Annotated in this window: 106 protein-coding genes, 2 pseudogenes and 2 riboswitches; of the genes and pseudogenes, 88 read left to right on the top strand and 20 right to left on the bottom strand. The window is 36.8% G+C overall.

Annotated elements, in window-relative coordinates; all coding sequences use genetic code 11:
* Nucleotides 1-332: 332 nt before the first annotated feature.
* The 7 genes from CIB29_RS15140 (at nucleotide 333) to CIB29_RS15110 (ending at nucleotide 6,924) form a co-directional block, all read left to right on the top strand.
* Complete coding sequence (locus CIB29_RS15140) at nucleotides 333-1,349, top strand: zinc-dependent alcohol dehydrogenase (protein ID WP_094551070.1); 1,017 nt, start codon at nucleotides 333-335, stop codon at nucleotides 1,347-1,349.
* A 39-nt stretch (nucleotides 1,350-1,388) separates the two neighbouring features.
* Nucleotides 1,389-2,042, top strand: a complete 654-nt coding sequence (locus CIB29_RS15135; RefSeq protein WP_094551068.1) for a bifunctional 4-hydroxy-2-oxoglutarate aldolase/2-dehydro-3-deoxy-phosphogluconate aldolase — start codon at nucleotides 1,389-1,391, stop codon at nucleotides 2,040-2,042.
* 4 nt (nucleotides 2,043-2,046) lie between these two features.
* A complete protein-coding gene (locus tag CIB29_RS15130; RefSeq protein ID WP_157910320.1) occupies nucleotides 2,047-3,033 on the top strand; it encodes a 2-dehydro-3-deoxygalactonokinase in 987 nt (328 codons plus the stop codon).
* Between the two features lie 13 nt (nucleotides 3,034-3,046).
* Nucleotides 3,047-3,997, top strand: a complete 951-nt coding sequence (locus CIB29_RS15125) for a phosphoglycerate dehydrogenase (RefSeq protein ID WP_094551064.1) — start codon at nucleotides 3,047-3,049, stop codon at nucleotides 3,995-3,997.
* Between the two features lie 52 nt (nucleotides 3,998-4,049).
* On the top strand, nucleotides 4,050-5,072 hold the full coding sequence (locus CIB29_RS15120; RefSeq protein WP_094551062.1) for a TRAP transporter substrate-binding protein: 1,023 nt from the start codon (nucleotides 4,050-4,052) through the stop codon (nucleotides 5,070-5,072).
* 90 nt (nucleotides 5,073-5,162) lie between these two features.
* Nucleotides 5,163-5,651 (top strand): TRAP transporter small permease, encoded by a 489-nt coding sequence (locus CIB29_RS15115; protein ID WP_242965247.1) that lies wholly within the window; start codon nucleotides 5,163-5,165, stop codon nucleotides 5,649-5,651.
* Nucleotides 5,644-6,924: a TRAP transporter large permease gene (locus CIB29_RS15110; protein WP_094551060.1), complete on the top strand. Its 1,281-nt coding sequence runs from the start codon at nucleotides 5,644-5,646 to the stop codon at nucleotides 6,922-6,924. Before CIB29_RS15115 ends, CIB29_RS15110 begins: the two co-directional genes overlap by 8 nt.
* Before the next feature lie 5 nt (nucleotides 6,925-6,929).
* On the opposite strand, the pseudogene CIB29_RS15105 reads toward CIB29_RS15110, so the two are convergent.
* Together CIB29_RS15105 and CIB29_RS15100 are read right to left on the bottom strand one after the other, a co-directional pair.
* Nucleotides 6,930-7,529 (bottom strand): annotated as a pseudogene (locus CIB29_RS15105) (transposase family protein); the annotation flags it as partial.
* A gap of 188 nt (nucleotides 7,530-7,717) precedes the next feature.
* Nucleotides 7,718-8,023, bottom strand: a complete 306-nt coding sequence (locus CIB29_RS15100; RefSeq protein WP_094551058.1) for a hypothetical protein — start codon at nucleotides 8,021-8,023, stop codon at nucleotides 7,718-7,720.
* A gap of 155 nt (nucleotides 8,024-8,178) precedes the next feature.
* Between CIB29_RS15100 and CIB29_RS15095 the strand changes: the two genes are divergently transcribed.
* Entirely contained in the window at nucleotides 8,179-9,030 is an 852-nt protein-coding gene (locus CIB29_RS15095; protein WP_094551056.1) for a YihY/virulence factor BrkB family protein, read from the top strand.
* Nucleotides 9,031-9,154: 124 nt separating this feature from the next.
* Here the strand turns inward: CIB29_RS15095 and CIB29_RS15090 are convergent, their stop codons facing one another.
* Nucleotides 9,155-11,410, bottom strand: a complete 2,256-nt coding sequence (locus tag CIB29_RS15090; RefSeq protein ID WP_094551054.1) for an MASE3 domain-containing protein — start codon at nucleotides 11,408-11,410, stop codon at nucleotides 9,155-9,157.
* A gap of 426 nt (nucleotides 11,411-11,836) precedes the next feature.
* Here CIB29_RS15090 and CIB29_RS15085 point away from each other — a divergent pair, with 426 nt between their 5' ends.
* From CIB29_RS15085 to hcp, 9 genes are all read left to right on the top strand, one after another.
* Nucleotides 11,837-12,472 (top strand): vitamin B12 dependent-methionine synthase activation domain-containing protein, encoded by a 636-nt coding sequence (locus CIB29_RS15085; protein ID WP_094551052.1) that lies wholly within the window; start codon nucleotides 11,837-11,839, stop codon nucleotides 12,470-12,472.
* A complete protein-coding gene (locus CIB29_RS15080; protein ID WP_094551051.1) occupies nucleotides 12,465-14,876 on the top strand; it encodes a homocysteine S-methyltransferase family protein in 2,412 nt (803 codons plus the stop codon). The genes CIB29_RS15085 and CIB29_RS15080 overlap by 8 nt, the downstream gene beginning before the upstream one ends.
* A gap of 206 nt (nucleotides 14,877-15,082) precedes the next feature.
* Nucleotides 15,083-15,949 (top strand): 4-(cytidine 5'-diphospho)-2-C-methyl-D-erythritol kinase, encoded by an 867-nt coding sequence (gene ispE / locus CIB29_RS15075; RefSeq protein WP_094551161.1) that lies wholly within the window; start codon nucleotides 15,083-15,085, stop codon nucleotides 15,947-15,949.
* A gap of 5 nt (nucleotides 15,950-15,954) precedes the next feature.
* Nucleotides 15,955-16,632 (top strand): GntR family transcriptional regulator, encoded by a 678-nt coding sequence (locus CIB29_RS15070; RefSeq protein WP_094551049.1) that lies wholly within the window; start codon nucleotides 15,955-15,957, stop codon nucleotides 16,630-16,632.
* Nucleotides 16,633-16,636: 4 nt separating this feature from the next.
* A complete protein-coding gene (locus tag CIB29_RS15065) occupies nucleotides 16,637-17,380 on the top strand; it encodes a nucleotidyltransferase family protein (protein WP_198543906.1) in 744 nt (247 codons plus the stop codon).
* Nucleotides 17,381-17,449: 69 nt separating this feature from the next.
* Nucleotides 17,450-18,100: a stage II sporulation protein R gene (gene spoIIR, locus CIB29_RS15060; protein ID WP_094551047.1), complete on the top strand. Its 651-nt coding sequence runs from the start codon at nucleotides 17,450-17,452 to the stop codon at nucleotides 18,098-18,100.
* Nucleotides 18,101-18,222: 122 nt separating this feature from the next.
* Complete coding sequence (locus CIB29_RS15055; RefSeq protein WP_242965245.1) at nucleotides 18,223-18,894, top strand: MgtC/SapB family protein; 672 nt, start codon at nucleotides 18,223-18,225, stop codon at nucleotides 18,892-18,894.
* 110 nt (nucleotides 18,895-19,004) lie between these two features.
* A complete protein-coding gene (locus CIB29_RS15050; protein ID WP_094551045.1) occupies nucleotides 19,005-20,462 on the top strand; it encodes an aminotransferase class I/II-fold pyridoxal phosphate-dependent enzyme in 1,458 nt (485 codons plus the stop codon).
* Between the two features lie 947 nt (nucleotides 20,463-21,409).
* Complete coding sequence (gene hcp / locus CIB29_RS15045; protein WP_094551044.1) at nucleotides 21,410-23,056, top strand: hydroxylamine reductase; 1,647 nt, start codon at nucleotides 21,410-21,412, stop codon at nucleotides 23,054-23,056.
* 401 nt (nucleotides 23,057-23,457) lie between these two features.
* On the opposite strand, the gene CIB29_RS15040 is transcribed toward hcp, so the two are convergent.
* Nucleotides 23,458-24,345 carry an AraC family transcriptional regulator gene (locus tag CIB29_RS15040; protein WP_094551042.1) on the bottom strand — a complete coding sequence of 296 codons (888 nt, stop codon included), beginning with the start codon at nucleotides 24,343-24,345 and terminating at the stop codon, nucleotides 23,458-23,460.
* 149 nt (nucleotides 24,346-24,494) lie between these two features.
* Between CIB29_RS15040 and yicI the strand changes: the two genes are divergently transcribed.
* The 14 genes from yicI (at nucleotide 24,495) to CIB29_RS14970 (ending at nucleotide 37,833) form a co-directional block, all read left to right on the top strand.
* Nucleotides 24,495-26,816 carry an alpha-xylosidase gene (yicI, locus tag CIB29_RS15035; protein ID WP_094551040.1) on the top strand — a complete coding sequence of 774 codons (2,322 nt, stop codon included), beginning with the start codon at nucleotides 24,495-24,497 and terminating at the stop codon, nucleotides 26,814-26,816.
* A 289-nt stretch (nucleotides 26,817-27,105) separates the two neighbouring features.
* Nucleotides 27,106-27,279: riboswitch (cobalamin riboswitch) on the top strand.
* Between the two features lie 158 nt (nucleotides 27,280-27,437).
* Complete coding sequence (locus CIB29_RS15030; RefSeq protein ID WP_094551038.1) at nucleotides 27,438-28,187, top strand: energy-coupling factor ABC transporter permease; 750 nt, start codon at nucleotides 27,438-27,440, stop codon at nucleotides 28,185-28,187.
* The gene (locus tag CIB29_RS15025; protein ID WP_094551036.1) at nucleotides 28,184-28,489 is read left to right on the top strand and encodes an energy-coupling factor ABC transporter substrate-binding protein; all 306 of its coding nucleotides are present in this window, start codon (nucleotides 28,184-28,186) and stop codon (nucleotides 28,487-28,489) included. Before CIB29_RS15030 ends, CIB29_RS15025 begins: the two co-directional genes overlap by 4 nt.
* Complete coding sequence (gene cbiQ / locus CIB29_RS15020; protein ID WP_094551034.1) at nucleotides 28,486-29,253, top strand: cobalt ECF transporter T component CbiQ; 768 nt, start codon at nucleotides 28,486-28,488, stop codon at nucleotides 29,251-29,253. Before CIB29_RS15025 ends, cbiQ begins: the two co-directional genes overlap by 4 nt.
* Before the next feature lie 141 nt (nucleotides 29,254-29,394).
* Nucleotides 29,395-30,225 carry an ATP-binding cassette domain-containing protein gene (locus CIB29_RS15015; RefSeq protein WP_094551032.1) on the top strand — a complete coding sequence of 277 codons (831 nt, stop codon included), beginning with the start codon at nucleotides 29,395-29,397 and terminating at the stop codon, nucleotides 30,223-30,225.
* A gap of 76 nt (nucleotides 30,226-30,301) precedes the next feature.
* Entirely contained in the window at nucleotides 30,302-30,664 is a 363-nt protein-coding gene (locus tag CIB29_RS15010) for a sirohydrochlorin chelatase (RefSeq protein WP_094551030.1), read from the top strand.
* Between the two features lie 113 nt (nucleotides 30,665-30,777).
* A complete protein-coding gene (locus CIB29_RS15005; RefSeq protein ID WP_094551028.1) occupies nucleotides 30,778-31,407 on the top strand; it encodes a manganese efflux pump in 630 nt (209 codons plus the stop codon).
* Between the two features lie 194 nt (nucleotides 31,408-31,601).
* A complete protein-coding gene (locus tag CIB29_RS15000) occupies nucleotides 31,602-31,784 on the top strand; it encodes a hypothetical protein (protein ID WP_094551026.1) in 183 nt (60 codons plus the stop codon).
* A gap of 13 nt (nucleotides 31,785-31,797) precedes the next feature.
* On the top strand, nucleotides 31,798-32,043 hold the full coding sequence (locus tag CIB29_RS14995; RefSeq protein ID WP_094551024.1) for a spore coat protein: 246 nt from the start codon (nucleotides 31,798-31,800) through the stop codon (nucleotides 32,041-32,043).
* Between the two features lie 258 nt (nucleotides 32,044-32,301).
* Nucleotides 32,302-33,207 (top strand): AraC family transcriptional regulator, encoded by a 906-nt coding sequence (locus tag CIB29_RS14990; protein ID WP_423241308.1) that lies wholly within the window; start codon nucleotides 32,302-32,304, stop codon nucleotides 33,205-33,207.
* A 374-nt stretch (nucleotides 33,208-33,581) separates the two neighbouring features.
* Nucleotides 33,582-34,844, top strand: coding sequence for a 3-isopropylmalate dehydratase large subunit (gene leuC, locus CIB29_RS14985; protein WP_094551020.1), 1,263 nt, complete (start codon nucleotides 33,582-33,584; stop codon nucleotides 34,842-34,844).
* A gap of 1 nt (nucleotide 34,845) precedes the next feature.
* The gene (leuD, locus tag CIB29_RS14980) at nucleotides 34,846-35,337 is read left to right on the top strand and encodes a 3-isopropylmalate dehydratase small subunit (protein WP_094551018.1); all 492 of its coding nucleotides are present in this window, start codon (nucleotides 34,846-34,848) and stop codon (nucleotides 35,335-35,337) included.
* A 169-nt stretch (nucleotides 35,338-35,506) separates the two neighbouring features.
* Nucleotides 35,507-36,565 carry a 3-isopropylmalate dehydrogenase gene (leuB, locus tag CIB29_RS14975; RefSeq protein WP_094551155.1) on the top strand — a complete coding sequence of 353 codons (1,059 nt, stop codon included), beginning with the start codon at nucleotides 35,507-35,509 and terminating at the stop codon, nucleotides 36,563-36,565.
* A gap of 314 nt (nucleotides 36,566-36,879) precedes the next feature.
* On the top strand, nucleotides 36,880-37,833 hold the full coding sequence (locus tag CIB29_RS14970; protein WP_198543905.1) for an endonuclease/exonuclease/phosphatase family protein: 954 nt from the start codon (nucleotides 36,880-36,882) through the stop codon (nucleotides 37,831-37,833).
* Between the two features lie 325 nt (nucleotides 37,834-38,158).
* Here the strand turns inward: CIB29_RS14970 and CIB29_RS14965 are convergent, their stop codons facing one another.
* Genes CIB29_RS14965 through CIB29_RS14955 form a run of 3 tightly spaced genes read right to left on the bottom strand, consistent with a single transcriptional unit; the run spans nucleotide 38,159 to nucleotide 39,353 of the window.
* A complete protein-coding gene (locus CIB29_RS14965; RefSeq protein WP_094551014.1) occupies nucleotides 38,159-38,542 on the bottom strand; it encodes a hypothetical protein in 384 nt (127 codons plus the stop codon).
* Nucleotides 38,543-38,555: 13 nt separating this feature from the next.
* The gene (locus tag CIB29_RS14960; RefSeq protein ID WP_094551012.1) at nucleotides 38,556-38,972 is read right to left on the bottom strand and encodes a hypothetical protein; all 417 of its coding nucleotides are present in this window, start codon (nucleotides 38,970-38,972) and stop codon (nucleotides 38,556-38,558) included.
* Between the two features lie 51 nt (nucleotides 38,973-39,023).
* Complete coding sequence (locus CIB29_RS14955; RefSeq protein WP_094551010.1) at nucleotides 39,024-39,353, bottom strand: hypothetical protein; 330 nt, start codon at nucleotides 39,351-39,353, stop codon at nucleotides 39,024-39,026.
* A gap of 791 nt (nucleotides 39,354-40,144) precedes the next feature.
* Here CIB29_RS14955 and CIB29_RS14945 point away from each other — a divergent pair.
* The 5 genes from CIB29_RS14945 (at nucleotide 40,145) to CIB29_RS14925 (ending at nucleotide 45,504) form a co-directional block, all read left to right on the top strand.
* The gene (locus CIB29_RS14945) at nucleotides 40,145-41,323 is read left to right on the top strand and encodes a geranylgeranyl reductase family protein (protein ID WP_094551006.1); all 1,179 of its coding nucleotides are present in this window, start codon (nucleotides 40,145-40,147) and stop codon (nucleotides 41,321-41,323) included.
* A gap of 63 nt (nucleotides 41,324-41,386) precedes the next feature.
* Nucleotides 41,387-42,976, top strand: a complete 1,590-nt coding sequence (locus tag CIB29_RS14940; protein ID WP_094551004.1) for a spore germination protein — start codon at nucleotides 41,387-41,389, stop codon at nucleotides 42,974-42,976.
* Nucleotides 42,977-42,983: 7 nt separating this feature from the next.
* Nucleotides 42,984-44,090 (top strand): GerAB/ArcD/ProY family transporter, encoded by a 1,107-nt coding sequence (locus CIB29_RS14935; RefSeq protein WP_094551003.1) that lies wholly within the window; start codon nucleotides 42,984-42,986, stop codon nucleotides 44,088-44,090.
* Entirely contained in the window at nucleotides 44,077-45,276 is a 1,200-nt protein-coding gene (locus tag CIB29_RS14930) for a Ger(x)C family spore germination protein (protein WP_094551001.1), read from the top strand. The genes CIB29_RS14935 and CIB29_RS14930 overlap by 14 nt, the downstream gene beginning before the upstream one ends.
* 15 nt (nucleotides 45,277-45,291) lie before the next feature.
* Complete coding sequence (locus tag CIB29_RS14925; protein ID WP_094550999.1) at nucleotides 45,292-45,504, top strand: CLC_0170 family protein; 213 nt, start codon at nucleotides 45,292-45,294, stop codon at nucleotides 45,502-45,504.
* A 187-nt stretch (nucleotides 45,505-45,691) separates the two neighbouring features.
* Here CIB29_RS14925 and CIB29_RS14920 read toward each other — a convergent pair whose 3' ends face one another.
* Nucleotides 45,692-45,988 carry an MTH1187 family thiamine-binding protein gene (locus tag CIB29_RS14920; protein ID WP_094550997.1) on the bottom strand — a complete coding sequence of 99 codons (297 nt, stop codon included), beginning with the start codon at nucleotides 45,986-45,988 and terminating at the stop codon, nucleotides 45,692-45,694.
* Nucleotides 45,989-46,168: 180 nt separating this feature from the next.
* Entirely contained in the window at nucleotides 46,169-46,348 is a 180-nt protein-coding gene (locus CIB29_RS14915) for a DUF896 domain-containing protein (RefSeq protein ID WP_094550995.1), read from the bottom strand.
* 201 nt (nucleotides 46,349-46,549) lie between these two features.
* On the opposite strand from CIB29_RS14915, the gene CIB29_RS14910 reads away from it, so the two are divergent.
* From CIB29_RS14910 to rsmI, 24 genes are all read left to right on the top strand, one after another.
* On the top strand, nucleotides 46,550-46,921 hold the full coding sequence (locus CIB29_RS14910; RefSeq protein ID WP_094550993.1) for a phage holin family protein: 372 nt from the start codon (nucleotides 46,550-46,552) through the stop codon (nucleotides 46,919-46,921).
* A gap of 154 nt (nucleotides 46,922-47,075) precedes the next feature.
* Entirely contained in the window at nucleotides 47,076-47,549 is a 474-nt protein-coding gene (locus tag CIB29_RS14905) for a metallophosphoesterase (protein WP_157910319.1), read from the top strand.
* A 99-nt stretch (nucleotides 47,550-47,648) separates the two neighbouring features.
* Nucleotides 47,649-47,792, top strand: coding sequence for a cyclic lactone autoinducer peptide (locus tag CIB29_RS14900; RefSeq protein ID WP_094550989.1), 144 nt, complete (start codon nucleotides 47,649-47,651; stop codon nucleotides 47,790-47,792).
* A gap of 51 nt (nucleotides 47,793-47,843) precedes the next feature.
* Nucleotides 47,844-49,220 carry a sensor histidine kinase gene (locus CIB29_RS14895; protein ID WP_157910318.1) on the top strand — a complete coding sequence of 459 codons (1,377 nt, stop codon included), beginning with the start codon at nucleotides 47,844-47,846 and terminating at the stop codon, nucleotides 49,218-49,220.
* Complete coding sequence (locus tag CIB29_RS14890; RefSeq protein ID WP_094550985.1) at nucleotides 49,177-49,752, top strand: accessory gene regulator ArgB-like protein; 576 nt, start codon at nucleotides 49,177-49,179, stop codon at nucleotides 49,750-49,752. Before CIB29_RS14895 ends, CIB29_RS14890 begins: the two co-directional genes overlap by 44 nt.
* Nucleotides 49,753-50,043: 291 nt before the next feature.
* On the top strand, nucleotides 50,044-50,286 hold the full coding sequence (locus CIB29_RS14885; RefSeq protein WP_094550983.1) for a hypothetical protein: 243 nt from the start codon (nucleotides 50,044-50,046) through the stop codon (nucleotides 50,284-50,286).
* 344 nt (nucleotides 50,287-50,630) lie between these two features.
* Nucleotides 50,631-50,993: a hypothetical protein gene (locus CIB29_RS14880; RefSeq protein WP_094550981.1), complete on the top strand. Its 363-nt coding sequence runs from the start codon at nucleotides 50,631-50,633 to the stop codon at nucleotides 50,991-50,993.
* 11 nt (nucleotides 50,994-51,004) lie between these two features.
* Nucleotides 51,005-51,268: a hypothetical protein gene (locus CIB29_RS14875; protein ID WP_094550979.1), complete on the top strand. Its 264-nt coding sequence runs from the start codon at nucleotides 51,005-51,007 to the stop codon at nucleotides 51,266-51,268.
* A 15-nt stretch (nucleotides 51,269-51,283) separates the two neighbouring features.
* The gene (locus CIB29_RS14870; RefSeq protein ID WP_094550977.1) at nucleotides 51,284-52,273 is read left to right on the top strand and encodes a biotin--[acetyl-CoA-carboxylase] ligase; all 990 of its coding nucleotides are present in this window, start codon (nucleotides 51,284-51,286) and stop codon (nucleotides 52,271-52,273) included.
* A gap of 41 nt (nucleotides 52,274-52,314) precedes the next feature.
* Nucleotides 52,315-53,085: a type III pantothenate kinase gene (locus tag CIB29_RS14865; protein WP_094550975.1), complete on the top strand. Its 771-nt coding sequence runs from the start codon at nucleotides 52,315-52,317 to the stop codon at nucleotides 53,083-53,085.
* A 60-nt stretch (nucleotides 53,086-53,145) separates the two neighbouring features.
* Complete coding sequence (locus CIB29_RS14860) at nucleotides 53,146-54,318, top strand: NAD(P)-dependent malic enzyme (RefSeq protein ID WP_094550973.1); 1,173 nt, start codon at nucleotides 53,146-53,148, stop codon at nucleotides 54,316-54,318.
* Nucleotides 54,319-54,606: 288 nt separating this feature from the next.
* Nucleotides 54,607-55,101, top strand: coding sequence for a hypothetical protein (locus tag CIB29_RS14855; RefSeq protein WP_094550971.1), 495 nt, complete (start codon nucleotides 54,607-54,609; stop codon nucleotides 55,099-55,101).
* Between the two features lie 155 nt (nucleotides 55,102-55,256).
* The gene (locus CIB29_RS14850; protein WP_094550969.1) at nucleotides 55,257-56,021 is read left to right on the top strand and encodes a transposase; all 765 of its coding nucleotides are present in this window, start codon (nucleotides 55,257-55,259) and stop codon (nucleotides 56,019-56,021) included.
* A gap of 116 nt (nucleotides 56,022-56,137) precedes the next feature.
* Complete coding sequence (locus CIB29_RS14845; protein ID WP_094550967.1) at nucleotides 56,138-57,457, top strand: gluzincin family metallopeptidase; 1,320 nt, start codon at nucleotides 56,138-56,140, stop codon at nucleotides 57,455-57,457.
* Nucleotides 57,458-57,459: 2 nt separating this feature from the next.
* Nucleotides 57,460-58,533 (top strand): lipid II:glycine glycyltransferase FemX, encoded by a 1,074-nt coding sequence (locus CIB29_RS14840; RefSeq protein ID WP_094550965.1) that lies wholly within the window; start codon nucleotides 57,460-57,462, stop codon nucleotides 58,531-58,533.
* Between the two features lie 30 nt (nucleotides 58,534-58,563).
* A complete protein-coding gene (gene alr / locus CIB29_RS14835; RefSeq protein WP_094550963.1) occupies nucleotides 58,564-59,655 on the top strand; it encodes an alanine racemase in 1,092 nt (363 codons plus the stop codon).
* 180 nt (nucleotides 59,656-59,835) lie between these two features.
* A complete protein-coding gene (locus tag CIB29_RS14830; protein ID WP_094550961.1) occupies nucleotides 59,836-61,263 on the top strand; it encodes an aminotransferase class I/II-fold pyridoxal phosphate-dependent enzyme in 1,428 nt (475 codons plus the stop codon).
* 75 nt (nucleotides 61,264-61,338) lie between these two features.
* Nucleotides 61,339-61,668, top strand: a complete 330-nt coding sequence (locus tag CIB29_RS14825; protein WP_094550959.1) for a cyclic-di-AMP receptor — start codon at nucleotides 61,339-61,341, stop codon at nucleotides 61,666-61,668.
* Between the two features lie 12 nt (nucleotides 61,669-61,680).
* Nucleotides 61,681-62,133 (top strand): YaaR family protein, encoded by a 453-nt coding sequence (locus tag CIB29_RS14820; RefSeq protein ID WP_094550957.1) that lies wholly within the window; start codon nucleotides 61,681-61,683, stop codon nucleotides 62,131-62,133.
* 259 nt (nucleotides 62,134-62,392) lie between these two features.
* Nucleotides 62,393-63,403 (top strand): DNA polymerase III subunit, encoded by a 1,011-nt coding sequence (locus CIB29_RS14815; RefSeq protein WP_198543904.1) that lies wholly within the window; start codon nucleotides 62,393-62,395, stop codon nucleotides 63,401-63,403.
* Nucleotides 63,375-64,244, top strand: coding sequence for a PSP1 domain-containing protein (locus CIB29_RS14810; RefSeq protein ID WP_094550954.1), 870 nt, complete (start codon nucleotides 63,375-63,377; stop codon nucleotides 64,242-64,244). The genes CIB29_RS14815 and CIB29_RS14810 overlap by 29 nt, the downstream gene beginning before the upstream one ends.
* A gap of 88 nt (nucleotides 64,245-64,332) precedes the next feature.
* Nucleotides 64,333-64,503 (top strand): 4Fe-4S binding protein, encoded by a 171-nt coding sequence (locus tag CIB29_RS14805; RefSeq protein ID WP_094550952.1) that lies wholly within the window; start codon nucleotides 64,333-64,335, stop codon nucleotides 64,501-64,503.
* Nucleotides 64,504-64,586: 83 nt separating this feature from the next.
* Entirely contained in the window at nucleotides 64,587-65,342 is a 756-nt protein-coding gene (locus tag CIB29_RS14800) for a tRNA1(Val) (adenine(37)-N6)-methyltransferase (RefSeq protein ID WP_094550950.1), read from the top strand.
* A gap of 223 nt (nucleotides 65,343-65,565) precedes the next feature.
* Nucleotides 65,566-66,423 carry a 16S rRNA (cytidine(1402)-2'-O)-methyltransferase gene (gene rsmI / locus CIB29_RS14795; protein ID WP_094550948.1) on the top strand — a complete coding sequence of 286 codons (858 nt, stop codon included), beginning with the start codon at nucleotides 65,566-65,568 and terminating at the stop codon, nucleotides 66,421-66,423.
* 59 nt (nucleotides 66,424-66,482) lie between these two features.
* Here the strand turns inward: rsmI and CIB29_RS14790 are convergent, their stop codons facing one another.
* Nucleotides 66,483-66,722, bottom strand: a complete 240-nt coding sequence (locus tag CIB29_RS14790; RefSeq protein ID WP_094550946.1) for an AbrB/MazE/SpoVT family DNA-binding domain-containing protein — start codon at nucleotides 66,720-66,722, stop codon at nucleotides 66,483-66,485.
* Nucleotides 66,723-67,231: 509 nt separating this feature from the next.
* Here CIB29_RS14790 and CIB29_RS14785 point away from each other — a divergent pair.
* From CIB29_RS14785 to CIB29_RS14740, 10 genes and pseudogenes are all read left to right on the top strand, one after another.
* On the top strand, nucleotides 67,232-67,846 hold the full coding sequence (locus tag CIB29_RS14785) for a nucleoside recognition domain-containing protein (RefSeq protein WP_094550944.1): 615 nt from the start codon (nucleotides 67,232-67,234) through the stop codon (nucleotides 67,844-67,846).
* 17 nt (nucleotides 67,847-67,863) lie between these two features.
* Nucleotides 67,864-68,403, top strand: coding sequence for a spore maturation protein (locus CIB29_RS14780; RefSeq protein ID WP_463208792.1), 540 nt, complete (start codon nucleotides 67,864-67,866; stop codon nucleotides 68,401-68,403).
* A 209-nt stretch (nucleotides 68,404-68,612) separates the two neighbouring features.
* Nucleotides 68,613-69,362, top strand: coding sequence for a 2-phosphosulfolactate phosphatase (locus CIB29_RS14775; RefSeq protein ID WP_094550940.1), 750 nt, complete (start codon nucleotides 68,613-68,615; stop codon nucleotides 69,360-69,362).
* A gap of 330 nt (nucleotides 69,363-69,692) precedes the next feature.
* The gene (gene metG, locus CIB29_RS14770) at nucleotides 69,693-71,678 is read left to right on the top strand and encodes a methionine--tRNA ligase (protein WP_094550938.1); all 1,986 of its coding nucleotides are present in this window, start codon (nucleotides 69,693-69,695) and stop codon (nucleotides 71,676-71,678) included.
* 237 nt (nucleotides 71,679-71,915) lie between these two features.
* The gene (locus tag CIB29_RS14765; protein ID WP_094550936.1) at nucleotides 71,916-72,686 is read left to right on the top strand and encodes a TatD family hydrolase; all 771 of its coding nucleotides are present in this window, start codon (nucleotides 71,916-71,918) and stop codon (nucleotides 72,684-72,686) included.
* Nucleotides 72,687-72,775: 89 nt separating this feature from the next.
* Nucleotides 72,776-73,375 (top strand): TIGR04100 family radical SAM protein, encoded by a 600-nt coding sequence (locus CIB29_RS14760; RefSeq protein ID WP_094550934.1) that lies wholly within the window; start codon nucleotides 72,776-72,778, stop codon nucleotides 73,373-73,375.
* A 105-nt stretch (nucleotides 73,376-73,480) separates the two neighbouring features.
* Nucleotides 73,481-73,864 carry a hypothetical protein gene (locus CIB29_RS18980; protein ID WP_198543903.1) on the top strand — a complete coding sequence of 128 codons (384 nt, stop codon included), beginning with the start codon at nucleotides 73,481-73,483 and terminating at the stop codon, nucleotides 73,862-73,864.
* 315 nt (nucleotides 73,865-74,179) lie between these two features.
* The gene (locus tag CIB29_RS14750; RefSeq protein ID WP_198543902.1) at nucleotides 74,180-75,226 is read left to right on the top strand and encodes a ubiquitin-like domain-containing protein; all 1,047 of its coding nucleotides are present in this window, start codon (nucleotides 74,180-74,182) and stop codon (nucleotides 75,224-75,226) included.
* 398 nt (nucleotides 75,227-75,624) lie between these two features.
* Nucleotides 75,625-76,482, top strand: coding sequence for a 16S rRNA (adenine(1518)-N(6)/adenine(1519)-N(6))-dimethyltransferase RsmA (gene rsmA, locus CIB29_RS14745; protein WP_094550930.1), 858 nt, complete (start codon nucleotides 75,625-75,627; stop codon nucleotides 76,480-76,482).
* 172 nt (nucleotides 76,483-76,654) lie between these two features.
* A pseudogene (locus tag CIB29_RS14740) lies at nucleotides 76,655-78,424 on the top strand (phosphoenolpyruvate carboxykinase (GTP)); the annotation flags it as partial.
* A gap of 37 nt (nucleotides 78,425-78,461) precedes the next feature.
* Here the strand turns inward: CIB29_RS14740 and CIB29_RS14735 are convergent.
* On the bottom strand, nucleotides 78,462-79,733 hold the full coding sequence (locus tag CIB29_RS14735) for a 6-phosphofructokinase (RefSeq protein ID WP_094550926.1): 1,272 nt from the start codon (nucleotides 79,731-79,733) through the stop codon (nucleotides 78,462-78,464).
* Between the two features lie 237 nt (nucleotides 79,734-79,970).
* Entirely contained in the window at nucleotides 79,971-80,633 is a 663-nt protein-coding gene (gene ccpN, locus CIB29_RS14730) for a transcriptional regulator CcpN (protein ID WP_094550924.1), read from the bottom strand.
* 185 nt (nucleotides 80,634-80,818) lie between these two features.
* Here ccpN and CIB29_RS14725 point away from each other — a divergent pair, with 185 nt between their 5' ends.
* Entirely contained in the window at nucleotides 80,819-81,751 is a 933-nt protein-coding gene (locus CIB29_RS14725; protein WP_094550922.1) for a hypothetical protein, read from the top strand.
* 72 nt (nucleotides 81,752-81,823) lie between these two features.
* On the opposite strand, the gene CIB29_RS14720 is transcribed toward CIB29_RS14725, so the two are convergent.
* The gene (locus tag CIB29_RS14720; protein ID WP_094550920.1) at nucleotides 81,824-82,564 is read right to left on the bottom strand and encodes a type 1 glutamine amidotransferase; all 741 of its coding nucleotides are present in this window, start codon (nucleotides 82,562-82,564) and stop codon (nucleotides 81,824-81,826) included.
* A 126-nt stretch (nucleotides 82,565-82,690) separates the two neighbouring features.
* Nucleotides 82,691-84,052, bottom strand: coding sequence for a Mur ligase family protein (locus CIB29_RS14715; RefSeq protein WP_094550918.1), 1,362 nt, complete (start codon nucleotides 84,050-84,052; stop codon nucleotides 82,691-82,693).
* A 963-nt stretch (nucleotides 84,053-85,015) separates the two neighbouring features.
* On the opposite strand from CIB29_RS14715, the gene CIB29_RS14710 reads away from it, so the two are divergent.
* The gene (locus tag CIB29_RS14710; RefSeq protein ID WP_094550916.1) at nucleotides 85,016-85,261 is read left to right on the top strand and encodes a hypothetical protein; all 246 of its coding nucleotides are present in this window, start codon (nucleotides 85,016-85,018) and stop codon (nucleotides 85,259-85,261) included.
* A 118-nt stretch (nucleotides 85,262-85,379) separates the two neighbouring features.
* The gene (locus CIB29_RS14705; protein WP_094550914.1) at nucleotides 85,380-85,715 is read left to right on the top strand and encodes a rubredoxin-like domain-containing protein; all 336 of its coding nucleotides are present in this window, start codon (nucleotides 85,380-85,382) and stop codon (nucleotides 85,713-85,715) included.
* A gap of 18 nt (nucleotides 85,716-85,733) precedes the next feature.
* On the opposite strand, the gene CIB29_RS14700 is transcribed toward CIB29_RS14705, so the two are convergent.
* Nucleotides 85,734-87,074 carry an ATP-binding protein gene (locus CIB29_RS14700; protein WP_094550912.1) on the bottom strand — a complete coding sequence of 447 codons (1,341 nt, stop codon included), beginning with the start codon at nucleotides 87,072-87,074 and terminating at the stop codon, nucleotides 85,734-85,736.
* Between the two features lie 74 nt (nucleotides 87,075-87,148).
* A complete protein-coding gene (locus CIB29_RS14695; RefSeq protein ID WP_242965241.1) occupies nucleotides 87,149-87,307 on the bottom strand; it encodes a hypothetical protein in 159 nt (52 codons plus the stop codon).
* Between CIB29_RS14695 and CIB29_RS14690 the strand changes: the two genes are divergently transcribed.
* From CIB29_RS14690 to CIB29_RS14675, 4 genes are all read left to right on the top strand, one after another.
* Nucleotides 87,243-88,121, top strand: a complete 879-nt coding sequence (locus CIB29_RS14690; RefSeq protein WP_341444441.1) for a zinc dependent phospholipase C family protein — start codon at nucleotides 87,243-87,245, stop codon at nucleotides 88,119-88,121. The two genes, CIB29_RS14695 and CIB29_RS14690, sit on opposite strands and share 65 nt — an antisense overlap.
* 112 nt (nucleotides 88,122-88,233) lie before the next feature.
* Nucleotides 88,234-88,515 (top strand): cupin domain-containing protein, encoded by a 282-nt coding sequence (locus CIB29_RS14685; RefSeq protein ID WP_094550906.1) that lies wholly within the window; start codon nucleotides 88,234-88,236, stop codon nucleotides 88,513-88,515.
* Between the two features lie 23 nt (nucleotides 88,516-88,538).
* Nucleotides 88,539-89,714, top strand: a complete 1,176-nt coding sequence (locus CIB29_RS14680; protein ID WP_094550904.1) for a phosphopentomutase — start codon at nucleotides 88,539-88,541, stop codon at nucleotides 89,712-89,714.
* 54 nt (nucleotides 89,715-89,768) lie between these two features.
* Complete coding sequence (locus CIB29_RS14675) at nucleotides 89,769-90,368, top strand: ribonuclease M5 (protein WP_094550902.1); 600 nt, start codon at nucleotides 89,769-89,771, stop codon at nucleotides 90,366-90,368.
* 142 nt (nucleotides 90,369-90,510) lie between these two features.
* On the opposite strand, the gene CIB29_RS14670 is transcribed toward CIB29_RS14675, so the two are convergent.
* Nucleotides 90,511-91,389: a peptidoglycan-binding protein gene (locus CIB29_RS14670; RefSeq protein WP_094550900.1), complete on the bottom strand. Its 879-nt coding sequence runs from the start codon at nucleotides 91,387-91,389 to the stop codon at nucleotides 90,511-90,513.
* Nucleotides 91,390-91,399: 10 nt separating this feature from the next.
* A riboswitch (cyclic di-AMP (ydaO/yuaA leader) is annotated at nucleotides 91,400-91,537 on the bottom strand.
* A gap of 587 nt (nucleotides 91,538-92,124) precedes the next feature.
* Here CIB29_RS14670 and CIB29_RS14665 point away from each other — a divergent pair.
* From CIB29_RS14665 to CIB29_RS14655, 3 genes are all read left to right on the top strand, one after another.
* Complete coding sequence (locus CIB29_RS14665; RefSeq protein ID WP_094548951.1) at nucleotides 92,125-92,511, top strand: MerR family DNA-binding transcriptional regulator; 387 nt, start codon at nucleotides 92,125-92,127, stop codon at nucleotides 92,509-92,511.
* Complete coding sequence (locus CIB29_RS14660) at nucleotides 92,495-93,709, top strand: RNA-guided endonuclease InsQ/TnpB family protein (RefSeq protein ID WP_094546563.1); 1,215 nt, start codon at nucleotides 92,495-92,497, stop codon at nucleotides 93,707-93,709. Before CIB29_RS14665 ends, CIB29_RS14660 begins: the two co-directional genes overlap by 17 nt.
* A 173-nt stretch (nucleotides 93,710-93,882) precedes the next feature.
* The gene (locus tag CIB29_RS14655; protein WP_094550898.1) at nucleotides 93,883-94,653 is read left to right on the top strand and encodes an SDR family oxidoreductase; all 771 of its coding nucleotides are present in this window, start codon (nucleotides 93,883-93,885) and stop codon (nucleotides 94,651-94,653) included.
* A 76-nt stretch (nucleotides 94,654-94,729) separates the two neighbouring features.
* Here the strand turns inward: CIB29_RS14655 and CIB29_RS14650 are convergent, their stop codons facing one another.
* Complete coding sequence (locus tag CIB29_RS14650; protein WP_094550896.1) at nucleotides 94,730-94,903, bottom strand: asparagine synthase; 174 nt, start codon at nucleotides 94,901-94,903, stop codon at nucleotides 94,730-94,732.
* A gap of 190 nt (nucleotides 94,904-95,093) precedes the next feature.
* Between CIB29_RS14650 and CIB29_RS14645 the strand changes: the two genes are divergently transcribed.
* Both CIB29_RS14645 and mnmL read left to right on the top strand, forming a co-directional pair.
* Nucleotides 95,094-96,188, top strand: a complete 1,095-nt coding sequence (locus tag CIB29_RS14645) for an ATP-dependent 6-phosphofructokinase (protein WP_094550894.1) — start codon at nucleotides 95,094-95,096, stop codon at nucleotides 96,186-96,188.
* 370 nt (nucleotides 96,189-96,558) lie between these two features.
* Complete coding sequence (mnmL, locus tag CIB29_RS14640; protein WP_094550892.1) at nucleotides 96,559-97,548, top strand: tRNA modification radical SAM protein MnmL/YtqA; 990 nt, start codon at nucleotides 96,559-96,561, stop codon at nucleotides 97,546-97,548.
* A gap of 102 nt (nucleotides 97,549-97,650) precedes the next feature.
* Here the strand turns inward: mnmL and CIB29_RS14635 are convergent, their stop codons facing one another.
* Complete coding sequence (locus tag CIB29_RS14635) at nucleotides 97,651-99,042, bottom strand: glycine--tRNA ligase (RefSeq protein WP_094550891.1); 1,392 nt, start codon at nucleotides 99,040-99,042, stop codon at nucleotides 97,651-97,653.
* 540 nt (nucleotides 99,043-99,582) lie between these two features.
* Here CIB29_RS14635 and CIB29_RS14630 point away from each other — a divergent pair.
* From CIB29_RS14630 to CIB29_RS14620, 3 genes are all read left to right on the top strand, one after another.
* On the top strand, nucleotides 99,583-100,473 hold the full coding sequence (locus CIB29_RS14630; RefSeq protein ID WP_094550889.1) for a TolB family protein: 891 nt from the start codon (nucleotides 99,583-99,585) through the stop codon (nucleotides 100,471-100,473).
* Nucleotides 100,474-100,964: 491 nt separating this feature from the next.
* Nucleotides 100,965-101,210 (top strand): hypothetical protein, encoded by a 246-nt coding sequence (locus tag CIB29_RS14625; RefSeq protein WP_094550887.1) that lies wholly within the window; start codon nucleotides 100,965-100,967, stop codon nucleotides 101,208-101,210.
* A gap of 216 nt (nucleotides 101,211-101,426) precedes the next feature.
* Entirely contained in the window at nucleotides 101,427-102,191 is a 765-nt protein-coding gene (locus tag CIB29_RS14620; protein WP_094550885.1) for a TIGR00266 family protein, read from the top strand.
* 139 nt (nucleotides 102,192-102,330) lie between these two features.
* Here CIB29_RS14620 and CIB29_RS14615 read toward each other — a convergent pair whose 3' ends face one another.
* Nucleotides 102,331-102,849, bottom strand: a complete 519-nt coding sequence (locus CIB29_RS14615) for a ferritin (RefSeq protein WP_094550883.1) — start codon at nucleotides 102,847-102,849, stop codon at nucleotides 102,331-102,333.
* 308 nt (nucleotides 102,850-103,157) lie between these two features.
* Here CIB29_RS14615 and CIB29_RS14610 point away from each other — a divergent pair, with 308 nt between their 5' ends.
* From CIB29_RS14610 to CIB29_RS14600, 3 genes are all read left to right on the top strand, one after another.
* Nucleotides 103,158-103,604: a hypothetical protein gene (locus CIB29_RS14610; protein ID WP_157910317.1), complete on the top strand. Its 447-nt coding sequence runs from the start codon at nucleotides 103,158-103,160 to the stop codon at nucleotides 103,602-103,604.
* A gap of 136 nt (nucleotides 103,605-103,740) precedes the next feature.
* Nucleotides 103,741-113,853: a choice-of-anchor I family protein gene (locus tag CIB29_RS14605; RefSeq protein WP_094550879.1), complete on the top strand. Its 10,113-nt coding sequence runs from the start codon at nucleotides 103,741-103,743 to the stop codon at nucleotides 113,851-113,853.
* A gap of 241 nt (nucleotides 113,854-114,094) precedes the next feature.
* Complete coding sequence (locus tag CIB29_RS14600; RefSeq protein WP_094550877.1) at nucleotides 114,095-115,150, top strand: YkvI family membrane protein; 1,056 nt, start codon at nucleotides 114,095-114,097, stop codon at nucleotides 115,148-115,150.
* The last annotated feature ends 193 nt before the right edge of the window (nucleotides 115,151-115,343 follow it).

Here is a 115,343-nt window from a genome sequence, read left to right as displayed (position 1 = left end):
TCCATAGTTTAAAATAAAATTAATGCTTTGTCAATATAATAAAAATTATTTTTATTTTTAGTTGTATTATAAAATTTTTGTATTGACAGACTATTCTAAAAAATTTATAATCAAGTTATTAAAATATTTTATATTCTAAAAAAAATTTTATTCCATTTGTTTATGATTTTCAGACTTATTAAGTAAACGTTATAGAAATACAGCATAGTCTTAAAGGTTGGAAGTGTTATTCAATGTAATAATATTAAAGTAAGCAGAGCAAAAATTTCGGTCGTTTATTAAGTTAAGCAGAAAGCTGCTATAACTATTAAAATAATAAAAGGGGGTCATTTATGAAAGCATTAGTGTATACTGGTCCTAAAAAGGCTGAGTTTAAGGAAGTTCCAGATCCAGTACCTAAGGCTGGGTATGTCAAGGTTGCAATGAAATATTGTGGGATTTGCGGCTCAGATATAGGTATTTTTCTCGGAACACATCCCAGGGCAAAAGCACCATTAGTATTAGGCCATGAATTTCTAGGCGAAGTTTGTGAAGATACTAAGAAGTTTAAAAAAGGCGATAGAGTTGTAGCATATCCGCTTCTTTCATGTGGGCATTGTCTCCCATGTAGAACAGGAAACGCACATGTTTGTAATACATTACGTCTTATTGGTATTGATGTTGATGGTGGAATTTCAGAATATGCTTATGTTGATGAAGACGTTTTATTCAAAGTACCCGATACAGTTTCTGATAAGGCAGCAGTTGTTATTGAGCCTTTAGCTGTTATTGTCCGAGCTATTCACCAAAGTGGATTTAAAGCTTTAGACACTGCTGCTGTTATAGGTGCAGGCCCAATTGGAATAATAACAGGTATGATGCTAAAGCATATGGGTGCATCTAAAATATTCATCTCTGATATTGACGAGGGGCGTCTTAAAAAAGCAGAAGAATTCGGAATGATAGCTGTAAATGTAAAAACTTCAGATATGGAAGAAGTGACAAAGGCTGCTACAGCAGGAGAAGGCGTAGATGTACTGTTTGAATGCAGTGGCGCTGAAATAGCTGCAATACAAATGTCGAAGATTACAAGAGTTGGCGGGACTATCTGTTTGGTATCAGTTCACAAAGCACCACACAAAGTTGATTTAAGAGATATCAATTTTAAAGAACAGCATATAGTTGGAACAAGAGTATACACAAAGGAAGAATTTAGACAGGCAGTAGAATATTCTGCTCAAATTAAGGATGACCTTGAAAAGATAGTATCCCATGTAGTTCCTCTTAAGAGCAGCGAAAGTGTATTCGATCTGATAGCTGATAGTAAAAATGGCACAGTAAAGGTTGTTATCGATTGTAAGGATATTTAAGATAAAAATAGTGTAGAAGTGAAAAGGAGGCAACGCAAAATGTCACAGAAGGTTTTAGATAAAATTTTAGAAAGTAAGATAATTGCAATTGTAAGAGGAATTTCAAGTGATAAAATTATAAGCTTGGTACAGGCAATGCTCGACGGCGGTATTTGCTGTGTAGAGGTAACATTTGATCAGTCAAGTGAAGAAAAAGCAAAAGATACATTAGTAAGCATTTCAAAAATCAAGGAGCACTTTGGTGAAAAGGTAATGGTTGGTGCGGGAACAGTACTTACTGTGGAACAGGTGCATAAGGCAGTTGAAGCAGGTGCTGAATATATCATTTCTCCTAACACGGATCTCGAGGTTATTAGGGAAACAAAAAAACTAGATAAGGTATCCATTCCGGGAGCATTGACGCCATCAGAAGCAGTAGCTGCTTACAATGCAGGTGCGGATATTATAAAGCTTTTCCCCGCAGGAGTTTTCGGGGCATCTTATATCAAAGCGGTAAAAGCACCACTTAAACATATTCCTATAACAGCAGTAGGCGGTGTTTCACCGGACAACATTGCAGAGTTCATAAAGGCTGGAGCAGTGGGGGCAGGCGTTGGCGGAAATCTTGTAAGTGCTAAGCTTGTGGATGAAGGCAAATTTGATGAAATTGCAGCTATTGCAAAAGAATACGTAGATGCAATTAGGGGACTGTAAGTTTATGAAGGATAAAAAAATTGTTTATTACGATTCTGGTACTTCAAACACAAGAATATACTTACTGAACGAAGATTTTGAAGTGCTTTTTACCGAAAAGAAAAATGTTGGTTCAAAGGATTCAGCCATTGCAGGAAGTAATAATGTACTTATTGATGGTATGAAGGAGCTTTATGATGTACTTCTTCAAGAGAATGAACTTTCAGATGAAGATATTTCAGAAATTTATGCATCAGGTATGGTGACATCCCCTTATGGTCTCATAGAAGTTCCTCATTTGATTATACCTATTACAATAAAGAATTTTGCAGAAAGTATTTATTGCCACTATGAAGGGAAACGTTTTAAACGAAATATTTACCTTGTACCGGGGATTAAAACAACTGGTGATGATATTTCATTTATTAATAATATGCGCGGTGAGGAAATAGAGATTATTGGCACATTGGATGAACTTATAAAGAAATGTCCAGACGAAAAGGTAGCAGTTATAATGCCCGGTTCTCATACTCATATTGCATGTATTGAAAACGATGAGATAAAAGATATTATTTCTAACTTCACAGGGGAGCTTTTTTATGCACTTAAAACAGCAACAATTCTCTCTCCTGTTTTAAGCGTAGAGGCAAAGGAATTTAATAAGGAAATGATACTTAAAGGCTGTGAAAACCTTAGACGTTTTGGAATTAACCGTGCAATATATATTTGTCATGCTATGCGACTTTTTAACAATGGTGACGAAATTTCTAGGTTGTCATATATAGAAGGTGTAATAACAGGAGCCGTAGGGAATGTGCTTGATTACTATTGCGAATATTTTTGGACAGGCTGTGAGACAGCGGCAATTGTTGCAAACGAGAAAATGTATGAAATTTACAGCACAATTTTATCACAGAGCAAATTTATTAAAAATATAATTTGGATGCCTATCTCAAACAAAAAAAGCTACGCAATAGACGGATTGAGAAAAATAATTAACAGCAAAATCTAAAAGGAGGATTGTCATGACTAAAAAGGTTCTGATTACATCACGATCTTTTGGGCAAATAAGTGATGAGCCTATTAATATTTTAAAGGATGCAGGATTTGAAATAACATTTGCTGGAAAAGATTTTAACCAAGAAGAATTTGCAAGAATTATTCCTGATTATGATGCACTTATTATTGGTGCACATAAATTTTATCCTGAGGATATGGAACGTTGTACTAAGCTTAAAATCATATGTAAGCATGGTGCAGGGCTTGATAACATAGACTTAGAAAAGGCAAAGGAGCTGGGAATCACAGTGACAAATGCACCGGGAACAAATTCTAATGCTGTTGCAGATTTAGCTTTTGGTATGATGCTTGCTTGTGCTCGAAGAATAGTACTTACTAATAATAGGGTACACAACGGTGAGTGGAAGCCTGCTATAGGTACTGATGTTTATAATAAAACTCTTGGCTTGATCGGTTTCGGGGCTATTGCAAAGAACGTTGCACGCAGAGCAAAAGGCTTTAGCATGAAGGTGCTTGCTTATGATCCTTTTGTAACGGAAGTACCGGAGGAATTTGATCATGTGAGGCTTTGCGATATTAAAGAAGTAATTGAAAATTGTGACTTTTTATCTCTTCATTTGCCTTTAAATGACCAGACACTTAATTTAATTTCAAAAAAAGAAATTGCAAGCATGAAGGAGGGAGCATATATTATAAACACTGCAAGAGGTGGTATTGTTAATGAGCAAGATTTATATGATGCAGTTGTTTCAGGGCATATTGCGGGAGCGGCACTTGATGTTACTGTTGATGAGCCGATTAAGGAAGATAACCCCTTATTGACTTTACCTAATGTGATTATAACATCTCATATTGGAATGTATACCAAAGAAGCAATTTCTGCTGTAAGTATAATTTGTGCAAAGAATGTTGCAGCAAAATTCAATAATGATGAATTGAATTTTGTAGTAGTATAATAACTTGAATGATACTATAAAAAATATTATGAAATAACAAGGAGGAATAGAAATGTTAAAGAAGGTTATTGCATTCACACTTGTTTTGGGATTAATTGGTTCTATATTGGTTGGTTGTGGACAGAAGGGTGCGGATTCAGCAGGAAATACACAGGACGCAATTACATTAAAATTCGCATTAGGTACAGCTCAGTCGGCAAAAGATATGGCAGTGAAATTTAAAGAAATAGTTGAAAAGAATTCAAACGGCGCTATAAAAATAAATATTCATCCAGACAACTCCTTAGGTGGAGACAGAGAGCTTATAGAAGGAGCTCAGTTTGGTAATATTGATATAGTAATGGTTTCATCAACGCCACTATCTTCTTTCTATAAAAATCTTTATATTTATGATATTCCTTTCTTATTTACAAACAGAGAACAAGCATATAAAGTGCTTGATGGAGAAATTGGTAAGAAAATTGGGGACGGCTTAGAAAGCAAAGGATTAAAATTCCTTGCATATAATGAGAATGGTTTTAGAAACTTAACAACAAGCAATAGAGCGATAAAAACACCTGATGATGCTAAGGGATTAAAACTTAGAGTTATGGAGAACGAAGTTCATATAGCTGCTTGGAAAGCATTGAATGCTAATCCAACACCTATGGCCTTTACTGAATTATTTACTGCTTTACAGCAACGTACTGTTGACGGACAAGACAACCCATCAGAGCTTATTTATGCTAACAAATTCCATGAAGTACAAAAATACTTAATCAGAACAGAACACGTTTATACGCCATACGTAATCGTAATGAATAAAGACAAATTTAACGGACTCACAGATGAGCAAGAGAAAATAATCATGGATGCAATGAAAGAAGCTACTGTTTACCAAAGAGGACAAGCTAAGAAATACGATCAAGAATCTATTGAAAAAATTAAAGCAGCTAAAACCACAGAGGTTATTGAACTAACAGAAAGTGAAAAGAAAGCATTCCAAGAAAAAATGGAGCCCGTATTTGATTTAGTAAAGAGTAAAATTGACAATCCTGAATATTTGGATGAAGTAATAGCCGCTATTAAAAAATAGTAAAGAACATTAAGACAAATAGCAGTAGATTTATTGCACCTGTATTAACTGATCATTAAACCCTTATGGGTGAAAAATGGGGGAATTTAAGTGTTGAAATTTTTAGACAAACATCTTGAGGATTACATCCTAGTTGCTTTTATGGCTATTATGAGTGTTGTCATTTTCTTCCAGGTGATAATGCGCTATGTATTTCGCTCATCCCTTACATGGTCGGAAGAGTTAGCAAGATATTTATTTGTGTGGATTGTTTACTTTGCAATAAGCTATGCGGTAAAGGAACGCAAGCACATTAAAATTGAAGCAGCATTGTATCTGATGCCGAAGAATGTACGACCTTATATGCCTATTATCGGCGACATAATTGTTTTTGTTTTTTCAGCATTCATTATAGTAACATCATGGGAGATTGTTCTAAGGCAGGCTTCTGGCGGCCAGATATCTCCTGCCATGAGAATACCTATGCAGTACATCTATGCAGCACCATTTGTAGGTTTTACACTTACTGCTTTTAGAACGATACAAGTAATTATATTGAGAATCAAGAATCTTAAATCGGGGGTTGAAATGCATGATTAGTTTGATACTTTTTGGAACTTTAGCATTGTTTTTAATACTCAATGTTCCTGTAGGAATTGCCCTCGGTGGAGCTTCTTTGTTAACAATTATGTACTCAAAAACTATAGGCATTAACTATATCGCACAGAACTTAGTAACTAGTGTAGATTCATTCCCTATTATGGCAGTACCCTTCTTTATTTTAGCAGGAGAGCTTATGGGTGCTGGAGGTATTTCTAGAAGACTTCTTAACACAGTTAATGTATTTTTTGGAAGAATTACTGGCGGTCTTGCAATTGTTACCGTTGTAGTATGTATGTTCTTTGCAGCTATTTCAGGTTCTGGACCTGCAACAGTTGCTGCTATCGGTGGTATGGTTGTACCAACAATGTTACAAAAGGGCTATGATAGAAGGTTTACATTAGCATTAGTTGCTGCAGCAGGAAGTATTGGTGTTATTATTCCACCAAGTATTCCAATGGTTATTTACAGTGTTTCTACAGGTAATTCAATAAGCGCTCTGTTTATGGCAGGATTTATTCCAGGTATATTAATTGGTCTTGGATTAATTGGATGGGCGTTTTATTATTCAAAAAAGATGGGTTACAAAGGTGACGAAACACCATTCACATGGAAGCGTGCAGGACGTGAATTATGGGACTCAAAGTGGGCCCTTATCAGTCCTATAATCGTTCTTGGTGGTATATATGGCGGTGTTTTCACACCCACCGAGGCAGCAGCTGTTTCCGTAATTTATAGCTTTATAGTCGGAGTATTTGTATATAAAGAGTTAACCTTTAAAGATTCGTTTCGTGTTATAAGAGAGGCTGCTTTAACAACTGGTACAATTCTCGTTGTTATTGGATGTGCATCTGCATTTACTAAGATATTGACAATAGCACGTGTACCAATGGCTATAGCCGAGGGTATGACAAGCCTTACAAGCAATCCTATTATTATAATGCTGCTGATAAATATAATGTTATTGATTGTTGGTTGTTTCATGGATACATTAGTTGCTATTATGATATTAGCACCAATATTCTTACCCGTCGTAAAAGCAGTTGGTATTGACCCTATACACTTTGGGATTATTATGGTTGTTAACTTGGCAATCGGCTTTATCACGCCGCCACTTGGTGTTAATCTTTTCGTTGCAGCCAGAGTTGGAAAAACTAAGCTAGACGAGGTAGTAAGGGGTATAGGACCATTTGTGATTGTAATGATTCTATTACTGATGCTTATAACCTATATTCCTCAAATTTCATTATTCCTACCTAATTTATTTAAGTAATGAAATTAGTGTTGTGCAGTAAATTGTAAATATTTATGCACCATCCCTAATTTGGTAATAACAGCATCAATATTTACCCCTTTTACTGCACAGGTATATGCAAACTTAGCAAATACTGAACAAGTATTGTTGCGGAAATATCCTATGATATCTCCAATGTTATTAAGCTTCAAGGATTTCTTGGTAGAAACCCTGAAAAGCTCCAGGAATATATAGGTCATAAAGACCATACTCCAGAAACGCTTTATTGAGGTTAGGGACTCAACCTGATACTCATCAAAGCCAAGTGAGTTTTTATGGTGCCGGTAGCTCGCTTCAATATTGGATTTAATTCTTCCAATGAGGTGATAGACTTTCCTAAGAGCATGAAGTGTCAGCTTTCCCGATGTGTACCAAGCATCAACCAATAAGTACGTTGTTTGTGTAACCGGTACAAACTTATCCGTAAGCTGCATGGCAAGTTGCTGTTTGTTCTTAAAAAGCTTCTTTAAAAGCTTCTTTGCCTTATTGCCAAAGAACTGCTTTCTGAGATAGAGCTTGAAGCTAAGCGGCAAAGAGTATTCGAAGATTTTGTAATGAGAAGTAACCACACAATGGGACCATATACCATAAGCCTTCTTGTCAAGGCTAAAATGAACGCCATCACCGGCGGCCTTGACAAGAAGCAGGGCTTCGTAGGTCTTTGGTATCTTTATAGTGCTTTTTTCTTTCTCTTTTTTCCATATGGTATGTTAAATGATCTCTTCTAACCTTCTATAACTTACCAAGTTTCTAATAGCTTTACGGCCTTCTGTCATTGCACAACCGGTGTAAGGAATCTGCCCCTGATGTATTGGATATACTTTAGGTACTCTTCGAGCTTTTTAAGCTTTTCTACCTTATCGCATTCTCCGCCACACTCATATTTGAGCTCTTCTATACGCGCTAAAGCTTTTTCTACATTTCCAGATTTAATCAGGCGTATTATCTTTTTTACTTCCTTCAGCACTTTGACTTCCTTGGTCTCTTCAAGCTTGCCTTCATGGTATGCTCTAACTTTTTCCTGTTCCTGCTTGGCTATCCTTAATTCTTTATCAATGCCCTCAAGTATAGCTTTCATGATGGATCGTCCAAATTTCAGAACAGCATGATAAACTTCCTGCTCTAAAGTCTTGAAATCTATTTAAAAAGGTCTAAGCCCTCTCTAAGTGTATTCAATTGCAAAAAGGGGAATATTAAGAACAAAATTGGATATGTCTTAGGGGGAAAATAAAAATGAATCTCAATAAATTAATTAAGTACGTCAGGAATTTGTACTTTCGTTTTTATGATGATGAAGTTCCTGCACTGGGAGCTCAGCTGGCATATTACTTTTTATTATCTTTTTTCCCATTTTTAATTTTCCTGGTAACAATGATTGGATATACTACCCTGTCAAGTGAGGAAGTGCTTAGAGAATTATCAAATATTCTGCCTCAAAATGCTTATGCACTAATTTATGATAGCATCTCACATATAACAAATAGAAAAAATGGAGGATTATTGTCCTTTGGAATCGTTACGACCCTCTGGGCAGCGTCCAATGGTGTCGGTGCGGCAGTCAGGGGGCTTAATAAAGCCTATGATGAGGAGGAAGAGCGTCCGTTGTGGAAGATAAAGGGAATCGCTATCCTATTTACCGTCGCGCTGGCTGTAGTTATATTGCTTTCCTTTATATTATTAATTTTTGGTCAGCAAATTGGCATTTATTTAGCCAAATGGCTGGGACTGGCCGGTTTTTTTCATGCTATATGGGATACTTTAAGATATATTATTATGTTACTTATTATGGTCCTGATTTTTGCTGCATTCTACCGATACATACCCAACCGCCGTCTTATGTGGAAAGAAGTAATCCCTGGAGCCATCTTTGCTACTATTGGGTGGATCTTAATTTCTTTAGGGTTTGCATATTATGTAAATAACTTCGGAAATTATTCCAGAATCTACGGCAGCATAGGAGGAGCTATTGTACTTTTAATCTGGCTTTTTTTTAGTGCGATGGTTATTCTAATGGGGGGAGAACTTAATGCCACTTTAGCTTTTGATAGGGAAGGAAAAGAAAAACCTCACGGTAAGCGGTATTAATAATTGAGAAAAATGACTTTGAAAGATGAATATATAATGAAAGTCAGATTGAGACTGGGATTAAAATTAATAGTTTAAGCTATTGTATAATCTATTAGTCTCAATCTTAATCTTAACACTAGTTTTATACATATATATCGGAGAACTCAATATTAATTTTCTCTATTGCTCCTTGTTTTATATTATTCATATTGTGTTCACTTGTATGATCCTGTTGTGGCAATATCCTCACCGGTAACTCTATAATAAATTCGCTTCCTTTTCCATATTCACTTTTTACAGAGATTTTTCCTCCATGCATTTCAACAAGGGACTTAACAAGAGAAAGGCCGATACCACTGCCTTCATGGTTTCTTGCAAGGGATTTGTCCACCTGCCTAAAACGCTCAAATATCATATTTAACTTATCTTCCGGGATTCCTATTCCTGTATCTTTTACTGAGATGGTAATACTTTCTCCCTTATCATCTATATTTACCGATATTTTACCTCCTGGATTGGTAAATTTAATTGCATTGGAAAGCAGGTTTAAGATAATTCTTTCAATTTTATCAGGATCACAGGCTATAACTTTGTCTTCGATAGTAGTATCAAACTCAAGCAGTAATCCTCTTCCTTCAATATACTGTGCAACTGATAGTGTGATCTCCTCAACAAGATTTATAATATTATGGTTTTGTAGAGACAAATTGAAAAAGCCTGAATCTATCTTGGTGACATCCACTACGTTGTTTACCAAACGTATAAGCCTGTAGCAATTTTGCTTCATTACATGTATATATTTATCCATTTTATCTTCATTATTTTTTGATACGCTACTTTTTGAATATAAAGTTAACAGTTGCAAAGTGCTGAAAATTACATTTATGGGAGTTTTTAACTCATGAGAGATATTTGCAAAGAATTCAGTTTTTAATTTATCCAGATCTAACGTCTCCTTTAATGTTTCCTTAATAAGTTCGTGTTGTCTTTCATTTTCTATAGATTCAATTGCAAAAGATAGGTCATCTACCAGCGCTTGAAGCAGGTTGATTTCTTCTTCATTGAAAAAATTGCGTTTTTCAGAATAAAAACACATTGTACCTACAACATTACCCTGTACCTGTATTGGAAAGGCTGCGATAGAATAATAATTGCGCTTGATTGCTTCAGCATACCATGGATATGCATGAAATTGATTTTCGATATCGTTAGCTACAAAATACTTATTCTCATGGATTACAAGACCTACAGGGCCACATCCTGTCGAAATATCTTTAGTAGAAATTTTGATCGCTGTTAGATATTCTTCCTCAAAACCCCAGTAAGCAACCGGTTCTACTAAAGAGGCATTAGAGTTAATGAGACCAATCCATGCCATACGAAATTGGCCTTTTTCAACAGCAATACGACATGCTTCTTTATACAGTTCTTTTGTGTCATGAATGTGAACAATAGCTTTATTAATTTCACTTAAAACAGAATATAGGCGGTTGAGGTGAGTAATTTTTTCCTGGAAGTTTTTATGATTAATATTTTCCTCAGATAATTGCCTATTAGCTATTTCTAACTTTGAGTTTTCATTATTTGTTTTAGATAACTGGTTAAATAAAAGCCAGTAGGGATCTTTTAAGCTGGTTTCATTAATTGCCTTATAAATTAGATAGAATGATATTAATTTAAAAAGATGGCCGATAGTGTGTAAAAGGTCTCTTGGGTTTAAAAAAAGTGTAAATGAAAGTTTGGACGCAATGGCAGTAATAAAAAATAATAACATAAGCCAAAATATGTTGGAACGAACATGCTTTTTATTTTGTATTAGCAGGGTAATGGATATCAGTAAAATTAAGGAAATTACATACTCACTTATTATCTTAAAAGCTGTTAATCTTTTACCATCAATGAAACAATCGGGAAATATACCCCAGTAGTAAATTGCTAATAACAGGAATAATGATACGAAAGCGTAAAAGAAAAATATAAAGTAAGGCTTAACAGTCCTATGGAAGAAAATAAACGAAAATAAAATGGATAAGCCTTTTATACATCCTGCGGCAATCCAAAACTGGAGGGATATATTAGTATTACTTCTGCTAAATATATTTATTCCCTCGTAAGTAAAAACGTGACACAAATTAAAGATACCTACAAAACCAAAGGCAATTCCTAAAAACATAAAGTAATCGTTCTTGGAAATAGGATAGGTATTTATTGCTATAATAGTAATATTAAAAGCGATGATAATAGCAAAGAGTTCAATAGCAGTATGAAACAACAGATAATTAAGGGAACTAATATAAAATGCTCCTATTAACAGCAAAAAAAGTATGAGACAATTAGTATAGATTTTTGAATTCACTGATATAGATTTTATGATGTTCGCAGCTTGGATGTCATTCATTTGTTCCCTATTCCTCCTTTTGTAATATGTTTTACTGTTTCAGTTAGGATGATTTAGTATAACGTCCAGTAGTTTATAGATTATTTAATATATTTATGTACTTATTTGTAGAAATAATTAGTATATTTAGTTTTTTTGTCCAATATTATAATACCATATTATAGATTTCATAAACAGTGAGAAAAATACAAGAGTCTCCTAATTTAAGAAGATTTTCAGGCAATTTTCATTATATTTCAAATTTATTTGCAGCTTTTATAAAAAATACAATAGACGCAAGCTTACAGGCTCTTAGCCTTGTAGCCTTAAGTGTAGGAATAATACTCTTCAAATTCAGAAAATGCACCCCTAATCACTGGACTTAGTTGAAAATTTTCTATAATTAATATAATATAGTGTATACAAACAAGTAGGTGTTGATGGATTATGGCAAATATCAAATATCTTGAGAGTATTCCGGCTGAACCTAAAAGAGATATGATTCTGCTGCGCTTAGGATATAAAAAGAATGTAACAATTTTAAATGATGAACAAAAGGATATGTTGGAAGACAGTATAAAACAGGGTTTATTACTCTGCCATCCTAAAGGTGCATTTGGACGTTTTGCGATTATTGAACGCAGCAGCAATTTTGTAAAGCTGGAAGGTGGAGAAATACTGGAGAGTGAAAGTCTTGCCAGACTTTTAGAGAAAAGTGATGAAGTGCTTCTAATGGCATCTACCGTTGGAAAAGAAATAGTACAAAGAATTTCAACTGAAGTAACCGGCGGAGATGCTGCTTTGGGAGTGATACTGGATTCTGTTGCTTCCCAGACAGCAGATGCGGGATTGAACTGGATGATGGATTTTATCAATAAACTGATACGCAGGGAAGGAAAGAAGCTGACTAAACACCGCTACAGCCCGGGATACGGCGACCTTCCGCTTTCAAATCAGAAAATCATTTTTGATATGCTTGGCTTGAATAGGTTAGGACTTAAGCTTACTGAAAAATATATGTTGATTCCTGAAAAGTCAGTGCTGGCTATTGCAGGAATAGAAGGGATTGAAGAAGATGAATAGAGAAGATTTTAGAAAATATCTTCGGGAGAATATCATGATACTGGATGGCGCTACCGGGACCCAGCTTCAAAAGAAGGGAATGCCTCGTGGTGTGTGTCCTGAACAATGGGTAATAGAACACCCCGAAGTGATCGTAGAAGTACAAAAGGAGTATGTGAAGGCTGGTTCCAATGCGGTGTACACCTGCACTTTTGGAGGAAATAGAATCAAGTTGAACGAATTCGGTTTAGGCGATAAGGTTATAGAGATGAATAGAAAATTGGCGCAGCTTTCGAGAGAAGCGGTAGGGCCAAAGGGCTTTGTAGCGGGAGATCTTGCACCTACGGGTGAATTTGTGCGACCTATAGGAGAAATGTCTTTTGAAGAGCTGGTTGATATTTATAAAGAACAGGTGCAGGGGCTGCTTGAAGGTGGGGTGGACTTTTTTGTCATTGAAACCATGATGGATATCCAGGAAGCCCGGGCTGCCCTGCTGGCTGTTAAAGAAAGCTGTGATTTACCGGTATGCGTAAGCATGACATTTAATGAGGATGGCAGGACACTAACAGGTACAGACCCTGTTACGGCATTAATCACACTGCAGAGTCTCGGTGCAGATGCGGTAGGCTGCAACTGTTCTACCGGACCTCAGGCAATGCTTGATGTTATTGCAGCAATGAGAGCTAATGCAAAAGTACCGCTTCTTGCAAAGCCTAATGCCGGGTTGCCTAAGCTGGTGGATGGTAAGACGGTGTTCGACATGGATGCAGGCACATTTGGGAAATATGTAAAACCATTCATAGACCTGGGGGTTAATCTTATCGGTGGATGCTGCGGTACTTCTCCCGAATATATTGAGCAAATCCGTCAAAATACTGCCGGACTTAAGCCTGTACCCCCTAAGGCAGAAGCAGTAGGTGCCCTGACGTCAACAAGAAAAACCGTGTATATTGGGGCTGAGCGTCCGACGGTTATCGTGGGAGAGAGAATCAATCCTACCGGTAAAAAGCAGTTGCAGGCAGAGCTAAGGGAAGGAAGGATGGAAGAAGTACTGGATCTTGCGATGGATCAGGTGGAGAGTGGAGCAGGTATCCTGGATGTAAATGTGGGAATGCCTGGAATTGATGAAAAAGAAACCATGCTCCGGGTGGTGGAGCAGTTGAGCAGCATGGTGCATGTACCATTGTGTATAGATTCATCTTCTCCGGAGGTTATTGAAGCAGCTTTGCGTATTTATCCCGGAAGGGCCCTTATTAATTCCATATCTGCAGAAAAAGCAAAGATGGAAAGACTGCTTCCCATTGCTGCAAAGTATGGTGCAATGTTTATACTTCTTCCATTAAATGATGCAGGAATTCCCGAAACTGCAGAAGAAAGATGTACTCTTGTGGAGAAGATCTATGACCAAGCACGAAAATATGGTTTTACTAAACAGGATATAGTAGTGGATGGCTTGGTTCTAACTGTATCTTCAGACCAAAAGGCTGCCATGGAGACATTAAAGGTGATTGACTGGTGTACCCATACCTTCGGATGCAATTCCATTATGGGATTGTCCAATGTATCCTTTGGGTTACCCGAGAGGAGCTGGATTAACACAGCTTTTATGGCGATGGCAATAGGCAGGGGCTTGACCATGGCAATTGCTAACCCGTCCAGCGAAATGCTTATGAATATTAAGATGGCTTGTGATGTGTTGGCAGCCAGGGACATTCACAGCAAAGATTATATTGCCCGTTTTGGAGGGAACAAGCAGGTACAGTCAGCTGCTAAGGACAGCAAGCCTTCCTCAACAATAGCAGAGCAAATTTATGATGCTGTGGTAAAAGGGAATAAAGAAAGTATTAAGGGACTTATAGATACTGCGTTAAAAGAAGGCGTTAACCCGGGAAATCTGGTGGATGAAACACTCATTCCGGCTATTAATTACGTGGGAGATTTATTTGAACAGAAAAAATATTTTCTTCCCCAATTGATCCAGAGCGCAGAAACAATGAAAAATGCCTTTGAGCACATAGAACCTCTATTAAAAACAGAAAATGGAGAAAACCAGCAAAATAAGGTTAAACTTGTACTGGCGACAGTAAAGGGAGATATCCACGATATAGGAAAGAATATTGTAGGATTGATGCTGAAAAACTATGGTTTTGATGTATATGACCTGGGGAAGGATGTAAGTGCACAGGAAATCGTACAAAAGGCAAAAAAGATTGGTGCCCGTATCGTCGGCTTGTCAGCACTAATGACCACTACTATGTTGGAAATGAAAGAGGTCATAGCACTGGCTAAAAAAGAAGAACTGAACTGCAAGTTCATGATTGGCGGGGCTGTAGTAAACGAACAATATGCCCAGGAAATAGGGGCAGATGGTTATTCCAAAGATGCCCATGATGCGGTAAAGCTGGCCCGGAAACTGTCGGAATAGTGTTGAAATAATAATAAAAAATTAAGAATTAGACACAGATAAAGACATAGATATAGATTCAGAATTTATATAGGGGCGAGGTTTCATCGTCCTTTATTTCTATCTTTATCTATATTCTTCCTGTCTATTGCTGTAAAAAATATTTGAAAGTATACAGTATTTTGTATATAATATTTTCAAGACAGGGCGGTGAAAAAATGAATAAAATGGAAATAAAATCCAGAGCAAAGATTAATATCACTTTAGATGTATTAAATAAAAGAGAAGATGGCTATCATAATGTGAAGATGATTATGCAGACTGTCGACTTATATGATGTGCTGCACTTGGAAAAAATAGAAAATGGTATAGAAATTAAGACCAATCTGCCTTATTTACCCACAGATGAGAAAAATATTGCATATAAAGCAGCCCAGCTTTTTTTTAATACACTTGATATCAATGATGCAGGAATTAAGATCAATATTCAAAAAAATATTCCTGTAGCAGCAGGCTTGGCTGGTGGTAGTACTAATGCGGCAGCTGTTCTTATTGCTATGAATAAGATGTTTAAAACAAGCTTAAATACCGATCAACTAATGCAAATGGGTAAAAAGTTGGGGGCTGATGTTCCCTATTGTATATTAGGAGGGACTGCATTAGCCGAAGGGATAGGGGATATTCTAACTTTGTTGCCACCTATGCCTACTGCGATTGTTGTGTTAGCTAAGCCACCTATCAGTGTTTCAACAGCACATATATATGGTAAACTAAAAGTAGAAAATATAACGATGCGCCCCGATACTGAAGCTATAATTAATGCGATATACAACCAGGATATTATAGCAATTGCCAGAGGAATGTATAATGTCCTGGAGGCTGTCACTGCAAAAGAATATAGGGTAATAAACCGGATTAAAAACATTATGTTGGGAAGCGGAGCCTTGGGTTCTATTATGAGTGGCAGCGGTCCAACCGTTTTTGGAATCTTTGAACATGAGGTAAGTGCCAGAAAAGCAGTAAATAAACTAAGGACCATAGCAAGCGATATTTTTGTGGTTAATACGTATAATAGTAATTACGGGGAGAGATAAAGCTTATGGCAGGTAAATTGTCAAAAATAAATTTAAATGATTATAAACCGCTGAGAGAAGTAATATTTGACTCTTTAAGAGAAGCTATTATCATGGGAGAATTAAAGCCGGGAGAACGGTTAATGGAAATTCAGTTTGCGGAAAAAATGGGCGTAAGCAGGACACCTGTAAGAGAAGCTATAAGGAAGCTGGAATTAGAAGGCCTGGTGGTAATGGTTCCTCGAAAAGGTGCCCATGTTGCCGAACTTTCTGTAAAGGATATAATGGATGTTTTGGAGGTCCGGAGTTCTCTGGACGGTTTGGCATCTGCTCTTGCAGCAAAAAGGATTAACAAGGATGAATTAAAAGAATTGAAGAATATCGTAAATCAGTTTGTGCAATATATGGAAAAAAATAATGTACAGGGACTGATAAAAAAAGACGTAGAATTTCATGAGCTGATTTACAAAGCTTCAAGAAATGATAAGCTGGTACAAATTGCTACCAATTTAAAAGAACAGATTCACCGTTTCAGGGTAGTTTACCTTAAAGATTACAGCAGTCCAAAGGAACTTGTGAAGGAACACAATGATATTTATCAGGCGATTGAAAATGGAGATGGAAAACTTGCACAAGAGCTGGCTTCTATTCATATAAAGCACCAAGAAAAAACTATGATTGATTCTTTGGGGACGGGGGAATAGGGGATTGCTGAATGCACTTATCCTTGCTGGGGAAGACAGTAATAATAAATTAGGGACACAGGTAAAAGCCCTTATAGACATTCATGGGAAACCCATGGTGCAATATGTAATAGAAGTATTAAAAAAATGTGAATTAGTAGATAAAATAGGAGTGATAGGCCCCTATGAGAAACTTTATGATTTGTTAAATGGGCAGGTAGACTACATTATAGATGGAAAAGGGCTCATTATAGATAATGTGGCAGAAGGGGTAAAATTTCTGGGAAAAGAAAAGCACCTGATCATTTGTACATCGGATATTCCCATGTTAACAGTTGAATGCGTTAATGACTTTATTGGCAAATCGCGGGAAACTGGGGCAGATTTATGTTATCCCATTGTCGATAAAACTGTTAACGATATAAGATTTCCAGGAATAGAACGGACTTATACTACGATAAAAGAAGGAACCTTTACCGGCGGAAACTTGTTTTATATTAATCCAAATGTTATTGACAAATGCTGTATCAAGGCGCAGCAGTTAATTGTATACAGAAAAAACGTACTAAAAATGGCAAGTGTCCTGGGCTTGGGAACACTAATTTTGCTTTTAACAAAACAGCTAACTATAAGCCAGGCTGAAAAAAGATTTTCAAAAATATTTGATATTAAGGCAAGGGCAATTATAAGCGACTATCCGGAACTGGCAAACGATGTAGATAAACCATCAGACTTAGCGTTTGTAAAGGCGCAATTAAAGATTAATTGAATTTTTATGTATGTTTTCCCTTATTTATGTCAATACTCTAAGTAGAGACAAAAATAGGGGGAATGATTAATGAACAAAGTAATATTGGCAGTAATTATTGGAATGATATGTACAATTTTTATAAGCAACTATTCAAATAGTGTACAAGCTGATTTAGCCCACAACCTGGTACGTTTTCATGTTGTAGCGAATAGTGATTCAGAGGAAGACCAGGCGCTAAAAAGGAGTGTCAGGGATAGAATTATTAATGAGATGAAAGAGTATTTTGATGAATCGGATAACGTCGATGCAACAAAAGAATTAATACAAAGAAATATTGCGAGAATAGAAGAAATTGCAAAAGATGAAATTAAAAAATGGAATAAAGATTATGACGTTAAGGCATCTTTAGGTATTTACCCTTTTCCTACCAAGGTATATGGTGATATAACATTACCGGCTGGCAATTATGAGGCGTTGAGAGTAGTTATTGGAGAGGGAAAAGGTGCCAACTGGTGGTGCGTCCTCTTCCCGCCATTATGCTTTGTAGATGCAACCCATGGTGTAGTACCTGAAAGTTCAAAGCAAAAACTTAAAAACGTACTTACTGAAGAGGAATACAAAATTATTACTACAGCAAATACAGATGATGAGATTCCTGTTCAGATCAAATTCAAGATTGTTGAATGGTGGCAAAATTCGAAGTTAAAGGTTCAAACTGCATTTAACAGGATATATTAAGAGTGCTCTATATTGGGGGCACTTTTTTTGTTCTTTCTATTCTGTTATAGCATAGTATATAATTATATAGAATAAGTGAGGAATGAGTAGTGGGAAGTGTATAATATAAGGAGGAAGATGTTGTGGATTTGCAGACGATTTTTATTAGATTGGGGTTGGCAGTAATGCTAAGTGGTTTGATAGGATTGGAAAGAGAGGATAAGAACCGGCCTGCCGGATTCAGAACACATATATTAGTTTGTGTAGGCTCAGCTATCGTAATGACTACTTCCGAATATATTTTTCACAAATATCAAGAAATTACCGATATAGACCCTGCAAGATTGGGAGCACAGGTAATCAGCGGGATAGGCTTTCTGGGAGCTGGAACTATTATAAGGCAGGGCATGAGTGTAAAAGGACTTACAACAGCAGCAAGCCTTTGGGCTGTAGCATGTGTAGGATTAGCTGCCGGAATCGGATTTTACGAGGGTGCAATTGCTGGAGCAGCCATTATCTATTTTACGCTAATTTTGCTCAGTAAATTCGGAAAAGTCCTGCAAAGTAAAGCTTCACATCTCAGTATTTTTGTAGAAATGGAAAACAAACCGGGGAAAATTGGAGAAATTGGCTTGCTATTGGGCAGGTACGATGTAAACATCAGGAGCATAGAATTCGTAGATACCGAGACAGCAGATGATGATAGTGAGATACTGTTAAGATTACGACTCAAGTTGCCTCACGGTCTGACCCATGAAAGGGTTATTAAAGAAGTAGCACGTATTCAAGGAGTTAGCAGGGTTGAAGAGATATAAATTTATTTAGTTGTTTTTGAAAATAAAATACTTGAAATTTAACCTAATATGCATTAATATATTTATCATGCAAAAAATTAAAAAAGCCTAGAAATTTGGGGGTGAAACAAATGAAGAGACTTGATCAATCAAAAACACCGCTTTTTGATGCGTTAAAAAACTACGTAGACAGCAAGGTTATTCCCTTTCATGTGCCTGGCCACAAGCAAGGTAAAGGCATTCAGGAATTTAGGGAATACGTTGGACATAGAGTATTGGAAATGGATGTAAATGGTATGGAGGATTTGGATAATGCCAGCAATCCTATAGGTGTTATTCTGGAGTCTGAAAAGCTTTGTGCTCAGGCCTTTGGAGCACAAAATGCATATTTTTTGGTAAATGGCACAACAGCCGGTGTGCAGGCAATGATTATGAGTATGTGTGAGCCGGGAGATGAAATCATCATACCAAGGAATGCACACAAATCTACTATTGGTGGAATTATACTAAGTGGTGCAGTACCGGTGTACGTTCAACCTGAAATTAATGAGGACTTGGGAATAGCGATGGGAATTACCGAGGAGGCGGTAAAAAAAGCTATAAAAGACCACCCCCACGCGAAAGCTGTTTTTGTAATTAACCCCACCTATTATGGAGCCATTTCGGACTTAAAAGCAATCGTGCGGATTGCCCACAGGCATGGCATGGCAGTTCTGGTAGATGAAGCACATGGGGCGCATATGTCTTTCCATGATGATTTTCCTCTTACAGCCATGGAAGTAGGTGCAGACATGAGTGCAGTAAGCTTGCATAAAACCGGAGGTTCCATGACTCAAAGCTCAGTGCTGTTGACGCGTGGAAATATTGTATCACCAGAAGCGGTAAAACAGGTTATTAACCTAACCTACACTACAAGTGCGTCTTATGTATTAATGGCTTCATTGGATGTAGCCAGAAAGCAAATGGCGACGCAAGGTGCAGATATGTTGGAAGAGACATTGGAACTGGTAAGGTGGGCCAGAGGGGAAATTAACAAAATTGATGGATTGTATGCTTTTGGAAAAGAATTGATTGGTACACCAGGATGTTATGATTTTGATGAAACAAAGCTAGGGATAAATGTAAGGAAATTGGGATATACCGGCTATGAAATAGAGAAAAAATTAAGGGCGGAATATAACATACAAATTGAACTCTCTGACCTCTATAATATACTTGCGATTGTAACCATAGGCGATTCAAAGGAAGATCTTCAAGCCCTTGTGAATGCACTTAAAGATATTTCATCTAAAACTGAAATAAAAGAAGTAAAAAATGCTACCAGAATTCCTTATAAGCCTAAATTGATTGTAAGCCCGAGAGATGCGTTTTACAGCCATAAAAAGAGTATCAGGCTGGAAGATGCGGCTGGTGAAATATCAGCAGAAATGATCATGGCATACCCGCCGGGTATTCCTGTAATCTGTCCCGGGGAAAGGATTACGAAAGATATCATTGAATATGTGAACATTTTGAAGTCAGAGCATTGTCAGTTACAGGGAACTGCAGACCCTTATGTGGATTATATCAGGGTGTTGGGAACCGAATAGTAATTCGGGTTGTGAATAAGGTTAACAGGGGAGTAATAATGCCGGCATTATTACTCCCCTGTTTTCTGTTTAACAGATTATTCTTTATTTACATAGCCATATCCGTATCTGCAGCCACAGAATAACAGTAAGAATAGAATAATAAACCACAATAATTTATCATCATCATTAAAAAAAGTTTCCTAGGAATCCCACAAATACGTATGTCTTTCATAAGTATCAGGTGATAAATTTTAAGTAGCAGGCTTTAACTAATAGTTTTTATAATATGGGCCATAGCCATTGCAGAAGAACAGGAAGAAGAATAGAATGATGATAATCCAGACCCAATCATAACCGAAGCCATAATATCCTTTTGTTTCAGCCATTTTACCACCCCTCCTTTACAGGTATTTCAATAACATACTATGCTTTTCATGATAAAAAAGTTACATCTTGTGCAAATATCTTTACGGAATGTAATTTTTGCTCCGTTTACCTGCAAAAACATCGATAACCAGTATTAAAGTTAAAAATAAATTAAAGTATATATTTACTGATAATGATTTTACATGGAAGATAAAGTAAATAAGTTCACAGTTCACGGTTCACAGTAAAAGCTATTAAATCGTTTATTACTGTGAACTGAGAGCTGTTAACTGTGAACTATATAGTTATCGATGAAATTCGCGAAGTTTGTATTAAGGAAATATTGAATTTTAAACTTCGCTCATTATAAAGTTTTAAATTTTTTAAATGACTTTAAAAATCGTAACTGGAGTCACAGATTAAAAACTCATTTTCCTGTATTATTAAGATGTCAAAGGGTGAGCCACACAAAAACATATTATTCAGGTAGAAATAGTATATATGTTAATGTGCATTAAATAGTCGGTCGTACCGGGGTGAGAGTGAATTCTAAACCATAAACCCCGGACAAAATATAAATATAATGGAGGTATGTTCAAATGAGTATGTTTTGTTATCAATGCCAAGAGGCAGCCAAGGGGACAGGCTGTACAGTAAGAGGTGTATGTGGAAAAACGGATGACGTTGCCAAACTACAGGATTTATTAATTTATGTATTGAAAGGAATTTCCATTTACAGCACAAAAGCAAGGGAAGCAGGTATTAGCAGTAAAGAAGCCAACAAATTCATAATGGAGAGTTTATTTTCAACCATTACAAATGTAAATTTTGACAGAAATTACTTTATTCAAAAAGTAAAAGAAGGATTGGCATTACGCGATGATATCAAAGAACAGTTTATAAAAGCAGGCGGGAAGATAGAGAATAATCTGCATGATTCTGCCACATGGTATGCGGATTCGGCAGATGAATTCGAGAAGAAAGCAGAAAAAGTAGGAATATTGGCAACAGAAAATGAAGATGTGAGATCTTTAAGAGAGCTTTTAACATACGGTTTAAAAGGTATGGCAGCCTATGCGGAGCATGCTTATGTTTTAGGATATGAAGATGAAAATATATTTGCATTTACCCAGAAGGCATTGGCAGCAACTGTTGATGATACTTTAACCGCAGATGAACTGGTTGCTTTGATAATGGAATGCGGTAAATTTGGAGTAGATGTTATGGCTTTATTAGACAAGGCGAACACATCTACTTATGGAAATCCGGAAATTACAAAAGTAAATATAGGAGTAAGAAATAATCCGGGAATACTAATAAGCGGACATGATCTGAAAGATATGGAAGAGTTGTTAAAGCAGACAGAAGGGACAGGCGTAGATGTGTATACTCACGGTGAAATGCTGCCTGCACATTATTATCCTGCATTTAAAAAATACCCTCACTTTGTAGGAAATTATGGAAATGCATGGTGGCAGCAGGACAAGGAATTTGAAAGCTTTAATGGACCTATTTTAATGACAACCAACTGTCTGGTGCCACCCAAGGATTCTTATAAAGATAGGGTTTATACAACAGGAGTAGTTGGATTTGAAGGTTTGAAACATATCCCGGCAAGAGAAGACGGCAAAGCAAAAGATTTTACAGAAATCATTGAACATGCCAAGAGATGCAAACCACCGGTTGAAATAGAAAAAGGAGAAATCATCGGAGGATTTGCACATCATCAAGTGCTAAGTCTTGCAGATAAGGTAGTAGAAGCAGTAAAAACAGGAGCCATAAAAAGATTCTTTGTAATGGCCGGATGTGATGGAAGAATGAAGAACAGGGAATATTATACAGAATTTGCAAAAGAATTGCCAAAGGATACTGTGATACTTACAGCAGGATGTGCAAAGTACAAATATAACAAGCTGGATCTGGGAGACATTGGTGGAATACCGAGAGTATTAGATGCAGGACAATGTAATGACTCATATTCTCTGGCTGTAATCGCACTGAAATTAAAAGAAGCATTTGGATTGAATGATATTAATGAATTGCCTGTATCATACAATATTGCATGGTATGAACAGAAGGCCGTCATTGTATTATTAGCATTACTGTATTTAGGAGTCAAGAATATTCATCTGGGACCTACATTACCTGCCTTCCTGTCACCAAATGTAGCAAAAGTATTGGTGGAAAAGTTCGGTATAGGTGGAATAACTAATGTAGAAGACGATATTAAAATGTTCATGGCATAAGATCATTGGCAAAAGGGAAATCATTATTTCAACCATCCGTCAATAGCGTTTAAAAGCACAAGGGGCAACCGAGAATTTTAATGACAAATTTCTCGGTTGCCGTTTTTTATTTCCCGGGAAATATATTATTATAGCACAGAAGGGACGAAACTTGGGGATATTTGTCTTTGCGAATGACTTTTGCATATTATATAATTATTGTATTAAGTGCCGGGGGGGTTGATGCCTTTATTGGGGACTTTCCTCGACCAGGGAGAGGTATGTCCCCTGATCTTAAAATATTTACGAACATGGGGTATCTCCAACCGAATACAGGGATAAGAACATAAAAAATAGGAAGCAGTGCGGCTGATGGAGGCATACACGGCCGCACGCCGGATAAAAATGGGAAAATCTATTGCTCACGGAAGATTTTTTCTGTATTTTAATGGAGTACAATTTTTATATTTCTTAAATATCCTTATAAAATAGCTCACATTATCGAACCCGGTTTTTTCAGCGACCTGAGTAATGCTTAAATCTGTGTCATTCAGCAAGAAAGCGGCTTTGTTAACTCTAACCTGATTAATATACTGGACTGGCGTCTTGCCCGTCATATTTCTGAACAGTTGATAAAAATAGTCTTCGCTAACATTTATTTGTCCGGCAAGGTCCTTGATTAATATTTTTTGCGGATAATTTTTCTCAATAAATTCTATTATCTTTTTAAATCTTGAAAAATACAATTTTTTATCCCTATCCGTTTCTTCCTCTGTTTTTATGACACTGTTCGATAGAAGTTCGGAACAAATCCGGAAAAGTGAGGATTTGATAAAAAGGGGGTAAGCTTTTGGCCTGGTTTCAAAGCAGTTGATGATTTCACGTATTTCCTTAAGGACCCTTTCCTGCCATGCTTCCTTTCCTTCAATCAGCAGAGGGAACCTATAGATTCCGGCTTCCAGAGGCTGAATGTAATCCTGGTAGCATAAATCCTGGTATGCTCCTTTCAGCATATTGATGGCAAAAACAATTGAATAGTATATACCTGTTTCTGTAATACCGCCAAGCCCGGAATGAATATCTGCCGAGTTAACGACTGCAGCCTGTCCTTGCGTTAAAGTCACTGTTTCGCTGCCAATGAGAAATTTATAGCAGCCTTCATGCATAAAAATAAATTCCAGCTCGTCATGCCAGTGATAGTGCAGAAAATCATGCTTACTGCCATATTCATTCCTATACACGTGCAAGGGAAATAAAACATTTCCGTGAACCGACTGTTCTTTATATAACTCCTTCTTTTCAAATTTCATGCCGATCTACCTCAAATAAATGTATCTCTTTCATTATTTGTATTATATCACAAAATCCCGGAATTGTATCAAAATTTCAGGTATTGTTAAAGATTTTAGGGATATTTTTTCACTATAATGAAATTAATAAAAAATCAGAGGTGATTATTTTGAAATTTACAAATGGTCAGTGGCTTGTGAAAGAAGGTATAAAAAACATTCATCCGGTGGAAGTAAATAATGTAAAGATTAAGAATAATGAATTAACTGTATTTGCTTCAACCAGACATATACAAGATAGGAGCGGTACCGTTAATGCACCGGTATTAACTGTACAGCTGTCATCACCCATGGAAGATGTAATCAGCGTAAAACTTACACATTTCAAAGGCGTTCGTGATACCGGGCCGTCCTTTGAACTCTATAAAAATCCTGATACAAAAACACACATAGAAGACCGCGGGGATCACGTATGCTTTACAAGCGGTGCGTTAACGGCAAAGATTGACAAGCGCCCTCAGAAATGGGCACTTCAATTTATAGCGGATAACCGGATCCTTACTGAAAGCAGCTTTAGAAACATGGGGTATATCATAGAACAGAACAGCAGCTGCACATATGTCCATGAACAACTGCTTCTATCGGTAGGCGAGTGTGTATATGGTCTTGGCGAACGATTTACGCCTTTTGTTAAAAACGGCCAGGTGGTGGATATCTGGAATCAGGATGGTGGAACAAATAGCGAGCAGGCATATAAAAACATCCCTTTCTATATGACAAACCGGGGCTACGGGGTGTTTGTAAACAGCACGGACAAAGTATCTTTTGAAGTTGCTTCGGAAAAGGTATCCCGTATCCAGTTCAGTGTACAGGGCGAAGAGCTCGAATATATGCTCATTTACGGACCAACGCCTAAGGAAATTATCAGAAAGTATACCCATTTGACCGGCAAACCCGCACTTCCTCCCGCATGGTCCTTCGGGCTCTGGCTTACAACTTCTTTTACAACAAGCTATGATGAACAAACTGTCAACCAATTTATTGACGGAATGGCGGAACGCGGTATTCCGCTGCATGTTTTCCATTTTGATTGCTTCTGGATGAAAGAATATCAATGGTGTGATTTTAAATGGGATGAACGGGTGTTCCCTAAACCGGAAGAAATGCTAAAAAGGCTTAAGGATAAAGGGCTTAAAATATGTTTATGGATAAATCCGTATATTGCCCAGAATTCCTGTTTATTTGATGAAGGGATGAAAAATGGATATCTCCTAAAAAAAGCAAATGGCGACATATGGCAGACCGATTTATGGCAGGCAGGGATGGGAATTGTTGATTTTACCAATCCGGCTGCATATGAATGGTATAAAGACCAACTAAGAGCGCTTATTGACATGGGGGTTGACTGTTTCAAGACAGACTTTGGAGAAAGGATTCCAACGGATGTCGTTTATTATAACGGCGCCCATCCGGTTAAAATGCATAATTATTATACCTATCTTTATAATAAAGCTGTCTTTGAAGTGCTGGAGGAAAAAATGGGTAAAAACAATGCCGTAGTGTTTGCACGGTCAGCGACAGCCGGCAGCCAGCAGTTTCCTGTGCACTGGGGCGGTGACTGCTGGGCGACCTATGAATCAATGGCAGAAACATTAAGGGGCGGATTGTCATTGGCCATGTCAGGGTTTGGTTTTTGGAGCCATGATATCGGCGGCTTTGAAAAAACAGCGACACCCGATTTATACAAACGTTGGTGTGCATTTGGACTTCTTTCTTCACACAGCCGGCTCCACGGAAGCCAATCCTACAGGGTGCCGTGGCTGTTTGACGAGGAATCTGTAGACGTGTTGAGGTTTTTTACAAAATTAAAATGTACACTCATGCCCTATATTTATCAAAAAGCTTGTGAAGCACACAAGGAAGGAGTCCCTGTCCTAAGGCCGATGCAGATGGAGTTTCCGTTTGATCCTGCCTGCGATTATCTGGACAGACAGTACATGCTGGGAGATTCCCTGTTGGTTGCCCCGATTTTCTCAGCATCGGGAGAAGTAGATTACTACCTTCCTGAAGGGAAATGGCTCAACTTTATAACAGGGGAAATAAAGCAAGGTGGAAAATGGGTTAGAGAAAAACATGGTTTTATGAGCCTGCCGTTAATGGTAAAAGAGAATTCTGTTATTGCGACGGGAAGTAATGATTCAAGGCCGGACTATAATTATGCTGAAAATATTACTTTTAATCTTTTTGAAATAAGCAATGGGATAAAAATCGAGACCAACATATATGATACAAAAGGAGAGATTGCACTAACTGCTTTGACTGGCAGAGAACATGATACTGTCACCATTGCAATTAACAAGTCCAATATACCATGGCAGGTTAGGTTGCTGGCAATTAACGCTGTTCAGAAAGTGATCGGGGGCAGAGTTCAGAAAAACGGTGGTTTTATTACCATTACCGCTGAATCGGATAAGATTTCCATCACTGTGTAATGCGCTTGGAGTGTATATTTTATATTTGAAGAATATTATGGAAAGAACGTTGCGGAAAGGCTTAGAGCCTGTTAACGCAGCGGAGGAAAAACCGCATCACTTGTCTGAGCGGTAGCGAGTTTGATGCCTTTATTGGGGACATTCCTCGACGAAGGAGAGGTGTGTCCCCTGACCTTAGACGCAAGTTTACAGGCTCTTAGCCTTGTAGATCAGTGAGCTGTTTTTTTGTTGTGAAATAAATTACAAAATAAATAAAGATATTTTATAGACGAAAAGGATTTTAAAAGATATAATAAAACCAGATATAGGTGCAGCAATGCATAATAGGGAAGCAGGTGTAAATCCTGCGCGGTCACGCCACTGTAAAGAGGAGCGGTTTTGCATAATGCCACTGGAGTAACTGGGAAGGCGTAAAGCTGTGATGATTCTGAGCCAGGAGACCTGCCTGTATCGTAGATGCTACAAACCTTACGAGTGATAGGGGGGGTAGATTAACGTGAACGTTAATAAAGTATATGATACAACCTGACCCTCTCTTTATAAAGAGGATTTTTGTTTCTTATCAGAAGTGCGTTAAGTTTAGTCCTTATTTAAATAACATTTTATGAGGAGGTCAGGTTAATGAAAAACAAAGTATTATTAAAAATGTCTTATGTACTTCTTATGTTATTACTGATTCCTATGTCAGCCTACGCCATGCATATTATGGAAGGTTTTTTACCTGTGGGCTGGGCTGTTTTCTGGGGGATAATATCCCTTCCTTTTGTTATATTTGGTATAGGAAAAATTTCCAAATTAACAAAGGAAAGGCCTAATCTAAAGATGCTTCTGGCTTTGGCTGGAGCCTTTGTTTTCGTATTATCAGCTTTAAAAATTCCCTCTGTTACCGGTAGTTGTTCTCATCCAACAGGAGTAGGGTTAGGCGCAATACTTTTTGGACCGGCAGTAACATCAGTGTTAGGTCTTATTGTACTTATATTCCAGGCTATTCTTTTAGCCCACGGAGGTCTTACTACTTTAGGGGCAAATGTATTTTCTATGGCAATTGCCGGCCCTATTGTGGCTTTCCTGATATATAAAGGAGTAAGAAAATGGAACGGACCACTCTGGCTTGCTGTCTTTTTAGCAGCTACTCTAGGTGATTTAGTTACTTACATGGTAACAGCCATACAGCTTGCATTGGCTTTCCCTGATCCTGTAGGGGGGGTCATGGCGTCACTTGGCAAATTTATGGCTATTTTTGCAGTTACTCAAATTCCTTTGGCAATCAGTGAAGGAATATTAACTGTTGTTATTTTTAATATATTATATGCCTATAATACCAGAGAACTCCAACAATTAAATGTCCTAACCAAGGAGGTAAAAGTATGATACAGGGTAACAGGTTACTGGCAAAAAATTTTTTACTTATTTTATTAGTGGTGATATTGTCTGTTATTCCGCTTTTTCTAATTCAGGATGCAGAATTCGGAGGTGCTGATGGAAAAGCACAGGCGGTAATAGAAACTATAAAACCTGATTATAAACCATGGTTTGAGCCAATTTTAGAACCTGCCAGCGGAGAAATTGAAAGCCTGTTATTTGCACTGCAGGCAGCAATAGGAGCGGGTTTTATCTTCTATTACATTGGGTATACTGTAGGTAAGAAAAAAGGAATGAGTCAAACGACATGATTTATATAGATAAATATGCTTATGTAAATAAGTTAAAGGCGAGCCCTATGGAAAAATTTACATTTGCTTTTCTAACCATGGCAATATGTCTTTTAAGTAAATCAATCACTGTATCCCTTATAACAATATTTGTTCCAGCCTTGATTGTCATTTTTAAAGCTAAAATTCCTGCTGGATTTTACATAAAAATAATGCTTCTACCGCTGTCATTTTTAATACTTAGTGTAATGACTATTGTTGTAGTAGGAGTGAGGGGAGAAGAGAACATAATTGTTAGTCATAATTTTTTTAGATATAATATAGGGATTACTTATGAGAGCATGGAAACTGCCATGAGATTGGTATTCAAATCCCTTGGAGCAGTTTCTTGCCTTTATTTCCTGGCACTTACCACGCCTATGATACAACTTATTTCGGTATTAAGGAAACTGAAGTGCCCTGTAATCCTGCTTGAATTAATGGGGCTAATATATAAATTCACTTTTGTTATGTTGGAAACTGCAAACCGCATATATATTTCCCAGGATGCACGTTTGGGGTATTGTTCAGTTAAAAGAGGCTATCATTCTTTTGCACAATTGATTTCAGCCCTGTTTATAAGGTCTTTGTACCGGTCTCAAGCGCTTTATACAAGTTTGGAATCCAGGGGATATGATGGAGCATTGAATGTTCTTGAGCCGCGGTATAAAAATTCTATAGTTAATGTTTTTTCTATAGTTATTATAGATATGTTACTTATTATATTAGCTTTGTTCTATAAATAGAGATTTATATAACGCAATAATGATTTTACATTGGAGTTGCAATTGTGATGCGCATGCAAAATACAAAAATTAATACAAGATTTTTAGTGCGTTCCAAATCGTTTTTAACTTTTAATTCTTAATTGAGCAAATGGAGTGAGGATGCTGGACAAATATATATTGGAAACTGAAGATTTAGAATTTCAATATCCTGACGGTACCTATGGGTTAAAGGGACTGAGTATAAGAATTGAACAGGGAAAAAAGATTGCCGTACTAGGTGGTAATGGTGCAGGTAAGTCTACACTTTTTTTACATTTTAACGGCATTTATCAGCCTACAAAGGGTAAAGTGAAATATGAAGGAAAAGAGCTTACGTATAAACGCTCTTCACTGGTTGAGTTACGTAAAAATATAGGAATTGTGTTTCAAGATGCTGATTCTCAGCTCTTTTCTGCAAGTGTATTTCAAGAGATTTCCTTTGGTCCTATGAACCTGAAGCTGGATCTTTTTGAAGTCCAAAAAAGGGTGGAAAAGGTAATGAATGAGACGGGAATTATCTTTCTAAAGGACAAGCCTACCCATTTTTTAAGTTATGGACAAAAAAAGAGGGTGTGCATTGCCGGTATATTGGCAATGGAGCCTAAAGTTATCATATTTGATGAACCTACTGATAGTCTGGACCCTAAACATACGCAACAGATGATGAATCTTTTTGACGAATTAAACAAACAGGGAAAAACCGTTATACTTTCTACTCATGATATAGACAAGGCCTACTCCTGGGCTGACTATATATTTATTCTAAAAGATGGGAAATTACTGAAGGAAGGACCGCCACAGGAGATATTTTTGGATAGCAACTTATTAGAGAAATCTGATTTACAGAAACCTTGGGTGATTGAGGTATATGAACAGTTGAAAGATAAGGGTTTAATAGGGAAGAATGCCAAGGTGCCGAGAAATAAGGAAGAATTATTTCAATTAATATAAAATAAGCACTTTTTCAGTAGTTTCGAACCGTCCCCGGGTTGACCAAATAGATATACTTAAACAAGGAGCGATAAATATGAACCAAGGAATTTTGGTGATTGGACATGGTAGTAGGGCACAGGAGGCTCAGCAAACTTTTAAAAGCATCATTGACAAGTTAAAGGCAAGAGGGTATAAAGATGTAGAAGGAGCGCATATGGAGCTGGCGGAGCCCAATATTCGCAAGGCAATCAGCAAGCTGGCTGAAAAAGGCGTCGACACTATACTGGTTGTACCTCTATTCATATACAGCGGGATCCATATCCAAGAGGATATCCCGCAGATCCTGAAAGAAGTGAATCAGGATTATCCGCATATAACAATTAGGATGGGAAAAGCATTGGAGGATGATGATTTATTAATAGGTTTACTTGAGAAAAGAATACAAGAGATACTATAGGTATTTTTATGAAATTACCATTTAACCTATTGTGCTAAGCAGGTGTGTCAATTGTATGCTCCATTTCATATTCTAATTATGAGTTAAGAATTAAGAAATGGAGTGAGTTACTTATGAATGGCATTATCAGTGTACTTTTAATTGCAATTGCAGTAAGTTTAGACGGTTTCTGGGGTGGTTTTGCTTTTGGATTACGAAAAATTAAAATATCCTTACCATCTTTATTGGTAATCTCATTCTGGTCAGTAGTGTGTTCAATGATTACAATGCTGGTAGGTTCTAATTTAAAGCATTACATATCCCTGGAAATGGCTAAATACATCGGGGCTGCACTTTTACTCTTACTTGGATTGTTTACATTAAAAGAGGGATACAATCAAAAAAATGAGATGTGTGAACAACAAAAGGCTTCACCTAAATTAAATATTTCAATAAAAGACCTGATAAAAGTTTTGCGTAACCCCTTGCTGGCAGATGTAGATAAGGAAAATGATATTAAACCTGCGGAAGGAACCATCCTTGGCCTGGCGGTGGCAATGGACGCTTCTATTGCGGCTTTTACGCTATCCCTTTTTGGATTAAATCCTTTTACAACACCATTTTTATTTGGACTGACACATTTTATTTTAATAGGGCTAGGCAATATAACTGCAAGGCAAAGCATAATTAACCACGTTGGAGAAAAGCTTACTTTATTGCCGGGGTTTATTTTAGTAATTATAGCCTTACTTCGTTTTGTATAAGTTAAAAAGTATATGTGTGAGGCTAGCCCAATATTTGCGGTTGCTGCTTGGCAGCATGTATTATTGTTATGATAGGTTTGCTTGAAATTTATTACATAGAGGCGGCGGTCTCTTGTAGAATAAAAATATATGAATAATTTACAATTTAATTAAAGATACTATACTTGAAAATCAAGAAAGGAGTGTTGTTTATAATGCAATTAAATCAATTAGAACTTCAAAACCTACGACATCTTATTGGTGCTCATGAAACAGCATATCAGAAGTTGAGTACCTATGCGCAACAAGCTACTGATCCGCAGATTAAACAAATGTTTGAGAAATCTGCGCAGGATGCGAAAAATACTAAACAAAAACTAATGTCATTCTTAAGCTAAAGGAGGAAAAAAAATGCAAGAGAGAGATATGGTAAATGACGTACTTTCGATGTTAAATAGCAGTATAGTTGGTTATTCCAATGTTCTCGTACAGGCTGGCAATGAGCAGCTTAGACAAACAATTGCCCAGCTGAGAGCTGGTGATGAGACATTCCAATACAATTTATATAAAATTGCAGAGCAGAAAGGCTATTATAAACCTGCTGCACCGGCTGATCAAACTGATATTATGCAAGTAAAAAACCAATTTGTTGGTTGAGATATAATAAAAGTTAAATAATTTATATCTATACCCTATATTAAAAATAAATGAATGTAGTTATCGATGAAATTAACCAACTTTAAAATGATAATTTTTAGTTTTAGAGTCGGTTAATTATAAGAGGAAGGCTATTGTTGATACATCGGCAATAGTCTTTACTTTTTTTACCTATACATAATGATGCAACGTCTACTCCTCATTTTTAATGTTTTATGTTATAATAAGTATAAATATTTAACAAAAAGGATGAGTGACATGTCTGAGGCAATGCTGCCTAAAGCCTGGGAAGGGTTAATTAATAATGGATCATTTTTACCTGTAATCGTAAAAACACTGGAAAGGATTCATGACCCGAGCTGGTCAATGGAAACCAACGTTCATGACCATTTTGAAATGGTTTATATAAAACGGGGAAATGCAATATTTCAAATTTCCGGGCAGGATGTACATTTGGGTCCTAATGATATTGTAATTATTAAGCCGTATCAGCCACACAAGTTTATTGTAAAATCTCAATCAGGCTGTGAATTCATAGTTTTAAGGTTTAAATTTCGCAATCAACATGATGATGAATATTCCGATATATCGCTTAATGACTTTATAGAATTTGTCAAGAATAAGGAAAGCGGTCCTTTTATTACACTTAAGGTGAGCCGAAAAAATGATATTGTGTATGTAATGAACAGAATTTTAAGGGAAAAGGAAAAACAGGATTTATGGGGTGACTTTTTAAGCTATCTTTTAATTATGGAGCTGTTTGTGCTTATTTCCCGTGCACTCAAAATGGAATGGGAAGAAAGTATAAAAAATAAAAGCTTAAAAGTAAAAGAACTGATGCAAATTGCGAAGGAGTACATGGAAAAAAATTATGAAAAGGATTTAACTCTTACTGATGTGGCAAGGTATATATTCTTAAGTCAAAGTTATTTTGCTCATGCTTTTAAAGAAGAATTTGATATAAGCCCTAAGAGTTATTTACTCAAAGTGAGGGTGGAAAAATCAAAGGAATTACTGGAAAAAACAGATTTGAAAGTAAGCGATGTAGCACTTAGTGTAGGGTTTTCAAGCCAGCAAAGATATAATGATATTTTTAAGAAATATGTAGGCATGACCCCGTTAAAGTACAAGAAAAGGATGAAAGCGGCGAGGATGAATAAATAAAGATGCAGATAAAAATATAGATTGAGATTAAGAAACATAGTATTGATGATATATGTTGAGTATAAATAAGTTGGGAAATTAATAATAATTTAAAAATTCAAATTTATATAAAATAATGTTTCTATAACAAGAAACGTTATTTTTTTGTGCTTGTTTTTAATAGTAATTAAGAAGAAATTTATATTTATTTAGGTTACAATAGAAATAAATAAACTAATCTTTTTCTAACAAAGCATCTACAATAAGCGCGGTACTAAAGTTGAATTAAAAAGTTTAATTTTGAGAGATATATTAATCTTAATCTAAAACTTAGTCAAGACGAATTCGTGATAGGGAATATGAATAATAGAGTTATCTAAGAGGGAGGAATATTTATGGGCATGACAATGACGCAAAAGATTTTGGCAGATCATGCGGGATTGGATAAAGTTGTTCCAGGCCAGTTAATAAAAGCTAAATTGGATTTGGTACTGGGAAATGATGTTACTACGCCGGTAGCAGTAAAGGAGTTTGAAAAAATTGGCGTAGACAAAGTATTTGATGTAAATAAAATTGCAATTGTTCCTGATCACTTTACTCCTAATAAGGATATCAAATCGGCAGAACAATGCAAATATATCCGTGAATTTGCAAGAAAGATGAAAATTATGAATTATTTCGAAATAGGACAGATGGGCATTGAGCACGCCCTTATCCCTGAAAAAGGACTGGTAGTTCCAGGAGATGTTGTAATAGGAGCGGATTCTCATACCTGCACTTATGGAGCCTTAGGCGCATTTTCTACAGGAATAGGCAGTACTGACATGGCAGCCGGAATGGCAACGGGAGAAGCCTGGTTCAAGGTACCTGAAGCTATTAAGTTTGAGCTGAAGGGTAAGTTAAACAAATGGGTGAGCGGTAAAGATGTAATCCTTCATATTATTGGGATGATAGGAGTGGATGGTGCTCTTTATAAATCCATGGAATTTGTAGGCGAAGGAGTAAAGGAGCTGTCCATGGATGACCGTTTTGCCATGGCTAACATGGCGATTGAGGCGGGGGCCAAAAATGGAATATTTGAAGTGGATGATAAGACCCTGGCCTATGTAAAAGAGCACTCTACAAAAGAATACAAGATTTATAAAGCTGATGAGGACGCAGAGTATAGCGAAACTTACATTATTGATCTGGGACAAATCAAACCGACTGTTGCATTTCCGCATCTTCCTGAGAATACGAGAACCATTGATGAGGTTGGAGAAGTTACAATTGACCAGGTTGTCATAGGATCATGTACGAATGGCAGAATAGAAGACTTAAGAGTTGCGGCAAGCATTCTGAAAGGGAAAAAAGTCCATCCCCATGTCAGAACGATCATTTTCCCTGCAACACAGAAAATCTATCTTCAAGCGATGGAAGAAGGACTGCTAAAAATATTTATTGAAGCGGGAGCCGTTGTGAGTACCCCTACCTGCGGACCATGTCTCGGTGGACACATGGGAATTCTGGCAAAAGGGGAAAGGGCGGTTGCAACCACCAATAGAAACTTTGTGGGCAGAATGGGACACCCTGAGAGCGAAGTATATCTATCCAGTCCGGCAGTTGCGGCAGCTTCTGCGGTTGCAGGCAAAATTGTTTCACCAGAGGAGGTAATGTAAGATGCTGGCACATGGTAAAGTGATCAAATACGGAGATAATGTTGACACCGATGTAATCATTCCTGCAAGATATTTAAACACCTCAGACCCGGCGGAATTGGCGAAACACTGTATGGAGGATCTGGATGCAGACTTTGTGAAAAAAGTAAAAGCCGGTGACATCATGGTTGCCGCCAAAAATTTTGGATGCGGTTCTTCACGGGAACATGCACCTATCGCTATTAAGGCTTCAGGAATATCCTGTGTAATTGCAGAAACCTTTGCAAGAATTTTTTACAGAAATGCAATTAATATCGGATTACCTATTTTAGAGTGCCCTGAAGCCTCAAGAGATATAGAAGACGGTGATGAAGTAAAGGTGGACTTCGATACTGGGGAGATTACAAATATAACCAAGAATAAAGTATATAAAAGTGCCCCATTTCCTGAGTTTATGCAGGAGATTATTAAAAAGAATGGGTTAATTGAATATATTAAAGATAACTTAAAGTAAAACGTCAAATGAAAAGTAATAGAAGAGTGCATATATCACACAGGGCGAACACACAAGTTTGCCCTTGCAACATATTATGTTATGGAAGGAGGCAGGGAGGATGGAAAAGAGGAGATGATAAAGGGTGCAAGTATACACTCCAAACTCCGAACTCCAAACTCCGAATTATATGACTTATAAAATAGCCGTAATTCCTGGTGACGGGATTGGCAGGGAAGTAACTGAGCAGGCTGTCAATGTACTAAAGGCTGTAGGAGAAAAATTCGGGCATATATTTGAGTTAAAAGAAGTAGACGCCGGTGGTTGTGCAATTGATAAATATGGAGAACCTTTACCTGCAAAAACATTAGAGGTTTGTAAAAATAGTGACTCGGTATTATTGGGTGCTGTAGGAGGTCCCAAATGGGATACGCTGCCCGGAAGTCAAAGGCCTGAGCAGGCACTGCTGGGTCTTAGAAAAGGACTCGGGCTGTTTGCCAACCTTCGCCCTGCCGTACTGCATAGTGCTTTAAAAGATGCGTCACCTTTAAAACCGGAAATTATTGGAGAAGGCCTGGATGTAATGGTAGTAAGGGAATTGACCGGTGGAATTTATTTTGGTGAAAGAGGTAGGGACAATGATTCGGCTTTTGATACTGAAAAGTATAGTGTTGGAGAGATAGAACGAATTGCACGGGTGGCGTTTGAAATTGCGATGAAAAGAAATAAGAAACTGGTATCGGTAGATAAGGCAAATATCCTGGAGAGTTCGAGATTGTGGCGCGAAGTTGTTACAGGATTGGCCCAGGAATATCCTGAAGTAGAAGTCAGTCATATGTATGTAGATAATGCGGCAATGCAGCTGGTTAAGAATCCAAGGCAATTTGATGTTATTGTAACCAGCAATATGTTTGGCGATATATTATCCGATGAGGCTTCTATGATTACCGGTTCTATCGGTATGCTGCCTTCCGCAAGCCTGGGGACAGGCAAACTGGGAATGTATGAACCGGTACATGGTTCAGCACCCGATATAGCAGGGCAGGACAAAGCCAACCCTATTGCCACCATAGTGTCCGTAGCAATGATGCTGAGGTATTCTTTTAACCTTGGAAAAGAAGCTGATGCAATAGAAAGAGCGGTTGGCAATGTGCTGGACAAAGGCTACAGGACAGGGGATATCATGAGTAAAGGTATGAATTTAGTTGGTACAAGAGAAATGGGAGAATTAATTATTAGCGAACTATAACAATTAATTTAAGGCCCGCAGTTCAGAGGGTTTATCTGTTGCCCCCTATGAACTGCGGGCCTTAAATTATTTTGGTAACTATTCAGCGGTTTACAAACCAATCCTGGAAATTGAAGCTGTAAAAACGCTTGGGCGGCGTTGTAAGTCTAATCCGGCACGGATACCGGTTGACGCCGACGGCTTCAATTGGAAGGATGTTGATCAATTGCTGAATAGTTGCTTGTTTTAAGCAAAGTAAATTTATACCTGTAGGACATTCAACCAGTATATGTTATAATATTGATAGGTTTACATAAATATTTAATCGATGCATTGTGCTAGTTAATCAAGATAAGTTTAGGGAGATGGGAACCATTATTACTAAATTAATATCCAGACTAACAACTGTACCATATGACTGTAAAAAGAGTGCTGCTTTTATCCCTATCCTGTTCATTATACTCTTATTTCTAACATCTTGTACGGCCGTAAAAAAAGAGATAGAAGTTCTACCGGTTAAAAATATACCTATTGTACAAGCGAAGTCTGCTGCGATGCCTGTTCCTGTTGCAGCGAGAGAAAAAACATTAAAGCTTATGACTTATAATATAAGACATGGTGTAGGTATTGATAATAAATTAGACCTGGGAAGAGTAATCGATACTATAAAAAGAGCTGGCCCTGATATTATTGCGTTAAACGAGGTAGATCACCTAATGCTGCGCTCTCAAATGCAAAAACAGGATCAAATGATTGCTGAAAGTTTAGGATATAACGTAGTGTATGGATATACTATAAGCAGGGGCAGCAAATATGGAAATGCCCTTGTAACAAAGTATCCTGTAAAATCCTCAACCAACCACCAACTGCCGGGCGATAGGACGACAGAACCTAGAGGTTTAATTGAAGCGGAATTAGATATTGATGGGAAGACTATCAAGGTAATGGTTACACATTTATCTACCCAAGATCAGGAACGCCCCAGGCAGGTAGAATTTATAGAAAAAAAACTGAAAGAAACAAAGGGTCCTAAAATATTGATGGGGGATTTTAATGCTCGGCCATTGTCTGATGAAGTCAGAAGGATTTCTAAAGTGATGAAAGATTCTGCTGGTAAAGAATATAATACATTTCCTGCAAATAAACCAAATGTAAGAATAGATTATATTTTCGTATCAGATGAAATAGATATAAAAAGCAGCAAGCCTATCGAAAGCCAGGCTTCAGATCATATGCCTGTAGTAGCGGAAGTGGTATTAAATGGTGATGAGTTGAAAGAATCAAGATAAAGATATAGATAAAGACTATACCCAAATCTTTATCTGTATCTTTATCTATTTCTATATCTATATAAGTATTACTAAGTACTTTACATTGTCTATTTTAGTTCACAGTTCACAGTTCACGGTATTTTCTTGGCTAATTTCTGTGAACTGAGAACTGTGAACCGTGAACAAAATAACAATAATGTGACATACTTAGTGTTATTTATATATATCTTTATGTATTAACTATTAACCACTGTAACCTTCCACAACAGGTCACAAATGATGATGAAAATCGCATGAGCAGCGACTGTGTGGATTTTACTCCCCACTCCCCGCTATTTTTATATTAAAGTCCGGTAAATAATAGGAATATTAAAACGATTAAAAGCAAATCATCATCCACTTCTTCTTGTAAAATAATAAAAATTAGCCCAAGTAAAATTAAGTCGTCTATTCCAAACCTGCTAAATAATCTTGGTAGACCTGCACGTTGCCCGATAGGTTTTGGATGAGAAGCAGTCCTAAGTGGTACCGGTTCAGATGCTGACTTGTGTGCTTCATCTTTTGGAGAAGGCTTTTCAGGAATGATTATTTCAGGTTCAGCAGTTACACTTACCTCATTTTTGATTTCATTTCCTTCCTTATGGACATCTATATCAGGATTTTCACCAATAGGTCTCTGCGGGGCTTCACCAAACCTGTCATATCTTTGATAATACCTTCGATACACTTAAATTTCCTCCTTACCATTTATCTATTTCATTAAAAACACTTGATAGTCTGGTAAGATTGACTACTTTAACAGCGGTATCAAGCTTTGCTTTTCTTTTTGGATTAAGATATGGTTTGAGAGCCAAAAGCAGGTTTATTCGAGGATCGTCAGTACTTGTTACTCTATCATATATTCTTTTGATTTTGATAATTGTATCCATTGTATCATCCATGGATACCTTTGAAGCTGGAGCGCCTAATGGAGGCATCTCTTTTACAGGTGTTTTACCATAGTTATTTTCAGTACTGGAATCTCCTGAAGGATTTTTGTTATCGTTTTGGCTGCTATTGGCTAACATATTCATGAACATCTTGATATTTTCAGCCATATTCTCGTTTTCCAAAAGGCTTTTAAACTGCTCCATTTTTTTGCTAAAATCGTCCGCCACTTGTAACCCCCCCTTTAAAGTTGGTGAACTGTCAGATCATTATTACACTCTTTATTTTGTATCCATGAGCTCACGCATTTTTTTGATTAAATCAGGATTGCTGGTTAATTCCCTGATTAGTTTTTCTTTATCTACATCATTCATTTTCTTAGAAAGTTCATTTACATCTACACTTTCTAATTTCTCTGTAAGCAATTTTTCATCTATTCCTTTAACCTGTTCCATCAGTTTTTGCTTATCGATATTTTTGAATTGATCAGCCAATTTTTTTCCTTCTTCAGTACTCATAAATTCTGCCATCGTCTTAAGACCTTTTTCTAGTACTTTCGGATCCATATTAGAAATTATCTGTTGAAATTTTTTATTTAGATTTGGAAACATTTAAAGACCTCCTGTTCACAAAAATAACCATACATTTATATGTATGGTGCAATGAAGACAATTATCACTAAAAAGAGTACATTTTTCTTTAGATAGGTTATGTAATATCTATTATTGCTTAATCACTGGTTATTTCTTGTCAACATATCCGTATCTTCCGTTGAAGAACAAAAGCAAGAAGAGAATAATGAAGAACAAAATTTCATCATCACCATTAAATCCGAAGAATCCCATGCTTATACCCCCTTTCACATATAAGGATTTTGATAATGCCTGGTGGCAATTGTTAATTTGAAAATCATGTAAATCGGTGCTTTCACTTTTATAGTATGAATAAGGCTCCCACTGTGTTACATCTTTTTAAAAGAAAAATTAAGATTGAGATTAAGATAAGTTATACAGCTCTTAATCTCAATCTTAACTTAACACGGTTTGTTACGTAGCGTAGTATCCATTATCGTAAAATAGTAGCAAGAAAATCAAAATGAAGAAAAGTATAGAGCTATCGCGTTTTACTTCTACTTGCCCCACAACGCTAGGATATCTGTAAAGGGGGCTATTATCATAGAACAAAAGAAGAAATAGCAGTATAAAAAATAGTATGGTACTGTCTTTGCGAGGATAGTCTGTTACAGGAACACTCATTTAGCAAACCTCCCTTCTGGTTTAGGATAATTTTATACAACTTAAAAGGTTGAGAGTATTAGATTATCCCTATAGTTACATAATATGAATAAATTTATGAAGTGTTACATGCTCAATTCTTAATTGTTTTTGGGTTGGAGGGTATTATGAACGATAGTATATATGATGTGATAGTAATCGGTGCCGGGCCGGCTGGCAGTACGGCTGCAAGACTTGCAGCAGAGAAGGGGCTTAAGGTTTTATTGATAGATAAAGAAAAGTTTCCGCGGGAGAAAGTATGCGGGGGGTATTTATCTTATAAGACACTTGGATTGTTAAAAGGAAGATTGCCTGAAAGTATTATTGAGCACCGAATTTATGGTGCAAGATTGTATGATGGACAATATAGATGGAATGAAAAACTCACTTCCCATTTACTAGGCGTGACAATACAGCGGTCCAATTTCGACTATTTCCTTGTTCAGCAGGCTTTGCAGGCGGGAGCACTGTTTGCTGCCCCTTATAAAGCACTGAACATTGCTAAAGTGGAAGGTAAACAAATAGTGAATGTATATACTAGTGATCAGATTTTTTGTGCAAAAAAAATAATAGTAGCTGATGGAGTCAATAACTCTATAGCGAGAAGGACTGGAGTCGTAAAAAAATGGGAAAAATGGCAGAAGGGCTTTACACTTGCTGCAACTATAAAATATAAACAAGAACTGCCGCTGCAAGTTGAACAATATGTTGAACTATATTGTATACCTTTTTTAGGAGGGTTCGGATGGGCTTTCCCTATAAAGAACGGCTATAATATCGGGATAGGGTGTTGGGCGTGCTGCTCGGTAAAGCTTAAGCAGTATTTTTCTTCTTTCGTAGCTGGAGTATTAAGAATAAAAAATATTTCCCGGAAAACTATGCAACCTATACAACCCAGAGGGAGCTATATACCTGCGGGAGGCTTTCGCAGATGTCTCGGTGAACAGGATATTATTTTTACCGGAGATAGTGGAGGATTTGTAGACCCCTTTTCCGGGGAAGGGATTTATTATGCCATTAGAAGCGGTGAAATAGCTGCAGAGGAAGTGGTAAAAAGCCTTCAAATAAAAGATTATCTTCTTGATAAACTTTATACCCAAAGATGCAAACAGGAATTTTATCACGATTTTCATTATTCCATGCTTCTTACTCTTCTAAACGGTACAAAGAAATCAATCCATGCAGATACACCAAAGGCAAAGAAAATGCTAGATGACATTATATATATTATGCAGGAACCTCATGCGTATAGAAATATTCTCCGGTCTCGTTTGATACCATCCACAATTCACAAAATGCATGTATAATTTCATTTTCTTTTGCTAACCATAAAACTGATTTTATGCAATGATTACCGGGAGGTGTGTTTTATGGTAAAAATCATTAAGAAAAACAAAAATGGAAATAATAATGAAAATAATCAAGAGCAACAGCTGCCTCCTGAAGAGAGGGTAACACCGGAATTTTCAAAAAATTTTGAAGAAAATTTTAATAAGTTTAAGGCTTATTTACAAGATAGTGACGATATTGTATTCCGCCAGTTTGTTTCGGCAGTGGGGAATATTAAGTGCGGCGTGATTTTTATTGACGGAATGGTAAGTAAGGATTGGGTGCAGAGGCACGTGATCCTACCCCTTATTTTAGAGGCAGGGCAGGTTGAAAGTGACAAACAAAAGGAAATTAATAAGGAGAACGCAGCTAAAATAATGCTGGAGCATATTGTTTCAGCAGCTGAAGTCAAGGAAGCGGAAGACCTTGATAAAGCAATGTTACCTCTTATGTCAGGGGAGACCATTTTAGTTATTGATGGATATGATAAGGTGATCGTAATTGGCACCCGGCAGTGGGAAGCCAGAGGAGTACAGGAACCTTCTACCGAATCGGTGGTGAGAGGCCCCAAGGATGGTTTTACAGAGACTATACGTTTTAATACTGTATTGCTGCGAAGAAGAGTACGCGACCCCAATATGGTAATAAAGAATTTAACGGTGGGGAGACGTTCTAAAACCAATGTGGTGATCAGCTATATAAAGGGTATTGCAAATCCTGACTTGGTAGCACAAGTGGAAAAAAGAATTAAAGAGATTGACATAGATGATATAACTGAATCAGGAGAGATTGAGCAATTCATTGAGGATAACAGTTTAAGCCCATTTCCTCAAATACAGAATACTGAACGCCCGGATAAAGCTGCATCCGCCATGACAGAGGGGCGTGTAGTAGTACTGGTAGACGGTACTCCCTTTGCACTGATTGCTCCGAGCAGCCTGTATCAGTTTTTTCAAAGCCCGGAAGATTTTTATGAACGGTGGATTATTGGTACGTTGCTAAGGACACTAAGATGGATAGGATCTTTTGTAGCCACCTTTGCACCGGCTTTGTATATAGCAATTGTATCCTACCATCCGGGAATGCTGCCCACGTCCCTGATGTTGTCGGTGGCTGCCACCCGTGAACCGGTTCCCTTTCCTGCTTTTATAGAAGCACTATTAATGGAGATAACGTTAGAATTATTGAGGGAAGCAGGAGCAAGGCTGCCCAAGGCCATAGGACAAACAATAGGAATCGTAGGCGGTATTATTATGGGCGATGCTGCGGTCAGAGCGGGAATTACCAGCCCGTTCATGGTGATTATTGTAGCGGTTACCGCCATAGCTTCCTTTATTATCCCTTCCTATAATGTGGCAATTGCCTTTCGGATTATCCGGTTTCCAATCATGCTGTTAGCAGCTGTTTTAGGATTATATGGATTGATTTTGGGATTTATACTTATCAATATTCATATGGTACTGCTAAAAAGTTTTGGCACCAATTATATATCGCCTGTTGCACCTGTTCAGATTAGGGACTGGAAGGACGTTTTTGGTCGTATGCCTCTTCAACTAATGAGGAGACGTCCTGAGTATATTAATCCTATAGATATCGATAGGTATGAACAGGACTCTATAAAGGAGATGTGATGGGTTAATGAGTAGAAACAGTGATATGCTAAGCGGATTACAGATAACCATTTTGGTTGCTTCAGCAATTATAGGTACGGGAATTATGACACTTCCTCGGCAGGTTGCCGCCCAAGCAGAATCAGGAAGTGTACTAGTAACTATAGTTGCAGGAATTGGTGCTTTAATACTTACATTTATAATCGCTTATCTTGGTAGCAGATTTCCACGCCAGACAGTAATACAGTATAGTAACAGTCTATTAGGCACCATTGTCTCCAAAATTATCAATATCATTTTAACTATACATTTTATTGTTTTAACAGCGGTAATTTTTAGAAATTTTGCTGATATCGTAAAAGTTTTCTTATTGGAAAACACACCATTAGAAGTTATCATGGTTAGTATGCTGGTATTAACCGTTTATCTTGTGCAAAATGGGATTAATCCCATTGCAAGAATATGTGAGGCTTTCTTTCCTATTGTAATTATTTCGATTTCCATACTTTTTTTATTATCTTTGCAGAATTTGGATATAAAGGAACTTTATTCGTTTTGGCAGATAGATTTGTTTGATTTAGTAAAGGCAGTACCAGTTACCCTGCTATCATACTTAGGGTTTGAAGTACTGCTGTTTGCGGGGGCTTTCATGGCCGAACCCCAGAAAACAATAAAGTATGGAATAATTGGAATATCAATACCTGTATTGCTATATGTGGCAACTGTAGCCATATGTATTGGTGTTTTTTCAATTGATGTATTAAAGTATCTGATGTATCCTACATTGGAAATGGCAAAATCTATTATTTTTCCGGGTGCTTTTGCAGAAAGGGTAGATGTATTTTTTGCTATATTTTGGATATTAGCCGTTTTTACCACTGTTTCAATATATTATTATCTTGCCGCATATAATGTGACAAAATTAATAGGGCTAAAAAATTACAGACCTTTTTGTTATATGCTTCTACCGATAATATATTTTATATCTCTAGTCCCTCAAAACATATATCAGTCCAGTCTTTTTAGCATATGGGCATCTTATTTTGGAGGAGTTGTAATAGCATTTATTTCCGGATTGCTCCTTATTGCAGCACTCATTCGAAAAAAAGGAGGGACAAAGAATGAGGAAGTGTAGAATCATGAGGGACGGGGAGAAGAAAGTGACGAGAAGAAACTTGATAAAACAAATTATAAAGCTAGGCTTAATGCTGGTGATTTGTTTTCAAGTGGTTTTTTTAACCGGATGCTGGGATATGGTAGAATTGGAGGAAAGGGCTTTTGTACTGGGAATTGGACTGGATAAAGGAGAAAAAGAGGGGGAGATTACGCTTACTTACCAGTTTGCCCTACCTTCTGCCATGTTTGGAGAAGGGGGGGGAAAAGGAGAGAAGAAGGTTTGGAACCTGGCTACCAGTTCTTCAACGGTAATAGGTGCGCACAAAGAATTATTGACAAGGCTTAACAGGGTTATTAATCTCGAACATACGCGTGTTTTGCTGATAGGAGAAGAACTGGCCAGAGAAGGTATCAGCAAGCATATGGATTTTTTTTTCCGGGATATTAATATGAGAAGGAGGACAGATGTACTGGTTGCACAAGATAAGGCACAGGACTTTTTCAATATTATGCCTCCTACGGCCAACAGTACTTCAGATTATCTCGCGGATATCATTTCCCAGAATGAGAAACGTACAGGGCATATTAGTTCTAAGGCAGATATGGTAGAAATGACAAAAAATCTTAGAAGGGGAACCGACTTTATTCTGGCAAAGGTGGCACGTGGGGAAAAAGACATAGTTATGTCAGGGGCGGGAGTTTTCAGAAAGGATAAATTAATTGGAGTACTTGGTGCTGAAGAGGTGATGGCAACAAGATGGCTGAAAAGTGATATATCTAAAGGAACCATTACATTAAAAAATATTGACGGGGCAAAAGATGAAAATGTGTTTGAAATTAGTGAAGGTCGTACCAAGGTTAAGCCACGTATACAGGGGGAAGATGTTAATTTTGATGTTAGTATACGTGTGGAAGGTGATATTGCCGAGATGAAAGTTCTAAATTTTAAACGTACAGTGACAGGCGATTTTATCAATATGTTTGAAAAAGCAATAGAAGAAGAAATTGGAAAACGGTGTAATGAGATTATGGATAAGGCCCAGCGGGAGTTTGAAACAGATTTCTTGGATTTTGGACACCTGGTCAAAGACTATAACTTTCGATGGATGAAGCAGCACGAAGACCAGTGGAGAGATATTTTTAAAAAATCCAGGATGAATATTAAAGTGGATGTAAATATACGAAGAGTAGGTTTGGTGAAATAAAAAGAAGGTGAATCAATGATTCAAGTGGCTCTTAAAATTACTTCGGGAATTGTGTCAATTTATTTTTTATTGCTGACGGTGTACGCAGGCGCGGCATGTATCCTTTTTGTCAGTCCCTACATTAAAAGCGGAGGCTTTAAAAAAGAAGCAGCAGTAGCAAAGTATGGAGGATGGGCGTATATATTTGGAGGAATTGGGTTGTATATTATAGTTAGGTTACTTGTATAAGAATAGTGAACAGAGGGTGTATTCTCTGAATTTGAAGAATATTATTAACAAGCTCTAAGCCTTTCCGCAACGTTCTTTCCATAATATTCTTCAAATATAAAATATACGCCTGTGAACAGAGATGAGAGAGCAGGTCACAGAGAACAATGCGTTCGTTCATTTCTGATCTCTGTTCTCTCTTCTCTGATTACATGCGGTCTATAACTTCCTCTACCTTGTCATCCATGCTGTCATTCTTATCATGTCTTTCGTCAATAGTGATGTTGGTAATTACCCTCTGGGCTCCGGCTTTAAAGGGCATGGAATGCATTTCCTGCGCAACAGCCATCAGTTGGTTAAAATCTCCCTCAACGATGGTAGATGTTGCTGTAACCTGGTATTCCAAACCTTTGTTTTTAACCACCTGGCATGCCTTGGTAACCATATCGCCTATACTCGCATTATTTGTTCCTACAGGAATTACACTGATTTCTAAAATGGGCATAATTTCTCTCCTTTACTATCTAAAATTAGTTCGGAGTTCAGAGAAACATATTACAAGACAGATTTATTTGCTCCAAACTACGAACTATTCATAGTTTTTGTCACAGGAGTATTTTTATGAAGGCAATATATTCCCGCAATTTGATTCTACTTAAAAGTTGCCCATATCTCAATCTCAACTTTAATGTTTCATATCCACAATTTCAATAGAATCTAAAGTTTTTCTAAAGTCTCTTCGAAAAGCTTCCAAATATTCCTGTCTTAATGCCTGCTGTTCGACTTTTTCTGCATCAGTAAGCCCAACAGTTTTTGATTTTTTTGCTAAAGCGTTAATCCGATCTATCTTATCCTTTGGTAACATTTTAACACTCCTTTACTGATTGAGAATTCCACGATTTGGATTGCTGTGAGCTGTAAACCGTGAATTGTGAACCTTATTATTAAAACTTATCATACAAAAAAATTAAAAATATTTCAAATCAAAAAATTGGAAGAATACTTTTACAATTTAAATGCACAATATTATTGGAACCACTTTTATTAGTGAAAGGAAGATAATAATATGGCTACAAGAGAAAATGTACAAGGTACAGAGACAAGAAGTACTTTTGGTGCAATTGTGGGACGATTGGTGGCGGCTGCAATTGTATTAGCAATAACTGCATTTTTCACACCGGGATTTACCATTGCAAATATATGGACACTCATTGTTGCAGCAGTAGTATTATCAATATTGGACTACGCAATTGCAAAAATATTCAGGACCGATGCTTCGCCTTTCGGTAGGGGTATCACAGGTTTTATACTTGCAGTGGCGATTATCTATGTAACAAGTTTTATTGTACCAGGGTATAACGTAACACTATTTGGGGCAATAATCGCGGCAATCATTTTTGGAATAATTGATGCCATTATCCCGGGAAGAGGAATGTAAAAACAGTAAAAATAAAAAGATAGGGCAAGCCTTACTTTGCCCTATCTTTTTATTTTTACTGGGAAAGCAGGCGCAAGGGCACACAACACGTATTGACATCAAAAAGCAGCATGATATAATTTTTTTATTACAAATAGCAAGGAAGTGTAGACATATGCGTATAGTCGTTTTTAGCGATTCACACGGGAATATCAGGCATTGTGCAGAAGCTATAGAACGTATAAAAGATGTGGATATGATTATTCATCTTGGTGATATTCTAAAAGATGTTGAAGCTTTGGAGCTGCTCTATCCCAACATCACGATAGAATATGTTGCAGGCAATAACGAATTCAGGAATACTGCACCTTATAACAGGGTTTTGGAGATAGAAGGCAAAAAAATATTTATTACCCATGGACACTTATATCGCGTAAAGTATGAATATGACACCATCGTCCAAAAGGGCAAATCTTTAAAAGCAGACGTGATATTGTTTGGACATACCCATGAAGGTTATGAAGCATATAAGGATGGTATGTTTATATTAAATCCCGGCAGCATCAGCCTGCCAAAATGGGGGAAGGCTTCGTATGGGGTAATTGAAATTCAAGATGGGAAAATAGGGACTTGTATCTGTAATGTATAGAAAAATGTAAAAAATTTTTTTATTTTCGACACATTTCTACATCCATTTTAGATTTAATATGATATAATTTACACATCATTTAAGAAAGGAGATGTTTTTATGAAGAAAATTGTAGAATTTGTTCAAAAAAACTCCTTATCGGTATTAGCTGCTCTAGCATTTGTTGTAGGAATAGCCAGTGTGTCAACTGCAACTTTTTTCACATCGTATCAACCAGAGTGCCCTAAAGAGCTTCTCAAATAAAGGATGCATATGCATCCTTTATTTGATTCTATAATAAAGGAGTTATTTAGTATGGATCTTATGCAGTTTGTTAATGAGGTAGTATTTTCCTTTTTGGAGGCAGTTATTATATTATTATTATTTATATTTTTAAATGATAAAAAACAATTTATTCGATATAATAAGTTTAAATCCTTTGTTTTTTTTATGCTATATATGATTTTTTCCTATTGGGCATCTACTTATATTCCGCCAGTATTTCATACTATTTGTATTGCAGTATTTATGGTTGTAATTTTAAGCTTCGTTACACAATCTAATATATATGCTTCTATTATTACAGTTGGAATAATCGGAATATTAATAATTGTTACTGAATCTATTGTATTAATTATTGAAATGATATTTTTAAAAATTGATATGGCTACAATGTTAAGTATACCAAAAGTAAAGGTACTTCATAGCGCTCTATGTAAAGTTGCTCAATTAGGAGTAGCTGCTTTTTTATATCGTTTTAATATTAAAATAAATTGGTTTGATATGTTAAAAAAAGAAAACTCAACTCTTTCTTTTTCCATTCTTCAAATTTTTATGATGACAATGTTTATGATGAGTGTGAACTTTGTAGTTTCTCACCAAACTGATATTATGTTATACAATATTTTGCTATTTATAATCTATTTATTATTTATTTTGCTTGGTTTTCTTGACTATAAAGAAAGAGAGCGATTGTTAAAAATACAATACAAATTTGAAGCGCAGGAAGAATACGTAAAAAATATGGAGATAATGATGAATGTTATTCGAAGGGAGAAACACGATTTTGCCAATCATTTGAATACAATTCTTGCAATGTGTGTATTAAATAAACCTGATAGTTTGGGAAGAATTGAAACATATATCAGGAAATTGACCAATAGCCTGAAATCCTCCTATCACTTTTTTGATACAGGAAATGATTATGTAGATGGACTTCTGGCAGTAAAAAGTAACTTTGCGTTTGAAAATGATATCCACCTGGAAGTGGACATAGAGACTCCGTTAAGTGAAGCAGAGGTAAATGACAGCCATTTAACCAGTATTATAGGAAACATCGTGGATAATGCCTTTGAAGCTATCCAGACAGGACAGGATAGAGACGGAAAGGTAGTATCCATTTGTACATATATAGAAAATAATAAGTACTGTCTATCTATTTCGGACAACGGACCCATGATCCCGGAAGAACATAAAGACAGGATTTTTGAGAATGGCTTTTCAACCAAGTCAGATAAAAAAGAAGAGCATGGGTTTGGACTTTATATCGTCAAACAGCTTGTCGCTCAAAACAATGGGGAGATTACCGTTTCAAGCTCCGAAGATGAAACGGAATTTTTAATACGATTTAATGTGAGGGGACATAAAAATGGAGAAATTAGCTCAAATACTTACCAACGCAATACAGCGTGAAAATTCCGGTTTAACAGAACTACAGGTTAAGACAATTAAGTTTGGACTGGAATGTTTACTTGGAGAACTTTCCAAGTTGTTAATGTATTTTATTATATTTTCTATATTTTCATTAACACAACATTTTTTTATTGCTGTTATTTTTTTCTGTACGTTACGGATCATTGCCGGCGGTTACCATGAAGAAACATACTGGAGATGCTTTTTTACATCTTTTCTAATTTTTACTGCCATTATCAGCATAGGGACCCAGATCCCTCTTTCCATATATATAAAAGCATCCATGCTGCTGATATCCATTATACTGGCATGGATTTATGCACCCGTGGATCATCCTAACAAACCTATTGTCAGCGTGGACAGGAGAAAACGTTTCAAATACCTTTCCGTAGGTGCTGTTGTATTGATGGGGGGAGCTAGTCTTTTGTTACCGTCTCTTTATTCCGGTACCGCAGTGGCAGCGATATTTTTTGAATCCATATCCCTCCCTATAGGAGAATTTGCAAAAAAAAAGCGTAAAAAAAATTTTTAATCGACATATTTTTACATATTTCTCAAATTATTTATGTTAAAATATACTTGTCCGTTAGAGAAAGAGGATTTTTATACACAAAATTGTAGAATTTATTCGAAATATGCCTTATTTGTACCAGGAGCTTTATTATTTTTTAGTATAATCACTTTCCTTATATAATATAAATAAGTTGTCGGATGATAGAATGTTCCGGTTTTTTGTCCTTCATCCTGGTACTATAGCGGCGGTAATGTTATTTTAATTAGTGTCCTTTCTAAGAAAGAAGTTTATGAAAAGGAGGCGAGATATGTGAGGGTCCTGGCAGGAGAAATTATTCAAGATGACACTGTTATTAATGCTGTACAGATGGCATACAATGACATCAAGGGATTTTTTGTGGCTCTTGTAAATATATGCGATGAACTAAAAGTAGATGTTCCTATATGGACGTCTATAGAGGACAAACTATTAGAAAAAAAAGGGGAAGTATTAATACCCCTGGAAGAAGGAATGATTTTAAGGATATCTCATAATGACAATATTGTAAATTAGTTAGCAGTTCATGGTTTGAAATCCTGTATATTAGAAAAGGGTGGATTTTTAGAATATAAAAGTCCACCTATATTTTTATGCTGTAACGATTATATTATTTTGTCTGAACAATATATATCGGTCTATGGTCTTATTTGATATAGTAAAAACTACCTATATAGTTCACGGTTAACAGTTCTCAGTTCACAGTAGTAAACGATTTAATAGCTTTTACTGTGAACCGTGAACTGTGAACTTATTGACTTTATCTGCCATGTAAAATCATTATCAGTAAATATATAGTTATTGAAAAAAAATATTTTTGGTGTATAATTGATGTAAAAGAATGATAGGGGAGTACTATCTTGGCAAAGAAGGCGACCATTATCCGTATAAATTCAATAAGTGAAGCAAGAGAAGAATTAAGAAAGATAGGTGTAGATGAGGGAGGAATGCCATTTTTGGTACCAAAGGCTGTGCACCTGGCTATTAAGTTGGAAAGCATCGAACCTGTTCCTGCAAATATTTTAAAACAAGAAATGTTGGCCCAGGGGGGAGATGCGGCGGTAAATCGCGGTGTAATCAATCATTCGGTGGAGTTTTCCGATGTATTATTGTTAGGTACTGTTGCACAGTATAACAAACTGGTAAGAAAATTAAACATCCAGCCTTTTGGGCTTAAGGAAATAGCAAAACAGATTGAGGATATTCTTAAAACATTGCGGTAAGGATGTGAGCAATGAAAAAAAATAATCTTACTTATACAAATGGAATGTTTATACTGAGTGTATTGTGTTTTTTAGGTGGTTTTAGTGCTTTAAAATTAAACCCGTACAATCCGTATGCGGCAGGCACTATTTTTATAGGACTTTTTATTGGTATACAGTATCTAAAAGCCAATGGGAGAACACCGGCTCACATTACACACTTCCTTACCTGGGTGGTAGTATTTGGATTTCTAGTTGTGGATATTATACTAGTGTATTATTGGATTAAAAAATAACGTAGGAGTATAATTATGAAAGCGCAAATTCTTAAAGCACTTAAAGAAAACAGAGAGCAATATATATCTGGAGAAGAACTTAGCAACCATTTAGGTGTTTCAAGAACAGCAGTATGGAAGTATATCATGGCTCTGCGAGAAGACGGTTATGACATCGAATCTTCCTCGAGAAAAGGATATAGACTGGTCTCATCACCTGAAATCCTATCTTCGGAAGAAATACAGGCAGAGTTGTCCACGCGTTTCTTTGGGAAACAAATTGTCTATTTCGATACTGTTACATCAACGAATACTATTGCAAAGGAAATCGCAGCTGAAGGGTGTCAAGATGGCACTGTAGTAATTGCAGACCAGCAGACAGCGGGCAAAGGTAGATTGGGAAGGAACTGGGATTCCCCACCCCATACAGGAATATGGATGTCTATCGTTTTGCGCCCGGATATTATCCCTGCGCAAGCTCCGTTTATCACTATTCTTGCCGCACTGGCAGTGGCCCGTTCGTTAGAACAGGTGACACAGGTCAGCCCAGGAATTAAATGGCCTAACGACATTGTCCTGGATAAAAGGAAGGTGTGTGGAATATTAACCGAAATGAGTGCCGAGATTGAACGGGTAAATTATATCGTGGTAGGAATAGGTATTAACGTAAATACTGATATTGAAGATTTTCCGGCCGATCTTCAGAAAACCGCAGCATCTGTAAAAATGATAACAGGACAAGCAGTAGACAGAAAAAGCCTGGTGGTCAAGATACTGGAAAACTTTGAAGAAGTGTATACCGGGGCGAAGGATATGAATGTGAGAAGTAGTTTGATGGATGAATACAGGAAATATTCACTGACCTTAGGCAGTAAGGTAAAGGCAGTCTACCAGACACAGGAAATAGAAGGTACTGCTGTTGAAATTACGGATAATGGGGAACTGATTATAGAAACAGAAGATGGTGTAAGGCAAACTATCTTTTCCGGGGAAGTGTCGGTGCGGGGAATTTATGGGTATGTATAGTTCTTATCTATAAAATTTAATCTGAATCAGGAGAGATTGTAATGATACTTGTAGTTGACGTAGGTAATACCAATATTGTCTTAGGGGTTTATGATGAGAAAAAGCTGGTAACTTACTGGAGGATGGCGACAAGCAAGGATCGGACAGCTGATGAAATGGGTATGCTTTTCATCCAGTTTTTTAACAGCGAAGGATTAAAAATATCAGATGTTGAGGCAGTTATTATATCTTCAGTAGTTCCGCCGATAATGTACTCTCTTGAACATGCAATAAAGAAATATATAAAAGTGGAGCCTCTTATCGTAGGCCCGGGGATTAAGACGGGAATCAATATCAGATATGACAATCCAAGGGAAGTAGGCGCAGATAGGATTGTGAATGCCGTAGCAGGCTATGAGATATATGGCGGACCATTAATTATTGTAGATTTTGGTACTGCCACTACTTTTTGTGCTATTACTGAAAAAGGCGAATATCTTGGAGGGGTAATCTGCCCCGGTATAAAAATTTCTATCGAGGCATTGTTTGAAAAAGCTGCCAAGCTTCCAAGGGTAGAACTTGTAAAACCGGAAAAGGTTATCGGAAAAAATACTGTAAGCAGTATGCAAGCAGGAGCGATATATGGTTATGTAGGCAAAGTAGATTATATTGTAAACCGAATGAAAGAAGAAATGGGCGGAGGCTCCATTAAAGTCATAGCAACAGGTGGATTAGCCCGAATGATAGCCTCTGAATCCTCTACGATTAATGAGATTAACTCGTTGCTTACGCTTGAAGGACTGAGGATTATATATGAGAGAAATAAAAATTAAATACCGTTAACTGCGGACAGAATAATCATTCTGCATTCAAATAAGTAGGAGGAATACATAGTGAATATACAAGAAGAAGCGTTACAGCTTCATAAAGAATTGAGGGGAAAAATTGAAGTAAGAAGTACTGTAGAAGTTAGCAGTACGAGAGACCTATCCCTTGCATATACTCCGGGGGTAGCTGAGCCATGTAAGGAAATACATAAAGATAAAGACAAGGCCTATGAATATACCAGGAAATGGAATCTTGTAGCTGTAGTAACCGACGGTACGGCGGTTTTAGGCCTTGGAGATATTGGTCCGGAGGCAGGTATGCCGGTAATGGAAGGGAAGGCAGTGTTATTCAAAACTTTTGCCGGTGTTGATGCTTTCCCCATTTGTCTTGATACTAAGGACCCTGAAGAGATAATTAAAACAGTAAAGTACCTTGCCCCCACTTTTGGCGGAATCAACTTGGAAGACATATCTGCGCCGCGATGCTTTGAAATTGAGCGAAGACTCAAAGAAGAGCTTGATATCCCTGTATTCCATGATGACCAGCATGGCACCGCAGTTGTGGTTCTTGCGGGAATTATTAATGCATTAAAAATCGTAAATAAAAAGATTGAGGCCGTATCCGCAGTTATTAATGGTGCAGGCTCTGCGGGGATTGCAATTGCCAAGCTGCTGATGAGCGTGGGGCTTAAAAATATTATGCTATGTGATAAGAACGGTGCAATTTATGAAGGTGCCGACAATCTAAATGATGTACAAGCGGAAATGGCTAAAGTTACCAATAGAGAATTTAAAAAAGGTACCCTAAAGGATGTAATGGTTGGAGCGGATATTTTTATTGGTGTTTCAGCTCCCAATATTGTTACAAGAGAAATGGTACAATCCATGAACAAGGACGCTATCGTATTTGCGATGGCTAATCCCGTACCTGAGATTCATCCTGACGAAGCCAAGGCAGCCGGCGCAAAGGTGGTAGGAACAGGGCGTTCCGACTTTCCAAACCAGGTTAACAATGTTCTTGCTTTTCCGGGGATATTCAGAGGAGCGCTGGATGTCAGAGCCAAAGATATCAACAATGAAATGAAGATAGCTGCTGCTTATGCTATTGCAGACTTGATTTCCGGCGAAGAATTAAATGCGGAATATGTTCTGCCTAAAGCGCTTGATCCCAGGGTAGCAGCAGCAGTAGCAGAAGCTGTTAAAAGGGCAGCGAAGGAAACCGGAGTAGCAAGACTGTAAATCATCTTAATATATGTTATTAAATATACTCTTAAACACAAAAACAAGCGAATTTAGCTGTATACAGGGATTGTGATTATATAAATTATAGTATATAATGAATTTGTTTGGACCAAAGAATGTAACATGCAGAAATGTTGCATTCTTTATCTGTTTTACGGATAAATGTATAATTAAAATAGTGATAGTGAAAATTGCATTGACGTTAGTCAATGTTTATCGTATAGATTTTAAATATTTAATTGAAAAATGATAAGCCATGTATGTTTAAGGGGGACTTTTTTAAAAATGCACAAAGAAGTGGTTAAGAGACAAGGCAACACTTTCCTTACAGTGATAGGGCTGGTTGTTTTGGTGTTTGCCTGTATGAGTATATTAGATGCAATTTTAGCTGTCTCAAAGTATTCATTTATTATTGACCTGATTAGTATCGGTATAATTACAGCTTTTGGATATATGGTTTTAAGATATATGGTGATAGACTTTAAATATCTGCTGATAGATACGGACCTGATTTTTCAAAAGGTTTTAGGGAACCGTGAAACGGTTGTACTGAATATAAACACTGAAGATGTGGTTATTATCGCTCCTATTACTAGCAAGGCTTTAAAGAACATAGATAAAGTGGAAAAAACTTATAACTTGTGTGCAACGTTGTTTGGAAAAAGAAAATATTGCGGAATCTTTGCTAAAGATGGTAAAAACTATAAAATCGTTTTTGAGCCAAGTGAAAAGCTTATAAGGCTTCTAAAGAGAAGCATACCGGATAAAGTTATAGAGTAATTAAAAGATGGACTAATAAGACTCAACAAAATAAACCCTGAATTTTTGCGTTTTCAGGGTTTATTTTTATGTCAATTGACCATTTAGAACAATGGGGACGGTTCTTATTGACAAATCGCCTAGAGCTATTATAAAATTAGTTTGAGGTGATTTATGTGCCAAGAGTAGCAAGAGAGAAAAGCAGTTCGGGGATATATCATATTATGGTAAGAGGAATCAATCAACAAGACATTTTTGAAGATGATGAAGATAGACAAAGATATATAGAAACATTAGAGAGATTTAAAAAGGAAACTAATTTTGAAATTTATGCGTATTGCTTAATGAATAATCATGTCCATTTGCTCATAAGAGAAAAGGAAGTAGAAATATCAAAAATATTGAAAAAGATTGGTACAAGTTATGTCTATTATTTTAATTGGAAGTATGAAAGGAACGGACATTTATTTCAAGATAGGTATAAGAGCGAAACGGTGGAAAGTGATAGCTATTTTTGTACGGTAATAAGGTATATACACCAAAACCCTGTAAAAGCCGGATTATCGAGTATGGAAGATTATAAATGGAGTAGCTACAATAGTTATATACATAAAAACGGCCAAACAATCATTGATACGGAATTTTTTCTAGGAATACTATCAAAGAATAAAGACCTAGCGATAAAAAGGTATATTGATTACATGAACGAGCCTAACGATGATAAATGCCTGGAAATAGAAAATAAAGTTAAATTAACCGATGAGAAAACAAGAGATATTATAAAAGAAATAGGTAATTTAAAAAACATATCGGATATACAAAGATTAGATATCGAAAAAAGAAATAGTATTTTGAAAAAAGCCAAGGAAATAGAAGGCATGTCTGTTCTGCAGATATCAAGAGTAACGGGTATTAATAGAACTGCTGTTAGGAAATCTTGACAATGAGAACCGTCCCTATTGATTTACTCTTGATTTCACTATTGATTTTTATTTTGACAGTATCTAAAACGGTATGATATAATTTTGTCAGTATCTGTGGCTAGAGGTATCAGTAAATGAAAAGAAAAAGAATAATCATCATCGCTGTTGAGTGTACTATTATATTCTTTATCCTAGTATGCTATTATTTTATATTCTGGGGAAATCTATGGGGAACAGAAAGCAGAAGTACTGGTATAAGTGATAGGAGCAAGATTGAAAAGGATAATAGCGATCATGCATATGAAGGGAACAGGGCAGAAAGTGAAATTTCTCCTAATATTGAAGCTGATATTAAGATTACAAAAAATGTAGTTAACATAAAACAAAAACTTGTTTTAAAAGAAGCTGTAGATGCTATACATCTTTATATTCCCTCTTGTAACACTTCAAAGACCGCAATAAAGAACGTATTGTCCGAAAAAGGATTTAAAAATATTATAACGGCGGATAACAACTTAAGAGTTGATTTTGAAGGAAAGCAGGATAGAATTTATTTAGAATACGAAATTATTTTAGACAGCAAGCCGGAGCCTCTTACATACTCGAAAGATTTTATCCTGCTTACAAATTTCCTTATAACGCCTGCTGTGTACAAGGATGGGAGTCCTGTTTTTTTATATAAATCATCTTTTGGCGACCCATATATATATGACATAAACAGTTATTCTATAAAAGTAAAAACTGATAAAGATTTAAGCATATATGCACCAGGAAAAAAAGAAGAAGAGATTATAGACGATGATAAAATTGCTGTATTTCAAGCTGAAAATCTAAGGGATTTTCCTGTTGTAATATTTAAAAGTGCAGATGTAAAAGTTGAGAAATACGGAGAAACAAATATCTATTATATTAATTCTTACAAGGCAAGGGAGTATGTAGGACAAGCTTTAGAATTTGGAATAAATAACATAGGGCCATATCCTTATAAGGATTTTTTTGTTGTAAAAGTCCCTCTTTCTCAAAAAGGAATGGAACTTTCAAACATGATTTTGCTATCGGAAGATAACTTTAATGATACTGAAATTTTAAAAAGAGTAGCATATCATGAGGTATTTCATCAGTGGTTTTATGGTATAATAGGTACTGACCAATTAAATGAACCTTTTTTTGATGAAGGCCTTGTAAATTACCTTTCTTTAATGTTAAGTAACAATGAGATGAGTAAGTATTATAACCAAAGATTATTTCAGTTGCACCTTAAGGATTATAATTCAAAGGAGCAGTATTATAACCTGGCTTATAATGAATCAGCCGTATATTTTCGTACGCTTCATAAAAAACTTGGAGATGATTTTTTTAAGCTGCTCCAGAAAATATACGAAGAAAAGAAATTTTCCATTATTTACTTTAATGAGTTTTTAGAATACACAAAGGATTTTTTAGGGGGTAATTAATTTTGAAGACAGTTACAAAGGAAAATATAGAAAAATACAGATCATTTCTGCAAAGCCATCCTAAAGGCCATTTTATGCAGTCTCCGGAATGGGCAGAAGTTAAATCCAACTGGAAAAATGAAGTAATTATTATAGAAGATGGTAACGGAAATATAAAAGGTTCTATGAGCGTACTTATTAGAAAGATTCCGTTTTTAAATTATACAATTATGTATTCGCCCCGCGGTCCTGTATGCGATATCCATGATTTTAATACGATGAAAGCTTTGGTGGATAGTGCAAAACAGCTGGCAAAAAAGTATAAGGGTTACGTGTTGAAGATAGACCCGGATATTGAAAGAGAAGATGAAGAATTCGAAAAGATCATATCAAAGTTGGGGTTTAAAGTAAAGAATACTTCTAAAAATTTCGAGGGGATTCAGCCGAGATTTGTATTTCGCCTGGATATAAAGGATAAAACCGAAGAGCAGCTGATGGAAGCCTTTCATCATAAAACGAGGTATAATATAAGGCTTGCTGCTAGAAAAGGTGTTGAGGTAAAAATTGGTGAAAGAGATGACCTGCCGGAGTTTCACAAAATAATGGTTGAAACGGGTGTCAGGGATGAATTTGTAATAAGAAGCCTTGAATACTTTGAAAAAATGTATGACTGTTTGGCACCGGAACACCTCAGGTTGTATCTTGCATATTACGAAGGAAAGCTTATTGCAGGAACTATTGCAATATTGTATGGCAATAAGGTTTGGTATTTATATGGTGCGAGTAGTAACGACTACAGGAATGTAATGCCCAATTACCTTTTACAATGGGAAATGATCAAGTGGGCCTTGGAAAATGGCTGTGATATCTATGATTTTAGAGGAGTATCGGGGGACCTTGATGAAAATAATCCGCTGTATGGACTTTATAAATTTAAAAAAGGATTCAGCGGCAAATTTACCGAATTTATAGGAGAGCTTGATCTGGTTTTTAATCCTTTAGTTCATTTTGCAGTAGAAAAGGGAGAAAAGACATTTAGAGAAATGAGAAGAAAGTTATTTATGTTAAAGACTGCGATTAAGGGTGAAAAAAAATGATAACGAAAGAATAGACATGTGGGGTACTATATGAAGAAACTGGTAGTTGAAAGAGATAAACTTAAAAATAATATTGATATTATAAAAAGTATGACCAATGCAAAGATCATAGCAGTTTTGAAGGGCAATGGCTATGGTCTGGGTATATTAAAATTTGCACGTTTTTTAATAGAAAACGGTATAGATTACTTTGCAGTGTCTGAGCTCCAAGAAGCAATATTACTGCGGGATGATGGCTTTGAAAATAAAATTCTGCTTTTATCATCAACAGGTGTAGAAAATGAAGTAGAGCTTATTATACAAAATAATATTATACCCACAATCGGTTCCGAAAGTGCTGCAATAGTAGTGAATGAAATAGCAAAGAAGCATAATTTGATTGTTGATGTGCACTTAAAGATTGATACAGGCTTTGGAAGATTTGGTTTTTTGCCTGACGAGATGGACAGTGTATCCTCTTTGTTTAAATCTCTTGAGAACATAAAGATTGCTGGTACATTTTCTCATTTTTCCTTTTCGTTTGCAAAGAAACGTAAAAATGTACAGGTTCAATTTGATAAATTCTTAAAGTGCATTGAAATATTGAAGCGCAATGGTATTGAACCAGGAATGCTTCATATAGCAAATTCCAGTGCATTTTTACGCTTTAGCGATATGCATCTTGATGCGGTAAGAATAGGCTCTGCTTTTTTAGGCCGAATACCTTTTGAAAATACATTTGGGCTCAAGAAAATTGGTTACTTAAAGTCAAATATATCGGAAATCAAGTATCTGCCAGAAAACCACTATATTGGATATGCCAACACTTATAAGACCAACAAGAGAACAAGAATTGCCATTGTCCCTGTAGGTTATAAAGATGGATTTGGAATTGAAAAATCAAAGGACATATTTAGATTTATAGATATTTTAAGGTATATATACCATGACCTGAAGTTATTTTGGGGCAGCAGATATATTTATGTCAGAGTTAATGGCAAAAGAGTAAAAATACTTGGAAGAATCAGTATGTATAATATTGTTGTTGACATTACTGGCATAGAAGCACAAATAGGTGATGAAGTAATATTGGAAGCGAATCCTATTTTGATAGAGAGTTCGATCGAGCGGGAGTATTTATAATGGTACGCTTGAAAAGTGCATTATGGAGAATTTTTTGAATTGAGAATTGACAATTGAGAGCTATAAAGTAGGTGCAGATATAAAGATACAGATAAAGATAAGGATACAATAAGACTCACTACAAAAATCTATACTATATCTTTATCTGTATCTTTGTCTTATATTTTGCGGAGGAACAATATGCATTATGATACACCTTTATTCGATGCTTTGATAAATTATAGCAGGCAGCAGAAAGTACCTTTCCACATGCCTGGACATAAACAGGGGCAGGGTATCCCCGATCAATTTAAAAAACATATATTTGACATTGACCTTACTGAGCTTCCGGAAACCGATAATCTTCATGCTCCGGAGGGACCTGTACAAAAGGCCCAGGAGCTGGCGGCAACTGCTTTTGGGGCAAAATACAGCTTTTTCCTGGTAAACGGTTCAACCTGCGGTATTCAAGCGATGGTAGCAACTGTCTGTAATCCTGGTGATATGTTGCTTGTGGACAGAAACTGTCACAGTTCTGTAATCTATTCTTTAATACTGTGTGGTGTTATCCCGCGATATATTTATCCTGACTATATTACTGAATTAGGCCTGGTTGGGGGGATGGATCCGCGTAAAGTTGATGAAGCTTTCATTCAGTATCCCGAAGCAAAAGGGATCCTCATAACCTGTCCAACTTACTATGGAGTGTGTTCTGACCTGGAAATAATAGCACAAATTGCTCATCGGTACGGCAAGATACTTCTGGTAGATGAGGCACATGGCGCTCATTTTTGCTTTCATGAGAGATTGCCCCAAGGTGCGTTGCAGGCAGGGGCAGATATATGTGTGCAAAGCGTTCACAAAACATTGCCTGCCCTTACACAGAGTTCACTGCTGCATGTTAATTCTGACAGAATAGAGTTAAATCGCTTAAAAAACTGCTTAAAGCTTTTCCAGAGCAGCAGCCCGTCTTTTGTTTTGATGGCATACCTCGACGTAGCCAGAGGTATTATGCAAAATAGTGGTCAAGCATTATTAAGTAATTTAATAGATTGGGTAGATAGATTGCGATGCCAGATCAACAGAAATAATAAATTATATTGCTTAGGAAAAGAGTTAATAGGCAAATACCATATCAAAGACATTGATCTGACCCGTATCGTAATTAATACAGGGAAACTGGGTTTAACAGGCTACCGGGCAGCTATGGAGCTGAATATTAGATATAATATTCAGGTGGAAATGGCTGATTTGAGTAATGTCGTGTGCATTACTTCTGTTGCAGATAGTGAAAAACAGTTAAAATATTTAGGAAAAGCTATAAACGGCATTGCACCAACCGCTGTTGAAAAAGATATAAAAACAATATTTGCGGCACCCTGCATTCCTCGGTATGCAATGGCCCCAACAAAAGCATTTTATACGGAAAGTGAGAGTATCCACATAGAAAAATCGGAAGGAAGAGTTTGCTGCGATACTATTACTTCCTTTCCTCCCGGCATACCCATTTTATGTCCTGGAGAAGTAATATCTGGCGATATAGTAAAATATATGTTAAACATCAAAGCGTGCGGAGGGAAGGTAATAGGACTAACAGATGAATTATATATACGAGTAGTAAAAAATTAGTAGCGCTTTTGGAAAGAAAACGGTATAATGATATTAATAAGTTATTATTAAAGTAAAGAAGGGAGAGGATACAGTATGAAGATTGTACTTGCTATTGTACATGATGACGATGGAAATCGGGTAATGGGTGAACTAAATAAAGAGGGCTTTAGCGTAACCAAGCTGGCCACTACAGGGGGATTTCTGAGAGCGGGTAATACCACCCTTCTTGTTGGTACCAGTAAGGAAAATGTGCAAACGGTAATCGATATTATCAAAGCGAAATGTATGAGCAGAAAACAGGTTGTAACTTCACCTACACCGGCCACCGGGGCAGCGGGGGTCTATGTACCTTATCCTGTTGAAGTTGAAGTAGGAGGAGCTACGATATTTGTTGTTGATGTTGAACGGTTTGAAAAAGTTTAAGGAGCTGTTAATATGAAAATACAAGATACCCTTAACCAGCTTTCAGGTATGCAAGGCAGGTTAGGTGTAGACGATAAAAGGTCGACCGAGCCACAGGAATCAACGTTTGATAAGCAGCTTAAGAGAATTGATGGACAGAATTATGAAGCACGTTTGGCGTCATTATTAGATCAAATTAATAAACAGGGTGAGAGATTATCCAAGAACATTGACATAAAAGAACTTAAACGTTATAAAAAGCTTATTTCAGAATTTTTATATGAAGCAACCAATAACTCTCATAAATTCTATAAGGAAAGTATGTTGGACCGTAGAGGGCGGCATAGGGTATACGCTATCATCAGCAAAGTAAATGACCATCTTGAACAGCTTACTTGTGAAGTATTAAAAGAACAGAAGGATAATATTAAAGTTCTACAAAGGTTGGATGATATTAGGGGGTTATTACTGGACATCATGATGTAGGAATTATTACTTCACAAAAATTTATTACTCCTGAATGAATGGTAAGGCAAACAATATATTTAAAGTGCGAAGTAGTGGGGAGTGAGGAGTGGGGAGTAAATTGCCGATCAAGTTCAAAAAACACTCCCCACTGTCCACTCCCCACTATGACACATCATAAATATGTTATGCAGCAATCATATAATACCTGATGAGATACGTTTGGTACGTTTGGGTGAATGTAAAATACGGTTTATGGTTTATATACAAAGAGGTTGGTATGAATTTTAGTGATATTATTGGACAAACGAAAGTTGTAGAAAGTCTAAAAAACAGTATAGTGAATAATATGGTCAGCCATGCATATATATTTGAGGGCCCAGAAGGAATTGGAAAACAGACCATGGCTTCGATTTTTGCGGCTGCCTTAACATGTGAAAAAGGACAGGCTGAACCCTGTGGAACTTGTAGAAATTGTATAAAAAATGAGAGTAACAATCATCCTGATGTAAAAGTGATAGAGGGTTCTGCCAGCAGTATTGGTGTTGATGTGATAAGAGAACTTCAAAAAGACATGTATATAAAGCCATATGAGGCTGGTAGAAAGATATACATTATTCCCCGGGCTGATAGAATGACAGTTCAGGCACAAAATGGTTTGTTGAAGATTTTAGAAGAACCTCCGGAATATGGGGTAATTATTCTTACTACAATAAATTCTTCCCTGCTATTAAATACTATTTTGTCAAGGACAATATTGGTTAGATTTAAGACACATCCATATAAAGAAATAGAGGATTTTTTAAGGAAGGAATATTTGGAATTGACTGATGAAATTCCTTTTTTAGTGATGCTTTCGGGTGGAATTATCGGAAGGGCGAAAGATATTGCCGCATCGCAGGAATTTAGAGATATGAGGCGGGATATTATTGAGATTATCACAAAGTTATTAAATCATAGTGAATTAGACATCCTCGAGGCAGTGAATTATTTTAATGATCACAAAAATATGATTGAGTCTATACTAGACTTGCTGTTATTATGGTTTAGGGATATTTTGTTTATAAAAGAATTGCACAATGAGAATATGGTAATAAATATAGATATGCTGGGCAGATTAAAGGAGTTTTCGAGAAGAGTTTCCAGCCGTGCGGCATGCAAAATTATAGATATTATCATTGATATAAAGAAAAAAATTAGTATGAATGCAAATTATACTTTAGCTATAGAAACAATGCTGATACAAAGTTGGGAGGAAGTACATGGTAACAGTAGTAGGAGTGCGGTTTAAAAGAGCAGGGAAGATATACTATTTTGATCCTGATGGTTTAAACATAGAGAAAGGAACGAAGGTAATCGTTGAGACAGCAAGGGGAATAGAATTTGGTGAAGCAGTAGTAGGTAATAGAGAGGTGAATGAAGAAGAGATCATTGCCCCATTAAAAAAGGTAATACGTATTGCTACCGATGAAGATGTTCAACAATCAGAAGAAAACAAAAGAAGGGAAAAAGAAGCTTTTAAAATTTGTCTGGAAAAAATAAAAGACCACAATCTAGAGATGAAGTTAATTGATGTTGAATATACCTTTGACGGAAATAAAGTCTTATTTTACTTTACTGCTGACGGGAGAGTAGATTTTCGTGAATTGGTCAAAGACCTTGCAGCGATTTTCAAGACACGAATTGAATTGAGGCAGATTGGTGTCCGGGATGAGGCAAAAATGTTGGGTGGTTTAGGGATTTGCGGACGTACCCTGTGCTGTTCCACTCATCTTGGTGAATTTGAGCCGGTATCTATAAAGATGGCGAAAGAGCAAAGCTTATCCTTAAATCCCAGCAAGATTTCAGGGACATGCGGAAGGCTTATGTGCTGCTTAAAATATGAACAGGATACTTATGAGGAAGTGCTCGGAAGGACACCAAAAGTCAATGCAATTGTGTCTACGCCTCAAGGACAGGGTACGGTAATGAGTGTTAACCTGTTAAAAGAGCTTGTAAAGGTTAAGTTGGATAAAGATGATGAAAATGTTTTGCAAACTTTTAAAACCTCTGAAGTGAAAATTATAAAGAATGTAGAGACTGAAAATGATGATGTGGATTTGGATGAATTAAAACATCTGGAAGGTATTTAATTTTTAATTTAAAAATTTCAGTAAAAAATGTTTTCAATTTAGTATTATAGTGGTAAAATAGAAACGATAATTTAAGGAGGTGTTTTTAATGGCATATTTTATTACAGACGCTTGCGTAAGCTGTGGAGCTTGTGAGCCAGAATGTCCTGTATCTTGTATTTCACCTGGCGATGACGTATATGTTATTGATGCAGAAGTTTGCATAGAGTGCGGTGCTTGTGCAAATGTTTGTCCAGTAGATGCTCCACAACCTAAATAATTAACTAAATTATTAAAAAAACCTGAGGTTTATCCCGGGTTTTTTTTATATATATCTACATCTATATGCCATGGAGGCGACTAATGTTGAGTAATGTACCTTTGAATGAATGGGAAAGAGTTGACGATCTGCAATATAAAGGTCTAAAGATAATTCAGGATACAAGAGGGTTTTGCTTTGGGATAGATGCAGTGTTATTAGCCAACTTTGCTGATGTAAAAAAAGGCAATATTGTGTTAGATATGGGTACCGGCACGGGGATCATACCTATACTTATTGCAGGTAAAAGTGATGTAAGCCGGATTGTTGGATTGGAAATTCAGGCGCATATGGCGGAAATGAGCGCTAGGAGTGTCATATTAAACAATCTACAGGACAGGGTGCAGATCGTAGAGGGAGATTTGCGGGAGGGTGTAGCCCTATTTGGTGCAGCAGCCTTCGACGTAATAACCTGCAATCCGCCCTATATGAACTCTGGAGGGGGATTAACAAATCCAAATGATGCAAAAGCCATATCACGGCATGAAATTAAGTGCACTCTTGAAGATGTAATAACGGTTAGCAGTAAGCTTTTAAAAATTGGCGGTAAATTTAATATGGTACATCGTCCTGAGCGGCTGGTAGATATTATATGGTTAATGAGGAATCATAAACTGGAACCTAAAAGGCTTAGATTTGTGCATCCATCTCCCGGAAAAAAAGCAAATTTGATTCTAATTGAAGGAGCAAGAGGAGGAAATCCTCAGCTCAAGATGATGGAGCCCCTGTATGTCTATAATGATGAAGGGGAGTATAGTGAGGAGATTAATGCCATTTATAATAGAAATTCCTATATATAAGTTAGGTGCATTTAATTTATATAAAAAACGCTAAATACGTTACATGCATTGTGACGGGCAAGTCGCATCATATATGGAATGTTGCAGCCGGAAAATCACCATGGAGGGTGATTTTAGGATTATCCCGGCACGGATGCCGGTATAAGCGGCAAAACATGAAATATATGATGCGACTTGCCCCAATGTACATATTAAGATTAAAAAGCACTGGAGGTTAGCAAACATGAACGAAAAGGGCACATTATATTTGTGTGCTACTCCTATCGGAAACCTTGAAGATATTACCTTAAGAGCTTTAAGGATATTGAGAGAAGTGGATTTGATTGCGGCAGAAGATACACGCCAAACCATAAAGTTACTTAATCATTTTGAAATCAATAAACCTTTAACAAGCTATTATGAACACAATAAGGTAGAAAAGGGCAAATATATTGTAGAGCAATTATTGCAGGGTAAAGATATTGCTCTGGTATCTGATGCCGGAACTCCGGGAATTTCGGATCCAGGAGAAGACCTGGTCAAGCTTTGTATCCAGAATGGTATCACAGTTTCAGCACTACCTGGACCCGTAGCAGCTATAACAGGTCTTATTTTGTCCGGTCTGTCTACCGGCAGGTTTTGTTTTGAAGGCTTTCTTGCAGTAAACAAGCGCAACAGAAGAGAGCACCTCGAGGCAATAAAAAATGACACAAGGACATTAATATTTTATGAGGCTCCTCATAAGCTCACCAATACACTAAAAGATATGCTGCAGATTTTAGGAAATAGAAATATAGCAATAGCTAGGGAACTCACAAAGAAATTTGAAGAGGTAATTCGCTGTACTATTGAAGAAGCTATACAGAAGTTTGAGCAAAATATGCCAAAGGGTGAATTTGTTCTAATCATTGAGGGAGCAAATAAACAGCAAGTAGAAGAAGAAAAACAAAGAGAATGGGCGGAGATTTCAATATATGACCATATCAATATGTATATATCCCAGGGAATAGACCGCAAAGAAGCACTTAAAAAGGTAGCAAAGGACAGGGGGCTTAGTAAACGGGAGGTATATGCACTTCAATTAGAAAATAAGGAAGCATAGGTGAGAAATAATAAAGAAAGGAAGGGAGGTTCCTTCCTTTCTTATTTTTTAATATTAAATTACTTCTTTAATTCATCCATACATTGTGGACAAATATTTTTGCCTTTATAAACATGAACATCTTTTGCATTTCCGCAGAAAATACATGCAGGTTCATATTTCTTAAGGATAATGGTATTTCCATCTACATAGATTTCTAAAGCATCTTTCTCAGCAATATCAAGTGTTCTTCTCAACTCAATAGGAAGTACAACTCTTCCTAACTCATCTACTTTTCTTACAATACCAGTTGATTTCATGATAAAATTCCTCCTAAATTTACAATATTCGACAAACTTTACGAAACTATAATACCATAATTGTAAATAAACGTCAATACTAAAATAATTATATTCGGAAAAAATTTTTTCTAGCTGTGGAAATAAATACATAATATATTAAAATTGAAAGTTAAAAATTTAACAATATGTGGCAAATCTCAAAAAACAATTCAAATATTATAGAAAAATGTGAGATAATAAAAATATAATTATAAATTATACCTTTATAATTTTAAAAAATTATAATGTGAAGTCAATACCTTTATAATATGTAAAATTATAACTGGAAAAGGAAATTCGACAAAAGTCGAAAAATAATAGACAAAATTCGACACCGATGATGCATTAATTGGGAAAATAGATTGAACTAACCAATTGTAATTTGATATTTAGATCAGGCATATATATATATAAGAGAGATTAAGATTAAGTTACCTGCTTTCATAATTTTAATCTAAATTTTAATTTCATTTATTGAAGGAGTTGCTATGTTAAATTATATTTGGTCGGGTATGATATTAATTGCATTTACTATTGCCGCATTTACAGGAAAAATAGAACAAACCACACAGGCTGCACTGGATTCTGCCGGCACAGCTGTGGAAATGAGTATTGGATTGTTAGGAGTAATGTGTCTGTGGACGGGGTTTATGAATATTGCAGAAAAGTCCGGACTAGTCAAAGTAATTGCCAGAGCTATTAAGCCCATAACCAAACTATTATTTCCTCAGATTCCACCATGGTCGCCGGCAATGGGTGCCATTGTACTCAACATGGTAGCGAATATATTAGGATTGGGTAATGCAGCTACACCATTAGGATTGAAAGCAATAAAGGAACTTCAAAAACTGAATGGCGACAAGGATACAGCATCTAATGCTATGTGTATGTTTGTAGTAATTAATACTGCATCCATACAGCTTATTCCTGCTACGGTACTTGCTGTTCGTTCTTCGGCAGGTTCTAACAACCCTTTTGAAATAATTGCTACAACATGGATAGCGAGTATATGTGCCGTAGTAGTTGGTGTAACTGCAGCAAAAATAATGCAAGGGAAAGAACGAGATTTACGCAATTATTCGAGATATAGAAAAGCAGGATGATTTTGAGAGGAGGTGTTATGATGGAGTTAATAAAGTTATTATCTAATTTGGCAATTCCCTTGATGTTTTTCCTAATCATATCCTACGGTTTGACAAAAGATGTAAAGGTATATGACTGCTTTATTGAGGGCGCCAAGGACGGGATAGATACTGTTATTAGAGTTTTGCCGCCTCTTATAGGGCTTTTGGTTGCTGTAGGAGTATTCCGTGCCTCCGGTGCCTTGGATTTGATTACCTATGCACTAAGGCCCGTGACATCTGTCATTAGAATGCCTCCAGAGGTTGTACCCCTTGCTCTTATGAGGCCTATATCAGGAAGTGCTGCACTGGCCATTGTAACTGACTTGATTAAAAGTTATGGCCCTGATTCGTTTATTGGAAGAGTTACCTCAACAATGATGGGTTCTACAGAAACGACATTTTATACCATTGCCATATATTTTGGTTCAGTGGGAATAAAAAACGTGCGCCATACAATTGCTGCTGCATTGCTGGCCGATTTAACGGGAATAATAGCAAGTGTGTGGGTGTGCGGAATGGTATTTGGGTGGAATTAAGTGTAGGAATAATATTCATCAATTAAAAAATATATGCCCAATTTTAAGATTTGGATTGAGAAAGCGTGGCAACTAGCAATATAATGAATATATAGATGTGTGACTATAGAACCGTCCGCAACTACTGAAAAAGTCCGATTTAGCAGGAAGAAGGGACAAGACTCGGGGACTGGACCTCCGTGAACTAAAATATGAAAGGATAGGGATACATGCGAATCGATGTTATTGCTACAGCCGATGAGGTAAAAGACCAAATGGTAAAGGGAAAACTAGCTGTTGTTATTGATGTATTAAGAGCAACAAGCACCATTGTGACGGCTCTTTCAAATGGTTGCAAAGGGGTGATACCTGTCTGCGATGTTGATCAGGCAAAAGCAAAGGCTTGTGAATTGGATCCAGAACAATGTTTGTTGGGAGGAGAAAGAAATGCTGTAATTATTGAGGGATTCCACCATGGAAATTCTCCGCTGGAATACACTGCTGAAAGAGTGCAAAATAAGTATGTGATTATAACAACTACAAATGGAACAAGAGCGATTCATCATGCAAAAGAGGCGGTTGATATTGTTATAGCAAGTTTTCTGAATGGACAAGCTGTTGTACAGTATATACATAAGAATTATTTAGAAGATATTACAATTATTTGCGCCGGTACAGAGGGGCATTTTTCTTTAGAAGATATTTTATGTGCAGGAAAAATAATTTATGAACTAAAAAGTTTGGGCAACGATATTAGCTTGAATGACCTAGGGATTGCAGCTGAAAATTTATATAAGCATAACAAGGATGACATGCACCAGTTATTACAAGGTACTTTTCATTACAGCAGGCTAATTTCGTTGAATTTTGAGAAAGATGTGGAATTTTGTATGCAGCAAGACGTTTTTCAACTAGTACCAATATTTATCGATGGAATAATATCGATAACCAATATTAAAGCTAAAAATAAATTAATGTAGTTATCGATGAAATTAACCAACTTTAAAATCACAATATTTAGTTTTACAGTTGGTTAATTATAAAAAGAATTGAGAATTGACAATTGAGAATGGAGAATGGAGAATTGAAAACAATAGGACAAGGGCGTATATTTTATATTTGAAGAATATTATGGAAAGAACGTTGCGGAAAGGCTTAGAGCCTGTTAGAATAATATTCTTCAAATTCGGAAAATGCACCCATAAGACAACAAAGGCCTTGAAAAAACCTAAATTAATGATATTATAATATATATTTAAAATATTAAGCATACCTCAAGTTTCAATTCATAAAATCGGGGAGGGTAAATCATGAGCAGCAAAACTTTTTACATAACAACGCCTATATACTATCCCAGTGATAAACTGCATATAGGTCATTCTTATACTACTGTGGCAGCTGACGCTATGGCGCGATATAAAAGATTAAGAGGCTATGACGTCATGTTCTTGACCGGAACAGATGAACATGGACAGAAGATTCAAAGAAAGGCTGAAGCAAAGGGAATGACGCCTAAAGCCTATGTAGATGAAATTGTTGCAGGTATAAAAGAATTGTGGAAGCTTTTAGATATTTCTAATGATAGGTTTATAAGAACAACTGACAAACAGCATGAAGAAGTTGTACAAAAAATATTCAAAAAGTTATATGATAGTGGTGATATCTATAAGAGTGAATATGAAGGGTGGTATTGTACGCCCTGCGAAGCTTTCTGGACCGAGCGTCAGCTAAAAGACGGCAAGTGTCCCGATTGTGAACGGGAGGTAGAATTAACCAAGGAGGAAAGCTATTTTTTCCGCTTATCAAAATACCAGGATAAGCTGATAAAGCTTATAGAAGAAAATCCCGAATTTATTCAACCTGTGTCCCGGCAAAACGAGATGTTGAATAATTTTTTAAGGCCAGGATTGGAAGACCTGTGCGTATCCAGGACAACATTTAACTGGGGAATTCCTGTAAATTTTGACGATAAGCATGTGGTATATGTATGGGTAGATGCATTGTCGAACTATATCACTGCTTTAGGATATTTAACGGATGATGATTCGGATTACAAAAAATACTGGCCTGCCGATGTTCATCTTGTAGGTAAGGAAATAGTGCGTTTCCACACTATTATATGGCCTGCAATGTTGATGGCATTAGGTGAGCCCTTACCAAAACAGGTATTCGGACATGGCTGGCTGCTTCTTGAAGGCGGTAAAATGTCTAAATCCAAAGGAAATGTAGTAGATCCGGTTATATTGGTGAATAAATATGGAGTAGATGCGATCAGGTATTTCCTATTAAGAGAAGTTCCCTTTGGTGCAGACGGTATATTCTCTAACGAAGCACTAATCAACAGGATTAATGCAGATCTTGCCAATGATCTCGGAAATCTGGTAAGCAGGACTGTTGCAATGATTGACAAGTACTTTGGCGGGCAACTGCCTGAAAACAGACAAGCAGGAGATTATGATGAAGACCTGAAGAATCTTGCGGCATCCACTACGGCAAAAGTGGAAGAATTAATGGATAAACTGCAGTTCAGCAGTGCATTAACAGAGATATGGAAGCTTGTATCCAGAACAAACAAATATATAGATGAAACCATGCCATGGGCACTGGCCAAGGATGAAGCTCAAAAACCAAGACTGGCAGCTGTTTTGTACAATCTGGCAGAAAGTATAAGGATAATATCCATACTTATTCAACCTTTTATGCCAAATACTTCTCCAGTGATATGGCAGCAGATAGGCATTGAAAAAGGTATGGAAACCGAGTGGGAAAGCTCAAAGATATGGGGTAAATTAAAAGCAAATTTTAAAGTAAATAAAGGTGAAATCATATTCCCGAGAATTGATGTTAAAAAAGAACTTGAAGAATTGGAAACAATACAGCAGCAGGTACAAAAGCAAACTGTAAAGCCGGAAGATAAAACTGCAGCAAAAGCAGAGAAAAAGGTTGCAGATGTAAAGGAAGAACAACAGTTAATTTCCATAGATGATTTTGCCAAACTAGATCTGAGAGTAGCGAAAGTAATTTCAGCTGAAAAGATCAAAGGCGCAGATAAACTGCTAAAGCTTCAGTTACAAGTAGGTAATGAAACTCGTCAGGTAGTTTCGGGGATAGCAAAATACTATACTCCTGAAGAATTAGTAGGTAAGAATCTTATAGTAATAGCGAATCTTCAGCCTGTAAAACTTAGAGGGGTTGAATCCCACGGCATGATCCTTGCCGCATCTACACCCGGTGATGAGAAGCTTGTCTTGGCTACAGTAGATGGGGACATTGATTCCGGTTCTAAAGTTAGATAGTATCGATAACTAATATCAAAATTATAAATAAATTAATGTAGTTATCGATGAAATGAACCAACTTTAAAATTAAATATTTAGCTTTAAAGTTGGTTTATTATAAGAAAGATTAAGATTGAGATTAAGGTTAAGATTGTGAGTATGGCTGTCCTATACTCAATCTTAATTTCAATCTCAATCTTTTGTATTTATTGCAAACTTAAGATGATAACTTGTATTTAAGAAAGAGGTAAAACTATGTTTTTTGACTCTCATGCCCATTACGATGACAGACGCTTTGATGTAGATAGGGAGATATTGCTTGAAAGCATGAAGCAAAAAGGTGTGTCTTATATCCTGAATGCCGCTTCTAATATTGCTACATCCCTGGAGTGTATAAACTTAGCTGAAAATTACGATTTTATCTATGCTTCGGTAGGTGTGCATCCCCATGATGTAGGAGATATAAGTGAGAACGCCATGGGTTTACTTGCTGATTTGGCTAAAAATCCAAGAGTGGTGGCAGTAGGTGAGATAGGGCTGGATTATTATTATGACCACTCGCCTAGAGAGGTGCAAAGATACTGGTTCCGAAGGCAGATTCAACTGGCAAAAGAATTAGACCTTCCCGTTATAATACATAACCGTGATGCCCATGCTGACTCTATGGAGATTGTAACGTCAGAGGACATCTCTTCTATTGGAGGAGTATTTCATTGTTTTTCAGGAAGCTGGGAGATGGCTAAGAAACTTTTAGAGATGGGGATTTATATATCTATTGCAGGACCTATCACTTTTAATAATGCAGTAAAATCCATAGAGGTAGTAAAAAATCTACCCATAGACAAGCTATTGATAGAAACCGATTGTCCTTACTTGACTCCTATACCGCACAGGGGGAAACGAAATGACTCCACATATATAAGATATACAGCTGAAAAAATAGCAGAGATTAAAGGTATTACTGTAGAAGAGGTAGCGGAGAGGACGATGGAGAATACTAAAAGGTTGTTTAGGATACTAGATTGAGATAAGATAAAGATACAGATTTAGATTGCGCTATTGTTCATCTGTGTCTGTATCTTTATCTTTATCTCTATAGAAGGAGGGTAAATGAGATGATAATTACTTATGAACTTGGTAATGCCCTATACGTTAACGTAACTAACCGCTGCACAAACAGGTGTAGCTTTTGCATCAGAAATACCGCTCAAGGAGTAGGGACAGGGGTGGACCTATGGCTGGAGAGGGAACCGACTGTAAGGGAAGTTATTGATGATATTGAACGGCGCGATCTTTCGAAATATAAAGAAATAGTATTTTGCGGCTATGGTGAACCTATGGTAAGAGCGTATGACATCATTGAGATCTGCAAGAGTATCAAAGAAAAATTTAATATACCCATTCGTATTAATACCAATGGCCATGCAAATTTAATTCACGGTGAAGATATAACTCCCATGTTAAAAGGATTGGTGGATTGCATCTCTATCAGCCTTAATGCTAAGAATGCTGCTGAATATCAAGAAATATGCGGGTCAGACTATGGAGAACAAGCATATCACGGGATGCTGGATTTTGCAGCAAAATGTAAAGGATATATTCCACAAGTTATACTGACGGTTGTAGATGTGATGCCCAAAGAAGATATAGAAGCGTGCGAAAGAATTGCGAAGGATATAGGTGTAGAATTTAGGGTCAGGCATTACAGCGCTTAAAAAAAGCTCCGAGCTCCAAACTCCGAACTTTTAATCACCAAAACCTCCTCTCCTCATATACTGATAGTGAATGAAAATCCAATCATATGTTAAGGAGGAGTTTTTATGGAAGATAAGAGAAAGTATGAACCTGAAAAACCTGAAAAGGAATATACACCCCCTATAATGCCGCCAATGCCTCAGCCAATGCCATGGTGTCCAATGATGCAATATGGCGGCTGTCCCATGATACAGCCGCAAATGCCTATGATGCCTCCGCAGATGCCAATGATGGGCGGAGATATGGGATGCGGAGACCCAATGCATGGTGGAATGTATAATCCGATGTACGGTGGAATGTACGGCTATCCTATGCCAGGAATGGGAGATATGTACAGTCCGATGCCAGGCGGAATGTATTATGTACCCGGTATGGGTGGAATGTATTACCCCACACCAGGAATGCCAGGCATGGGATATCCTGGAATGAGAATGCCTGAAAAAGATTAATTTTAATTAAAAAATTAAATAACGTACTTACTATAAAATGACATTCATTTTGGATTGGAGCAAAACGAATGTCATTTGTTTTGTTCAATTTAAAATTTAGAGAATTGTGTAGTTCAGGCAAAAATTAATTTTGTTAAAGCAGGGTATAATAAACTGGCGCTATGGATAAAAAATTTAAGTATAATGGATAAAATTAGTGATATTGGTCAATAATATTACTGATTTTTATGTCAAGGTTGGTAATTTTGCCATTTGACAGAAATGGAAAAATGGAATAAAATTAGCAGCAAGTCTAAAAAAATAGGAGGTAGAGAAATGCACCTGAATGGCATGCTGAAGAAAGTCAACCTGTCAGGTCGTACTTTTCTTCTTACGTTGTTTATTATGGTGTCATTGGTAGCATCAACATTTAATGCGGTTATTGCAGGCACTAAAGAGGTAGCTCTAAATGATGATGGGAAAATAACATATGCAAAAACACGCAGACCTACTGTAGACGAATTTCTGAAAGAACAGGGCGTACAGTTATACGATGGAGATGAAATACAGCCTTCGCCTGAAACAAAGCTTAGCAAGCATCAGGAAATTACCATTAAGAGGGCAGTGCCTGTGACAGTACTGGTTGATGGGAATGAAGTAGCTTTAAAAACTGTTAAAGATACTGTAAAAGAGGTTTTAGAACAAGCAAATATTCAACTAAATGAGAAAGATATGGTAAATTACAATCTAACTGATCAAATATCCGCCCAAATGCAAATTTCTATTGTAAGAGTCGTAGAAAATATAGAAACTATCAAAGAAAAAATCCCATTTAAAACAGTAAATCGTGCAAGTGAAAAAATGGATAAAGGGAAAAACAGAATTGTACAGCAGGGTGTTGAAGGCACAAGAGAGAAGAAATATGCTGTAGTGCTACATGACGGAAAAGAAGTTTCAAGAAAGCTTATTAGTGATAATATTGTATCACAACCTGTAGATCAAATTAACGAATACGGTACAGTAGCAATGCACAAGACTTCCCGTGGAGAAAGCTTTAGATATAGAAAAGTATTAAATATGAGAGCTACTGCTTATGACCTGTCCTATGAAAGTTGTGGTAAAAATCCTGGAGATCCCAATTATGGTGTTACCTATACGGGAATGAAAGCAAGGCATGGGGTAGTTGCTGTTGACCCCAAGACTATACCGCTGTATTCAAGGTTATATATAGAAGGAGCTAACGGCTCCTGGTCCTATGGGTTTGCTGTGGCAGGCGACATAGGAGGAGGAGTCAAAGGTGATATTATAGACCTTTTCTATGATGATCCTGCTTTTGTTAAAAAGTTTGGAATAAGGAAAGTTAAAGTGTACATATTAGAATAGAGTACCAAGGTCGCCGGGTTCTGCCCGGCGTTTTATATTTAGTTTGGAGCATTTTCTTATTAACCCCCACGCCGGGCACATCCAGCACAAATAATGATGAAAATGCGCTTGGTTGTTCGGGCGAGACATGGGAACACACCACTTGTTAGTGCAAACCTCGCAAATAGTGCTTTTCGGCGTGGAATGGCCACAAGTCTCACTCTCTTTCGCCGCTCTAAACATCCGATTTAGCAGGTAGAAGGGATGCGGCTTGGGGACGGTTCGTCTGTCGCATGTGGTTTTCATGCGACTGAGGAACTGTCCCCATGTCGAAGCCCTGACCAATCAACGCTACTTTCATACTAACTGCCACGCCGGATAGTCCCGGCACAAAAAATAATGCAAAGGAGGTTTTATATATGGATAAACTTTCATCACCAAAAGTTCTAAAAGAAATTATCACTAAATACGGTTTTCGTTTTAATAAAAACCTGGGGCAAAATTTTCTTATAGATTCAAATGTCCTTGATAAAATTGTAAGTTCGGCAGAAATAGGAGAAAATACCGGCGTTATAGAGATTGGGCCAGGGATAGGTGTTCTAACGCAGGCGCTTGCGGAAAAAGCTGGAAAAGTGGTAGCGATAGAATTGGATTCTCACCTTTTACCTATTTTAAACGAAACGCTTGGTGAATATAAAAATGTGAAAATAATAAATGCTGACGCATTGAAAGTAGATATGAATGCAATAATAAATAATGAATTTCCCAATATGGATGTAAAAGTGGCGGCTAATTTACCGTATTATATCACTACACCAATTATTATGGGACTATTGGAAAAAAAGCTAAACATAGATAGTATTATTGTGATGGTACAAAAGGAAGTTGCCGAGAGGATGGCAGCGAAAGCAGGGGAAAAAGACTATGGAGCATTAAGTGTTGCTGTGCAGTATTTTACAAAACCTTGTATTATTGCCACAGTGCCTCCCCATTGTTTCATGCCGCAGCCAAAGGTGGAATCAGTAGTAATAAAGCTTGATATACTTAGACAACCTCCTGTTGAGGTGGAAGATGAAAAAAAGTTTTTCAATGTCGTAAAAGCTGCGTTTGGGCAAAGAAGAAAGACACTGGTGAATGCATTATCGAACTCAGGATTATTCACCATGTCAAAAGAGCAAATAAAGGAAATGCTCATAAGTATTGGGATTAGAGAAGATCAAAGAGGAGAAACATTATCAATTATGCAATTTGCAGAACTCGCAAATGCAATTTTTTAAAAAAGTTTTAAAATTTTTAAAAATTTTTCTTTATTTAAGAAGGAATTTAGAGTATAATGTAGAATATAAATAGAATTAGGGAGAGGATTTTGATTTTGTAGTTCCGGTTGCGATTGTTAAAAGTATAACAATATGACGTTACCTCCCTTCTCACAAAAACCCAAAGCAACGAAATGAAAGGAGAAAAACCATGACTAACAATAAGGTTGTACTACAATGGCTTGACGAAATGGTTAAATTGACCAAGCCCGACAAAGTCGTATGGATTGACGGGTCTGAAGAACAAAAGGATCAGCTAAGAAAGGAAGCTTTAGCAACAGGTGAAATTATAGAGCTTAACCAGGAAAAACTTCCTGGCTGCTATCTTCACCGTACCGCAGAAAATGACGTTGCAAGAGTAGAAGACAGAACATTTATTTGTACTCCTACCAAGGAAGAGGCAGGTCCAACCAACAACTGGGTGGATCCAAAAGAAATGTATGAAAGATTAACAAAACTCTTTGACGGTTCTATGAAAGGCAGAACGATGTATGTTATTCCTTTCATGATGGGACCTTTCGGCTCACCCTTCAGCAAGATAGGTATTGAGCTTACAGACAGCATCTATGTTGTATTGAACATGGATATCATGACCAGGGTAGGCAAGAAAGTATTGGATGAATTGGGAGATTCACCGGATTTCGTTAAATGCTTACATGCCAGAAAAGACATCGATCCGGAAAATCGTTATATCGTTCATTTCCCTCAGGACAATACTATCTGGAGTATTAACTCAGGCTACGGCGGAAACGTTCTTTTAAGCAAGAAGTGCTTTGCACTCAGAATAGCAAGCTACCAGGGTAAACAAGAAGGCTGGATGGCAGAACATATGCTGATCCTTGGCTTGGAAAATCCACAGGGTGAAGTAAAATACATAGCTGCTGCATTCCCAAGTGCCTGCGGTAAGACCAATCTGGCTATGTTAATTCCTCCTGAAGAATTAAAAGGCTATAAGGTATGGACCGTTGGTGATGATATTGCTTGGCTCCGAGTTGGTGAGGACGGACGTCTTTGGGCTATCAACCCTGAAGCAGGTTTCTTTGGTGTCGCTCCTGGAACCAGCTCCAAGACCAATCCAAATGCACTGGCAACCGTTCAAAAGAATACTATCTTTACTAACGTTGTAATGACTCCTGAAGGAACTGTATGGTGGGAAGGGCTTGATGGAGAGCCTCCAAAGGAAGGTATCGACTGGAAGGGCAACCCATGGACTCCTGAAAGTGGCGTTAAGGGGGCGCATCCAAACTCCAGATTTACAGCTCCGGCAAGACAATGCCCATGCATTTCTCCTGAATGGGAAAGCCCGCAGGGAGTACCAATCTCTGCGATCGTATTCGGCGGACGTAGGGCCAAAACTGCTCCATTGGTATATGAAGCATTTAACTGGCAGCACGGTGTATTCGTAGGAGCTACCATGGCATCCGAAACAACAGCTGCTGCTATAGGTGCTGTAGGGGTTGTAAGACGTGACCCCATGGCTATGATTCCATTCTGCGGCTATAACATGGCTGACTATTTTGGACACTGGCTTGAAATGGGTAAAAAGATTCCAAAGGCACCAAAGATATTCCATGTTAACTGGTTCCGTTTGGATGAAAACGGTAAATTCATCTGGCCTGGATTCGGTGACAACCTCCGCGTATTGAACTGGATTATCGACAGATGTGAAGGCAAGGTTGAAGCTGTTGAAACACCTATCGGTTACCTCCCAACTGTTGATGCTATCAATACTGAAGGACTTGACATCTCAGAAGAAGTTATGAAAGAGCTTCTGAAGGTAGATAAGAGTGTATGGATGGAAGATGTTAAAGGTCAAAAAGAATTCTTTGAAAAGTTTGGCGACAGATTGCCACAGGCTATCAAAGATGAATTAAAAGCTTTGGAAGAAAGATTAAGCAAATAATGATATATAAAAAATGGGTTGCAACGCAACCCATTTTTTATACTGCCTTTTCCCTTTCTTTAGGACTAAACGGAGTAGTATCTAACACAAGGTATACCGGAAGTCCATCACGCATTGTTAGTTCAGGTTCTCCGACGATGAGTGGTTTGATATAATTTATTAATTCCTGGCTAATATCATTTCCCTGTTCACTTATCCACTCTCTGGGAACTTTTTTTTCTGCATTTGCAATTTTATGAATGTCTATACTATCAATAGAAATTTTATATTCCGGCCCCATATCCCTTTTAAATACCATCATTTTGCCGGTACAGCCGTTTTCTGCTGCCTTTACTGCTTCCTGTCCTATTTGATAGGCTTCATCCAGGTCTGTTTTGGATGCCATATGCATAGCACATCTTTGAAGAATATTCAATTCGATAGATCGAACTTTACAGCGAAGTCTGTTTCTTACACAGTTTTCCAGAACCTTTGCAGTTCCTCCCAGGGATTTATGTCCAAATACATCCGTTAAACCATTGCTTACAGCTTCACAAATATACTCGCCAAAAACATTTTTTATCCCTTCAGATACAGCAATAATAACGTTTCGTTTTTGCTTTTGGACAATTTTAATGTCTTCAATAAAATTATCAATAGAAAAAGGTACTTCAGGTAAATATATTAGATCAGGACTTGAGTTGTATTCAGAACGTGCAAGTGCAGAAGCAGCTGTAAGCCATCCTGCATTTCTACCCATGATTTCTATGATTGTTACAGAATCAAGGTCATATACATTGCTATCCCGGGCAATTTCCAAAACCGTTGTAGCAATGAACTTAGCTGCAGACCCAAAGCCAGGAGTGTGATCCGTACCTACCAGGTCGTTATCTATTGTTTTAGGAACACCAATGATGTTGATTGGGTAGGATATCTTTTTTGCATATTCCGAAAGTTTCATTACCGTATCCATAGAATCATTTCCGCCTATGTAGAAGAAATAACGAATATCATATTCAGTAAAAACTTCAAATATCCTTTCATAAATTTCTGCATCTGCATTCACTGCAGGCAGTTTGTAACGGCATGAACCGAGATACGCAGCAGGAGTAGTTTTCAAAAGTTTGAAATCCTCCTGGGTTTTAACCTGTGAACCAAAGTCAAATATCTGTCTTTTCAAAACCCCTTCGATGCCATTAATAGCACCATATACGCTTTTGATGACTTTACTTTTAAGAGCTTGCTCTACGATGCCGCATAAACTGGCATTAATTGCCGAAGTCGGTCCTCCGGATTGCCCGATTAGACAGTTGCCGGATAACTGATACATGATAATTCCTCCTTGATTAATGGGGAGTGGGAGTTAGAAGTAAGAATAAAATGGCTAACTTCTCACTCTTAATTGTATTATTAATTATAATTGATACGTCATAATATTGATTAATAATTAAATAATACATCATAATTAAATAAAAATCAATAAAAAAACACATAAAAAATGTGTTTTTTAATAAAATTCTTATTTGTGATGTACTAATAGCACAAAAACGCATTCACAACTACATAATTACTCCTCACTCCCCACTCCCCACTCCCCACTATTTTTTCCTATTTCAACAAATACTTTCGATATAGTGGTTTTGGATATTCTACCTGTAATTTTATATAAATTGTTTCCTACTTCTTCAACAACCGGCATGCTGTCAATTTTATGCTCCATTATTTTCATTGCTGCTTGCAGCACTGTTTCCTCATCATGTGTATGTATGATATTAGGCATTCTGGTCATGATGACGCCTACAGGAACGTTGTGGATATTCATATTGCCCATTATACTTTTCAGGAAATCTTTCCGGGAAACTACACCGCTCAGATACCCGTTAGCATTTACTACAAAAATAGTGCCTGCGTCTTTTAAAAATATTTTTACAATTGCATCGTGTATGGAACACTCCTCTTCCACATAAACGGCCGGAGATTTTACATCCTTAACTTTTGCACGAAATAAACTAAAATCATGAGGATTATCTGCCGGTTTATGATTTAAAATATATCCCACATTAGGCTTGGCATCCAGGATACCTGAACGGGTTAGTAAACTTAGGTCAGCCCGGATGGTTGGTTTCGTACATCCCAGTCTATCAGCAATATCATTTCCTGTAATAGGTTGATGCTTTTGTACTATTTCAATAATTTTCATCTGTCGCTCAGTAAGATTCAATGCAAACACCTACTTAATAAATTTAATTTAATATTATTATATCAGTATTTAACGATAATATAAAGAAAAAAGAAGGTATATTGCGGTTATGTAAAATCTTTAATGCAATTTATATAGTAGGAAGGATTTTATAAAAAGTTGTAGAATAATATGTATAGGACATATAATGTAAATTTATATAGGAGGTAAATAAGATGGGAAAGGTAACTGTTAAAGAAATTACATATGGACAGTGGGGGAATTGCATAGAAGTATCAAATGGTATTATTGATCTGATAGCAACCCTGGACTTTGGTCCAAGAATTATAAGATTTGGTCTTGTAGGCAGGGAAAATGAGTTTTTTGAAGATAAAGAACTGGAACTCACCCAGGGTGGAGAGCAGTTTAATGTATTTGGTGGAGGAGAATGGCATATTTATGGCGGACACAGGTTATGGCATAGCCCGGAGGCTAGTCCACGCTCTTATTATCCTGATAACAGCAAAGTTTCTTGGACTGAAGTAGAAAATGGGATTAAACTGCGCCCGGAGGAAGAAAAATGGAATCAAATGCAAAAGGAAATTGAGATTATTATGAGTCCGGAATCAGCAAAAGTAAAGGTTATTCATAGAATAACAAATACCGGGGCATGGGATGTAGAATTTGCACCATGGGCACTGTCTGTAATGGCACCGGGCGGTAAGGAGATTGTACCGCAGCCGCAGAGAGACACCGGCTTGCTGGGGAATAGAATACTTGCACTTTGGCCCTATACAAAAATGAATGACAAACGTGTATACTGGGGAGATAAATTCATTACACTTCAACAAGATCCAAACGCTGAAGGGCCTTTCAAATTTGGGCTTACCAATGAAGATGGCTGGGCAGCATATTTTAATCATAACAACATGTTTGTAAAATATTATAAACATAATAAAGACGGCGTATATCCTGACTTTGGAGTATCCTATGAAACCTATACAAATAAATTTATGCTTGAAATTGAGTCACTTGGGGAATTAAAACGTACTGCCCCCGGTGAAACCGTTGAACATATTGAAGAATGGGAAATATTCGCCGATGTACCTGTGCCTTCAAATGATGAAGGAGAGATTAAAGCCATCGTAAGTAAGTATATAAAGAAATAATATTTAATTTGAAATTAAGATAAAAGCGGGGTGGGTAGATCTTAAAAATGCTAAAGATCTACCCCTTCAAATTTATTTGGATAGAAATCTATTGACAATATAATCCCTGGCCCTTATTTCTACAGAATCATCCAGAGGCTGTAACCGGGTAAAGGTATTCGGATAAGCCCTTTTTAGTGCCTTAGATAAAATGAAGTCAGTTAATGTTGGATTTTTTGGAAACAAGGGGCCATGAAGATAAGTCCCAATTACATTTTTATAGATTACACCCTCATATCCGTCAATACCATTATTGCCATATCCATATTTCACAGAACCAAAAGGTTGGTGTGCATTAATATGGGTCCTTCCGCCGTGATTTTCAAAACCTACAACCTTAACAGGTTCCCCCAGGAAGTTACATTCGATGACAACATTACCTATGAGCCGGGTATTGCCTATCTCGGTATAGATGTCCAATACAGACAGGCCTTCAATCGTTTCGTTCTTTAGTTTATAATAATGTCCTAACAGCTGGTATCCTCCACAAATGGCAACTATTACTCCATTATCATCAACATAGCGGTTGATATCAGCTTTAATCTCTTTCAAACGGTTACATACCAGCAGCTGCTCCCTATCTGAGCCGCCGCCTAAAAATACAATATTAAGTGTACCGAAGTCAATATCATCATGAAGTTTAAACTCTTTTATTTCAACGTCTATTCCACGCCATTCACATCTTTTTTTCAGGGCGATGATGTTTCCTCTATCACCATATAAATTAAGTAGATCGGGATATAGATGCCCGATGGTTAATTTAAAGTTACTCATTTGTTATCATCTCCGTTGTATAGTAGTTCACAGTTAACAGTTCACGGTTCACAGATTTTAATAGTTATCTCAATTATTGTGAACCGTGAACTATGAACTTAGTTTTAGAATCTCAACCTTAATCTTTTACTTATATTCTCCACTTTTCTCAAGGGATTTCAATATATTCTGCGTACTAAAAAGGGCAGTATAATTTACCAATATATAGCATACTTCACCACTGCGGTTCACTAGATCAATAATTGCCGACCTTATATCTCCTTGTATCGTAACATTATCTTCATCAATGCCTGCATACTTAAACCGTACTGCTACATCTTCCTTTCTGATTCCTGAGGCAATATAGCTTTTAATGTTTGGTGTTACAAACCTTTCAAAATCTACATCCCATATCCATGAGATATCTTTACCATCCTGGGCATTGTCATTGATAACCACCATTATATCTTTTGTACGAGGGTCCTGGAGTACGGCGGAAATAGCCTGATTAAAACCTGCAGGGTTTTTAGACAGGTTAAATATAACCGGTTTACCCAGGTGAAAGGTTTCCATACGGCCTATCTGCGGTTTATAGCGGCTTAATACATTGTTGATGGTATGAATATCAATACCAAGTAAGGTTGCTGCCGACATGGATGCAAGGATATTATATATATTATAAAATCCCTTATAATTCAAGTTAAACGAAGCAGTAGAGCAATCATAAGCTACTTCAAACTGCAGCCCGTCCTCAAGATGCACGTCGAAGGCCTTAAAGTCAAGGGAAGGACGTTTAAAACCGCAGGAAGGACAAAAAAAGTCACCCAGTTGGCTGTAGTGGTAGTAGTTGTACTGTAGCTCTTCACCACAAAAGGTACAAAAGCGGCCTTCTTTTGTTTCATTCAGACTAATATTCAAATTCTGATCTATCCCAAAAAAGTAACACTTTCTATCAGTATTATGACCAAAACGGGCTGTAAGAGGATCATCTCCATTTAATATAAGGCTGGCTTCCGGAACTTTTTTTAAAGCTTGATTCAAGAGCTTTATTGTGATATCTATTTCGCCATATCGGTCCAGTTGATCTCTAAATAAATTTGTAATGATGATTTTTGAAGGAGAAAGGTGGTCAAAAATTTTCACCGCCGATGCTTCGTCCACCTCAATAGATGCATAATCTGCATCCAGACTACCCCATAGGGTAGCGGAATTAACAAAGGCTGTAACAATCCCTTCCAGCATATTGGCGCCTACCCTGTTGCATACTACGCTGTAGCCATTGGCAGTTAATAAGTTATATACCATGTTGTTTGTCGTGGTTTTTCCATTGGTTCCACAAACAATCAGTATTTCTTTTTTTACCCTTGAGGCTAAATCCTTTAGAATATTTGGATATATTTTAAGTGCAATATTTCCCGGGCCGGAAGAACCTTTTTTACCCAACAATTTGCTTGCTATAATTGCAGCTTTTGCGGCCCATATTGCAAACAATTTTCGTATGTAATTCATAAATATCACCTTTTTCTTTTTGAGTTCACAGTCCACAGATATAATATTAACTGCTAGTTGTTAAATAGTAAACCATAAATTATAAATAGCAGGATTTTACAATATAATTTACTTGCTATATATATAACACTAAGTATGTTACATTATTGTTATTTTGTTCACGGTTCACAGTTCTCAGTTCACAGAAATTAGCCAAGAAAATCCTGTGAACCGTGAACTGTGAACTAAAATAGACAATGTAAAGTACTTAGTAATACTTATATAGCCATTGAAAGGTATTTGTATAGAATTATTTCCATGTTCTATCGGTTTTATTGTTAAATTTTATTGTATATGGCTTATAATCTACTCTTAATTTCAGCCTTAATCTGAATCTCAAACTTTAGTCTTATAATGAGCGAAGTTTAAAATTCAATATTTCCTTAATACAAACTTCGCGAATTTCATCGATAACTACATTAATTTATTTTTAGCTTTTAATATTGGTTATCGGTATAAAAATTTTAAAAAGGTCTCATATTTGTGTATAGAAGTTGTCAAAGCGGGTATACTTTATAATGACCTCACAAAATACATTGAGACCCCCTTTACTTATCTGGCGGTAGGTTATCTGCCGCCCTCTTTTTTTATACAGGAAATTTTGCTTTGAAATTACTTGCTAATGGTAAGGTAAAATACGTTCTTAATCTTAATCTCGATTTTATGAAAAACTTTAAAAATTTTTTGTACAGTATGTATAATAAAAAGCAAAACCGGGCATCATTAATAATGACCTCACAAAATACATTGAGACCCCCTTTACTTATCTGGCGGTAGAATTATCTACCGCGACTTTTTTTATGCCTTTTTTATTTTACATTACTTTTATATTGCCCTGCAACAATTTTGTACATTATGTCGCACCTATGCATATACTGTAGTATATAAATATAGTTGTGTAAGAGTAATTCCGGAGGCGATAAAATGACATTTTCCAAATATATAAAAAATCTTTTTTCAATACAAAAAATCAAAAAGGGTTTAAATGAAATTGAAGAATATCTGGATGTTAAGATGGAAGAGGTAGATAATACACTAAAGCGAACAAGATTAAAAAAGCCTAGAGTAAAAGCAGCAAAAGGAAAGAGGAGCGTAGACTCCCAATGGATTGTAAAAACTGCATCAAAAAAAATGCAATTTGCTATAAGGAGATTATCAAGGCATATGTGATATATGATAATTGTATAAATTTTTGTTTACTATATAATTTCCATGGGTAAATAAGAAGCAGGATAAGATTTTAAAAATTTTGGTGCTATAAATATTATACTTAGGAGGATGATTATTAATGAAAAAATTATTTAAGTGTGCTGTTTGCGGATATGTCCATGAGGGAGAAGAAGCGGCTGAAGTTTGTCCAAAGTGCGGTGCACCTCAAGAAAAATTTGTAGAACTCAGTAAGGAAGATGCTGATAAAATTTATAACTCTGACAGGACAAATGACATACATATGGAAATCATTCTACTGGCCAGAAAGATTGCCCAATTGTGTGAAGAAGGTATAAAGCTTAATTTAGATCCAGCTTGTGTAGCGGCATTTACAAAGGCAAAGGATGAAGCGTGGGTAATTAAGCAGAGATGTAAAGCAGAGATTGAGGGGCATATGAAGAAAGGGAAATGGTAAGACGTAAAAGACGCACTGCTAACGCAGTGCATTTTTTACGTCTTGTAACTTCAACTGTCCTTCCAGATGATCGATAAATTGTCTGGCTGTCCGGGGTGTCCGTCCATTATGCTTTATTTCCCATTTTAGTGCTGAATTCCGTAATACATCTTTATCAATTTCCAGGTTGCGCTGTCTGGCTAGTTCTTCTACTATTTTTAAATATCTTTCCTGGTCAGGAGAAATAAATGTGACTGTAATCCCAAATCTGTCGGCTAGCGATAGTTTTTCCTGTAAAGTATCCTGGCTGCTAATCTCATCGCTGGTGGATCGTTCACTAAAATATTCTTTTATTAGATGTCGTCGGTTAGAGGTTGCATATATCAAAACATTTTGAGGCCTGATTTCTATTCCGCCCTCCAGGATTGATTTCAGTTCACGGTATTGGCTTTCGTCACTTTCGAAAGACAGATCATCTACAAAGATAATAAATTTTAATCCTCGATTTTGAAGTATCTCCAAAATTTCCGGCAGGTCATTGAGATGATATTTTGATACTTCTATAAGCCTCAATCCTTTAGATGAATACTCATTTAATAATGCTTTTACTGTAGATGATTTACCTGTCCCTCTATCTCCGTAGAGGAGAACATTGTTTGCCGGAAACCCGTGAATAAATTGCAGTGTATTTTCTATCACGCTGGAGCGCTCCCGTTCATATCCGATTAAATTAGCAAACCTGACCGGGTCCGGACTGCTTATTCCCATAAGAGAGCCAAAATGACCCTTTTTAATCCACCGGAAAGCTTTAAATTTGTTAAAGATACCACACCCGTTTTCTGAATAGTAATGTGCCAGCTCTTCTAATGTATTTTCCCAACTTTCAGAATTTAAAAGAATAGTTCCTATAGATAGCTGCAGTTTGGTATCAGTACTAATTTCCCAGGAGGGCCAGACTTCTATAGAAGTTTTATCTTTTAGTGCTTCCTGAAGTATTCTGCCATTAATATTAAATAGCAGCTGCATATACTTAAGATCATATTGCACGACAGTAAGAATAGGTTCAGGGATATTTTGAATATTACCTCTTTCGCAGGTCAGGCTAAAGATGTTTTCATCATTTATAATAAGATTTACAATATGATGCTGCCATAAGTCTCCTACAATCCGGTTATTCATTCCATAAAGGCTTATTAATTGTGATGAAAGAAGATGATATTTTTCAATAAGATTTTCATAAATAGGATTTGCACTGCTTAATTCATTAATGAGTTGGGAAAATACCCTAACTGCTTCATCCTGCATAATATTTCTGTATATCGTTATTCTCGAAAGAGAATGGTGAGCCTGTTTTAATAATTTCTCATAGTGGTCCCTCATATGTATACTCCTTACGATAAAAAATCCAGCATTATATATGACAAATTATAACATAATCATAACAAGATTGGCAATTAGCGAATAGTATTCATACAAAAGAAAACTATAAGAATAAATGGACTAGTATTGCAAGATATGTGCAATATAGAGACAACAGGAGAAATAAGATTGCATATTCCAAGGATAAAGCCAATATTACAAATGGTAGAATCGATTACATTTCCTATTGCCATATCAGTATACCCCTGGAGTGCAGAGGTAGACGAAACCATCAGTTCAGGAATAGTTATAATACTTTTTTACAGGGCATACTATGTAAAGGTATTGATAAAAGTAGGTGATGTAATGAGTGTAGTAGAAAAAACATATGGCAACCTGGTCAGATTTACGTTAATGATTATCAATCCTTTTAAAAAAACAATCATTAAAACTCAATGCAAGGTGCACATATTTATTAATATGCAGGCGTTAGAGATACTTAAAAATGATAATTTTGAAGATGCATATTATTTTTTTTCCGACTATGCTGTTGACTTAAATAAAGGTGTCGTGTGGGCAGACCAGGACCTTAAAAGTATCGGACATTTCTACAGTCCTTTGAAGGAACGGGGTTTGTATGGACAACGTAATGCGTTATCATTAGCGGAAGGTTATTACGAAAAGGCAAAAAAATACTGGAAACAAAATGATATCAACAAGGCAATGTTTTATCTTGGAGCAACTGTCCATCTTATCCAGGATATGACCATACCCCAGCATGCAAATATCCGGCTTTTGGACAATCACCATCAATATGAGAAATTTGTACAAAAGGTTTATAATGAAGCAGATATATTTAAAGCTACGGAGGGAGGAGTATATCTTAGAAGTGTAGAAGAATTTATAAGATACAATGCCAAAATAGCTATAAAGGTATATAAAAAATTCCACTGTGTTCCCCAGGACAGAGAAAGATTTTTCCGCATAACCAAATACGCACTCCCATTAGCTGAAAAGACAACAGCAGGGTGCTTTTTAATGTTCTACCGTGATGTAAGCAGGAGATGACTTTTTTGCATATGTGCTTGTTGTGTAAAATAAAAGTAACTTATCCCAAAATATGTTTTAATGATATAATTTAAGATGGAAATTATTTTATGACAGTATTGGAGGGTATGCAATGAATAAAATTATTACCAAAACGATGAGTCTTGAGGAAGCCAAAAAACTTGGTATTGATTCCTGGAATCGTTGGGAATGTGAACCCAGCATATTTGATTGGCAGTATCCCGAACAGGAAACAGCATATGTATTTGAAGGAGATGTCATTGTAAAGACGTCTGATCAGGAGGTACATATTACAAATGGAATGCTTGTATCCTTTCCTAAAGGACTAAAATGTACCTGGGAAGTAAGGAAGACTATCAAAAAAGCGTATACCTTTAATTTTAGCATTGAATAGTTTGTGACGAAAGGATGAACAAAATGAGTATCAATCGAGTAGTACTAATCGTCCTCGACAGTGTAGGAATTGGTGAACTTCCCGATGCTGCAGACTACGGTGATGTGGGAAGTAATACAGTAGGAAATATAGTGAAAGCCTTTAATGGAATCAATATTCCTAATATGTGTGAATTGGGAATGGGGAAGATAGAAGGTATAGACTATTTGCCGGTACCTAAGGACATCAAAGGCAGTTTTGGCAGGATGGCAGAGCTTTCAAAGGGTAAGGATACAACAACCGGGCACTGGGAAATCTCCGGCATAAGGCTGGAACAGGAATTTCCCATATATCCTCAAGGCTTCCCGCCGGAAGTTATAAACGAATTTAAAAAGCAGATAGAAACAGAGATACTGGGTAATTATCCGGCTTCAGGTACCGAGATTATAAAAGAGCTGGGAGAAAAACACATGCAGACCGGGTACCCTATTGTATACACTTCTGCAGACAGTGTATTTCAAATTGCAGCTCATGAAGAAGTTATACCGGTGGATAGGCTTTATAAAATATGTGAAATAGCAAGGAAAATATTAAAAGGACCACATGCGGTAGGCAGGGTTATTGCGAGGCCCTTTGTGGGAGAACCGGGTAATTTTACAAGGACCAAAAATAGAAAGGATTTCTCACTTGAGCCTACCGGGACAACTATACTGGATAAACTGAAGGAAGCAGGCTATGATGTAATGGCAGTAGGTAAAATTGAAGATATTTTTGCAGGCAAAGGTATTACCTATGCTGTGCATACATCAGATAATATGGATGGAATAGACCAAACACTGCGGTTAATAAAAGAAGACAACAGAGGACTTATTTTTACCAATCTTGTAGATTTTGATATGGTGTACGGCCACAGGAACAATGCGGAAGGATATAAAGAAGCATTGGAATCGGTAGATAACCGGTTGCCGGAAATCATGCAGGTGATGAAAGATACGGATCTTTTAATCATTACTGCAGACCACGGCTGCGATCCAACTACCGAAAGCACCGACCATTCCAGGGAATATGTACCTGTATTATTATATGGGAAAAGTATAAAAGCAGGAGTTAATATAGGGACACGAAAGACTTTTTCAGATATGGCAGCGACCATTGCGGAGGTATTTAATATCCGGCATGATTTTGGAGCAACAAGCTTTCTAAATGCAATCAAAAATTAGTGGTAAAAATAGTGGGGAGTGAGGAGTGGGGAGATATTTATCCTCCATTAAAATATGATTAAAATAAAAGAAGCCATTATTGTTGAAGGAACTTATGACAAAATAAAGCTAGGGCAGATAGTAGATGCAACCATTATTACTACCAACGGTTTCAGCATATTCAAGGACAGAAGCAAGATGGAACTTATTAAAAAGCTTGCAGAAAAAACAGGGATTGTCGTTCTTACTGATTCTGACCGTGCAGGTTTTATGATTAGAAATTATATAAAACAATGTATACCGGCCCAATATGTAAAACACGCCTACATTCCGGAAATAAAAGGTATAGAGAAAAGAAAGACTATTCCGGGAAAAGAAGGACTGCTGGGCGTCGAAGGCGTAAAAAGCATGCTTATCCGGGAAGCATTAAAGAATGCAGGCTGTGTTGTGGAAGATGAAGATGAAATTACTCCTGAAGGCAGGAGGATTACCAAGGTGGACCTTTATGATGATGGATTAATAGGTAAAACAAATAGCTGCGAATTAAGGAAAAAGTTGACTGACAGGTTAAGCCTGCCTTCTAGAATTTCTACCAATGCCCTGGTGGATGTGCTTAATAAATTATATAACTATGCACAATATAAGAAAGTTATAAAAGATTTAGATAGAGATTGAGACTAAGACCAAAATCAAAACTATACTCAATTTGTGTATATCATGGAGAAATGCAGGCAATAAAAAAGATTAAGATTGAGATTAAGCAGTAAAAATGCTTAATCTCAATCTTAATCTCAATCTGCATAATGCATGAAATGCATTATGCGTAGAAAGCATGTCCGCCGATTCGGCCAACATAGGTTTTATTTTTTACAATCCATGAGCCGGCAGCTTTATCAGGATTAAAGAAATAAGTTGCGTTGCCTACCGGTTTTTCGCCGTTATAAGCAGCATAGGCCGCATCAATACTTTCCTGGCTTGGTGTGTTATAAATGGTACCGTCTGCAACAGGGCTAAACATAGGGATACCCTTATAGTATTCAAAGATAACTCCTTTTACCGTATTAGGAAAAAGGGATGATTTTACCCTGTTCATAACAACATTCCCTACTGCTACTTTACCCTTATAAGATTCTCCGCCTGCTTCGGCCTGAATGATTCTGGCAAGCCAGTATATATCTTCTGACATATTACGATTATTAGTTGATGCAGTATTTTTGCCATATAGTTTACCAAGGGTTTGAGGTCCTGCAATACCGTCTACAGTCAATCCGTGGTCACGCTGAAAAACAATAACAGCATTTTGGGTAATAGAACCGTAGTACCCTGTTACAGGTCCGTTAAAGTACCCTTTGGATCTAAGGGTTTGTTGCAGTTGGGTTACTTCATTGCCGGAGCTGCCTATTTTTAAAACGATATTATATAGTTGTGCTAAAGTTTGAGGTCCTGCAATTCCATCTGTTATAAGTCCATTTGCTTTTTGGAACGACATTACGGCATTTTGGGTAATAGAACCATAGTAGCCTGTTACATGATAAGAATAATAACCCTCGTTTTTTAATGCCTGCTGCAGTTTTGATACTTCGCTACCTTGTGACCCGGTTTTTAAAAGAGTTGCAGCAAAGGTAGCGGAGGAAGATAATATTATCCCTGCTGCTATTGCAAAAGTACATGCTGTCAATTTTAATGAAAATTTCATAAAACACACTCCTTCCGTAGTAAATTTGCTTCCGGAGTTAGCTGACGGGTTTGGTAAAGAAGGTATACCTACCACGCAAAAGCGTAGATTCACCCCTGATTATTGGTTCCTCCGTACCCCTATATAAGGGATTCAGCCATGTGTGCTAACTTTTACATTGCTAGTATTATAGTGTATAGATAGGGAACGCGTCAAAAATAAAGTTGACATAATAATAAGCGTAGGAGGTGAATTTCTTAATATATATTGAGCACTCAATAGATTTTACAGATTTATTACGTAATAATAGTAGATTCCAATAAATTCCGTAATGTTTTTGTAATAATTTCGTAATAATTTGAAATAGAGAAGAGCATATAGCTAGTATATAAACCGCATTAAACTGATACTATATCGATAGAAGTTCATAAAAAGTATCTATATATTTACTGATAATGATTTTACATGGCAGATCAAGTAAATAAGTTCACGGTTCACAGTTCACGGTTCACAGTAAAAGCTATTAAATCGTTTACTACTGTGAACCATATAATAATATTTTAATATTTTTATAAATAGTTTTTTGCAGAAATATATTTAGTGTGAATATGTGATATAATGTTGATATGTTAGAATGCAAAACTTCCCATTAAACCAAAGGAGGTTGACAACAGTTAATAAAAAGTTATAAAAAGTCATAAATTAATGTTGACATTTATAATTTAGTATAGTCTAATACAATTAGAGGTGGTTAATGTGAAGTATTATACTATACATGAGTTTTCTAAATTAGTTGGAAAAACTCCTCAAACATTAAGAAACTGGGACAAAAAAGGATTACTTATTCCACATCATACAGGTGCTAATGGATATAGATATTATTCGCATGACCAATTAAAACAAGTATTAAATATTAAAAAAGATAGATTGTTAAGATTTGGTTTTGAATTGGTGGAATATATATCTAATCTGTATGGATGTGAAATTGAAGTAATAGATAGTACAGAAAAAACTGAACAACAAGAACTTGTTGAAGATTTAGTGCAAATAATAACTGTATTTTCTTGTAAACTTCAAGGTAAAAGAGCAAACAAAGCACGTAAAATGATTGAGGAGTTGACCGAAGATGATAAAGACAATTAGAGTACAATTATTACCTAACAATAAACAAAAGACTTTATTAAAGAAATGTGCAGATGTAGCACGATGGGCTTATAATTGGGCTTTATCTAAGCAATTAGAAAATTTTAAAAACGGTGGCAAGTTTATAAACGATGAAGAGTTAAGAAAGGAACTAACACAACTAAAGAAAAATCCTGAATATAATTGGTTAAATGAAGTTTCAGCACAAATACCAAAACAAGCAATAAAGGATTTATGCATAGCTTATAAAAACTTTTTCAGAATAGAAAATAAACATTATTCTGAAAAAACTAAGAAAAAAGCATTAAGACAAGGTAGACAATTGACAGTTTATGATTTAGAAGGACATCCAAAATTTAAAAGCAAAAAAGATGTACAACAAGGGTTTTATCACAGAGAAGATTTAGGACATTTAAAATTTAAAGGTGATAAAGTAAAACTTGAAAAGATAGGATGGATTAAACTATCTGAAAATAGAATCGAATTACAAACAGCGGAAAAATTTTATAATCCAAGAATAAAATTTGATGGTTTTAATTGGTTTATAACCGTAAGTATTGATTATAAACCTACCAACAACCAAAAGTATTCAGATGGAATAGGCATTGACTTAGGAGTTAAAGATTTAGCAGTAATTAATGATGGTAGAAAAATACCTAATATTAATAAGAGTCAAGAAATAAGAAGATTAAATAAAAAATTAAAAAGACTCCAACGTAAATTATCAAGAAAATATGAAAAACAAAAAGAAGGAGGTGTAAACCGTTATAAGAAAACTAAAAACATTATTAAGTTGGAGTGCCTTATTCGTAAAGTCCATAAAAAAATAAAAGACATTCGTACAAATTATTTACATCAAGAAACTGCTAAACTGGTGAAAGCCAAGCCAGAGTTTGTGTGTATGGAAAATTTAAATATTAAAGGTATGGTTAAAAACCATAAATTAGCAAAATCCGTACAAGAACAAATGTTTAGCGAGTTTCGTAGAATAATGGAATATAAATGTAAATGGAATCATATTAGGTTTATAGTAGCAGACAGGTATTATCCATCAAGCAAGACATGTAGTGAATGTGGATATATTTTAGATAAGATGTCTTTATCAACAAGAAAATGGGTGTGTCCTGAATGTGGAATAATGCATGACAGAGATATAAATGCAGCTATAAATCTAATGAAATATGGAAAATCAGCATAATTCACTTAACGAATTATGTTGGTATGTACGGTGTCGTTACATCGGAATTTAAGCCTTTGGAGAGTCATACCAAACGCAAGTAGGATTCCGAAAGCGGACTCTATGAATAAGGAAAAGAACATAAAAGTTATAAAATTTATAACTTTTTATAAGTTTCTTATAACGGAATTCACATGAGATTTAAAGAAAAAGTTGTGATTGTAACAGGAGGCGCACAGGGGATAGGTATGGCAATTACCAGAAGTTTTGCCCGGGAGGGAGCGAAGGTAGTAATTGCAGATATTGACCAGGAAGCAGGAAAAGAAAATGAGCTATACATGCGTGAAAATGGTGGAGAGTGTATATATGTACAAGTAGATGTAGCCTCTGAAGAAAGCGTAAAAAATATGGTACAGGAAGCAGTATCACATTATGGTGGAGTCAATATTTTAATCAATAATGCAGGAATAGGTGGAAATAAATCTATTTATGAAAGATCTATGGAAGAATGGGATAGAATTCTGGGAATCAATTTAAGAGGCCCTTTCATGTGCACAAAGTATTGCGCTCCTTATATCAAAAAAAACGGAGGAGGGGCCGTCATCAATATTGCTTCCACTAGGGCACTTATGTCTGAACCCAATACTGAGCCTTACTCGGCTTCCAAAGGAGGGATACTTGCACTGACACATTCTCTGGCAGTAAGCCTGGGACCGGATAAAATCAGAGTTAACGCAATCAGCCCGGGTTGGATTGATGTAACCGGTTGGAAAAAGCAATCTAAAAGGGAGCAAGTCCAATTGACCGAAAGAGACCACCTTCAGCACCCCGTTGGCAGAGTAGGAAATCCTGAAGACATAGCAGCGGCATGTTTGTTTTTATGTTCAGAGGAGGCAGGATTCATCACAGGAACGAATTTAGTTATTGATGGAGGAATGACTATTAAAATGATATATGAAGAATGAGATTAAGACTAAGATTAAGATAGAGGCTAATTTAATGGGGTTTACCTCAATCTTAATCTAAGTCTGAATCTGAATTTTAGTCTCTTACTGCCCGATGTTCAACTAGGTCTATTGCTCCTAATACTACATGAGCCAATCCAAATCCGGCTATTCCCCATCCAAGTAACGGATTTACATTACGTAAAGCAATTCCGCCAACAGTAACGGCACTTCCCAGCACAGTTGGAATTAATCCTTCTCGTACCTTCATGAAAAAACCTCCTTAATGAGATTTCATTTATATCATTTCACATTCAATAGCTCTTTATACAACCCAAAAACTGTACGAAAGTCTGTACTTCTATTATTTTTAAAATAATATTGGATAAACTAATAATATCGATAACCAATATTAAAGTTAAAAATAAAATTCAAGACAAAATATTTCATTGGAGGAGATTATGAACAAAAAAATTAAAAAGATAGGTATTCTAACTGGAGGAGGAGACGCCCCCGGGCTGAATGCGGTGATAAGAGCAGCTACACGCACAGCAATTTTAAAATACGGGTTGGAAGTTGTCGGCATCAAAAATGGCTATAGAGGACTTTATCTTGGACAAACAATGAAGCTGGACATGGATGCGATATCCGGGATACTTCCCAGAGGCGGGACAATTCTATATACGTCGAATAAAGACAATCTATTCCAGTATCCCTTTGAAGAGGAGGGAAAGACGGTATATAGGGATGTATCCGATGTTGGAATAAAAAACCTAAAGGATGCCGGTATTGATGCCATAATTATTATTGGCGGAGACGGTACGCTTACAAGCGCCAGGGATTTTGCAAGAAAAGGAGTTAATGTAATTGGTGTTCCTAAAACCATAGATAATGACCTGGCATCTACTGATGTGACTTTTGGCTTTGATACTGCAGTTGCAGTTGCTACTGAAGCACTGGACAGGCTACATACTACAGCAGAATCTCACCATAGGATTATGTGTTTGGAAGTAATGGGAAGATATGCAGGATGGATTGCCCTTGAAGCAGGAATCGCCGGGGGAGCAGATGCCATTTTAATACCCGAAATACCCTATGATATTGAAAAGGTTGCAGAAAAAATCAATGACAGAAGACATGATGGGAAAGACTTTAGTCTTGTTGTAGTTGCAGAAGGTGCAAAATCCAAAGATGGAGAAATGGTAGTAAGCAAGGTTGTAGAAAATAGTCCTGATCCGATACGGTTAGGAGGAATAGGGGCGAAAATAGCTCATGATTTGGAAATGATTGTTGGACTGGAAGCGAGAGCAACTATTCTTGGACACCTGCAAAGAGGTGGTACACCTACTGCTTACGATAGGATATTATCTACACGCTATGGAATGGCAGCAGTGGAATTGATTATGGAAGGAAAATTTGGTAATATGGTTACACTGAAAGGCAATGATATGTCCTATGACTCGTTGGAAAATGTAATAGGAAAGCTAAAAAATGTAGATCCGGAAGGGGAACTTGTAAGGACAGCTAAAGGTATTGGAATTTCTTTCGGGGATTAAATAGATTCATAGTTCATGGTTTACAGGCTCCAAGCTTTGTAGCTTAGTTTTTGAAATAGTATTTAAACTATATTGAACGAACTAAAGATCTTACATTAACTTTTGAATTTTGCATGTGCATAACAATTGCAGTAGTGTTTCAGTTCGGAGTTCGGAGATTCTCATTTATGTAATTTCTAACTCGGAACTCCAAACTTCGAACCCTGAACTAATTGCAACTTCAGTGCAAAATCATTATCGCGTTATATATAGCGCAGCATATTAAGCTAAATAAGAAGTATTTGCAATGTGTCTTTAATTAATTTTGCAGTAATCTGTGAACCGTGAACTGTAAACTGATAATCTTGTATTAAAAATTGGGGGGTATGTTATGTCAGATGTAACCAATAGACGATATAACGTTTATTCTCAATATTTAAAAAACAAATATGGCGAAAAAGTATACAAGTTGCCTATAAATCTCCCTGTAACCTGTCCTAATCGAGATGGGACGGTAGGCTGCGGGGGGTGTATTTTTTGTGGAGAAGAAGGGGCTGGTTTTGAGAATCTTCCTAGTTACATGTCTGTAAGTGAGCAAATTGAAACCAATATGCAGTATATCAAAGAAAAGTACAATGCCCATAAGTTTATAGCCTACTTCCAGAACTTTACCAATACCTACTTGCCTCTTGAAGATTTTAAAACACACATATTGGAAGCATGCAAACCTGAAATTGTAGAGATTGGCATATCCACCCGCCCTGATTGCATAAATGAAAAATACCTTATGTTTCTAAATGATGTGAGACAGAAACAAGGGGTAGAAATAAGTATCGAACTGGGTCTCCAAACAGTCAATTACCACTCGCTGAAAAAAATTAATAGGGGCCACACCCTGGCAGAATTTATTGATGCTGTTTTAAGAATCAATAGATTCAATTTTGATACTTGTGTACATCTCATATTAAACCTTCCATGGGATACGATGGATGATGTGGTTGAAAATGCAAAAATTATATCTTCCCTTGGAATAAAACAGGTCAAACTTCATTCCCTTTACATTGTGAAAGGCACTGTCATGGGAGATATGTACCAAAATGGGGAGTTTACTATTATTCCTGTGGAACAATATGTGGACCGTGTAATAACATTTTTAGAGTACCTGGCTCCTCATATTGCTATTCAACGCCTTATCGGAAGAGCGCCGGAGGGAAATACCCTGTTTGTAAACTGGAACACCAGTTGGTGGAAGATACGGGACAGGATAGAGGAAGAAATGGAGAAAAGAGACAGTTATCAGGGAAAGAGTTTTAACTACTTAAATGGAAAAGCGGTTAGAAAAACATTTACAGAGGACAGGGTGAAATCAATCGGATTGTAGGAGCTATAGAAGAAAGCAATCGGGCTAATAAGGCAGATACGCTTATCTGACACATTGGCATAGTGCCAGATAGGCGTATGTCTGAGTGAAGAAATTTATTATTTAAAATTCAATTTTCTCACTTAAGAATTGTTCTAACTCATCAATCTTAATTCTTATCTGATCCATGCTATCTCTATTTCTTACTGTAACACTATGATCTTCAAGAGAGTCAAAGTCAAAAGTAATACAGAAAGGTGTACCGATTTCATCCTGTCTCCTGTATCTCTTACCAATGCTTCCTGTTTCATCATATTCGCACATGAATTTTTTGGATAATTTTTCGTAAAGCTTATATGCCTCATCTCCTAATTTTTTGGTGAGAGGAAGGATAGCTGCCTTGATGGGGGCAAGGGCAGGATGAAGCCTTAGTACTACACGGGAATCTCCACCTTCCAGTTCTTCTTCATCATAAGCATCTACCAGAAACGCAAGGGCTACGCGGTCTGCGCCGAGAGAAGGCTCAATGCAATAAGGTATATACCTTTCATTGGTCACGGGGTCCAGATAGTCCAGTGTTTCCCCCGAATGCTCACTATGCTGCCTTAAATCAAAATCAGTTCTATCCGCAATACCCCATAATTCACCCCAGCCAAACGGGAAAAGAAATTCAATATCGGTGGTAGCGTTACTGTAGTGGGACAGTTCTTCCGGGCTGTGATCTCTCAAGCGGATATTTTCTTCCTTGATACCAAGGTTTAACAGCCAGTTTTTGCAGAACTCTTTCCAGTAAGCGAACCATTTCAGGTCTTCACCAGGCTTGCAGAAAAATTCAAGTTCCATTTGTTCAAATTCCCGGGTTCTAAATGTAAAGTTGCCGGGAGTGATTTCATTTCTGAAGGATTTACCAATCTGACCCACACCAAAAGGAATTTTCTTTCTGGAAGTTCTTTGAATATTTTTAAAGTTTACGAAAATACCCTGGGCGGTTTCAGGACGAAGATATATTTCCGCCTTGGAATCCTCCGTAACTCCCTGAAAAGTCTTAAACATGAGGTTAAACTTTCGAATGTCAGTAAAGTTTTTCGCGCCGCATTTAGGGCAGGCGATATTATTCTCTTTTATGTATTCCAGCATTTTTTCGTTATCCCAGCCGTCAACAGTAACAATTTCACCTTTTTCTTTTGCTGCATCCTCAATGAGCTTATCAGCTCTATAGCGGGATTTGCATTCCTTACAATCCATCAAAGGATCACTGAAGCCGCCCACATGTCCTGAAGCTACCCATGTTTGAGGATTCATAAGGATAGCGGAATCCAAACCTACATTGTATGGAGACTCCTGTACGAATTTTTTCCACCAGGCTCTTTTGACATTATTTTTAAACTCTACACCTAAAGGTCCGTAATCCCATGTGTTAGCCAAGCCTCCGTAGATTTCTGAACCGGAATATACGAAACCTCTGCCCTTACAAAGGGCTACGATTTTGTCCATGTTTTTTTCAGTATTTTGCATAAATTTACCTCCTAGTCTTAGTTATAATTCTATTAATTGTCCATGCATCTTTGATGCAATAATAAAATGACATTTTTAGATAGAGAAAAATAAAACCCTTCATTCCTTGATATTATTATCAAGGGACGAAAGGTTGTTTCTTCCGCGGTTCCACCCTTATTGGCATGAAGCCCACCTTTAGGTAAAAATGTACTCCAAGGCTCCCTTCACATAAATATACTTCCAGGCTTCCACCATCCCCAGATCGCTGCCAGCAGTGATTTATGCTACTTTTCCTATTCATCGTACAATATTTGTTTACTTTGCTTACTAATCATAAAAAAATAACAGAGTAGTGAGGAGTTAGTTTTTTTACTCCTCCCTGTTCATTTCCCATTATTCATTAATATAATATCAAACGCTGTATTTTTGTCAAGGTACAATTAGGATAAGAGAATATATTTTATTTTTGGAGAATATTATTCCAATAGGGATTGTTTTACCAAAAACTAGGTGATATAATTTACATATAATGTAATTTTTGCATTGGAGGGAATTATATTGAAAAGAAGTATTTTATTGACTACTATCATGATATTTTTTTGTACCTCACATGTTACTATTTATGCTCAAAATGTAAGTTCAAAAAAGCTGCCTGATTACAAAATTGTTTTTATGAAAACGGCAGGAATGAAAGACAATATTTATATGATGGACCGCAGTGGCTCCAATGAAGTGCAGTTAACCTGTGCGGGTGGAACAAATCCGGTTGTTTCTTATAATGGTAAAGTGATGGCTTATAGAAAAGGTAATTATTCTAACTATAGGAATCTATTAATAGATTTTGAATCTGGAAAAATAGAAAATATTTTAGATTCGAAGGCAGAGGTTTACAGTATTTCCCCTGATGGTAAAAAGATACTTTATACAAGATATGCTGATGCTGAAAAGTATATTGAGAAGGAACTGTATATAGCTAATATAGACGGGTCAGATGAAACTAAGCTGGTTTCTGGAGGCGACGTATGGGAAGCGATATTCTCACCTGCAGAAGATAAAGTTGCCTATGTGAAACAGGGAAACATATTTGTAATAGATCTTAATACAAAAAAAACAATACAACTGACAAAAGATGAAATATGTGACGGAATAAGCTGGTCAGGAGATGGAAATACAATTATTTACTGCGGACAAAATTATGAAGTGATATCCATAGAAAAAGATGGTACGAATAAAAAAGTGATTTTCAAAGATAAGGCTATCTTGGTGGATAATCCATCTCTATCCCCTGATGGAACCCAGATTGTTTTTAATAATCTTGTTGACGGACAAATGTACAGCATAAAATCTGACGGAACAGATTTAACCAAATTGACGGATATTCAAGTTACTGAAAATGCGGTTTGGCTAAAAGTTGATCCGGATTTAAATTATGTGATAGAGAGAGAATAAAGTTATCACTTTTTCACTTCCTAAGCCTTTTTTCTTTTTATAAAAGAAACCAATTTACCACCATTGACATCGAACATATGTTCTTATATACTCCCGAGTTTGACACTTGGCGAATACAAAAAGCCTGATAAGGCTTGATATTAAAGGGTTTCAGGCTTTTGATTAAATAAAAAATTTGCGTACTTTTTTAAAATCCTTGCTAATGCTGCATTTGCTGTCATTTAATAAATCGGCAGATATGATTTGAAAATTAAGATTAAAATAATAAAATCACTAGAAAGTACGCACTTTTAGAAAATCAAATTTGACACAAAAATGTGCTATTTTCAAGGCTTCGAGCACTGTTTGAAAAGTTGCAACTGTCAAAGACCCGCACCTTTTCACTTCCTAAGCCTTTTTTCTTTTTATAAAAGAAACCAATTTACCACCATTGACATCGAACATATGTTCTTATATACTGTGTATAAGATATTTTTTAAAGTGGTGATGGTATGGTAAGGTATATTCTAAAAACTTCTATGAACGGTAACCGGGTAATAACAATCATGTACCAAAAAGGGAATGAAATTACTATCAGAAACATCAAGGTGCTGGAGATGACAGATGACACGGTTAAGGCCTTTTGTTATCTCAGAAATCAGTTGAGAATCTTCAAAATGGAAAACATCTTATCTGCGTCATTTATTAAGAAGAATAACTACGGAAAAGATAACCTTAAGATAGCAGCAGGAGGATAATTGGATTGGTCTACGTGCATTAAATACATGTACTTTTTTAAGGAGGTAGGTTATACCTCCTTTTGTTTCTAAAAAATAATTTACACACATAAACTTGAAAAACTTATAATGAATATATAAAATTTTAAATATATTTCAGTTAGGAACGTAAAAAATATATACAAATATCAAATTAATACGTACTAAATATTAATTAAGAAATAGGGAGGTATTTAGATGGCGGATATTATTGATTACAGGATTTATGGGGACGACATGCAAATGGTAGAAATTGAGTTGGACCCCGGTGAAGGAGTAAGGGCGGAAGCTGGAGCCATGATGTTTATGGAGAAGGGGATTGAAATGCAGACCTCTACCGAAGGTGGCCTGTTTAAGGGATTCAAGCGAATGATTACAGGGGAGAGCTTCTTTATCACCACCTTTTATAACAGTGGACATGGAAAAAGCCATGTTGCATTTGCAGCTCCTTACCCAGGCAAAATTATTCCTCTTGATTTAGGTCTGATTGGCGGAAGATTCCTATGCCAAAAGGATGCTTTTTTATGTGCAGCTAAAGGTATTGAGGTGGAGATAGCTTTTACTAAAAGAATTGGGGCGGGCTTCTTCGGCGGTGAAGGATTTATCCTGCAGAGGCTGGAGGGAAACGGAATGGCGTTCATCCATGCCGGAGGAACCATTATCAAGAAAGAACTTGCTCCCGGTGAAGTTCTACGTGTAGACACCGGATGCCTGGTAGCGTTTTCTCCAACGGTAGATTATGATATTCAGTTTATCGGAGGATTTAAAAATGCTCTATTTGGTGGTGAAGGATTATTCCTTGCCCGGCTAACCGGTCCTGGGACTGTCTACTTACAAAGTCTTCCTTTCTCCCGTTTGGCTGATCGTATCTTTGCAGCAGCACGATTTCATAATAAGGGTGAAGTAAAAGGAATAGGTGGTTTTGGAGGAGACCTATTAGGGGGATTGTTTGGAGGAGACTAATGAGCAGTTTAAGTTTACGGTTCACAGCAATTGTAGGGTCAGATTCGTATGTCTGCCCTTTCTTGTGTGCAAGTATAAATAAAATGGGCGAACATATAAGTTCGCCCTAATAGAGGGATGCACGTTATCTCTTTTGTTTTTAATTGGCAGCATCGGCTGCAGGAGGAGTAAAGGTTCTTTGGGCCAGTTCAGCATCTAGCATGTAAAGACCATGGCTGTCATCACCTATTCTCTCAAGCTTCTTAATGATGCTGCTAAACATGGACTCTTCTTCTACCTGTTCATCAATAAACCACTTCAAAAGACTGATGGTGGCATGTTCTTTTTCTTCGGTTGCAATGTCTGTTAAAGTATAGATTCTTTTTGTAACACCTTTTTCATGAGCATAAGCCTGTTTAAATGCATCTAGGACGGAGTTGTATTCATTATTAGGTTCATTCAATCCATAAATAAGTACTCTTGCCTCCATCTGATTCAAGAAATTATAAAACTTTGATGCGTGGAATCTTTCTTCTTCTGCCTGAACCTTAAAAAAGTTGGCAAATCCGGGTAAATCTTCTGAATCACAATATGCAGCCATTGCCATATATAAATGTGCTGAATCCAATTCAAACTTGATTTGCTTATTAATTTCCTGTATTAATCTTTCACTTAACATATATTTATGCCTCCTTCATAAGTATGCTTGCATAAGCTGGCAGTGTTATTTCGTAATATATATTACCACATGTTGAACATATTCAAACATAAAATATCAAGTTTCTACCTTTGCCTGTTTTTTATTTTTTATTATTTATATTTTTACATATCGTTAATACTTGTTAACAAGCTTTTAATATTTAATTAACATACAAATAGTACTATATGATTTGTTGAAAATATGTTGTTTTTTTAGATAATTTGAAAGATTTTTTATTTAATCTATAACGCTAAATATGTTAGTTGATTATGATGACAAGCAGTGTTATGTACAGAGCGAAAGATGACGGTGATAGCATGGAAAATGATATCCGGCAAGGTTTAAACCTCTTGGAAGAATATGCAGAAATCATTTCTACAGCCTCAGCATATTTAAAAGAAGAATTTGAAAACAGTCCTCTTATATATGGGGGAGCAGAACGGTATATTCTTTTGGGGCTTGGTCAAATCTTTAAAGTTTGTAAATTAGTTATTGGTAAGTATTATTCTGAAAAATCCTATGAAGTAAGTAAGTATATTAAAATTTTAGAAAAACATAAAATACTTCCGCCATGGCTGGCAATACGTTTAACAGATAAAGTTGAATGCATCTCTTTCTTTTCCCAAGAAGATTGCTTAAAAGATATTAATAAGGCGCAAGTGTATAATTGGCTGGACGAGATAGTAAGTGATTTCAAACATTTTAAGAAATATGTACTTGAGTATATTAATTAGGCAGTACATATACTTAGCCTAAATATATAAATACTATATAGAAACGGTGAGGTGAAAGCAAAAAATTCTTTTTTGAAATCATCAACTTTAAAACACAATCTTAATTTGACATCATCATGGAAAGGGGAGTTCTATTTTGAAAAAGAATTTAAAAAAAAGTATAAGCATGGTGCTTGTACTGGCCATGATTTTAACCAATTTGATTTCTTTTGTAACACCTGGTACTGCAAGGGCAGTATACGCTGCTGATTTATTCTTTTCCGAATATATAGAAGGCAGTAGTAATAACAAAGCGTTAGAGATTTATAATGGCACAGAAAATACGGTAAATTTATCCGAATATACCGTTGAACTGTACAGCAATGGGTCAACAAGTGCTGGCAAAACACTTACCCTTTCAGGTAACTTAGAAAGCGGAAAGGTATATGTCATTGCACATGCTTCGTCAGATCAGGCAATATTAAATAAAGCCAATATAACACATGACGTTACTTTTTTTAACGGGGATGATGCATTAGTATTAAAGCACAATGGCAATATAATAGATGTCATTGGAAAAATAGGAGAAGATCCGGGAACTGCATGGGGAAGTGGAGACTTTACAACTGCAGAGCATACTTTGGTTCGAAAAAGCAGCATTACCGGAGGAGATACAAATCCTTCAGACAGTTTCAACCCGTCAGTAGAGTGGATTAGTTATCCACAGGATACTTTTGACTATTTGGGCAGCCACACCATGGACGGTTTTGGCAGCGGACAAGAACCTGCCAACCAAGCGCCGCAGATAATCTATCCAAACCCGGTTACAAACGCCGATGCCAATTCTGATGTTACAGTAAGCTTCCGAATTAACGATGAAGATGAAACCGTAACAGCAAAAGTATATTCCAAAGCACAAAGTGCAGCAGAATATACGGTACAGGAAGCGGTTTATGGTGCTGATACAGGCCTCTATAGTGCGACGATTCATGTTGGACAAGAAGCTGTACAGTACTATATTTCGGCTGTCGATTCCAAAGGAAAAACTTCGGTTACTGCTGCATATACAATACAGTTAAATCAGCCGACAGATGTGATTACAATAGCAGAAGCAAGAACAAAAGCAGAAAATGAGACAGTAACCGTACAGGGGATAGTAACAGGAAAAGGCAGCAAGATATTTATCCAGGATGAGACGGCCGCAATTAACCTGTATAGACAAGCAGACAGTGTCAGTTATGCAGAAGGAGATACCATCAAGGTAACAGGGGTGATCGACGATTATAACGGTCTGTTGGAAATAACGAATTTCACCGTAGAAGTAGTGTCTGCAGGAGGACAAGTACCGGCACCGGTAGTATTGACCATCGACCAAATTGGGGAAGAATGGGAATCAAAAAAAATAAAACTGGAAAATGTCATCATTGGAGCTATTAATACAAATGGCAATACATTATTGACCGATGACAATGGAAAAACCATCAACATCTATAAGGTTCCGGCATTAAGCGGAATTTTGCAAGGGAACAGGGTGGATGTTACAGCTTTTGTGACCGAATATAAGGGTACTTACCAGCTTCATGTCAATAATACTTCTGATATTGTCAAATCAACCGTTGAAGATAAAAACGCAAAACTTCCTCTTATATACGGTTTTAAACCGGCAAATATGGCTTCCACGTTTAGTACCAGACCTGAAATATCCGTTGCCATTGAAAAGACCGTTTATGATATTGATACAAACGGCATAAAACTGTACGTAGATAATCAATTAGTAAATCATACTTTAACAGGAATGACGGTAAGCTATACTCCCGGTACAGATTTAAATTTTGGCGAACATGATGTTAGATTGGAAGTAACCGATGTCGGCGGAGGCACAAAAACAGCCGAGTGGTATTTTGTTGTATCCAACCGGAATGCAAGCTATAATTTCTATTACGGCATTCCCCATGCCCATACATCCTATTCTGACGGCAAAGGGACTCCGGCTGATGCTTTTGAATATGCAAGAAATAACGGATTGGACTTCCTGATTATTACGGATCATTCCAATTGGTTTGACGGGGTTCAGGGAGAAGGGAAGACACCTAATTATGAATACAATGCAAGTACCGATCAATATGAAGAAGTCCAAGATTCTGAATGGTATAAGACAAGAATACAGGCAGAACAGTTTAATGCGCAACATGGTGATTTCTTGGCGTTGAGAGGATTTGAGATGACTTTCAGCACTGTGGGACACAGTAATGTAATTAACAGCGATTCTTATGTAGAAGCCAAAAATCAGATGACCAGTTTATCAAAATTCTATGATTGGGTCAACAAGCAGGATAATGCGATTGCAGCTTTCAATCATCCAAACTGGCCTGATGATTCGTTTAACAATCTGGCTTATGTACCGGAATTGGATAGAAAAATGTCTTTGATTGAGGTGGGAAATGGAGCTCCGCCTTACAGCTATACCCGTTCGGAAGAACACTATTTTAAAGCTTTAGATAACGGATGGCATGTAGGGGCTATAAATGCCCAGGACAACCACAGCTGGAATTGGGGAGACCCTGACAATCTGACGGTTGTAATTGCAGAAGATCTTACTAAAGAAAGCTTTTTAGAAGCTTTAAGAAACAGACGGGTATATTCCACAGAAACCAGAACGCTTGAATTGACGGTAAAGGCAAACGGACATTGGATGGGGAGCGTTATCGATACCCAGCCGGGTGAAACGTTAAATTTTGAAATTGTGGCCAGGGACAGCCAGGTTCCAATAGAAAAGCTTCAGCTCATCAGCAATGGAGGAACGATTATACAGGAACAAACTTTTGATGGTGTCAACGAGGCTCAGTGGAATCCTCAAATAACAGCAGGGACAGGTGCCCAGTGGTATGTGGTAAAAGTTATCCATACAAACGGAAAATGGGGGACTGCATCGCCAATTTTCACGCCGGCAGCAGAAAATGATGTTAAAATAAATAATTTGGTAGTTGATCCAAACCCGACTCTTGAAGGTACTAACACAACATTACAGGCCACAGTAACCAATATGGGAATAAGAGATGTACAAAATATAGAAGTAAAATTCTATAAAGATAGCATCAGTGAAGACAATTTTATAGGCTCGGATACACTGCAATTTTTGGGTGCCGGTGAATCGGGAGTTTTAGAGACTGAATGGATAGCGACTGCATCGAGTTCGGTAAAAATAATTGCAAAGTTGACGGATATACCGAGAGTAACAACGGTTACAGAAATCGAGCGGCAAGTTAACATTGTTCCTTCTATCCGAAAGACTGTCTTGCTTGATAAAGCTCATGAAAATGCCGATGTTCCAGGAACAATGGTAAATTTCATGGAACTGTTGAGAAGATATGGTTACAATGTAATTCTAAACGAAAGCCCAATCACGGTGCAAACCCTTGCCAATGTAGATGTATTGGTTATCAATACACCGAGCGGAAGCAGCAAAGATTTTACTGCGGACGAAGAAGAGGCGATAGGGCAATGGGTGCGCAGTGGTGGTTCTGTCATGATTGCATCCAAGTCAAACTATGGCAATGATAGTACATTAATGAACAGTTTGATGGAAGCCATAGGTACAAATATAAGGTTTAATAATGACAATGTATATGAACCGGAAGATTCCGACAAGTACAGCGGCGGCATGGTATGGTCGGTGTATAGCTACAATCTTCCCGAGACCGAAAGCAAACTGAATGAAAACATGGAAGCCATCAGGATTTTTAGCGGATGCTCGTTGGTTAACGCACAAAATGGCCCGCTGGTAAATAATGCGGAAACCGGACTGGAGATATTGCTAGGTGGCAATGACACATCTTACAATGCAAATCCTGGTGCAAATGCATATGTATATAATGAAAAAGGGCAACTAAACGGAGAAAGCATACCTATTATTGCTAAAGAAAATGTTGGACAAGGCAAGATTGTTGCAGCAGGCAGACATTTTTATTCCGATTTTGAAATTGTAAATGACGTAAGCAATACGGCGTTAACTTTAAAACTTATAGATTGGCTGGCGGGATACAATAGAATAAGGACGATAGAAGATGTAAGAAAAAATGCCAAAGAGGGCGAAATCGTAACGGTCAAAGGGACTGTGACAGTACCTGATGAAACTTTCTATGATGTCATCTATATCCAGGATGAGACGTCGGGAGTTAGCTTATATGGAAACTATCAGGATAAAAAAGATTTGCCTATTGGTACAGAAATTATTGCAACCGGTGTTGTTCAATATTTTGAAGGTGAAATGGAAATAGCCTATGATAGTTTTGGTTATCAAATGCTGTATGTAGGACCTGTACAGGCAAAACAGCCGTTGACATTATCCACGCATGAGTCAAAGCTTCCTCAGTACACCGGAATGCTAGTAAAAACAGCAGGCAGGATTACCGAGCACAATGAACAGGGCAGCTATTTCAAAGTGGATGATGGCAGCGGAGAAGCATATATCCACGTGGACGGGTACACCGGAGTCGACATGAGCCGTTTTAAAGAAGGCGATCAGGTAGAAGTAATTGGTATAGCTTCGGTGGGTGCTGCGGGACCAAGAATAAGAGTCAGATTTAGGGAAGATATACGCTCTGTAAGCCAGGATAACAAACATATTACTATTGTGCATACCAATGACATACACGGTAGGGTAAAACCAGGAACTTATGATGGTATGGGCCTTGCAAAGGTAGCTGCAAAAATCAAGGAATTGGAAGCTCAAAATCCCGGACGTGTATTAGTACTTGATGCGGGAGATACTTTCCACGGACAGCCAATTGTAACGCTTTCCAAAGGGAAAAGCATGGTGGATATCATGAATCTGATGGGATATGACGCGATGGTGCCGGGAAATCATGATTTCAACTACGGAAAAGAAAGACTCAAAGAATTAGAGGGAATGGCGGACTTCCCAATTTTAGCTGCAAACATTGCAAACCAAGATGAGACACCATTTCTTGCTCCTTATATCATTAAAGACATAGATGGTATAAAAGTAGCAATCTTTGGTCTTGCAACCCCTGAAACAACCTATAAAACACATCCTAAAAATGTTGAGGGGCTAACCTTCAAAGACCCTGTGACAGTTGCGCAGGAAATGGTGAATGAATTGAAGGATAAATCCGATGTAATTATCGCATTAACTCATCTTGGGCTGGATGAGAGCAGCGAAGTGACAAGTGAGGATATTGCAAACGCAGTTGCAGGTATTGACTTAATTGTAGATGGACATAGCCATACTGAACTTACCCAAGGTAAATTGGTCAATGGTACATTGATTGTACAGGCGGGAGAATACGATAAGAATATCGGCTTGGTGGACATGACGGTTAGCGCTGACGGAAGTGTGAATTCTACTGCTCAGCTGATCACAAAAGCAGACGCTGAAACTATTACGGAAGATACAGAATTAAATAACCTAATTGCTCAAATTGAAGAAGAAAATGAGCAGATTACTTCAGTTGTTGTCGGAAATACTGAGGTTACTTTGGATGGAGAAAGAAATCACGTAAGAACAAATGAAACCAATCTTGGGAATCTAATAGCAGATGCCATGAGAGATGTGGCAGAGGCTGATGTTGCATTGACTAATGGAGGGGGAATAAGAGCTTCCATTAGTGTGGGAGATATTACAAAAGGGAAACTGATAGAAGTACTTCCGTTTGGAAACTATGTAGTATTAAAAGAAGTAAAAGGTTCAGATATACTGGCAGCATTGGAACACGGATTATCTGTATATCCTGCTGCAAATGGAGGTTTTCCGCATATCTCAGGAATGAGAGTAGTGTTTGACCCGTTAAGAGCACCTGGAAGCAGGGTAGTAGAAGTGACTATAGGACAAGAACCTTTAGATATCAATAAAACATATAGGCTTGCCACCAATGATTTCTTGGCAGCAGGCGGCGACAATTACACAATGTTTGCCGATGATGCAATTATAGGAGAATTTCCTGCATTGGATGAAGTTGTAGCCGAGTATATCAAAAATAACGGAACGGCAAATGCCAAGAAAGACGGAAGAATAACAAGAGCACCGTTGCAAACCAAGATAGCTGTATTTTCGGATCCTCATTACTTTGCGCCTGAACTGGGGACAAATGGTGCAGCTTTTGAAGAGTACATTGCCCAAGACAGGAAATTGATTGCCCAAAGCAGTGCAATTACACGTGCAGCAGTCGATAAGATTAAAGAAAGCGATGTGGAATTTGTACTTGTCCCCGGAGACCTTACCAAAGATGGAGAAAAATTGTCTCATGAGCAGTTTGCATCACTGTTGGCAGAACTGGAGGCAGCCGGAAAGAAAGTATATATTATTAACGGGAACCACGATATAAACAACCCCCATGCATACAGCTATAATGGTACTAACACCATTAGGGTACTGAATGTAAATCCTGAAGAATTTAAAACAGTATATAAAGATTTTGGCTATGAAGAAGCAATTGCAAAAGATCCAAATTCGTTATCCTATGTAGCAGAACCAGTTCCAGGACTATGGATTATTGCAATGGATTCCTGTGACTATAAGGCAAATGAAACAATTGGGAAACCGGTTACAAATGGAGGATTCCCAGACCAAAGGCTGGATTGGATTAGACAACAGCTAAAAGAAGCAGAAGCACGGGGCAAAACAGTAATAGGCATGATGCATCACGGAGTTGTGGAACATTTTAATGGACAGAAAGACTTATTTGGAGAATATATAGTAGATAACTGGGAAAGTGTTTCGGAAGAATTAGCGAATATGGGAATGAAGGCAGTTTTTACAGGACATTTCCATGCACAAGATATTGTTAAAAAAGAAACAGCTAATGGGAAATATATATATGACATTGAAACAGGATCTCTGGTAACTTCACCCATTCCTTATAGAATTGTTGAAATGAAGGACAACAAGCTGATAGTAACTACCAAGAAAATTATGGATATTGATTATGATACTGAAGGGAAAGGTTTCCAAGAATATGCAAGAAATTTCCTTATGCAAGGCTTAAATGGCTTGGTACCTAAAATGCTGGTTGGAATGTTAATGCAGCAAGGAATGACTCAACAGCAAGCGGAGCAGAAAGTGGCAGAACTAGGTACAGTGAAAGATCTGATTGTAAATGCTATGGTTGCACACTACCAAGGAGATGAAAGTGCTGATGACCAAATAAAAGCATTTATCAGTAGTATGCTTGAATCAACCGACCCACTGTATCAAATGTTGGGAAGTTCACTAGACAATCTTTATAACGACCCAATACCGGGAGACAATCATATCATAATTGATATGGCAACCGGCAATGCGGTGGATAATAATAGCTATATTGAAGATGAAATTTCTTTAAAATTGCTTGGACGTTACACCAGTGGTAATGGCCAAACAGGATCAGAAATTGTAAAATACGATTACCGTACACAAAAAGCATTTATTGTAAATGGAGCAGCAAGAGCAGTCGATATTGTTAAATTAACAAGCTTGCTTAATAACTACGGTTCAACAGTGGATATACCAAGAGAAAGTCGTATCCAGTTAGATATCATTACCGATTTTACTAATGGAAACTTTAATATTGGAGATATTACAAGTGTTGCTATTCATCCGGACGGAAGTTATTTTGCCGTAACAGTGCCTGAACAAGACAAAACAAAAGCAGGCAGGGTGGCATTCTTCAGCATAGAAGGCGAGTATATCGGCTATGTAACGGTAGGATTCCTGCCCGATCATCTAATCTTTACTCCTGATGGCAAAATGCTGCTGGTTGCAAATGAAGGCGAACCTATAGACAACTATGAAGCTGATCCCGAAGGAAGCGTATCCATTATTGATGTAGCGAAAGGTATTTATAGTGTAACGCAGGATGATGTTATAACAGTAGGTTTTGAAAATGTTACTATGGATAGTGATGTAATTATCAAAGCCGGTACACAGCCTAAATATGACCTTGAACCTGAATATATTGTTGTAGACAGAGACAGCAAAACTGCTTATGTTGCACTGCAGGAAAATAATGCAATTGCAAAACTTGACCTTGGCAGCAAGCAATTTACACATGTACATGGGCTGGGATTTAAGGACTTCTCAATAAGCGGACTAGATGCATCAGATAAGGATGGAGGAATAAACATCAAACCGTGGCCCGTATTAGGGATGTATATGCCCGATGGAATAGAAATATTCGAAAAAGATGGGAAAACATATATTCTCACTCCGAATGAAGGTGATGGGAGAGAATACGGCAGATACACAAATGAGACTAAGGTAAGCAAACTTTCTTCAAAATTGGCGTTAAAAGCTGAATATTTTGACGGATATACACAAGAACAATTGGACAATATGCTGTCGGATATAGTAAAAGAGTCTCAAATGGGTAATCTGAAGGTTTCAAGTGAAATGGGAGTAAATTCCGATGGCAAGTATGAAGCCTTGTATACATTTGGGGCAAGATCTTTTTCAATATGGGATGCCAGCGATTTTAGCCTTGTTTATGACAGTGGAAATGAGTTTGAAAAAGTCATTGCACAAAGGCTTCCACAATACTTTAACACAACCAATGATGAAAATGTTTTTGATGATAGAAGTGATAATAAAGGGCCAGAACCCGAAGATGTGAGAGTTGGGAAAATTGGGAACAAATATTATGCTTTTGTCGGCTTGGAACGTGTCGGAGGGATTATGGTATATGATATCACTAATCCAAGCCAAGCAAAATTTGTAACTTATTATACAAGCAGAGATTTTTCAAATGACGATCAAGTTGCAGGCGACAGTGGACCAGAAGGACTCATGTTTATTCCGGGAGACAAGAGTCCCAATGGAAGACCGCTTTTACTTGCAGCCCATGAAATAACTGGAACACTTGCAGTATATGAAATCTGTGGTTCTAATAACGATGAAAGCGGTGACAGTTCCGGCCAAAATACAGAAACTACTACCGAAACAAAAACGGCTGAAAAAATAATTCAAGATATCAGCAAAGAGCTTGAAAAATTAGCCGGAAAAGTTGACAGTGCAAGGAATTTGGAAGTTGAGAATATGATTAGAAAAGCCATAAAAGAAGCTGGTACCGTAGTTTTAGACAATACCCAAGTAAAAGTACAAGGGCAGAAAGCGGAGATAGAAGTAAAAGAAAATGTATTAAAAGGAGCAATAGAAAACGTAGTTGCAGTATGGAAGGAATTAGAGCAAAAGACAAAAGAAATAGGTATTGAAGTAAAGGTTGAAAAAATAGTAAATATTGAAATTGAAAATATTGAAGGGTTGAAAGAAATAGCAGCAAAACTTCCAGCTAACCTATTAACGCTGGCAAAATCAAATGGCATTGACAGGATAGCAGTGAACACAGGGCTTGCAACGGTTGCCATTACACCCGATGCCTTTAAAGATGACAGCAATAAAGCTGTACAATATGTAGAATTGTCTGTTGTTAATGTGGATAAAACCACATTACCAGAAAATGTTTTGGATAAAATTTCTAACAAACCGGTATATGATTTTAACGCCTTTGTGGATGGAAATAAGGTAAGCAGCTTTAATGGTAAAAAGGCGGTAAGGATTACTATTGACTATAGTCTTATAAAAGGAGAAGTACCGGATAAAATTGTTGTATATCATATCGATGATAATGGACAATTTAAAGCTATGAAAAATTGTAAATACAATGTGACTACAGGTAAAGTGACTTTTACTACCAATCACTTTAGCAAATATGCCGCAATGCAGTCTAATGTTACTTTTGAAGACATTGCATCTGTGACATGGGCAAAAGACTATATTGAAGCGCTGGCTGGAAGGGAAATAATCAGCGGTACGGGAAATAATAAGTTTGAACCTGAAGCAAAAGTAACAAGAGAACAGTTTATTAAAATGCTTGTAGAAGCCTTTGGGTTTGTAGATGATACTGCAACAGCAACTTTTGACGATGTAACTCCAAATGCATGGTACTACAAATATGTTGCATCTGCCTACAAAGCTGGTATTGTAGATGGTATAGGAGGTAATAAGTTTGGTGTGGGAAGCAGCATTACCAGACAGGACATGGCAACAATGGCATACAGGGCTTTAAAGGCTGCAGGAGCTAAAATTAATACTATCAATAGAGAATTAACATTTGCCGATAAATCGCAGATCAGCAGTTATGCAACGGAAGCAATAGCGGTAATGCAAAAAGAGAATATTATAAGCGGAGTAGGAGACAACAGGTTTGCCCCAAAGGAAAATTCAACCAGGGCACAAGCAGCAAAAATATTATTTGGTTTATATAAACTCATAGATTAGTAATATAAAAAGGCTTCATATGTATAACCAATAATTAAATAGCATATGATGCTATATTGAATTCGGCATTCATGAATTCTTTTAGTAGGGGAGATGGATGTCGAATTTATTTATAATTTTGATATTAACTGTCACGCCGGTCAAACTCGGCACAGTTTACCTATTAACCTCTTAAAAAAATTAATAGGACAATCCACCATTCTAATATGATGTACTAAACAAACTTTCAGGAGGTTAAAGTGTGAGTAATGATTTAAAAAATACGTTTAAAATAGCGAGCGTATACACCGGGACAATTTTGGGAGCTGGGTTTGCTTCGGGACAGGAGATAAAACAATTCTTTATTGTATATGGGTATCAAAGTATATATGGGATCATACTATCGGGAATATTATTTGCTCTTATTGGCGCAGTTGTCCTGAATAAGATATATTCAAATAAAATCCGCAGCTACGACCAATATGTCATCCCTTTGATTGGAAAGGGGTTAGGACATTTCGTTGAATTGGTAGTATCTTTGTTTATGCTGTCCGGTTTTTGTGTAATGGTAGCCGGTAGTGGTGCGATATTTGATGAAGGATTTGGTATAAGCAGGGAAATAGGAATTATAGTGATGGTCGGCTTATGCATAATTGTTTTCCTTAATGATATTAAAGGAGTGGTAGCGGTAAACGAGATATTAACACCGGTAATGATAATAGGAATAGCATTTCTGGGAAGCTATATATTGATATTCAAGGATACAGGTGTGATGTCGTTTATATATGTTGTCCAAAAGGTAACTCATAACTGGTTTTCATCTGCATTGATATATGTCAGTTATAATACGCTTACAATTGTTGTAATTCTAACGGCGTTATGTCCTTTGCTTACCAAAAGAAAAGTAGCTATAATGGGTGGAATACTTGGAGGAATTTCATTAGGGGTAATGGCTTTTATATTATGGGCAGTAATGCAAATGTTTTACTCAGAAATATTACCTTACGAAATTCCATTCTTACATATAGCAATGAAAAAAGGCAGGATAATAGAATTAATCTATACATTTATTTTATTTAGTGCCATGTTTACTACAGCAGTGTCAAATGGCTACGGTTTTATGAATAGAGTAATCCAATGGACCGGAATAAACAAAACACTTTGCGTTTTTACTTTTTGTATATTATCTATTCCTTTTGCACATATGGGTTTTTCAAATCTGGTAAAAGGGTTATATTCATTTTTTGGATATCTAGGATTGTTTATGGCTGTTGTTACGTTATTTGACGGTATAAAAATATTGATTTCCAGGCATTAAAAGTAAAGCCTGGTACCTTTGGTGCAACTCATGATGCAGATCGATATATACCCGGGCGCATTTAATATTCTTGAAGAATATTATGGAAAGAACGTTGCGGAAAGGCTTAGAGCCTAGAATAATATTCTTCAAAAATAAAATATACGCCCGATGTACCCGGTAGCATATCCAACTTGAATGGCAAATATATATT

The organism is Petroclostridium xylanilyticum (assembly GCF_002252565.1).
In the GTDB taxonomy this organism is placed as follows: domain Bacteria; phylum Bacillota; class Clostridia; order SK-Y3; family SK-Y3; genus Petroclostridium; species Petroclostridium xylanilyticum.
Note: the sequence above shows the minus strand (reverse complement) of the source record. Positions and strands in the feature narration are given on the sequence as shown.

Bases quoted from the DNA above. Each gene is read 5' to 3' on its own strand.
- CIB29_RS14615 (WP_094550883.1), bottom strand. From the start codon at position 102,849: ATGTTAAGTGAAAGATTAATACAGGAAATTAATAAGCAAATCAAGTTT.
- CIB29_RS15015 (WP_094551032.1), top strand. From the start codon at position 29,395: ATGCTGGACAAATATATATTGGAAACTGAAGATTTAGAATTTCAATAT.
- CIB29_RS14700 (WP_094550912.1), bottom strand. From the start codon at position 87,074: ATGAGGGACCACTATGAGAAATTATTAAAACAGGCTCACCATTCTCTT.
- rsmA (WP_094550930.1), top strand. From the start codon at position 75,625: ATGGATAAACTTTCATCACCAAAAGTTCTAAAAGAAATTATCACTAAA.
- CIB29_RS14760 (WP_094550934.1), top strand. From the start codon at position 72,776: ATGATAATTACTTATGAACTTGGTAATGCCCTATACGTTAACGTAACT.
- CIB29_RS14935 (WP_094551003.1), top strand. From the start codon at position 42,984: ATGAGTAGAAACAGTGATATGCTAAGCGGATTACAGATAACCATTTTG.
- CIB29_RS14875 (WP_094550979.1), top strand. From the start codon at position 51,005: ATGAAAAAAAATAATCTTACTTATACAAATGGAATGTTTATACTGAGT.
- CIB29_RS15120 (WP_094551062.1), top strand. From the start codon at position 4,050: ATGTTAAAGAAGGTTATTGCATTCACACTTGTTTTGGGATTAATTGGT.
- CIB29_RS14625 (WP_094550887.1), top strand. From the start codon at position 100,965: ATGGTAAGGTATATTCTAAAAACTTCTATGAACGGTAACCGGGTAATA.
- CIB29_RS14765 (WP_094550936.1), top strand. From the start codon at position 71,916: ATGTTTTTTGACTCTCATGCCCATTACGATGACAGACGCTTTGATGTA.
- leuB (WP_094551155.1), top strand. From the start codon at position 35,507: ATGACTTATAAAATAGCCGTAATTCCTGGTGACGGGATTGGCAGGGAA.
- CIB29_RS14650 (WP_094550896.1), bottom strand. From the start codon at position 94,903: ATGAAGGTACGAGAAGGATTAATTCCAACTGTGCTGGGAAGTGCCGTT.
- CIB29_RS14780 (WP_463208792.1), top strand. From the start codon at position 67,864: ATGATGGAGTTAATAAAGTTATTATCTAATTTGGCAATTCCCTTGATG.
- CIB29_RS14660 (WP_094546563.1), top strand. From the start codon at position 92,495: ATGATAAAGACAATTAGAGTACAATTATTACCTAACAATAAACAAAAG.
- alr (WP_094550963.1), top strand. From the start codon at position 58,564: ATGAAGAAACTGGTAGTTGAAAGAGATAAACTTAAAAATAATATTGAT.
- CIB29_RS14940 (WP_094551004.1), top strand. From the start codon at position 41,387: ATGGTAAAAATCATTAAGAAAAACAAAAATGGAAATAATAATGAAAAT.
- CIB29_RS14785 (WP_094550944.1), top strand. From the start codon at position 67,232: ATGTTAAATTATATTTGGTCGGGTATGATATTAATTGCATTTACTATT.
- CIB29_RS14825 (WP_094550959.1), top strand. From the start codon at position 61,339: ATGAAGATTGTACTTGCTATTGTACATGATGACGATGGAAATCGGGTA.
- CIB29_RS15140 (WP_094551070.1), top strand. From the start codon at position 333: ATGAAAGCATTAGTGTATACTGGTCCTAAAAAGGCTGAGTTTAAGGAA.
- CIB29_RS14715 (WP_094550918.1), bottom strand. From the start codon at position 84,052: ATGAATTACATACGAAAATTGTTTGCAATATGGGCCGCAAAAGCTGCA.
- CIB29_RS14920 (WP_094550997.1), bottom strand. From the start codon at position 45,988: ATGCCCATTTTAGAAATCAGTGTAATTCCTGTAGGAACAAATAATGCG.
- CIB29_RS14680 (WP_094550904.1), top strand. From the start codon at position 88,539: ATGAGTATCAATCGAGTAGTACTAATCGTCCTCGACAGTGTAGGAATT.
- CIB29_RS14675 (WP_094550902.1), top strand. From the start codon at position 89,769: ATGATTAAAATAAAAGAAGCCATTATTGTTGAAGGAACTTATGACAAA.
- CIB29_RS15090 (WP_094551054.1), bottom strand. From the start codon at position 11,410: ATGAATGACATCCAAGCTGCGAACATCATAAAATCTATATCAGTGAAT.
- CIB29_RS14805 (WP_094550952.1), top strand. From the start codon at position 64,333: ATGGCATATTTTATTACAGACGCTTGCGTAAGCTGTGGAGCTTGTGAG.
- CIB29_RS14910 (WP_094550993.1), top strand. From the start codon at position 46,550: ATGGCTACAAGAGAAAATGTACAAGGTACAGAGACAAGAAGTACTTTT.
- CIB29_RS14635 (WP_094550891.1), bottom strand. From the start codon at position 99,042: ATGCAAAATACTGAAAAAAACATGGACAAAATCGTAGCCCTTTGTAAG.
- CIB29_RS14820 (WP_094550957.1), top strand. From the start codon at position 61,681: ATGAAAATACAAGATACCCTTAACCAGCTTTCAGGTATGCAAGGCAGG.
- CIB29_RS14925 (WP_094550999.1), top strand. From the start codon at position 45,292: ATGATTCAAGTGGCTCTTAAAATTACTTCGGGAATTGTGTCAATTTAT.
- spoIIR (WP_094551047.1), top strand. From the start codon at position 17,450: ATGAACAAAGTAATATTGGCAGTAATTATTGGAATGATATGTACAATT.
- CIB29_RS14870 (WP_094550977.1), top strand. From the start codon at position 51,284: ATGAAAGCGCAAATTCTTAAAGCACTTAAAGAAAACAGAGAGCAATAT.
- CIB29_RS14815 (WP_198543904.1), top strand. From the start codon at position 62,393: ATGAATTTTAGTGATATTATTGGACAAACGAAAGTTGTAGAAAGTCTA.
- CIB29_RS15040 (WP_094551042.1), bottom strand. From the start codon at position 24,345: ATGAAATTTGAAAAGAAGGAGTTATATAAAGAACAGTCGGTTCACGGA.
- CIB29_RS18980 (WP_198543903.1), top strand. From the start codon at position 73,481: ATGGAAGATAAGAGAAAGTATGAACCTGAAAAACCTGAAAAGGAATAT.
- leuD (WP_094551018.1), top strand. From the start codon at position 34,846: ATGCTGGCACATGGTAAAGTGATCAAATACGGAGATAATGTTGACACC.
- CIB29_RS14750 (WP_198543902.1), top strand. From the start codon at position 74,180: ATGCACCTGAATGGCATGCTGAAGAAAGTCAACCTGTCAGGTCGTACT.
- CIB29_RS14685 (WP_094550906.1), top strand. From the start codon at position 88,234: ATGAATAAAATTATTACCAAAACGATGAGTCTTGAGGAAGCCAAAAAA.
- CIB29_RS14735 (WP_094550926.1), bottom strand. From the start codon at position 79,733: ATGTATCAGTTATCCGGCAACTGTCTAATCGGGCAATCCGGAGGACCG.
- CIB29_RS15130 (WP_157910320.1), top strand. From the start codon at position 2,047: ATGAAGGATAAAAAAATTGTTTATTACGATTCTGGTACTTCAAACACA.
- CIB29_RS14810 (WP_094550954.1), top strand. From the start codon at position 63,375: ATGGTAACAGTAGTAGGAGTGCGGTTTAAAAGAGCAGGGAAGATATAC.
- CIB29_RS14655 (WP_094550898.1), top strand. From the start codon at position 93,883: ATGAGATTTAAAGAAAAAGTTGTGATTGTAACAGGAGGCGCACAGGGG.
- CIB29_RS15110 (WP_094551060.1), top strand. From the start codon at position 5,644: ATGATTAGTTTGATACTTTTTGGAACTTTAGCATTGTTTTTAATACTC.
- CIB29_RS14830 (WP_094550961.1), top strand. From the start codon at position 59,836: ATGCATTATGATACACCTTTATTCGATGCTTTGATAAATTATAGCAGG.
- CIB29_RS14945 (WP_094551006.1), top strand. From the start codon at position 40,145: ATGAACGATAGTATATATGATGTGATAGTAATCGGTGCCGGGCCGGCT.
- CIB29_RS14720 (WP_094550920.1), bottom strand. From the start codon at position 82,564: ATGAGTAACTTTAAATTAACCATCGGGCATCTATATCCCGATCTACTT.
- CIB29_RS14725 (WP_094550922.1), top strand. From the start codon at position 80,819: ATGGGAAAGGTAACTGTTAAAGAAATTACATATGGACAGTGGGGGAAT.
- hcp (WP_094551044.1), top strand. From the start codon at position 21,410: ATGAGTATGTTTTGTTATCAATGCCAAGAGGCAGCCAAGGGGACAGGC.
- CIB29_RS14645 (WP_094550894.1), top strand. From the start codon at position 95,094: ATGAACAAAAAAATTAAAAAGATAGGTATTCTAACTGGAGGAGGAGAC.
- CIB29_RS14610 (WP_157910317.1), top strand. From the start codon at position 103,158: ATGTACAGAGCGAAAGATGACGGTGATAGCATGGAAAATGATATCCGG.
- CIB29_RS14845 (WP_094550967.1), top strand. From the start codon at position 56,138: ATGAAAAGAAAAAGAATAATCATCATCGCTGTTGAGTGTACTATTATA.
- CIB29_RS15135 (WP_094551068.1), top strand. From the start codon at position 1,389: ATGTCACAGAAGGTTTTAGATAAAATTTTAGAAAGTAAGATAATTGCA.
- CIB29_RS14955 (WP_094551010.1), bottom strand. From the start codon at position 39,353: ATGTTTCCAAATCTAAATAAAAAATTTCAACAGATAATTTCTAATATG.
- CIB29_RS14695 (WP_242965241.1), bottom strand. From the start codon at position 87,307: ATGGCAATAGGAAATGTAATCGATTCTACCATTTGTAATATTGGCTTT.
- CIB29_RS15030 (WP_094551038.1), top strand. From the start codon at position 27,438: ATGAAAAACAAAGTATTATTAAAAATGTCTTATGTACTTCTTATGTTA.
- CIB29_RS14905 (WP_157910319.1), top strand. From the start codon at position 47,076: ATGCGTATAGTCGTTTTTAGCGATTCACACGGGAATATCAGGCATTGT.
- CIB29_RS15070 (WP_094551049.1), top strand. From the start codon at position 15,955: ATGGCAGGTAAATTGTCAAAAATAAATTTAAATGATTATAAACCGCTG.
- CIB29_RS14890 (WP_094550985.1), top strand. From the start codon at position 49,177: ATGGAGAAATTAGCTCAAATACTTACCAACGCAATACAGCGTGAAAAT.
- CIB29_RS14855 (WP_094550971.1), top strand. From the start codon at position 54,607: ATGCACAAAGAAGTGGTTAAGAGACAAGGCAACACTTTCCTTACAGTG.
- CIB29_RS15050 (WP_094551045.1), top strand. From the start codon at position 19,005: ATGAAGAGACTTGATCAATCAAAAACACCGCTTTTTGATGCGTTAAAA.
- ispE (WP_094551161.1), top strand. From the start codon at position 15,083: ATGGAAATAAAATCCAGAGCAAAGATTAATATCACTTTAGATGTATTA.
- CIB29_RS15010 (WP_094551030.1), top strand. From the start codon at position 30,302: ATGAACCAAGGAATTTTGGTGATTGGACATGGTAGTAGGGCACAGGAG.
- metG (WP_094550938.1), top strand. From the start codon at position 69,693: ATGAGCAGCAAAACTTTTTACATAACAACGCCTATATACTATCCCAGT.
- CIB29_RS15095 (WP_094551056.1), top strand. From the start codon at position 8,179: ATGAATCTCAATAAATTAATTAAGTACGTCAGGAATTTGTACTTTCGT.
- CIB29_RS14705 (WP_094550914.1), top strand. From the start codon at position 85,380: ATGAAAAAATTATTTAAGTGTGCTGTTTGCGGATATGTCCATGAGGGA.
- CIB29_RS15085 (WP_094551052.1), top strand. From the start codon at position 11,837: ATGGCAAATATCAAATATCTTGAGAGTATTCCGGCTGAACCTAAAAGA.
- CIB29_RS14895 (WP_157910318.1), top strand. From the start codon at position 47,844: ATGGATCTTATGCAGTTTGTTAATGAGGTAGTATTTTCCTTTTTGGAG.
- CIB29_RS14620 (WP_094550885.1), top strand. From the start codon at position 101,427: ATGGCGGATATTATTGATTACAGGATTTATGGGGACGACATGCAAATG.
- CIB29_RS14930 (WP_094551001.1), top strand. From the start codon at position 44,077: ATGAGGAAGTGTAGAATCATGAGGGACGGGGAGAAGAAAGTGACGAGA.
- CIB29_RS15025 (WP_094551036.1), top strand. From the start codon at position 28,184: ATGATACAGGGTAACAGGTTACTGGCAAAAAATTTTTTACTTATTTTA.
- CIB29_RS14790 (WP_094550946.1), bottom strand. From the start codon at position 66,722: ATGAAATCAACTGGTATTGTAAGAAAAGTAGATGAGTTAGGAAGAGTT.
- CIB29_RS14990 (WP_423241308.1), top strand. From the start codon at position 32,302: ATGTCTGAGGCAATGCTGCCTAAAGCCTGGGAAGGGTTAATTAATAAT.
- CIB29_RS14995 (WP_094551024.1), top strand. From the start codon at position 31,798: ATGCAAGAGAGAGATATGGTAAATGACGTACTTTCGATGTTAAATAGC.
- CIB29_RS15100 (WP_094551058.1), bottom strand. From the start codon at position 8,023: ATGAAAGCTATACTTGAGGGCATTGATAAAGAATTAAGGATAGCCAAG.
- CIB29_RS15000 (WP_094551026.1), top strand. From the start codon at position 31,602: ATGCAATTAAATCAATTAGAACTTCAAAACCTACGACATCTTATTGGT.
- CIB29_RS15080 (WP_094551051.1), top strand. From the start codon at position 12,465: ATGAATAGAGAAGATTTTAGAAAATATCTTCGGGAGAATATCATGATA.
- CIB29_RS15005 (WP_094551028.1), top strand. From the start codon at position 30,778: ATGAATGGCATTATCAGTGTACTTTTAATTGCAATTGCAGTAAGTTTA.
- leuC (WP_094551020.1), top strand. From the start codon at position 33,582: ATGGGCATGACAATGACGCAAAAGATTTTGGCAGATCATGCGGGATTG.
- CIB29_RS14915 (WP_094550995.1), bottom strand. From the start codon at position 46,348: ATGTTACCAAAGGATAAGATAGATCGGATTAACGCTTTAGCAAAAAAA.
- cbiQ (WP_094551034.1), top strand. From the start codon at position 28,486: ATGATTTATATAGATAAATATGCTTATGTAAATAAGTTAAAGGCGAGC.
- CIB29_RS14710 (WP_094550916.1), top strand. From the start codon at position 85,016: ATGACATTTTCCAAATATATAAAAAATCTTTTTTCAATACAAAAAATC.
- CIB29_RS15125 (WP_094551064.1), top strand. From the start codon at position 3,047: ATGACTAAAAAGGTTCTGATTACATCACGATCTTTTGGGCAAATAAGT.
- mnmL (WP_094550892.1), top strand. From the start codon at position 96,559: ATGTCAGATGTAACCAATAGACGATATAACGTTTATTCTCAATATTTA.
- CIB29_RS14775 (WP_094550940.1), top strand. From the start codon at position 68,613: ATGCGAATCGATGTTATTGCTACAGCCGATGAGGTAAAAGACCAAATG.
- CIB29_RS14865 (WP_094550975.1), top strand. From the start codon at position 52,315: ATGATACTTGTAGTTGACGTAGGTAATACCAATATTGTCTTAGGGGTT.
- CIB29_RS14670 (WP_094550900.1), bottom strand. From the start codon at position 91,389: ATGAAATTTTCATTAAAATTGACAGCATGTACTTTTGCAATAGCAGCA.
- CIB29_RS14900 (WP_094550989.1), top strand. From the start codon at position 47,649: ATGAAGAAAATTGTAGAATTTGTTCAAAAAAACTCCTTATCGGTATTA.
- CIB29_RS14800 (WP_094550950.1), top strand. From the start codon at position 64,587: ATGTTGAGTAATGTACCTTTGAATGAATGGGAAAGAGTTGACGATCTG.
- rsmI (WP_094550948.1), top strand. From the start codon at position 65,566: ATGAACGAAAAGGGCACATTATATTTGTGTGCTACTCCTATCGGAAAC.